The organism is Streptomyces flavusporus, assembly GCF_046267975.1.
GTDB classification, from domain to species: domain Bacteria; phylum Actinomycetota; class Actinomycetes; order Streptomycetales; family Streptomycetaceae; genus Streptomyces; species Streptomyces flavusporus.
In genome coordinates this window covers 9,769,372-9,881,167 of sequence record NZ_CP176503.1, presented here as the reverse complement: position 1 = coordinate 9,881,167, position 111,796 = coordinate 9,769,372, and the positions used below count along the sequence as shown (strand labels likewise).

Sequence of the window (111,796 nt, the reverse complement as noted above, 5' to 3'; positions counted from 1 at the left end):
CAGGTGATCCCGAAACACCAGGATCACCCAGGAAACCCAAGCCAATCTGAGACGCTCCGGATCGTCACGTGAGCGGGCGCCCGAAGCGCCTTGCGGTCCCGCGCAGCCAACTCCATTCGACCACGGGACAGTTGGGCGAGACGGCTGCCTGGAGCAGCAACGGCCAGGCGAAGGCCCTGAGAGGCTCGCCCTCGTAGAAGTCACCGCCGCCCAGGACCTCACTGACCGTACGGATCGTGGCCGCGGAGGGGGGCCGGGTCTTGTCACTGCACCGCAACCTGCCCGCCGCGGCCAGCTGCAGCACGGCCGCGAGCTCTGCCCGCGCCCCCTGCTCCGTCGCGCGCTCGTTCCACACCGCCGCCACAGCCCGCTCCTCCCCGACACCGCTCGCTTCGGCTCACCCTACGGCGCTTCGGTATGGCGTCCGGACACCTCCCGCCACCTTGTACAGTCCCCGCACCGCCCGCCAGCAGCGGCGATAGGGTCCGCCGTGTGAGCGAGTACCAGTACTACGAGTTCCAGGCCCTCGACCGGCCGCTCAGCCGCGAGGAACAGGACCATCTGCGGGCCATCTCCACCCGGGCCCGGATCACCACCACCAGCTTCACCCACACCTACAATTGGGGCGATCTGCGCGGGAATCCACGCCGCATGGTCGAGCGCTACTTCGGCGCCCACCTGTACGTCACCAACTGGGGCACCCGCCGCCTGATGCTCCGCCTGCCCAAGCAGACCCTGGCCCTGCCCACGACGCAGGTCTACTGCCTGGACCACCACGTCAACGCCTGGACCACCCGCACCCATCTCCTGCTCGAGATGACCGGCGAGGATGAGGGCGGCGACTGGATCGAGGGCGCCGACGACTCACTGGCCGCCCTCATCGGCGTACGCGACGAACTCGCCACCGGCGACCTGCGCCCCCTCTACCTCGCCTGGCTCTCCGCCCTCACCGCCTGGGACTCGAAGACGACGACGAAGAGGAATACCAGACCTGTCCCGAACCGCCCGTCCCGGCCGGGCTCGACGAACCGACCGCCCCACAGCGCGCGCTCGCGCACTTCCTGCGTGTCGATGCCGACCTGCTCGCGGCCGCGGCCCAGGCCAGTCCCGCCGCGCCCAAGGAGTCTGCCCGGCCCACCAAGCAGGAACTCGCGCCGCTGATCACCACAATGCCCCAGAAGGAGAAGGACGCCCTGCTGCTACGACTCGCCCTCGGCCCCTAGCCCCAGCTGCACACCGAGCTCCTGCACCGCCTGCGCGGTACCACCACCCCCGCCACCGCCCCTGGGCGCCGATCCGCCGCCCACCTCCTGGACGCCGCCCACACCCTGCGCACCGAACGCCGGCAGCACGCCGAACACGAACGAGCCGAAGCCCGCGCCCAGCGCCTGACCGCCCTCGCGAGCGAGGCCGAATCCGCCTGGCAGCAGATCGAGACGCATATCGCCACCAAGAAGACCAGCGCCTACGACCAAGCCGTCACCCTCCTCGCAGAACTGCGCGACGCCTGCGCCCACACCGGACAGGACACGGCCTTCCACCAGCGCCTGACCCGCCTGCGCGCGGACAATCAGCGCCGCCCCGGCCTCATCCACCGCCTCGACCGCCACGGGCTCCGACAGGTTCCCCTCGTCTCGGGCATCTGAACCCATGGAAGGCATCCGTCGGTGGATGGGGCTCTACGAGTGTGCCCGAACTTGCCAGGCATTCACCTAGTAGGGCTTTGTTAGGTACCCCGATTGATCATCGTCAGGTAGATTGTGATGTTCTGTCAGGTGTGACACCTGAGGAGATGGAGACGGTCCGCCCGCGCCTGGAGGCGTTCGCGGCGGAGATGCTCGGTTCGCTGGCGCGTCGGGACCAGCGGGCCAAGGGCGAGCTGTATCTGCGCGGGCTGATGCTGGACGGCAAGCGCAAGTCCATGCAGCCGATGGCCGAGCGCCTGGGCGTGGACCACCAGCAGCTGCAGCAGTTCGTCTCATCGTCCACCTGGGACTACTCCAAGGTCCGTGAGCGGCTGGCCCGTTGGGCTGCCGCGCACATTTCTCCCGAGGCGTACGCGATCGATGATGTCGGCTTCCCCAAGGACGGCTACGACTCACCGGGGGTGGCGCGGATGTACTGCGGCGCCCTGGGTAAGCGCGGCAACTGCCAGGTCGGCGTCAGTGTGAACCTGGTCAGTGACCGTGCGTCATCGGCTGTCGACTGGCGCCTGTTCCTGCCCGAGAGCTGGGACGACACCAAGTACGGCGAGGACGCGCTGATGGCCGAGGCGATCCGGCGCCGCCGCGCCAAGGCGGGAATCCCGGACACCGAGCGGCACCGGGAGAAGTGGCGCCTGGCGCTGGACATGCTCGACGAGGTGCGCGACAACTGGGAGTTGCCCGACCTTCCGGTCGCCGCCGACGCCGGATACGGCGACGCCACCGGCTTTCGCGAGGGCCTGACCGAGCGCGGCCTGACCTACGCGGTCGCGGTCAAAGCCACCACGACCGCGCACCCCGGCAATGCCACACCCCAACGCCCGCCGTACTCCGGGCAGGGCCGCCCTCCCGTGTCCGCCTACCCCCAACCGCACACCACCCTGCGCGCCCTGGCCCTGGCCGTCGGCCGAGCGGCCACCCGCACCGTCACCTGGCGCCAGGGCAGCAAGGCCACCAGACGCAACCCGAACGCCGAGATGCGCTCGCAGTTCCTGGCCCTGCGGGTCCGACCGGCCAACCGCACCATCCGCCGCGCCGCCGACGGCTCCCTGCCCGACTGCTGGCTGCTCGTCGAGTGGCCACCCGACTCCGCCGAGCCAACCGACTACTGGCTCTCGACGCTTCCCGCCGACACCCCACTGCGCGAACTGGTACGAATCGCCAAGATCCGATGGCGAGTTGAGCACGACTACCGCGAGCTCAAGGACGGTCTGGGCCTGGACCACTTCGAGGGCCGCAACTACCTCGGCTGGCACCGCCACGTCACCCTCGCGTCCCTCGCCCAGGCCTTCTGCACCATGCTCAGGCTCGACCCAAAAGCCCCTGCGCCGGCCTGACCCTCTACGCGGTCCTCCGCGAACTCCAGGCCCTCCTGGCCACCTGGACCGGCGCCTGCTCGATATGCGGCCAACCCGCACCAGCACCCGAACCCCACCACAGGACCTAACAAAGCCCTACTAGAGATTCGATGGCAGCAGTGATGAGTTCACGTGCGGCGGGGCCGTAGACGGCAAGTTCGGCCAGCTCGCTGAACGTTTTGGCATACATGGCAAGTTCCTGCTTCTGGACGGCCGCGGGCACGGCGGCCGGACGACGGTGAGATGAGCCGAGACCAATTCGACGTTCACCAACTCGTCGTCGTACAGGAAGAATCCCTCGACGAGCCAGAGTCCCGAACGGTCGGCGTCCCGTACGATGCGCTCGCTGATCTCCTCGTAGCGATCGACACCCCGTGAGGCGCCCGCTGCCCCCCGCACCACGGCCAGGGACCCGGGGTTCCTCTCCTGCGGCTCCCTGGAGATGCTGCCGCCGCTCATCGGTCCACGTGGCGAGGTCAGCCCACTTGCACCGGTCGGCACGACACGAACGCGTCAGCAGACGTTCGCCCTCCCGTCACCAACTCCCTTCCCGCACAGGTGAGCATCTATGTCCTGACGGACGGGGCGCAGCGGCTGCCAGGACGTGGCACCGCGCTCCGGTCCGGCCGTCCCGGATCGCTTTCAAGGGGGAGACCAAGGGTGCGGCACCGACGCAAGGATCGACGCGGTGTTCTCCTGCCTGTCGGCGCCACGGCGGCAGCCGCAGCGGTGGCGCTGGCAGGCGCACTGCTGATCTCGATGAAAAGCGAGGACGGCACCGACGCCGACCGGAACACGTCCTCGGCGGGACCGGTGGCCCGCATCGACTGCGCGAAGCAGGGCAAGGTGCCCGGTTCCGGGTCCACCGCCCAGCAGAACGCGATGAAGCGGTGGATCAAAGAGTACGAGCAGGCGTGCCCGGGCGTGCGGATCGCCTACAACCCGCTGGGCTCGGGCGCGGGGGTGAACCAGTTCCTGCGGGGCGGCTTCAAGGCGTTCGGTGGCACCGACGGGGCACTGACGCCCGTTGACGTCGAGCGGTCCCGGGAGGTGTGTCCGGGAGGCCGTGCCATCGACCTGCCCATGGTGGGCGGCCCGATCGCCATCGGGTACAACCTCCCGGACGTGGACGATCTCGTGCTGGACGCACCGACCCTCGCGAAGATCTTCGACTCGCGCATCACGCGATGGAACGATCCGGCCATCCAGAAGCTGAACCCCGGCGTGGTACTGCCCGAACTGCCCATTCAGGCCGTGCACCGCTCGGACAACTCGGGCACTACCCAGAACCTCAACGCCTACCTGGCCGGAGCGGCACCGGCCCAATGGCCGTACCCCGCGGAGAAGTCCTGGCAGGGCAAGGGCGGTTCCTCTGCCGACGGGTCGGACGGTGTCGTCTCGGAGGTCGCCTCGACCAGTGGGGCGATCGGCTACTTTGAGCTGTCCTTCGCCACCGCCCGCAAGATGGACACGGTGCGGATCGACACGGGGGCCGCCGAGCCCGTCGAGGCGTCCACCACGACCGCGTCCGCGGGTATCGCGGCGGCCGAAGTCATCGGCAAGGGCAAGGACTTGACCCTGAAATTCGACTACGGCACCTCGGCGGAGGGCGCGTACCCCATCGTGCTGGTGACGTACGAGATCGTCTGCGACCGGGGCAACGACAAAGAGGTGCTGCCTGCCCTCAAGTCGTTCCTGGCCTACACCGCGAGCGAGGAGGGGCAGAAGATCCTCCCCGAGATCCACTACGCGCCGCTACCGGAGAACGTCGCCGAGCAAGTGCGCGAGGTCGTCGCCACGCTGTCCTGACGGCGTCGCTCAGCCGTGCCGTGTGTCCAGGAGCGCGGCGACCTCGCGGGTGGCTTCGCGCGCGGGGCGGCCGACGCCGATGAGGGTGGCGGAGGCCGGGCCGGTCCAGTCGCCGTAGCCGAGCAAGTGCAGGCGCGGCTCGTCCACCACTCGTGTGCCGGCGGTGGAGATGTGGCCCCGTCGGCCACGCAGTTGGAGCGGGGCCAGGTGGGACAAGGCAGGGCGGAATCCGGTGCACCAGATGATCGCGTCGGCCTCGGCGCGGGTGCCGTCGGCCCATTCCACGCCACCGGGGACGAGGCGGGTGAACATCGGGCTGGCCTTCAGCAGGCCGCGGTCACGGGCATCGCGGACGGGCGGTATACGGCGACGATGTCGCCGAGTGAGGCGACGCCTTTGGTGTCGGTGCGGCCTTCGTCGAGGGCGCGGCGACGGGCGGTGGCCGCGTCGAACAGGGCGCGGCCGTCGATGTCGTCGGCGAGGAAGCGGGGCGGGCGCTGGGTCACCCAGGTCAGCTCGGTGTCGTCGGCGAGGTCGGCGGCGATCTGTGCGCCGAAGTTGCCGCCGCCGACGACCACGACGCGCTGTCCGGCGAAGTCGCGCGGGCTGCGGTACGCCACCGTGTGCCGCTGCCGTCCGCGAAAATCCGCCCGCCCGGGGACGGCAGGCAGGAAGGGGCGCCACCAGGTGCCGGTGGCGCTGATGACGGCCCGGGCACGCCAGGCGCCGGAGTCGGTCTCGACGCGCAGGAAGGCGCCGTCCCGATAGACCCCGGTGACCCGTACAGGCCGGTGCATCGGAAGGTCGTACCGGCGCTCGTACTCGGAGAGGTAACCGACCACGTGGGCGGCATCCGGGTACGTCTCCCCCATCTGCACGGGCATCGGGCGCCCCGGCAGCGAGGAGAACACGGCCGGGGAGAACAGGTGCAGCGAGTCCCAGGCGTGCTGCCAGGCGCCGCCCGGTGTGGCCTGGGCGTCGAGGATGACGAAGTCCAGGCCGAGGCGGCGCAGGTGGTAACCGGCGGCGAGCCCGGCCTGGCCGCCGCCGATCACCACCACCTGTGCGGTGTGCCTCACGACTCCTCGGCCGCCCGGCCCGGCATGAAGATCAGTGCCACCAGGGCCAGCCCGACCACGGCGCCGACGAGCTGCATGCCGATGAAGCCCGCCACCGAGCCGGGCGCGATGCCTGCGAACGTGTCGGTGAAGGCGCGGCCGATCGTCACTGCCGGGTTGGCGAAGGATGTAGAGGAGGTGAACCAATAGGCGGAACCGATGTAGGAGGCGACGGCCACCGGGGCGAAGCGCAGGCGGTCGGTGCGGGCCAGACCGAAGATCAGCAGGATCAGCCCGGCCGTCGCGACGACCTCGCCGAGGAGCAGGTGGCCGGCGGAGCGGTCGTGGGTGGACCACTTCACCAGGGGCTCGCCGAACATCGCGTCCGCCAGGATGGCACCGGCAATCGCGCCGACGACCTGCGCCGGGACGTACACGGCCGCCTCACGCATCGTCACCCCCGCGCCGCCGCGCCTGCCCGTCCACCACTCGGCCAGCGTGACGACCGGGTTGAAGTGCGCGCCGGAGACCGGGCCGAGCAGCAGGATCAGGATGCCGAGGCCGAAGACGGTGGCCGTGGAGTTGGCCAGCAGCTGCAGCCCGACATCCTTCGTCAGCTCGGTGGCCTGGATACCGGAACCGACTACGACCGCCACCAGCAGAGCGGTGCCGACCAGTTCGGCTGCGGCTCGCGAGGTGAGGGGCCGGGGCGGCGGAGTGGCGCCGGGCGCGGGCTCGACGGATGCGGGCTTGGCGGCAGGTACGGCGGACTCCGCGGCGCTCTCTTGCGTGGTGGTCAACGGGGGTTCCTTGGTGGTCGCGGGGACTACGGTGCCGGTCAGGGACAGGCCCGTTTGTTGTCGGCGGCGGTTCGGGCGGACTCGGCCAGGTCGGCGAACTGACCGGCGAACGATGCGATGACGTCCGGGCGCAGCTTGTAGTACGTGTACCGGCCGCACGGCTCCGTCTCGACGACCCCGGCCTCGCGCAGCACTCTCAGGTGGTTGGAGAGGTTGGTCTGCCGGGCACCGGTCTCCTCCACGAGGTGGGTGGTGCACAGCATCTCTTTGGCGAGCAGGGTCACGATCTGGAGCCTGAGCGGGTCGGCCAGAACCCGGATCAGATCAGTGTCGACTGACGTCATCATGGACTGATACTGTCACATCAGTGGTGACTGACACCACCGGGTGCTGATGTCATGCGCGCCTGATGCCGTCGTGAGACAAGAGAGACCTCTGATGTCCGACAAGCCCTCCGTGCTGTTCGTCTGTGTCCACAACGCAGGCCGCTCCCAGATGGCCGCGGCGTGGCTGACCCACCTGGCCGGGGACCGCGTCGAGGTCCGCTCCGCCGGCTCCAACCCGGGTGAGCACGTCAACCCTGCTGCCGTCGAGGCCATGCGGGAGGTCGGCATCGACATCTCCGCCGAGGTGCCGAAGATGCTCACCGTCGACGCGGTCAAGGAGTCGGACGTCTGTATCACCATGGGCTGCGGCGACACCTGCCCGGTCTTCCCCGGCAAGCGGTACCTCGACTGGAAGCTGGACGACCCGGCCGGCCAGGGCGTCGAGGCGGTCCGCCCGATCCGCGACGAGATCAAGAAGCTGGTCGAGGGCCTGATCGAGGAGATCGCGCCCGAGAAGACAGCATGAGCGCGGGCGAGATCCGCAACGTCATCGTCATCGGCTCCGGTCCTGCCGGATACACCTCCGCCCTCTACACCGCCCGCGCCGACCTCAAGCCACTCGTCTTCGGCGGCGCGATCTTCGTCGGCGGCTCGCTCACCACGACGACTGAGGTCGAGAACTTCCCCGGCTTCCCTGAGGGCATCGACGGCCCCGTTCTCATGGAGAACATGCGGGCGCAGGCGGAGAAGTTCGGTGCCGAGATCGTCGAGGACGACGTCGTCGAGGTCGACCTGACCGGCGACATCAAGACCGTCACCGACACCGCCGGGACCGTCCACCGGGACCGCGCCGTGATCGTCGCGACCGGCTCCGGCTACCGCAAGCTCGGCCTGCCGAACGAGGAGAAGCTGTCCGGGCGGGGCGTGTCCTGGTGTGCGACATGCGACGGGTTCTTCTTCCGCGATCGCGACATCGCCGTGGTCGGCGGCGGGGACACCGCGATGGAGGAGGCCGCCTTCCTCACCCGGTTCGCCCGCTCCGTCACCGTCGTCCACCGGCGCTCGACGCCGCGTGCCTCCCAGGTCATGCAGAACCGTGCCTTCGCCGACGAGAAGATCTCCTTCGCCTTCAACAGCGAGATCGCGGAGATCAAGGAGAGGGACGGCATGCTCGGCGGCGTCGTCCTGCGTGACGGCGTCACCGGTGCCACCCGTGACCTGGACGTCTCGGGGCTGTTCATCGCGATCGGCCACGACCCGCGCACCGAGCTGTTCAAAGGCCGGCTGGAGCTGGACGACAACGGCTACCTCAAGGTCGACTCCCCCTCGACTCGTACGAACGTCGCCGGTGTCTTCGCGGCCGGCGACGTCGTCGACCACTCCTACCGTCAGGCCATCACCGCCGCCGGGTCCGGCTGCCAGGCGGCCCTCGATGCCGAGCGGTACCTCGCTGCCCTGGGTGACACCGGCGCGGGTGCAACCGACGAGTTGGTCACGGCTGCCGTCTGACCCTCACCACCCGCAGAAGACAAGCAACATGGCTCTCAAGAACGTCACCGAGGACTCCTTCGAACAGGACGTCCTGGGGAGCGACAAGCCCGTCCTGGTCGACTTCTGGGCCGCCTGGTGCGGCCCGTGCCGCCAGCTCGCCCCTTCCCTGGAGGCGATCGCCGCCGAGCACGGCGACAAGATCGAGATCGTCAAGCTGAACATCGACGAGAACCCGGCCATCGCCGCCCAGTACGGCGTGCTGTCCATCCCGACGATGAACCTCTACAAGGGCGGCGAGGTCGTCCAGACCATCGTGGGCGCCAAGCCCAAGGCCGCTCTCGAGCGCGAGCTCGCCGACCATCTCGGCTGACGCGACACCGGTGGGGTGCCCTACGTACCCCGCCGGCCCCTCTCTTCCCTCTCCTACGGAGGTGTCCCGGTGCCCAGCAAGCGCATCGTCGCCGTCGGCGGCAGCGACGCCGGCATCAGCGCCGCACTGCGCGCCCACGAGCTGGATCCCGGCAGCGAGGTCACCGTGGTCGTGGCCGACGCGTACCCGAACTTCTCCATCTGCGGCATCCCGTACTACATCTCCGGCGAAGTCGGGCATTGGAGCAACCTCGCCCACCGCACCCTCGCCGACCTGAAGGCCACGGGCATGGAGGTCCGAACCGACACCCTCGCCACCGGGATCGACGTGACCGGCAAGCGGCTGGCCGTACGCAACGCAGACGGCCGGGTCGAAGAGTTGCCGTACGACGCGCTGATAGTCGGCACCGGCGCAGTCAGCGCCCGCCCGCCCATCGAGGGCCTGACCGGCCCCGACGCTCTCGGCCCGCAGGACGGCGTGCACCTGCTGCACAGCATGGGCGACACGTTCGAGGTCATGCAGACCCTCGGCGAGCGCCGCCCTGGATCGGCCGTCGTGATCGGCGCGGGACATATCGGCCTGGAGATGGCCGAGGCACTGATCACCCGCGGCATCCAGGTCACCCAGATCGAGGCCCTGCCGGAGGTCCTGCCGACCGTCGACCCCGAGCTCGGCGCCTTGGTGCACGCGGAACTCGACGCCCACGGCGTCGAAGTGATCATCGGCACCCAGGTTTCCGCGATCACCCGCGACCCGTCCGGCCAGGTGCTGCACGTCCGGGCCACCGGACCGACCGGCAAGACCTTCACCCGCGGCGCCGACCTGGTCCTGGTGGTGGTCGGCGTCCGCCCTGACACCACGCTCGCCGCGACCGCCGGGGCCAAGCTCGGCGTGAAGGGTGCGATCGAGGTCGACGAGTACATGCGCACCTCGCTGCCGGATGTGTATGCGGCGGGAGACTGCGTCGTCACCCACCACCGGCTGCTGGGCAGGACGTGGCTACCGCTCGGCACCACCGCGCACAAGCAGGGCCGGATCGCCGGGGAAAACGCCCTCGGCGGCCGCCGATGGTTCGCCGGCAGCCTGGGCACCCAGGTCGTCAAGGTCTTCGACCTCGTCGCCGCACGCACCGGCCTGCGCGACCACGAGGCGCGGGCCGCTGACCGAGACTGGGCTCCGGCCACCACCGCCAGCCGCCCGGACGACCACAAGGCGTACTACCCGGGCACCACCCCGATCTCGATCCGCGTCACGGGCGACACCAGCAGCGGTCTCCTGTTGGGCGCCCAGCTCGTGGGGCGGCGCGGCGCGGAGATCTCCAAGCGCGTCGACACCTACGCCACCGCGATCTTCCACAGCATGGCAGTCGACGACATCAGCGAGCTCGACCTCTCCTACATCCCGCCGCTCGGCTCCCCGTGGGATGCCGTCCAGGTCGCGGCGCAGGCATGGATGACCGAGCACCATCTCCACGTACAGCGCAGGATGCTGGGCGCTTCGTAACGCACCAGGCAGCAGTCAGGCAGCCACGCGCTCCGGCTCGTCGGCCGACGCCGGGTCCAGGATCTCCCGTACGCGGCGTAGTCCGTCGTGGTTGAGGGAGTACCAGACCCAGGTGCCGCGGCGCTCCCGGTTGAGCAGTCCGGCCTCGGTCATCACCTTCAGGTGGTGGCTGACGGTCGGCTGACGCAGCCCCAGGCACTCGGTGAGGTCGCAGACGCATGCCTCGCCCTTCGGCGCACGCTCGATGAGGCGTAGCAATTGCAGACGGGTTGGGTCGGCTATGGCCTTCAGCATGGCGGCGAGCCGCCCCGCCTCGTCACGGTCGATCAGCAGGCAGGACAGGCCCGGCGTGTACGTCCCCGACTCGTCAGACACCGCCTTCGCCTCCGCGCCATACGTAGAGATAGCCATCTATTCACCATAAGCGCCGGTCAGGCGTTCCCCCGGCGTTCGAAGGTTCTCCCACCCGCTTGTTCACCCAGGGTTCACTTTCGCTCCGGCCTGTCCAATACATAGACATCCACCTATGATGCGAGGCGGGGATGGGTTTCGGCCGCGAACGGAAGAGGTGCGCCCATGGACGAGCAAAGCCGCTTCGGCCCGGCCACCCCTCCCCTGCGCGACAGCGGGGCCGTGCTGGAGCGCATCGCTCGACGCCTCGCGGTCCGCCACAGCCGGTCCTTCTCCCGGGAGACCGTCGCGGCGTACGTCGTCGAGTGCGCGAAGTCGCTCGGCCGGAGCGCCCGTACCTCCCGCTACCTGCCGGTCCTGGTCGAGCGGTTCGCGGACCAGCGGCTGCGGCCCTGGCCAAGGCGACGGGACTGTGCCCGGGGCCGGTGCCGTACGTTCTGTTCGTCTGCACGGAGAACGCCGGGCGTTCGCAACTGGCGGCCGCCCTTATGCGCCGTCTGGCCGCCGGCGCCGTGGAGGTCCGTACGGCGGGCTCCGCGCCCGGGGCCGACATCGCTCCCTCGCTCCCGTCGTGCGGCGGTTGCTCGCCGAACAGGGCTTGGACGTGGGCGAGGAGTTCCCCAAGCCGCTGACCGCCGAGGTCGTGGACGCGGCCGACGTGGTGGTCACGCTCGGCTGCGGGGACGCCTGCCCGGTGCGGCCCGGCCGCCGCTACCTCGACTGGGATCTGCCCGACCTGTCCGGCCTGGACATCGAGAGCGCGCGCTCGGTACGCGACGTGCTGCGGACCCGTATCGGGAAGCTGATCGACGAACTGGTCGACGTAGGGCCCTCCGCACTCGCCACGCCGCGCTGATACGGCAGGTCAACTGCGCGCGTCCGTAAGGCAGAAGGAGATCAGCGTCCGTGCCTCGGCGAGCGTCGGGGCGGTGATGATCGTGCCGATGGTGGGGATGTGATGGCGGCCGTGGACGAGACCCCACCGCGGGTGGCGCGTGGCCCAGATCGGCAGGTCTGTGCAGGAGTCCTCGTCCTGCCCCTCCAGCACAGGACTCCCTCCCCCTTACCGCGCCCGCGCCGGGCGAGATGTCGGTGTGGCCTGCGTCTCGGCACACGCGGCGGGGCCGCACTCGAAGCGGTAGCCCATGCCGCGGATGGCGTCGATGGTGCAGCAGCTGCCCGCTTCCTGGATCTTGTTGCGCACGCGCCGCACATGCACGGTGAGTGTGTTGCTGTCCGGCTTCGCGGTGCCCCACAGGGCAGCGGTCAGCTCCTGGCGGCTGATGAGCTTGTTGGGGCGTTCCATGAAGTAGCGCAGCAGCAGGAATTCGCGGACCGGCAGCTGGAGGGAGCGGCCGCGTACGTAGACGTGGAAGCCCGCGACGTCGAGTTCGACATCGCCGACCACGATGCGGGGGTCCGCGTCGGTGTCGAGGCGGGGCATGAGCAGCGGCAGGATCTCCTCGGCCCGGTAGGGGCGGGCGACGAAGGCCACCGCGCCCGCAGCTACGGCTTCGGTGGCCTCCTCCGCGCCGTCCGGGTCGGCGCCCACAATGACCGGGACCGGATGGAGCCGTGCGATGAGCGCCGTGACCTGGGCGGCGCTGACCACCGGCAGCGGTGCGCTGAGCAGCACCGCGCCCGGGTGCTGGACGCCGACCTGAAGCAGGGCCTCGGCTCCATCACGGCAGACCACCGTGGACACGCCCGCGGCGGCGAAGCGGGCGACGACCTTGGCAGCCAGGTCCGCGTCCGGCTCGGCCAGCAGTAGGTCCAGCGGCGGCGTGCCGTCGTCGGGTCCGCCGGGGCCGCTGTGCGAGCCCGTCGTCGGCCGGTGTGGGTCGGGTGTCACCCGGTGAACTCCTTTACGTGAAGCGCGCAAAGGGGGCGGTCGCAGGACTCGGTGTCCGTCAGCCGAAGCGGCCGGAGATGTAGTCCTCGGTGCGCTGGTCGGAGGGGTTGGAGAAGATCCGCTCGGTCTCGTCGTACTCGACGAGCCGGCCGTGGCGTACGCCCTTGTCGTCGACGTCCGCGGTGAAGAAGGCGGTGCGGTCGGAGACACGTGCGGCCTGCTGCATGTTGTGCGTGACGACGACGATCGTGAACTCCTGGGCCAGGTGCTCCATCAGGTCCTCGATCTTCGCGGTGGCGATCGGGTCAAGGGCCGAGCAAGGCTCGTCCATCAGGATCACCTCGGGCTTGACCGCGATGGTGCGCGCGATGCACAGCCGCTGCTGCTGACCGCCGGACAGCGCCAGGGCCGACGTCTTGAGCTTGTCCTTGACCTCGTCCCACAGCGCCGCGTGGGTGAGGGTCTCCTCGACCAGGTCGTCGAGGTTGCCCTTGAAGCCGCCCACCCGGGGCCCGTAGGCGATGTTGTCGTAGATCGACTTGGGGAACGGGTTGGGCTTCTGGAAGACCATGCCGATCCGGCGGCGCACCTCGATGGGGTCGACGTCGCGGCCGTACAAATCCTCGTTGTGGTAGCGGATCTTGCCGACGACACGGGCACCGGGAATGAGGTCGTTCATCCGGTTGAAGCAGCGGATCATCGTGGACTTGCCGCACCCCGACGGGCCGATCATGGCGGTGATCTGACGCCGCCCGATCGTCATGTTGACGTCGCGGACGGCCTCGTGGGCGCCGTAGAAGACCGACAGGCCGCCGACTTCGAAGACCGGTTCGGCCAGGGACGGTGCGTCGCGGAAGGTGACCTGCGGGGTCTTGGTGCCGCCGGCGGCGTCGGAGGGTGGGGTCATGACGGGCTCCTGCAAAGCGGAAACGGGCATCTCGGGGCGGCTGGTCGGGTCGGTCACGGGGCTCACCACCGGCGGGAGAAGTGGTTGCGCAGCCAGATCGCCAGGGAGTTCATGGCCAGCAGGATCACCAGCAGGACGACGATCGCGGCGGAGGCGAGCGAGACGAACTCGGCGCGGGACTGGCTGATCCAGTTGAAGATCTGGATCGGCAGGACGGTGAACGGGCTCTGCACGCCGGTCGGGTTGAAGGTGATGAACGTCAGCCCGCCGAGCAGCAGCAGCGGCGCGGCCTCACCGATCGCCCGGGACAGGGCGAGGATCGAGCCGGTCGCCATGCCGGGCACCGCGGCCGGCAGGACCTGGCGCCAGATGGTCTGCCACCGGGTGGCGCCCAGCGCGAGGGACGCCTGCCGAATCGACTGCGGTACGGCACGGATCGCCTCCCTGGAGGAGATGATCACGACGGGCAGCACCAGCAGCGACAGGGTGAGCGATGCGGTCATGACGGTCTGTCCGAAGCCGAGGCCGCGGGAGATGACACCGAGGCCGAGGATGCCGTAGACGATCGACGGTACGGCCGCCAGGTTCTGGATGTTGATCTCGATCGCGCGGTTGTACCAGCGGTTGGGGTCGGCGTACTCCTCCAGGTAGATCGCGGTGAGGATGCCGGTCGGCAGGCAGTACAGCGCGGTGAAGGCGATCACCCAGATCGTGCCCATGATCGCCGACTGGGCGCCGGCGTTGGCAGGGTCGATGATGTCCGGGAAGTTCGTCCAGATCCGGGAGTCGAGGCGGGGCCAGGCTTCGACGACCACGTAGATCAGGAGCGAGGCCAGGAAGACCACGCCCACGGCGAGCGAGGCCCACAGGCTGAGCTGGAAGAACCGCTCCCGCCACGGCGTGCCCTGGCCCTTGAGACGGCGCACCTCGGGAACGTCCACGGCGAGGTCGCGGTCGGCGGTGGGAGAACTCATCACTCGTACACCTCCCGGTACTTGCGCACCAGGCGAATGCTGACCAGGTTCATCACCAGGGTCATGACGAACAGCAGCAGGCCCACCGCGAAGATCGTCTTGTAGCCGAGGGACCCGGTGGGCTGGTCACCGATGCCCGCCGCGGCGATGAACGCGGTCATGGTCTGCATGCCTTCGAGCGGGTTGAAGGACAGGTTGGGGCGCCCGCCCGCGGCCACGGCGACGATCATCGTCTCGCCGATCGCCCGGGAGATGCCCAGCACGATCGCCGCGACGATGCCGGACAGGGCGGCCGGGAACACGACCCGGGTGGAGACCTGCATCCGGGACGAGCCGAGCGCGAAGGCGCCGTCGCGCAGGGCGCGCGGTACGGCGTTCATGGAGTCCTCGAAGAGCTGCGTGGAGGCAACCGTGCCCGAACAGACCGGCGACCGCACCGGCCGTCCGCCGCGTCGTCTGGACTTCACGCCGGTCCCGCCGAACACGACGGACGCTGTCACCGTCCCGAAGGGCTACAGCCAGCAGGTCGTCATCCGCTGGGGCGACCCAGTCCTGCCCGGCGCTCCGCGCTTCAACGCCCGCAACCAGAGCGCCAAAGCCCAGGCCGGACAGTTCGGATACAACAACGACTACATGGCGCTGCTGGACCTGCCCCCCGCCACGGCCGGAAACTACTCGTGGTGAACCACGAGTACACCAGCGAGCAGGTCATGTTCTACGGCCACGACCCCGACAATCCCACCCGCGAACAGGCCGAGATCGCCTGGGCCGCGCACGGGCTGACCGTCCTGGTCGTACGCGAAGACCGCCGCGCGGGACGCCTGTGGCCGGTGGTCGGCGACGTACTCAACCGGCGTATCACCGCCACCACACCGTTCCTGCTGACAAGCCCGGCCGCCGAGATCGACGGCAGCGGAAAGCTGCCCGCCGACGGAGAGTTCGACGGCATGGGCGAGTGGATTCCGCTCGCCACGGGTTCGACGTCGCACGTGCCCGGCATGACCGCGGAGGAGGTGTAAGTCTTCACGCGCCTCGCGCGGACAAGATGGGCGCCACCAAGATGGACGCCCCGAGGACGTCGAGCCCCACCCGCAGACCGGCCGCGTCTACGTCGCCCTGACCAACAACAAGGACCGCGGTGCCACCAGCAAGTTCGGCCCGGACGAGGCCAACCCTCGTATCGGCAACAAGCACGGCCACATCCTGGAGCTGGTCGTGCAGACTGTACGCCGTGCCCAGCGTCTCGCCGTCAACCTGAACAGGCCGGCCGCCGGTCTCCGTGGGCGGGGACACGATCACGCGACGTTCGGCCATGGCACCAGCTTCACCCAGCTCGCGTTCAGCGCATGCCGACGGACTGGATGGGCTGAGAGTGGCTATATCGCCCGCCGTTGAGGGAACCCAAGGTCGGCCGGGCACTCCCGATACCCGCGGGCGCTGAGACCGCGATATCCCGAGATCCTTATCAGTCCGGCGGGTCACGCTGCCCGAGTACCACACACGCCCTGGCAGGGCTCCCACTGCCGCAGGTCGAGATCCTCGGCGGACTGCGCCGGTAGCCACGCCATCACCCACAACCGCGATTCCGGCAGCTGCTGACGTGGCTTGCCGGTGTGTAGGGTCCGCGACTTCGTGAGCACTGGCTCCTGGGGGAACATCGGAATCCGGGCACAGTGAGCAGTGGCAGTGCCGGTGGGTGGTGAGCAATCGGTGATTCTCCGCGATCGGTCTCGGTGACAGAAGGTGAGGCATCGAGAGTCGCGGTGAACGCCTGCATGCCACGGACGGTGGCGCACGGCGGGCCGCCGCCCTCCGGGGGCGGCAGCCCGTCCGCGCTAGCGGGCGAGGGCGTGTGCGTGCGCCTCGTCGAGCAGTTCCCGCAGCGTCGAGGTGGTTGGTGCGACGGCGGTGGCAAGCAGGGCCGGGCCGCCTGCCAGCGGTGCGAGGATGGCGCATCCTTCCTTGGTGCCTTTGCCGAGGAGTACGGGGTCTCGTCGGACGTCGAGGCGTGGGTCGACGAGCAGGAGTTGGCCGGTGACGCGGTGCTCGTTCAGGACGGCCGGGCCGTCCCAGCCTGGTTCTGGGACTCCGTACGCCGTTTGCTGGTCGAGCAGCGGGCGCCCGGCTCGGTGGACCAGGATGCGACTGACGAGGTGGCCCGGCTCCTCGTCGGCGCGGCCCAGGAGCTGCTCTTCTCGCAGTACCAGCCGTGAGCTGGCGGCGAGTTCGACGGTGTACGTCTGGCGCAGGTTGCTGCCGGCGGCGCTGATGAGGGGTTGCGGCAGCCAGCGCAGGTGGGCGTGTTCGCCGGCGGTGAGCCGTACGTCGTAGGTGGCCGGGTCGGTGGTGGGGCCGCGCAGGGCGAGGGTGGCGGCGGCCGTGGTGACCTCCAGTTCGGCGCGGTCCTCGGCGGTGATGTCGAGGGTGAGCCGGTCGCCGCCGAGCGGGGCGCTCATCGCGCCGATGATGCCCACCGTGGCGGCGGGGCCATCGGTGCGTACGCGCCGCAGGTGGAAGGGGCCGTCGCTGTGCAGCTGCGGGAGGGTGGTGACGCGCCCGTTGTGCGCGGCTCGGATCCTAGCCGTGGCCCGTACGCCGTGCGGGTGCCCGGCGGGCACTGGGCCGCCGCCGGCCGCGGGGACGCGGCCTGCGGCGAGTTGGGAGGCGGGGCTCATACGGCGGCTGCCTCGGCGTGCCACTGGGCGAGGTGGCCGGTGACCCAGTCGGCGACGTCGCGGATGCCGTCGTCGGAGGTGAGGTCGGTGAAAACGACGGGAAGGTCGCCGCGCTGCCGCTTGGCGTCGGCGGCCATGGTTTCCAGGTCGGCGCCGACGTGCGGGGCGAGGTCGGTCTTGTTGATGATGAGGAGGTCGGCGGTGGTGATGCCGGGGCCGCCTTTGCGGGGGATGTCGTCGCCGCTGGCCACGTCGATGACGAAGATCTGTACGTCGACAAGGCCCTTGGAGAAGGTGGCGGTCAGGTTGTCGCCGCCGGACTCGACGAGGACGAGGTCCAGGGGCTGGAGGGTCTCTTCGAGGTGTTCGACGGCTTCGAGGTTGGCGGAGATGTCGTCGCGGATCGCGGTGTGCGGGCAGGCGCCGGTCTCGACGGCGGTGATGCGCTCGGGCGGCAGGACGGCTTCGCGCAGCAGGTATTCGGCGTCCTCGCGGGTGTAGATGTCGTTGGTGACGGCGGCGATCTGCCAGTGGTCGCGCAGGGTGCGGCAGAGTGCGGCGACGGTCGCGGTCTTGCCGGAGCCTACGGGACCGCCCAGACCGACGCGCAGCGCGCGGCGGCTGCCGTCGGGGCGGAGCGGCTCGGCGCTGCGCGTGTGCCGCTGGGGAAAGGTCTCAGCGTGCTCGAGGTGCATGGCAACTCCGTTGTGCAGTGGTGGGTTCGGGTTCAGGAGGCGAAGAGGCGAATGGTCCAGGCGGCGTGCTGCTGGGCGGTGATGTCCAGCAGGGGTGAGGAGGCCGATGGCAGGGCGTCGATGCCCTCCGCCAGGGCGCGCATCGCGGCGTCGGCCGCGGCTGCTGCGACGGCGTCGGTCTCGGGCCCAAGACGGGCCAGGAGCCCGGAGGCGTCGAGTGGGTCGAGGCTCAGCAGGCGCACCGCGGCGGTGGCCGGGCCGCCGATGGTCTCGTACGCGGCGGCATGGGCGGCGTCCACCGGGGCGAGCCCGGCGGCGCGGGCGGCGAGGCCCAGAACGATGGGCTGGTGGGCGCCCTGGGGGCGTGTGGCGGCCAGGTGTTCGAGTTCGGTCGACGGGAAGGTGGCACGGGCTGCGCGCATCATCTGTCGGCCGAGCCTGCGGGCGACGGCACGCAGCGCGGGCACGGGAGTGCGCGCGTCGGCGGCGTCGTCGAGCAGCAGCGGGTCACATCCGGCGGCGGCTGCGGCGGCCAGCCCGGCCGCGGTGAGACCGGTGGTGTGCAGTCGGCCGCGGCAGAACGCCTCCAGGCTGTCGGTGTCGTGGACGGCTTTGTGGGCGATGGCGGCTTCGGCGCCGCCGGAGTGGGCGTGCCCGCCGGCGGGGAAGCGGCCGTCGGCCAGCAGGAGCAGGGCTGCGCGGCTCATGGGCGAGCGGCTGCCTTTCACAGGATCGAAGGTGGTGAGGCGGCTTCCCGAGCGGTCACATGGTGCCCGCCCGGGGTCCGGCCGTGGCATCGGCGCCCACGGCGGGCTGGGGTCGGATCAGAGGTCTCAGAAGAGGAAGTACCGCTGCGCCATGGGCACTTCGTTGACGTAGGCGCGCGGCACCGTCTGACCTTTGATCTTGGTGTGGGCGTCGTTCGTCGTCGCGCCGCCGATGGTGACCTCGAAGGTGTCGTGGTCGACCTCGAGGTCCGTGGCCTCCTCGGGCACCCAGTCGTTCAGCAGCATGTCCGTCTTCCCGATCTCCCGGATGCGCTCGCTGATGTCGACGAAGTCCTTCCGGAGTCCGCGCCCCTCCGTCTTCACCTTCGTCGTGACCGCGGTGTCGTCGTCCTTGACGGTGTCGACGTGGAGGATGTTCAGTTCTTCGGCCACGCCCGGGGCAGTGAAGTTCACCGAATTGCTCCTGGGAGCACGGCCGGTGGCGCCCCAGACCGGCCGCGGCAGGTAGGGCTGCGGCGTCGTGATCGAGGCATTGGCATCGCCGGTCTGCGCCCAGGCGATCTGGCCGCCCTTGATGATCCGGTGCGGCTTGACGCCGAAGAACTTCGGCTCCCACAGCACCAGGTCTGCCATCTTCTCTGGCTCGACGGAACCGACGGTCCCGTCGATGCCGTGCGTGAGCGCCGGGTTGATCGTGTACTTGGCGACGTACCGTCGCGCGCGGAAGTTGTCGTTCGGCAGTACCGCGCTCGCCTCGACAGGGCGGTCTGCCCCGCCCTGGTCGGCTGCGGCCTGGGCGGCATTCTTCGCTGCCTCTGCTCGAAGCTCTGCGTACTTCAGGTCTTGGGCCAGTGCGCCGTAGCGGCCCTTCATGACGTGCGCGGTCTGCCAGGTACGCATGATCATCTCGCCGATGCGGCCCATCGCCTGGGCGTCCGAGGACATCATCGAGATGGCGCCCATATCGTGGAGGAGATCCTCCGCGGCCATGGTGGACGGCCGGATGCGGGAGTCCGCGTAGGCCATGTCCGCCGGAATGCTCGGGTTGAGGTGATGGCACACGACCATCATGTCGACGTGCTCCTTGACGGTGTTCACCGTCAACGGGCGGGTGGGGTTGGTCGAGGCCGGCAGGACGTTCGGCTCCTTGACCAACTCGATCATGTCCGGAGCATGGCCGCCTCCGGCACCCTCGACGTGGAAGATGTGGACAGAGCGAGCCTCTTCGCCCTCACGCTTGAAGGCAGCCTTGGTGCTCTCCAGGAATCCGGACTCGTTGCACGAGTCGGCGTGCAGAGCGAGCTGGATCTTCCTTTCCTCGCAGACTTCCAGCGCCATGTCGATCACAGCGGGTGTGGCACCCCAGTCCTCGTGCACCTTGAGACCGATGACACCGGCATCCACCTGCTCCAACAGCGCCTTCTTCTCCATCGAGCTGCCCTTGCCGAGCAGACCGATGTTGACCGGGAACTCGTCCAGGGCCTCGAACAACCGGGTGATGTGCCACGACCCCGGTGTCACGGTGGTGGCCGTGCTGCCCTCGGCGGGGCCGGTGCCGCCACCGATGAGAGTGGTCACGCCCGAGGCCAGCGCCTCGTGGATCTCTTCCGGGCAGATGAAGTGAACGTGGGTGTCCACACCGCCCGCGGTGAGGATCCGGCCGTTGCCGGAGATCACCTCGGTGCTCGGGCCGACCACAAAGTTGCCCGGCTCCCACCGCCGCTCGGCGTCGTTGCCCTGATCCCACGGCGGCGTCGCCTCACCCGTCACCGAGCTTCGAGTGGGCAGCTTGAAGTCCGGGATCTCGTCCATCGTCTCGGGGTTGTACGCCTTGCCGATGGCAGCGATGTTGCCGTCCCTGATGCCGACGTCGGCCTTGACCACCCCCCACCAGTCGAGGATCAACGCACCTGTGATGACCGTGTCCACGGGTTTGGGATCCGCGCCGTCGAGCCCGTCCCTCGGGATGTGGGACATGCCCATCGACTCCCGGATCACCTTCCCGCCACCGAAGATCATCTCGTTGCCGCTGTGCTCCGGCCCGCCGGCCCAGTCGGCTTCGATCTCGACGACGAGATCGGTGTCCGCAAGGCGGACACGGTCCTGGGCGGTGGGCCCGTACAGGGCCGTGTACTCCGACCGCTTCAGCTCGTTGCTGGCACGCTGATTACGGCTCATCGACGGTCTCCTTGCGTAGTCCCTTGATCTCGCTGACCTTGCGGCCCTTGGCTTTGCCCTGGAACTCCACAAGCTCGACCCAGCACTCGTCTCCTGGCTCGAACCGCACGGACTTGCCCGCGGCGATGTTCAGCCGTCGCCCCTTCGCCTCATCGCACGTCAAGAGCTCCTGGTCTCCGGTATTGCTGGAGGAGCCCGCGATCACCTTCAGGCCGGGGTTGACCTCGGCGAAGTGGTAATGGGAGCCGACCTGGATGGGACGGTCGGACTTGTTCTTGACCTTGATCTTCTTCTTCTGCGGCTTCTGCGCGGTCTCCTTGTCGTCCTGCAGGTCCTTGTTGAAAAAGATCGACGCGTGCCAGGTCGCGGCGTCATCGCATTCGTCGCAGCACGTGGACGAGTCGGAGTCGTCGCAGTCGACCGGGCAGCCCGGCTTGCGCGCCGGCTGGGGGTGCTCGATCTTGCCCGGGTGGACCACGGGCTCCTCCGTGGCCTCCGGGATGGGGTCATGGATCGTCACCAGCTTGGTGCCGTCCGGGAAGGTGGCCTCCACCTGGACGATGTTGATCATCTCCGGGACGCCGGCCATCAAGTCGGCGCGGGTGAGCAACTGCCGGCCCGAATCCATGACGTCGCTGACGTTCTTCCCGCCACGTGCCGCCTCAAAGACGTGAGCGGTCAACAGGGCCATGGCCTCCGGGTAGTTGAGGAGCAGCCCCCGGTCGCGGCGCTTCTGTGCCACGTCGGCCGCGACGTGGATCAGCAAGCGTTCCTGCTCATGCGGAGTCAAATGCACGATGACTCGTCTCTGTTGGTCGGATGGTGCGTGCGGCCGGGCATGCCAAGGTCACGGACAACGTTCCCCCGGAAGGCGACGGCCGCTTCCCCGAGCATCACCGGGGAGGAACGGCGAAACGCCTAAACGGCTGCTTACCTACACCATCCGGTGAATCCGTGGATTACACCGTTTTCACCCCGCCCCGTCGGGCACAAGGAGCCCGCCTTTGGCGACGTCGCCCCGGCCTTCGTGGCCGACTGCCGCTATCTACGCGACCGTCTCCCCGAGCTGTACACCTCTCTGACCGACAAGGTGAGCGTGGGTATTTGAGTGACTCTGGTGTCGCCTGATCGTGCGGGTGCGTGCGGATGGCTGGTCCACAGCCGGTGGTCTGCTGGTGGTGTTGCGGGCTGAGTGAACGCAAGCCGTACCCGCGCGACTTATTGGACGAGCAGTGGGCGCTGATCGTGCCGGTGCCCACCGGAAAGGGCGGCACCGTTGACACAGGGTCGGCGGTCATCAGGGCGCCCGGGATGCGGGAGATCGTGAACGCGATCCTCTCCGGCCTGTCGAATCGCCGGGTCTGGGCCGGCCTCGACGCCTCCGCCTCTGACGGCATCTGCCTCGACGACGAAGGCGCGGTCTGGTGCGCGCACGTCCCCAACAAGCGCTGCGTCCGCATACGAGAAGGCGGGAAGGTACTGCAGACAGTCGATCTCGACCGCGGGTGCGTCTCCTGTGCGTTGGGGGACGCCGACGGCCGGACACTGTTCATGACGGTGGCAGGGGCTGCAAAGCGCGACCGACGGGACACGAACCGGCCAGGTGCTGGCCGTGGACACGCCGAGCCCAGGCGCCCATCATCCGTAGTGCCCAGACCCACGCTCACCAGCAACATCACGAACTCCGACGCCCTGACGCCGGTTTTCGTGATCGTCTAGTGCCCCCGGTGCGGAAGGGCAGCCCATGAGATCTTCGGCTCGCCGCAGGAACGGGTCTGTACGGTCTTCGATGTAACTCCTGATCAAGGAAGAGCACCTGATGAGCGACGTGACTGCCTCTGTCGAGGCGGTTGAAGAGGTCCGGCCGGTCGAGCTGTCGGCGGATCTACTGGACGACCAGTTGATCGGGCAGTTGGTCGACCGGGCCCGCGCGAGCGGACTGCAGTTGACCGGCGAGGGCGGACTGCTTCAGCAGTTGACCAAACGCGTGCTGGAGTCGGCTCTGGAAGGCGAGATCACCGACCACCTCGGCTACGAGAAGCATGACCCGGCCGGCGCTGGCAGCGGGAACTCCCGCAACGGTGTCCGCTCCAAGACCGTGCTGACCGACGTCGGTCCCGTCGAGATCACGGTGCCGCGGGACCGGGACGGCAGCTTCGAGCCGCAGATCGTCAAGAAGCGCCGGCGTCGGCTGACCGGCGTCGACGAAATGGTCCTGTCGCTGTCCGCGCGGGGTCTGACGCACGGAGACATCTCCGCCCACCTGGCCGAGGTCTGTGGCGCGAGCGTGTCCAGGCAGACCATCTCGACCATCACCGACAAGGTCATGGACGGGATGTCCGAGTGGCAGAACCGGCCCACCTCATTCGGTCACAACGGTAGGGGTGTGACCGGCTCCGTCTTCCGTGCGGCTGGGGCCGTTACGGGGCAGACAATCGGCCAAGCGGGCAGGACTCTAAAGCTTCCAGGCACGCAGCTGGTCGGCGACGTCCTGCACCCCGATGCGGGTGTCGCGGATCTTGCGGACGAGGTCGGAGAGGGCGCCATAGGGGGGGTCGATGCCTTCGCCGGACTGGTCCATGTACTGGGCGGCGATGAACGCGGCGTACAGGCTGTTGCGGTGCGGGAGGGGCTCCAGGCGCACGATGGTGTGCATCAGAGCCGCCGCACGCCAGGCCGCGTCCGGGTCGGCCGCAGCGAGAGTGGGAAGCCGGGTCTTGTGGCGGGCGACGGCGGCCACCAGCGCGGAGTAGTCCATGACGGTGAGGTCGTCATGACCGAGCGCGGTCTCCTGGACATCGAGCAGCCAGGAGACGTCGATATAGAGGTGCATCAGGCGGCAGCGGCTCCGTTGCCGCGTGGGGCGGGCGGTACCTCGTCGGGGAAGGCCTGGTCGAACTCGTCGCGCAGCCGGTCGGCCCATCCGGTGGCGCCGGCGATGAACTGCTTGCGCTGCATCTCGCGGACGCCGAGGTCATGGAGGTATTGCTTGAGGCTCTTGCCCTCGGCAGCGGCCGCGGCCCGTACGCCCTCGAGTTCCTCGTCGGTGAAAGACACGTTCAGGGATGGCATGCATCCGATGGTACCTAGTAGGTGCCTGTCGCGCGAGCGTCAGCGTCTCCCGAGTCCGTCTGATCCGGCAGCGGGCTGTCGCTGGTGTCGCCGATGGTCGTGTTGCCCTTGGCGTCGGGCTTGGCGGAGGCGGGCTGCCCGTGGGCGTCGCACCGTCCTCCTCCGACAACGAGGTGCCTCTCACAGTCAAACAGGCGGTGCCACCCAGGGCGTTGCCCTGGAGGCTTCGCTGCGCACCGCCGCGCCGCTGGCCGGTGGGTGCCTGGCCTCCGGGGGGCAGCGAGCGGGACGAGACGTCGCAGGAGTGGCGACGGGGCGCCGTCCCCAGGGGATGGCGCCCCGCCTCTGTGTCTTGGCCGCCGGTCAGTCGGCCGGTGTCAGCGCGACCTCGGCGCTGCCCGAGAGGGACGGCAGGCCGTCCGGGGGCGTGTCCTTGTAGGTGGCGTTGAAGACCGCCTTGAGGTTGTCCGCACCGGCGTGACCGCCGTCCACGAACGTCTTGAACGATCCCGAGCAGCCGTTGCTCGAAGACAGCGGATGGCCGTGCGAGTCGTGGCCGAGGATGAACGAGACGGTGACCTTCGAGCAGTCCACCGGCTGGTCATCGGTGACGGTGACCTTCCAGGTGACCGTGTCACCCCAGTGGAACGCCGTGCCGCCGTGCGGAGCCGGGTCGGTCGTGAGCGAGACGACCGGCGCCTTGTTGCCGACCACGACGGGAACCGACGCGGAGGCCGAGCGGCCGGTGCTGTCGGTGACCTTCAGCGTGGCGTCGAAGACGGCGTTCTTGGTGAACGTGTGCTTCGGGTTCGCCTCCGTGGAGTCCACGGTGCCGTCGGCGTCGAAGTCCCAGGCGTAGCTGAGGGCGTCACCGTCGGCGTCCTTCGTGCCGGCGCTGGAGAACTGGACCGTCAGCGGGCTGGTGCCGTTGACCACGTCCGCGGCGACCTTGGGCTCCGGGGTGCGGTTGCCTCGCGTGAAGTCGATGCGGGAGAGCTGGGCCTCGGGCAGCTCCGCGAAGTACCCGGTGCCGTACTCGAGGACGTACAGCGCGCCGTCCGGGCCGAACTCGGCGTCGATCGGGCCGTCCGTCGTGATCGAGGGGATCGCGTCCTCGATCTTCTTGACCTCGTTCTTCTTGCCGAGGGTGATGGCCTTCATCTGGTCGCGGGTCCACTCGTAGAAGAGCGGCTTGCCGTCGAAGTACTCGGGCCAGCGGTTCTCGGCCGTGTTCCGCTTGTCGTAGCGGTACGCCGGGCCGCCCATGGGGCCGATGCCGCCCGTGCCGAGCTCCGGGAACGCCTCGGAGGCCCCGTAGCCGTAGACGATCTCCGCGTCCGTGACCGGCGGCAGCTCGCTCAGGCCGGTGTTGTAGCGGGAGTCGTTGACCGGCTTGGCGCAGTTGAACGCGCCGCTCGACTTCTGGGTGGCGAAGTCGTAGTCGTGGTACGGCAGGTCCTGGGTCACGCAGAACGGCCAGCCGTAGTTGGCGGGGCGGTCGATGACCATCCAGCGGCCCTGGCCGCCGGGGCCGCGGTCGGGGTTCGCGTTGCGGGCGTCGGGCGAGTAGTCGCCGACGTAGACCTCGCCGGTCTTGTCGTCCACGCCGAAGCGGAACGGGTTGCGCAGACCCATGGCGTAGATCTCGGGGCGGGTCTTCGGGGTGCCCGGCGCGAAGAGGTTGCCGTCCGGTATGACGTAGCCGCCGTCGCGCTTGACCTTGATACGCAGGACCTTGCCGCGCAGGTCGTTGGTGTTGCCCGAGGTGCGCCGCGCGTCGTAGGCCGGGTTGCGGTCGGGGCGGTCGTCGACCGGGGCGTAGCCGTCCGAGGCGAACGGGTTGGAGTCGTCACCGGTCGACAGGAAGAGGTTGCCCTTGTGGTCGAAGTCGATCTTGCCGCCGACGTGGCAGCAGATGCCGCGGTCGGCCGGGACGTCGAGGATCTTCTGCTCGGTGTCGAAGTCGAGCTTGTTGCCCTCGAGCTTGAACCGCGACAGTCGCGTGACGCCCTCGTACTTGGCGAATTCCTCGGCCGTGCCGAACTGCGGTGCGTCCCCTTCGTTGACGCCCGCGGTGGCCGGGTCGTCCATGGGGGTGTCGAGGCGGGGCGAGTAGTAGAGGTAGACCCAGTGGTTCTTGGCGAAGCCGGGGTCGACGGCGATGCCCTGCACGCCTTCTTCGTCGTGCTGGTAGAGCCCGGCGGGGCTCTTCTTCAGGTCGGCGGCAAGGAAGTTCACGCCGCTCTCGGGGTCGTGGATGCGGACCTCTCCCGTGCGCGCCGTGTGCAGCACCCGCCGGTCCGGCAGGACGGCGAGGGCCATGGGCTCGCCCGGGCGGTCGTTGAGGGTGACCTTCTGGAAGTCCGACGGGGTCGGCGGTGCGGCGTCCGTTTTGGCGGCTTGGGCTGCGGAGAGGGGCAGGAGCCCGACGGCTCCCGCCAGCGCAGCCGCCCCCACGAGGGTGACGATCCGTCTGTTGCGCACTCAGAACTCCTTTGGTCCGGTCGACGGCTGCAAAGGCTTGGGGGCTTGGCCCCCGGCCGGCCGCTACAGGGTGAAGGCGGGTGAAAAGCCGTGCGAAGTACGTGAGTTGGACGCTAGAGCGCCCACTTTCGACTCGTCAAGGACAAAGTTTCAACCTTTTCAGGGAAAGTTTGTCCTGGCATTTCAGATTTTTTCGGGCACACCCGGAGGCCCGCCCCGCGCCAAGGCCCTGGGCGGGCGATGCGGGTGACGCTCAGTCAGTTGCGCGCGTGCAGGGCCGCGAGGTTGTCGTAGCCGATCCGGGCGAACTCCAGGGACTGGCCGGGAGCGCTCGCGCTCGGCGCGTTGTCCTGCTCGACCATCGGGTTGTGGTAGTTCTTCGCACCCACCCGGGTGAAGAACTTCCGGTAGTCGATGTCCCCCGTGCCGAACGGCACCATGTCGTAGCCCAGGCCGCTCTGGGGGTTGACCACGCCGTCCTTCGCGTGGAAGAGCGGGAAGCGGTTGGTGTTGCGGACCACGAGACCGGCCGGGTCGAAGACCTGCTCACGCTGCGAGCCGTCGTGGGCGGTGTACGTGTGGAACTTGTACCGGGCCACGTGCGCCCAGAAGATGTCCAGCTCCAGATAGACGCTCTTCGGGTCCGTCACCTCCAGGAAGTACTCCAGCTTCCGGATGCCGGAGCTGCGGGTCGGCCGGCCCTGGGCGTCGAGCGGGCCGCCGTCGAGCAGGAAGTCGTAGGCGCTGTCGTGGTTGTGGGTGTAGAGCTTGATGCCCTCGCGGCGGGCGATGGCACCCAGGGTGTTCCACTTCTCCGCGGCGACGTCCCAGTCGGCCCGGTAGGAGCTGCCGGTGGGGTCGCCACCGGTACCCATGTGCTCCATGCCGAGGATGTTGGCGATCTCCAGGTAGCGCTTGAACGTGTCCAGGTCGGACGGGGTCAGCGGCCAGGAGCCCGGGATGAAGCCGTGGCTGCCCTGCGCCCGCAGGCCGTACTCGTCGAGCCAGGAGCGCAAGCGCTTCGCGCCCTCGACAGTGTCCAGGTTCGCGCCGCCGGGCGCGTTGGCGTGCTGGCGGTAGCCGGCGAACTCCACCTGGCGGTAGCCGAAGCGCGACAGCTGCCGGAACACCTCGCGGAAACCGGAGGGCAGGTCCGTGGCCAGCGGGTCGCGGCCCGTCGCGTCACGGACGGTGTAGAGGATGATGCCGCGCTTGTGCGGCGGGACCAGAGCGGAACGGCCCCGGTCCTCGCCGGCGGCTTCGGCCCCGTCCTGCGCCAGCGCAGGCGCGGCGCCGAAGACGGGGGCAGCGATCGCCGCGGCCGCGGCGGCCGTGCAGGTGCTGAGGAAACGGCGGCGGCTGACGCCTAGCGTGCGGCGCAGGGCGTCGGCGGTGACGGCTTCGTCGTTGAACGCGGTCACAGTGGTTCTCTCTTTCGTTGTCACGGTGCTGCGGGTGCCTGACGGCTGCCGCCTCAGGAGAGGCCGGCGAGCCGCAGGAGCAGGGACTTCACTTCGGTGGCCGCTACGCGGCCGGATACTGCGCGGGGGGTGGAGACCAGGACGAGCGGACCTTCTTCGTCGCTCGTGGGGAGGCGGCCGTGGCTACCGCGAATGGGTGAAGGGTCAAGGGGTACTACGGCGAGCCGGTAGCGCATGCCGAGCTTCTTGCGGGCCACCGCCTTGGCCGCCTTGAGCCGCACGTAAGGGTCTTCGGGATCCATGAACAGCTCGACGGGGTCGTAGCCGGGTTTGCGGTGGATCTCGACCAGTTGGGCGAAGTCGGGGGCGCGGGCGTCGTCGAGCCAGTAGTAGTACGTGAACCAGGCGTCCGGTTCGGCGACCGCGACCAGTTCCCCGGAGCGCGGGTGATCGAGCCCGTTGGCCTTCTTGCCGTCGTCGTCGAGGATTTCGGCGATGCCCGGCAGGTCCTTCAGTGCCTCGCGGGTGGCCGCGAGGTCCTCGGGCCGGCGGACGTAGACGTGCGCGATCTGGTGGTCGGCGACGGCGAAGGCACGGGACGCCATCGCGTCGAGGTACTCCATGCCGTCCTGCGAGTGCACCTCGAGCAGACCGGCCCGCCGCAGGACGCGATTGATGTCGACGGGGCGGCTGACGCGGGTGATGCCGTACTCGGACAGGGCGACGACCGTGCGGCCCTCGGCGCGGGCCTCGTCGAGCAACGGGCCGATCACGGCGTCGAGTTCGGCGGCGGCGCGGTGGGAGCGGGGGTCGTCGGGGCCGTAGCGCTGCAGGTCGTAGTCGAGGTGTGGCAGGTAGCACAGGGCCAGATCGGGCCGGCGGGTGCGCAGGATGTGGCGGGTCGCGTCGGCGATCCACTGGCTGGAGACGATGTCCGCGCCCGGTCCCCAGAAATGGAAGAGGGGGAACGTGCCGAACTTCTCGGTGAGTTCGTCGTGCAGGGCCGGCGGGCGGGTGTAGCAGTCGGGTTCCTTGCGGCCGTCGGCGTAGTAGACGGGACGGGGGGTGACGGTGATGTCGGTGTCGGCGCCCATGGCGTACCACCAGCAGATGTTGGCCACCGTGTAGCCGGGGTGGGCACGGCGGGCGGCGTCCCACAGTTTGTCGCCGGCGACGAGACCGTTGTGCTGGCGCCACAGCAGTACGTCGCCGAGCTCGCGGAAGTACCAGCCGTTGCCGACGATGCCGTGCTCGCCGGGGAGCACGCCGGTGAGGAAGGTGGACTGCGCGGCGCAGGTGACGGCCGGCAGCACGGTGGACAGGTTCGCCTGCGAGCCGGAGGCCGCCAACGCCTTGAGGCGGGGCATGCGGTCGAGGAGCCGGGGGGTGAGGCCGACGACGTCCAGGACCAGAAGGGGGGTGGGGCGCTTGTCGCTCATGGCAGTTCCTTCACGTCCGTCACGGCAGTTCCTTCAGGCCGAGGTCGGTGAGCAGGTCGCGGGCGAGGGCCAGTTCGGCGGCGATGCCGTCGACGAGCTGGGTCCTGGTGCGCGGGCGCAGCTCGGGCGGGAGGGCCTGCCAGGTGTAGGTCTCGACCTCGAGATGACGGGTGCGCGGCTCCATGCCTCCCACCAGCAGGGTCAGCACGTCCTGGAGCACGTGCAGAGTGGAGGTGAGCGGTGCTGCGGGCGGGGCGTGCAGGGGGACGTGGAAGTGGGCACGCCAGGGCGCGTCGTCGGGCAGGGCCTCGCCGGCCAGTGCCTCGCCGAGGTCGTCGGTGCCGCGCAGTCCGGCGGCCGTGAGGGTGCGGGTCTGGTGCAGGAAGCGCGGTTCGGCAAAGGCCGCGAGGGCGTCGCGGACCTCCGGCAGACGGGGTTCCTCGGCGTGCAGGGCGGCCGAGAGCTGCGCCTTGTGGACGCCGACACCGGCCGCGTCGAGCGCGGCCAGCGCCGTTTCCGGGTCCTCGAAGGAGGTGGCGAGATGGCAGGTGTCGACGCACACGCCGATACGGTGGCCGGGCAGCGCGGTGAGCGGTCCGATCGCGTCGGCGGTTGTCTCCACCGTGCAGCCGGGCTCCGGTTCGAGGGCGATACGGATCGACTTGCCGGTCAGCTCCTGAAGCGCGTCGAGCCGCTGCGCCAGGGTGGTCAGTGCCGCACCGGCGGTGGCGGCGGCGCGCTCGTCGAAGTCGGTCCGCCAGGCGAGCGGAAGGGTGGAGATGGTCCCCTCGGTGACGTCGTCCGGCAGGAGCGCCGCCAGGAGCCGGGCCAGGTCGGTGGTGTGCGCGAGGCGTTCGGTGTCGGCCCAGTCGGGCTTGTAGACGCGGTACTTGACCTCCTCCGCGCCGAACCCCTCGTAGGGAAATCCGTTCAGCGTGACGACTTCGAGGCCGCGCCGGTCCAGCTCGACCCGAAGTTCCCGCAGCGCCACCGGGTCGGTGATCAGCGCGCGTGCGGCGTCCTTGGCGAGCCACAGGCCGATGCCGAGGCGGTCGCGTCCCAGGCATTTGCGGACCGGCTCGCAGTGGTCGCGCAGTTGGGCGAGGACCCCGTCGAGGGCTTCCGCGGGGTGGACGTTGGTGCAGTAGGCGAGGTGGACGGTGGAGCCGTCAGGGTGCCGGAAGCGCATGGCTCACTCCCCGCCGCGCAGGATGGAGTTGCCCTCGTGCAGGCTCTCCGGCTTCGGGACGTCGAGCCGGAGACGGCCGCTGAGTCCGTAGAAGGCGACCGGGTTGCGCCACAGCACCTGGTCGACGTCGTCCTCGCCGAAGCCGGCCGCGAGCATGGCGTCGGCGACCTTGCGGGTCTTCAGCGGGTCGCTCTTTCCCCAGTCGGCGGCCGAGTTGACGAGGACCTTCTCCGTTCCGTACGTCCTCAGGATCGTGACCATGCGATCCTCGTCCATCTTGGTGTCCGGGTAGACGGAGAAGCCGAGCCAGCAGCCGCTGTCCTTGGCGTGCTCGACGGTCGTCTCGTTGAGGTGGTCGAGCAGCACACGCTCCAGGGGCAGTTTCGACTCGCGGACGACGTCGACGGTGCGGTGCAGCCCGGCGAGCTTGTCGCGGTGGGGCGTGTGGACGAGGGCGGGCAGACCGTGGTCGGCGGCGAGCTGGAGCTGGGCGGCCAGCGCGGTGTCCTCGGCCGGTGTCATGGCGTCGTAGCCGATCTCGCCGACGGCGACGACGCCGTCCTTGACGAGGTAGCGGGGCAGGGCGTCCAGGACCGGCGTACAGCGGGGGTCGTTGGCCTCTTTGGGGTTGAGGGCGATGGTGCAGTGGTGGGCGATGCCGTACTGGGCGGCGCGGAAGGGTTCCCAGCCGAGCAGGGCGTCGAAGTAGTCGAAAAAACTGGCCGGGGAGGTGCGGGGCTGGCCGAGCCAGAAGGACGGCTCGACGACGGCGCGCACACCGGCGGCGTACATCGCCTCGTAGTCGTCGGTGGTGCGGGACGTCATGTGGATGTGGGGGTCGAAGATACGCATCAAAGCTCCTTGGGCTTGTCGCCCGTCAGGGTCAGCGCGCGACCGAGATCGTGGGGGACGTCGCGGCCGGCGGAGGTCCGCTCGGCGGCGTAGTCGGTGAGCATTCGGGCCAGTTCGCCGTCGCCGGCCGCCCGCTGCGCCAAGCTCGCGACCGCGTCGAGCGGGACGCCGGTGAACAGGCACTTCAGGACGGCGTGGCGCCAGGCGTGCGGGTCGAGGTGGGCGGCGGCGTAGGGGCCGACGGCCGCGGCGACAAGGCTGGTGTCGTTGGAGCGCAGGGCATCCTCGACGAGGTGCACGGCGTGCGGCCCTTCGACCAGAGTCGGCAACGCCCGGAGCACGGCGCGGCGTTCGGCAGCACTGCCGTGCTGGTAGAGCCGGGTCAGGGTCTCGAGTCCCGCCCGGGCCTCGACCAGCAGGAGCGTACGGACGGCGTCCGCGTTGTTGTGGCCGCAGTGCCGCCCGGCGGCGGCGAACCGCAGCTCCCAGGTGTGGGCGAGGTACGGGGAGGGAGCCGCCTGGGGTGCTTCGGCCGCGCACGCGGCGTCGGCCAGCGCCTCGTCGAACCAGGCGCGCGCGGTGTCGTCGGGCAGCGCCGCGTCGATGTCCCCGCGGGTCCAGGGAGGTGGTTGCGTCATGGTGCCGGCGCTCCCTTCGTGGCGGTGGCTGCCGCGGTCCGGAGGAACTCGATGGAGGATCGGGCCAGTTCAGGCCCGGCGTGGGAGTGGCGGGGCAGCTCAACGACGGTGAGGCCCTGGTAGCCGGTGGCGGCGAGCGCGTCCAGCACGGGCGGGAAGTCGATCTCGCCGTCGCCGAACGGCAGATGCTCGTGCACCCCGCGGCGCATGTCCTCGATCTGCACATGCCGCAGCCAGGGCGCGGCCGCACGGACGCACTCGGCGGGCGGGGCCGGCTCCAGGCACTGGCAGTGGCCGATGTCGAGGGTCAGGCCGAGAGGAGAAGGGCTGCCGAGCAAGGTGCGCAGGTGATGGAAGTCGGCGAGGGTGGCGAGGAGGTGTCCCGGCTCGGGTTCGATCGCGATCGGCACGCCGGCGGCGGCTGCGGCGTCGAGCACGGGCACGAGTGCCTCCTCCAGGCGCTGCCACGCGGTGTCGTCGTCGGTGCCGGGCGGGGTGATGCCGCTGAAGCAGTGCACGGCGTGCGCCCCGAGGTCCGCCGCGACCCTGACCGCTGTGATCAGCAGCCGGGTGCGGGCGGCACGGCCCTCAGGGTCCGCCTCCAGCAGCGACGGACCGTGCTTGCGGTGCGGGTCGAGCACGTAACGGGCGCCCGTCTCGACGGTCGCGGTGAGACCGAGTTCGCCGAGCCGGCGGGCGACGTGGGCGGTACGGGCGGCGAGATCGGGGGCGAGCGGGTCGAGGTGCATATGGTCGAGCGTGAGCCCGACGCCGTCGTAGCCCAGGTCCGCGAGCAGGCCGAGGGCGTCGTCGAGACGGAGGTCGGTGAGGCCGTTGGTGCCGTAACCGAGGCGGAGTCGCTGCTGACGGCTCATGTGAGGCTCACCTTCCGTGCGAGCGTGCGGGCCAGGGGTACGAGTCCCAGCAGGGCGAGCCCGGTAACTCCTGCCCCGGACCGGGCGGCGAGGGCGGCCTGGAGCGGGATCATGGCGCGGATCCCGCCGCCGACGGCGCGCTGCGTGAGGGGCGGGGACGGGTTGAGGGCGGCGTGCAGGCAGGGGATGGCGGCGGTACGGACGTACGCGGCGGCCGGCAACGCCGGGACGAGCCCTGCCGTCCCGCGTATCCGTGCCAACAGCAGACCGAGCGCTGTTGTCGCGCCGAGCGCGGCGAGGGGGGTGAGCGTCGAACCGCCGTGCGCCTCGTGCCGCGAGACGGCGGTGACGGCGTAGGTGTGGGCGGCCAGCGCGGCGGCGGGGGCCGCGACGCGCAGGGCGGCACCGGGCGTGGCGGGAGGTGGCCCACCCCATGCCTTCCCGTAGCCGCGCCCCTGACGGGACATTGGGGCCCCGGCGCCGGCCTCGCCCCGCAGCGTGCGGGCGTCCGGGGCGGAGAGCGCCGGGCCGGCAGCGGGAGGCGCTGTGGCCCCGCCCCAGTGGGGCAGCGGGCCACGAGCGCGCGCGGACGGTGCCGTGCCGGCGGCTCCTCGGCCGGACCGCGTCTTGGTGGGCGCCGACATGGTTGCCGTGGCGCCGAGCAGGAGGTCCAGGGCGCGGGCCGCGGCCATCGCCGCCGGGGCCGCGGGGGTGTGCTTCAACCGGAGGTCGTACGCCCAGACTGTGGCGGTCAGGGCCGTCGCCACCGCGAGTGCGGGGCGGCCGGCGCGGGCGGCGCATGTCAGGCCCGCCGCGGTCAGGAGTCCGGCCGCTCCCAGCGCCGCCGTCGGGGAGATACGGCCGGAGGGGACGGGACGCTGTGGGCGGTCGACGGCGTCCTCGTCGCGGTCGGCCCAGTCGTTGAGCGCCATGCCCGCCTCGTAGAGGCAGAGCGAGGCGCCCACGGCGTATGCCGTGCCCCGGTTGGGCCGCAGCCCGGCGGCCGCGGCGCCGGCGAGGGCGTCACCGGGCACGGTGAACAGCGCGGAGACACGCAGCAGTTCGGCCCAGTCCCGCAGCCGCGCGCGTCGCCCGCGCCTCGGTGCGGCGCCCGCGGGGCCCTGACCGTTCACGGGTCGGGTGGGCTTCGGGGCGGGCACCGGTGCGGGTGGGGCGAGACGGGACAGGAGGGAGCGGATCACTTCCCCTCCCGCAGGCGGTCGGCGAACGTCAGCAGCGCGGTGAACTGCTCCGAGAGGCCCGACGGACCTGCGTCGGGGTCCTTGAAGTAGAAGCCCAGTTCCGGGAGCGGGCCGGACAGGCCCGCCTCGTGGGCGCGGGCGACCAGGCGGGCCAGGTCCAGCACGAGCGGTGCGGCCAGGGCCGAGTCGCAGCCCTGCCAGATGGTCTGGAGGATCATCCGCGAGCCGAGGAAGCCCTCGAAGGCGATGTGGTCCCAGGCGGTCTTCCAGTCGCCGAGCGCCGGCACGTCGTCGATGTGCACCTCGCCCTCCGGCGTGTGCCCGAGGGTTTCGGCCAGGACGCGCTCCTTGCCGGCGTTCTTCGCCGCGGCCGCCCCCGGGTCGGCCAGCGCCGCCCCGTCGCCGCCGCCCAGCAGGTTGGTGCCGGACCAGGCCCGCACGTACAGGGCGCGCTGGACGAACATCGGGGCGAGCACGGCCCGCAGCAGCGTTTGGCCGGTCTTGCCGTCACGGCCCGCGTGGGGAAGTCCACTGGCCGCGGCGGCGTCCCTGAGGACCGGGGTGCGCAGCCCGGTGGACGGCGTGAAGTTGACGTAGGGGCAGCCGGCTCGCAGGGCGGCGGCCGCGTAGAGGGAGCTGGGCGGCAGCCGTACGGCGTCGGGCGCGGGCAGCGGCTCCGTGGAGGAGACGTTGACGACGACCACCCGCGCCAGTGCGTTGCGCACGCGGAACGAGGTGAGGTCGGCGGCGAAGTGGGTGATGAGTTCCTCGTCGCTGCACGTGTCACCAGGGAGCGGGCCGCCGGGCCGTATCTCCTCGTCCGCGGCCTGAAGTTCGGCGCGTACGGCGGATGCGAGGCCGTGCGGCAGGACGCCCGCGCCGGTGAGGTGTTCGGCCCGCTTTGGCAGCGGGCAGTCGGCGGTGTCGTGGCCGCCGAAGACGAGTGAGTCCAGGGGCGGCAGGCCGGTGCCGTGAAACGGTGGTGTCTCGGTGACCATGCCGGTCGGCGGATGCAGTCCGGCGGTGACCGCCGCGCATCCGGCGACGGCGGTGGTGGCCACCGATCCGCGGGCTCCGACGAACCAGACACCGGTGCGTGCGGTCCGCCCGCCGGTCCGGGGCTGCGATGCGTTCCCGTCGTTGTTCACGGACTGCCTCCCTGCCATGGCGATGTTCCGATGTGGGTGGAGGGCGGTGGGCGGGGGCTCGGAGGGCCTCCCCGCCCATCGCCGGCATGTGGGCGGGCTTTGGCCGCGGCCTAGGAGGGCAGCCTCGTGGTCGGCGCGGTTACGGCGAGCGAGTCGGCGGCGAGAAGGCCGCCGGTGAGAAGTGCGGGGTCCTTGGGTGCCCTTGACTCTGTGCTGTGCACGGATGTCCTCCGTAGGCCGGTCGAACGAGGGAAGGTGAGCTGTGATGTGCTGTCACTTGCGAACCCACCTGTAGCTCCTGTGCACGAGAGGGGACCGTAGCCCGGTTCGTCCTCGACGGAAAGACCTTGCGCAACAAGGAAGTCGAACTTTTTCCATGTCGAGGACAAAGGCGTGTCCGGGCAGCCCGGACCGGCCCGGCGGCTCTCCCGCCACCGGGCCTTGGCCTGGCCGGTGCCCTAGGTGTCGCCGCCAGCGAAGGCGGCGTCGAAGGACGCCGAGGGCGGGTCGAAGTCGAACCGCTTCAGATCGGCGAGTGCTTGCGGCGCACCCATGAGGCGGTCCATGCCGGCGTCCTCCCACTCCACGGAGATCGGACCGTCGTAACCGATCGAACGCAGCATCCGGAACACGTCCTCCCAGGGGACGTCGCCGTGCCCGGCGGAGACGAAGTCCCAGCCGCGCCGCGGGTCGCCCCATGGCAGATGGGAGCCGAGCCGCCCGTTGCGCCCGTCCAGACGCTTGCGGGCCTCCTTGCAGTCGACGTGGTAGATCCGGTCCCGGAAGTCGTAGAGGAAGCCGACCGGGTCCAGGTCCTGCCAGACGAAGTGGCTGGGGTCGAAGTTGAGCCCGAAAGCCGGCCGGTTGTCCACCGCCTCCAGGGCGCGTCGGGTGGTCCAGTAGTCGTAGGCGATCTCACTGGGATGGACCTCGTGGGCGAAACGGACGCCCTCGGCGTCGAACACGTCCAGGATCGGGTTCCAGCGCTCCGCGAAGTCCTCGTAGCCGCGCTCGATCATCCGTTCCGGTACCGGCGGGAACATCGCCACCAGATGCCAGATCGACGATCCGGTGAAACCGACGACCGTGTCGACGCCGAAGGCGGCCGCGGCACGCGCCGTGTCCTTGATCTCGGCAGCGGCCCGTCGGCGTACGCCCTCCGGCTCCCCGTCGCCCCAGATGCGGGCGGGCAGGATGCCCTGGTGCCGTTCGTCGATGGGGTTGTCGCAGACGGCCTGGCCGACGAGATGGTTGGAGATCGCCCAGCAGCGGAGGCCGTACTTCTCCAGCAGGGCGTGCCGCCCGGCCAGGTAGGACGGGTCGGCCAGGGCCTTGTCGACCTCGAAATGGTCGCCCCAGCAGGCGAGTTCGAGGCCGTCGTAGCCGAAGTCGCGGGCCAGCCGGCAGACCTCCTCCAACGGCAGATCGGCCCACTGACCGGTGAACAGGGTGAACGGGCGTGACATGGCGCCTCCGATCGGGATTCCTGCCGGATCTCTACCGGACTTCGGCCTCGGCGACCTGGACAGGGGTGTAGACGGCGTTCTTCTGCGCGCTCTCCTCCACCGCGGCGAGCACCCGCTGCACCTGCAGACCGTCGGCGAACGACGGCATCGGGTCGGTACCGGACGCGATGGCCTCGACCAGGTCGCGGGCCTGGTGGACGAAGCTGTGCTCGTAGCCGAGCGCGTGGCCCGGCGGCCACCAGCCCTCCAGATACGGGTGCTCGGCCTCGGTGACGACGATCCTGCGGAACCCGGCCGTGGCGGCGGGCTCCCGGTGGTCGTGGAAGGACAGCTCGTTGAGCCGCTCGAGGTCGAAGGCGAGCGAACCGAACTCGCCGTTGACCTCCAGCCGCAGGGCGTTCTTCCGCCCGGACGCCATCCGGGTCGCCTCGAACGTGGCGAGCGCCCCCGAGGAGAGCCGGCCGGTGAACACGGCCGCGTCGTCGACCGTGACCGGCCCGCGCCGGGTGCCGCCGGAAGCGGTCAGACCGGCGGAGGCACCGTCGACGCGGGGGCGTTCCTTCACGAACGTCTCCATCTGGGCGGAGACCCCGACCAGCACGTCACCCGCCAGGTACTGGGCGAGGTCGACGATGTGCGCGCCGAGGTCGCCGAGCGCCCCCGACCCCGCGTGCTCCCGCTGCAGCCGCCACGTCAGCGGGAAGTCGGGGTCGACCAGCCAGTCCTGGAGGTAGCTGACCCGTATGTGGCGCAGCGTACCGAGCCTGCCGTCCGCGATGAGCCGGCGTGCGTAGGCGAGGGCGGGCACGCGCCGGTAGTTGAAGCCCACCATGGCCAGCTGCCCGCGCGCACGGGCCGCTTCGGCGGCCGTGACCATGGCCTCCGCCTCGGCGACCGAGTTGGCCAGGGGCTTCTCGCACAGCACGTGCTTGCCCGCCTCCAGGGCCGCGATCGCGATCTCCGCATGGCTGTCGCCCGGTGTGCAGATGTCGACGAGTTGCACGTCGTCGCGGGCCACGAGGGCGCGCCAGTCGGTCTCCGCCGCGGCCCAGCCGTGCTTGTCGGCCGCCGCCCGCACGGCGTGCGCGTCGCGGCCGGCGATCGCGGCCAGGACCGGTCGCAGCGGCAGGTCGAACACGTGCCCCACGGTGCGCCATCCTTGTGAGTGCGCGGCGCCCATGAACGCGTAGCCGACCATGCCCACGCCGAGTGCCGGCGGTGTGGTCCGACCGTCCCTCTGTTCCATACGGATTCCTCCTCGTCGGAGTGTCACTGACTCATCGCTGTGTTCATGGGGCACGAGGCCCGGACCGGTCAGATGAAGCCGGTCGGCAGGTACTGGTCGACGTTGTCCTTGGTGACCACGGCCGAGTAGAGAGTCAGCGAGGACGGGATCTCGAACTCGGCGAGGCCGCCGACGCCCTTGCCCTGGCCGAGCGCCCGGGCGAGATCGATGGCGGAGGCGGCCATCGTCGGCGGGTACAGGACGGTCGCCTTGAGCACGCTGTTGCCGGCCTTGATGGCGTCCATCGCGGACTTGGCACCCGCTCCGCCGACCATCAGGAAGTCGTCGCGGCCGGCCTGCTCGATGGCGCGCAGCGCGCCCACGCCCTGGTCGTCGTCGTGGTTCCACAGAGCGTCGAACTTCGACTGGGCCTGGAGCAGTTGCGCCATCTTGGCCTGGCCGGACTCGACGGTGAAGTCGGCCGCCTGGCGGGCCACCTTCTTGATGTTGGGGTAGTTCTTCAGGGCGTCGTCGAAGCCCTGGGTGCGCTGCTGGGTCAGCTCCAGGTTGTCGAGCCCTGCGAGTTCGACGACGCGGGCGTTCGGCTTGTCCTTGAGTTGCTCGCCGATGTAGTGGCCGGCGTTGAGGCCCATGCCGTAGTTGTCGCCGCCGATCCAGCAGCGGTACGCCTGCGGCGAGTTGAAGATCCGGTCGAGGTTGACGACCGGGATGCCCGCGCGCATCGCCTTGAGCCCGACCTGGGTGAGCGCCTTGCCGTCGGCGGGCAGCACCACCAGCACGTCGACCTTCTTGTTGATGAGGGTCTCGATCTGGCCGATCTGCTGGGCGGTGTCGTTGGAGCCCTCGGTGATCTCCAGCGTGACGTCGGAGTATCTCTCCGCACGCGACTTGGCGTTGTCGTTGATGGCGTTGAGCCAGCCGTGGTCGGCCTGCGGGCCGGCGAAGCCGATGGTGACGGGCTTTCCGGGCTTGTCGTCCGCGACCGGGGCGGCGTTGTCCGTGGCCGCTTCCCGGTTCGTGGGCTCGTTGCTGGTGCAGGCCGTAAGCAGCGCGCCGGAGGAAACGGCTGCGGCGCCGAACAGCAGTGCTCTGCGGCTGGTGGCGGGGATTCTTGCCATGGCGGATCGACCCTTCGACTGGGCGGTGTGCGTCAGATGGAGCGGGTGGGGGTGCCGGACGGCGGGGTCAGGGCCCGCCGTCCGGCGGTGTGCTGCACGGCGTCAGGCGTCGCCGCCGCGCAGTGAGCGGCGCTGGACCAGGACGGCGGCGACGATGATGGCGCCCTTCGCGATCTGCTGGACAGCGGTCTCGAGGTTGTTCAGCGCGAAGATGTTGGTGATCGTGGTGAAGATCAGGACGCCGAGGACGGAGCCGACGATGGTGCCGCGACCGCCGCTGAGCAGGGTGCCTCCGATGATCGCCGCGGCGATGGCGTCCAGCTCGTAGAGGTTGCCGTTGGTGTTCTGACCCGAGCCGGCGAGCACGATCAGCATGAACGCGGCGATACCGCAGCACAGGCCGGACAACAGGTACAGGTACAGGCGCTGGCGGCGGACGTCGATGCCGGCGAGGCGCGCGGCTTCCGCATTGCCGCCGACGGCGACGGTGCGGCGCCCGAAGGTGGTGCGGTTGAGCACCAGCCAGCCGATGACGGTGACCGCGGCGAAGACCAGGACCAGTGGCGGGATGCCGAGGATGTAGGCGTCCCTGACGCCGAGATCGAGCACCGATTCGACGGTCACGACCTGGGTGCTGCCGTCCGTGATCTGCAACGCCAGCCCCCGGGCGGAGGCAAGCATGGCCAGCGTCGCGATGAACGGCACCATCCTGCCGTAGGCGACCAGCATGCCGTTCACGAGACCGCAGCCCACACCGACGGTCACGGCGGTGAAGAGGATGCCCGCGAAGCCGAACTCCTGCGTGGCCACGGTCGTCGCCCACACCGAGGCGAGCGCCACGATCGCGCCGACCGACAGGTCGATCCCGCCGCTGGTGATGACGAACGTCATGCCGACGGTAACGACACCGATCACGGACGCCTGGGTGAGGACGAGTTGCAGATTGCTCGTCGCCAGGAACTCGTCCGGCGCGGTGATCCCACCGACCACGACGAGTACGGCGAGGACGCCGAGCAGCGACAGACTGCGCACGTCCCACCGCAGACCGAGCAGTCGGCGCGAACTCTCCTTGTCCCCCGCGGACTTGGCGGCGGACGTCGGCGCTTCCTTCTGCGCCGCAGTGGCCGGCTGCGTCATGGCGTCGGGCTCCCTTCCATCACAAGATCAAGTACACGGTGCTCGTCGAGCTCCCGGGCGCCCGCCGTGTGCACGACGCTGCCTTCCCGCAGCACCAGCACCCGGTCGGCGAGGCCCAGGACTTCGGGCACCTCACTGGACACGAGAAGTACGGCCAGGCCCTCGTCGGCCAGCCGGCGAATCACTGCGTAAAGCTCCGCCCGGGCGCCGATGTCGACACCCCGGGTCGGCTCGTCCAGCAGCAGCACTTTGCAGCCGCGCAACAGCCAGCGTGCGAGCACCGCCTTCTGCTGGTTGCCGCCGGACAGCGTCCGGATCGCGGCATCGGGATTGTCGGGCCGCAAGGACAGCTCCCGAACCGCCTGGTGCGCCGCGGCGCGCTCGGCACGCCGGTCGAGCCAGCCCGCGCGGGAGAACCGGGACAGGGTGGCGACCGAGACGTTGCTGCTGACGGACTCCAGCATCAGCAGGCCCTGCGCCTTGCGTTCCTCGGGCGCGAGGCCGATGCCGGCGCGGACGGCGGCGCGGACGCTGCCGGGGCGCAACGGGGTGCCGTCGACGAGGACACGGCCGCCGTCGGCCCTGCGAGCCCCGTAGATCGTCTCCAGGATCTCGCTGCGTCCGGAACCGACGAGCCCGGCCAGACCGACGATCTCACCGGGCCGCAGCTCCAGATCGACGGGCGCGAACTCGCCGCGCCGGGTCAGCCCTTCGACCGTCAGCACCGGTTCCCGCCCCGCGGCGAACCCCGCCCGGGGGCGCTCGGGGAAGACGTACTCGACGTTCCGGCCCGTCATCAAAGCCACGACCTCATGGGTCGGAGTCGTCTTGGCAGGCAGACCGCCGGCGACGGCCCGTCCGTCCTTCAGGACGGTGACCCGGTCGCCGATGCGGCGGATCTCCTCAAGACGGTGGGAGATGTAGACGACGGCGACCCCGTCGGCCGTCAGATCGCCCACGATCCTGAAGAGGTTGCCGACCTCGTCGGGGTCGAGCGCCGCAGACGGCTCGTCCATCACGATCAGCCGAACCTCATGGGACAGCGCGCGGGCCATCGAGACGATCTGCTGCTGCGCCGCGGACAGGTCGCCGACGAGCCGCGAGGGATCGATCTCCGAGTGCCCGAGACGTTTCAGCAACTCCGCGGTCGCCGTACGGGCGGCGGAGCCGCGTACGACGAACCCGGCGGACGTGGGTTCGTGCCCGAGGAAGACGTTCTCCGCGACGGACAGCCCCTCGATCAGATCGAGTTCCTGATAGATGGTGGCGACACCCAGGCGCATGGCGGCGATCGGCGACCCCAAGGTCACAGGCTCGCCCCGCCAGGTGATCTCACCGCCGTCGGGCTGGTGAGCTCCGGCGAGCACTTTGATCAAAGTTGACTTGCCGGCGCCGTTCTGGCCGAGGAGGCAGTGGACTTCGCCGGCCTGGACTTCAAGGTCCACACCGTCCAGGGCGCGGACGCCCGGGAACGACTTGGTGATACCGGACATGGTGAGCAGGGGTGGTTGTGGTGCCATGGGAATCCCCTCGGGCGGGTGCTGGCCGTGAGCGGGCAGGGCTGGACAGGGCGGTTCGGGTACATGGGCGGCTCTGGGGCGCCCCTGGCATCGTGTGCGCCGGGGCGTAGGGGTTGGGCAAGGCAGGGCGGCGTACGGGCTGAGCAGGGCAGGCCTGACGGCCCGGCGAGCAGTGTGGTGGCGGGAGCCGGTCACCGAGGCGTGGTGCCGTGGTACGGCGGTGGTTTGGGTGGTGTGGCGGCTCTATGGGTGTTGCGATGGCGCCATGGGGTTGCCGTGGCACGATGGTGTTGCGGTGATGCCGTGGTCGGTGGTGGTCCGTGTCCGGCGGGCCCGGCAGCGGTCAGGCCGGTGAGAAGACGTGGTCGCTGATGAGCCGGGCCGCGCCGATGGCTCCGGCGGCCGGTCCCAACTCCCCCAGCACGATTGGCAGGTTGCCCGTGGCCAGCGGCAACGACTGCCGGTACACCTGGGTCCGAACACTGGCCAGTAGCGTGTGCCCGAGCCCGGTCACACCACCGCCGATCACGACCAGCCCCGGGTTGAAGAAACTGACAAGACCGGCGATGACCTTTCCCAGACGCGTCCCGCCCTCCCGGATCAGCTCCAAAGCCACCGCGTCCCCCGCCGCCGCAGCGGCCGACACATCCGCGGCCGTCAGATGCCCGGCCGCCTCCAGCCGGGCAGCAAACTCCATCGACCGGCCCGCGCGCGCGGCCTCCTCCGCGTCACGGGCCAACGCGGCACCGCTGAAATGCGCCTCCAGACAACCCCGGTTGCCACACGCACACGCACGGCCTCCCGGTTCCACCTGGATATGACCGATGTCGCCGGCGCTGCCCGTCGTCCCCCGGTAGACCTCGCCGCCGACCACGATCCCGCAGCCGATGCCGGTCCCGATCTTGATGCACAAGAAGTCACCCGCGGAACGCGCCACGCCCGCGTGCTGCTCCCCCACCGCCATCAGGTTCACGTCGTTGTCGACCATGACCGGACAGCCCAGTTCCTGACCGAGCGCCTCCCGCACCGGGAAGCCGTCCCAGCCCGGCATGATCGGAGGCGCGACCGGCACTCCCTCCGGAAAGCGGACCGGTCCCGGCACCCCGATCCCGGTGCCGTCGAAGCCTTCCGCGACACCGGAAGCCCTCAGCTTGGCAGCCATCGACAGCACCTGCTCGAAGACCGCCACCGGCCCCTCCCGGACATCCATCGGATGATTCAGATGCCCCAGGACCTCCAACTCCGCATTCGTTACGGCGACATCAATCGACGTGGCACCGATGTCGACACCGAGGAAACGCAGCGTCGGTGCGAGCCGGATGTTGTGCGAACGCCGGCCGCCCCGCGAAGGGGCGAGGCCGTCCGCGACAACCAGCCCCGTCTCCAGCAGCCGGTCCACCTCGACAGCCAGCTTCGAACGGGACAGGTCCATCAGATCACCCAGCTGGGCACGGGAGTTGGACCCGTTGTCACGCAGTAGACGAAGCAGCCGCGCCTGATGCGCGTTCTCAGGTCGAGCAGTCATCCGTCTCACGAACCCTCCCCTCTCCTCGCCTGCGGCTGGGGACCCAAACGCCTGTCTTTGTCGGCTGAGTCGTCAGGCTTTCGAGGAGGAACGTAGCAGCGATTTTCCAGACCGGGAAGAACTTACGCACGAATCTGATGCGTCTTTTTCCACACACAGGACAAAGTTTGGTGGGTGACCACCCGGAGCACCCGCCGTGCCGTTGAGCACCCTGCTGCCGACCCCGGCCTCGGCCTGCGGCAGCTCGCGGGGCCCTGCGCCCGCATCCGACACCTGGCCATGTGGGGCAAGAAGGCGGGTTCGGTCGATCGACCACCAGGAGCTGGATGCCTTCTTGAGGATCACTCTGATGTAACGGGCCTGCGTGATTGGGAAGATCGCACGGGACCGGCCCGAGGTGCCGCTTGACGTCCATAGGGGCATCAACGCCGTCAGCGAGGCGAGTCCGGGCTGCCGGCCTTGCTCAGGCCTCCGGTTCCTCCGGTGTCGCCGGCGGCTCGACAGGGCTCGGCGCGGGCGGGCGGAAGAGGACGGCCCGGGCCACGGGCGGGGCGAACAGGGCGGTGACGGGCGCGGAGAGAGTCAGCACAGAGCGGAAGGCGCGCCCCACGACAGGGTCGCCTGGGGAGCAGTCCTGGACCCGCTGCAGGTACCAGTCGGCAACGCGGTCCGCGGCCCCGCCGGCGACTGCGTTGCCGACCGCGCCCGGCATCTTGCGGTCCGCCCCGGCGGAGATGTCCCACGCCTGCCGGGACGCTGTGAGGAGCGCCCGCTGCACACGCTGCGTCGTGGGCGTCCGGCGCAGGTCGGCCAATGCATCGCGCAGAGCGACCGCACTCATCGCGGCAACGGCCATGCCCTGCCCGTAGATCGGGTTGAAGGTGCACAGGGCGTCGCCGGTGGCGAGGAATCCGGCCGGGCGGCGCCCGGGCAGGTCGTAGCGGCGGCGGACGTTCGCGGTCCGCCGGTAGCCGAACGCCGACGAAAACGGTTCGGCCTCGTCCAGCCACCGGTGCAGGAGCGGATGCGGCAGCCTCTTGGTGTACGTCACGAACTCGTCGTCGTCCGTGGGCGGTTCGTCGCCGCGCAGTCCCGAGACGATGACCAGATGGGTGCCGTCCTCCAGCGGCAGCGCACCGCCGGCGTGGACCTGGTCGGGGCTGGGGTAGACGTAGTAGCCGGTGGTGTCGCCGTCGAGGACGCCGCTCCTGCCGCGGTAGACGCGTGAGGCGTATGCGAGCCCGGTGTCGATGGTCTCCTCGTGCGGGGCCTCGGCCCCCATGGCCGTGAGCCACTGCGGGGCCTTGGTGCCGCTGCCGGACGCGTCGACGACCAAGTCGGCCTCGAGTGCCCGCTGCTCCCCGCGGGCGTCGCCGGAGCGGTCCCGCAGCAGCACGCCCCGCACGCGCGAGGCGTCACCGAGGAGTCCCACGACATCGGTCCCCTCCACCGCGCTGATCACCGGGTTGGCGAGGACCCACCGCCGCACCAGCTCCTCGAGCTGCGCGCGGGAACCGGTGTAGATGTGCGTCGTCGCCGGCACGCGGCGGAACCAGCGGCCGTTCTGCCACAGCACCATGTCCGACGGCATGCCCACGCGCGGCGCCCCCGCCGCCCGCAGCTCCGCCAGGAAGCCCGGCAGCAGCGACTCCAGGGCCGACTGCCCGCCCTCCAGCAGGACATGCGGATGCCGGCCCTGTGGTACTCCGGGCCGCGGCTTCGTTCCCTCCGGGAAGCGGTCGCGTTCAACGACGGTCACCCGATCGGCGTGCCCGGCGAGGACGTGCGCCGCGAGGAACCCCGCGAGGCTCCCGCCCACGACGACCGCATGCCGCTCACCACGGCCGCCGCCCACGCCCCAACCACCCGTTTCTCCGGCAGAGTTCACCAATCCGCTCCCCTGGTCGCCACGTCGTCGGAAGGCACCAGTATCCTGCGCCGCGGGGTGGGTTGATCGCGTTCCAGCCCTTTTGCGCCTCCCGAATACACCCGCCCCGGATCACTCCCCCCGGCCCCGCCGTCAGGGTGTGTTGCAGCTGATGCCCATCAAGTTGTCTGGCCGCTCAGCGATCACCGTTACGCAGCGTCCACCGCCACCCCGCCTGCGGCCGCACGCGCCACGGCCGCCTGGCGTGCAGCGTCCAGTGCGCCCAGGCGCCGGCGGAGCAGGAGCTGGGCAGGCCGCCTCGCGCCGCTCGTCCCGGATCCGCTGCGCCGCCTGCGGGGCTGTGAACGCGATGCAAGCCGGACCGGCGTCCGGGCCGCAGGGTCCTGCCTGATGGCCGGCCTGGCGACTCATCGAGCTTCGACATCAAGCACCCCCTCTCCCTCTCCCGGGACGTCCTCGGAAGAGCACAGAAGGTGCTGCTCGTCAGCTCACGCATCACTCTGTGGCCGTCTCCAGCAGCCTTTCAGGAGTCTGCGCCACATAACAGAAGTTGTATGCACGGCCGGCCGAAGTAGCTGATAATGCATCGCCGTTGAGTCATGTCGTTGCGGGGCCTCAGGACTTTCCTGACGGTTTGCCGTCAGGAAAGTCCGGCTCTGTCGGAGATCTTGTGACGGCATGGCTTCCTCCTGGACCAGGTTCTAGGATCGCCACTCTGGCTTTGTCGAGCAGTAGTGGCTCTGGCACAGATCTTGGGGAGCGGTCGCGGAGGGTCACTGGAGCAGGATCATCTTGCGAAGCAATTCGAAAATGTCGATCTCGCTCATGGCGACTGCCTGTCAGATCGCGTCGTATCCCACCTCCTCGTAGACCCGGTCCCACCAGGTGTCCATCTCGAACGCGGGCGGGTCGAGCTCCCGCAGGCGGTCCCGGATCTTCATCCCGAAGGCGACCCGGGCCTCCCCGGCGGGGTCGTCGTCGCCTTCGTAGTTGTCCGGCGGCTCCAAGTCGTCGAAGTCGTCGACGTGTTCGCAGCGGTACTCCCAGGCGGCGAGCGCGTCGAGGAAGGCGATCATGGAGGAGTTGACGAACCGCTTGGCGGGGTCGACGCCTTCCGCGAGCACCCACACACGGCCCGTCTCGTCGAGTACGTACTCGGGAGCGGGCCATGTATCGGTCAGTCCGAGACTCCAGAAGTGGCCTGCCACGCGCGAGAAGGGCGCCGATCCGGGCACCGGCAGACACATCGTGTCCCCGTGCGGCAGCCCGTACCCGCGGGCCACCTCCAACGCCTCCCGTACCGGCGCGGGCCAGTCGGCCACCTCGGGCGCGTCCGCCGCGGGCAGGTCGAGCGTGTCGTCCTCAGCCCAATGGCCGGGGCGCACCCAGTGAGGGGTGTACCGCCCCGAGCCGTTCTCCTCGGCCACCTGGTGGACTCCCCTCCGGCGACGCCTCGTTACGAACTGTGGAACCATCCCACACACATCGTCCATGCCGTCCGTGGGGGTCCAGTTCCGTGCCTGTCTCCGCCCGTCTCCTCGCCACCATCCCCACACTGCTGAACCCCGCGTCGGCGGACGCCCCGCACGTGCTGTGGGGGCCCGGCCACCGGCTGCTGGTGCAGCGCGGCGACACCGAGGTGTCCGTCCGCGACCTGGACCGGAACGGGCCGGAGGTCCGCTTCCCCGCGCCGTGGCCACGTCGATTCGGCTCGGCGACGGTCTCCCCGGCGGGGGACGTGGCCGTGTTCGCCGGCGTGCACGCGTTGCGGGCAGTGGACCGTGCGGGTGCCGTGCTGTGGGAGCTCCGGCATGGCTGCTGGTCCTCCGCCGTGTGCGAAGAGGCCCACACCTCCTTCGTCGAATACGCCGACGACCACTACCACCGCTACGCCGACACTGGTTCGGCTGCTTTCTCCCCCGACGGCAAGCTCCTCTGGGCGCACGTCCGCAGCGACTCGGGGGACGATCTGGAGGAGTGGCTGGTCCTGGACCCCGCCGACGGCACGGTCCTGGGCCGGGCCGGGACGGGGACGGCGGGGTCTTCGTTCCCCACCCCCCACCCAGACCCCGCGTACATGGGCCTGACCGTCGGCGAGGGTGACGAGGACTCACCCGCCCTGTGGGGGCACTGGGACGGCCGGACGCTCTCCGTCCGGCGACTCGACGAGCAGGTACTCCTCGCCGTGAGCCCGTCCGGCCGGCACTTCCTGGCCACGGATCCGGGGCAGTGGTGCCTCTACCTCTGCCAGGCGGAGGACGGCGAGGAGCTGCGGCGACTCGCCGCCGCGGACGCGGTGCCGCCGCCCCCGGGCGACGACCACGCGCGCTGGGACTACGAGGCGGCCTTCCCCCACGACGACGCCGCCGTCGTGGGCACCGAGTACGACACCGGCGACCCCCGCCACTGGCTCGTCGACCCAGCCACCATGACGCTGCGCGGCCGGATCGCCTACCCCTTCCCCGTCCACGGGAGCGCTCGCGGGGCGGGCCACGGCACCTGGTACACGGTCTCCCAGGACCAGACGCTCGTCTACCTGTGGCGGCTCGACGGGTGTTGAACCCGCACACCCGGACATGTCGTGCCGTGCGCACGGTATGACGACACGCCGACATGGTCACTCCAACGCCCAGGAACCCGACCTTGCGATTGAGTGGGAGACCACCAGATGAGCAGTTCAGCCATACTTGGCGTGTTCTGCCTGGCGGTGATGGGCCGCAAATTCGCGCGCAACGGCTACACCGTCGCCCTGCGCAGTCCAGGGTCAGCGGGTTCGACGGCGACGCCGCCGGGCGGCTCCTTCTGGAGATCCCTCCTTTGCGCGCCCCGCGGCGTGCTGGTGGGCGCGGACGCTGCAATGAGTTCTGGTGGCACCGCGCCGTGAACCGCAGCAAGAAGATCAAGAGGCAGCTCTACGGGCGAGCCGGATTCGAACTACTCCGCAAGATGATCCTGCTCCAGTGACCCTCCGCGACCGCGTCCGCGACCTGCCGGGCCTACTTCCGGCCCTTCAAGAAGCCGCACAGCCCCAGGCCGAAGAACCCGCCGGCGCCTGCTCCCGAGCTGCGGCCCGCCCCGAAACCTCGGCGCGTCGTCCGCTGGATCATGACCAACCCCGGACACCTCGCCGAGACCGACGCTGCCGAGCTCAAGGAAATCCGGGCCGCCTGCCCGCACCTCGACGCCACCGCACGCCACGTCCGCGACTTCGCCGACATGATGCGCGATCTGCGCGGCGAGGAACTGCCCGCGTGGATGGACCGTGTCCTCGCCGACGACCTGCCCGCCCTGCACTCCCTGGTCAACGGCATGAAGAGGGACCTGGACGCCGTTACCGCCGGCCTGTCCACGCCATGGAGCTCAGGCCAGGTCGAGGGCCACGTGACCAGAGCCAAGCTCCTCAAACGCATGGGCTTCGGTCGCGCCAACCTCGACCTCCTCCGCAGACGCATCCTCCTCCGGACTTGAGGCGGGCAAGAACCTCCGCCAACACCGCTGGAGATCGCCGAGAATCCTCTCGTGGACGAATTTCTGAGGTTTCTTCACGCCCGTTATGAGGCGGACAACCATGCCTATGCCGAGGTGGCCTACCGCTTCGGGGGTGACGCAATCCTTGACAGTCATCTGCCGATGCTCGACCTGGTCGACATGCTGGCTCGGGAGTATGAGGCGATGGACCCGTCCGACACCCGCTTGCTTGGTCTTTGCTATGCCCTCCGCGTGCTCGCGCAGTCATACGCCGAGCACCCCGATTACCGCGCAGAGTGGCGACCCTAGAACCTGGTCCAGGAGGAAGCCATGCCGTCACAAGATCTCCGACAGAGCCGAAAGTCCTGACCGTCGGTTGGTTGGCCGCCCATGCCTCTGACCAGCAGACGCGTGATCGGATCGGTGTTCTTGCGCGGCCTGACCGCGAGTTCGTCCCCGCCGTACAGGATTCCGGTGGTGGGTGTCCTCGATCACGACGGTGACGATCTTTCCCGCGTGGCGGGGACCGAGCTTGACGAACTGCCCGTTGATCACGAAGCGGCCGCCGACGTGCACCTTGCCGACACCGGACTGGGCCAGGTTCCCACCAGCACGTTGTCCGCAATCGCATGCATGAGATGGTCGTCGAGCCGCAGCACCACAGTGCGTCCCGCGAAGGGGAATCCGATCTGGAACTTACCAGTTGTTGACGGACACGTGGCCATCCCGCCGAACCCGGCTGCCACACGGTGGCCCGACGTGCCCTTCCCCTGAGTCTCGGACGACGCCGAACATGCAGAACAGGCTGGCCGGGGCCGCTCCCCGGCAGGCCTGCTCGCCCTGCTGTCGGCCGTACCGGATCTCCTCAGACGGAGATGGGTTCCAGCAGCCTTTTCGGCTTGAGCAGTGCCCGGCTGACCGAATCTGCCGGGTCGGGGTCCAGCCCAGGCCCCGGCTCCATGAGGACGTCTTCGACGGGCACGACGATGGCGCAGGTGGGGCACTCTCCGTACGGGCCCAGCTCGGTGCCGCAGTCGGCGTGCCGGAAGTAGCGCAGCGGGGTCTCTGTGACGTGCTCGCGGCCCCACAGGCCGAGCGCGCGCAGGGTGGGCCACAGCGCGATGCCGCGCTCCGTGATCACGTACTCGTCGCGCGGGGGCGACTGCTGGTACTGCCGCTTTTCGAGGAGACCTTGCTCCGTGAGTTTTTGCAGACGGGTGGAGAGCACGGCGCGCGGGATGCCGAGGTGAACGAGGAAGTCGTTGTAGCGACGGACGCCGAACAGCGCGTCACGGACGACGAGCAGCGTCCATCGCTCGCCGACGATCTCCAGCGCATGCGCGATGGAGCACTCTTGCGTCGCGTAGTCCTTACCCAGGGCCATGTCATCCACCGTACCAAGTGAGTTCGGTGATTGAATTCACAAGGGGCAGCGGGATCGATGACGGAACCTCTGACGCTACGGTGACGAGCCAGCTAGGTTCAATGACCGAATCTTCACCGCGAGCTTCCGGAGGCCAGACCCCATGTCCCGCCCGGGCACACCAGCCAAACCAGCGACAACCGACGTGAAGACGCACGCCGAAGCAGCCCCAAGGCCTCGCGCCACCCTGACCCTGACCAGCGCCGCAACAGCCGTGACGCTGATGACGTACACGGCCCCGCTCGTCACGCTCCGCGACACCGCCGCGGCCCTGCACACCCCGCTCTCCGCACAGGCCTGGCTGATCAATGGCACACCGCTGGGTCTGGCCGCCCTCCTCTTGGTCGCAGGCAGCCTCGCCGACGACTACGGGCGCCGCCGGATCTTCCTCGTCGGCACGCTCACCCTCGGCGTCACCACAGCACTGGGCGCGCTGGCCTCCGCGACCTGGCTGTTCACGTTGGCCCGCATCGCGCAAGGTGCGGCCAGCGCGGCGATTCTGGCGAGCAGCCTGGGCCTTCTGGTGCACGCCTTCCCGAGTCCACGCGGCCGACTGCACGCGACGGGCGTCTGGGGCGCCTTCGTCAGCGGCGGCATCGCGGTCGGCCCTCTGGTGGTGGGCGCGATACCGAGCTGGCGGGTGGCGTACGGCGTCCTGGGCGCGGCGGTGCTGATCGTGGCGGCCCTGTCGGCGCGTACGTTGTCGGAGTCCCGCTCCCCGAGGGACGGACGTCCTGACGTCCTGGGCGCGCTGGCCTTCGGTCTGGCTCTGGTCGCCCTGGTCGCCGCGCTGACCCTGGGCCGTGACGGCTGGCTCCGCGCCCCGGTGGGCCTGCTGTTCCTGGCGGCCGTCCTGCTGGTGGGCCTGTTCGTGCTCGTGGAACGCCGCACGAAGAACCCGATGATCGAGCTGGGTCTGCTGCGCCGCCCCGGCTTCCTGGCCTCGTCGGTCGGCGGCCTGTTCACGGGCCTCGCGGTGATCGGCCTCTTCAGCTTCCTGCCCTTCATCCTCCAGCAGACACTCGCCCTGTCCCCGATCGAGACGGCGTGGCTGTTCCTGCTCTGGTCGGGCCTGTCCTTCGGCGTGGCTCTCCAGGCCAAGCGGCTGGCGGGCCGCGTGCCGACGCGTCACCAGCTTGCCCTGGGGTTCCTCCTGCACGCGGCCGGTGTCCTGACGATGCTCGGCGCCATCAATGCCGACTCCTGGCAGCGCCTGCTTCCCGGCCTGATCATCAGCGGCGTCGGCAGCGGCTTGCTCAACGCCGCGCTGCCCCTGCTGGCGGTGGAGTCGGTTCCGGCCGCCAGGGCGGCCATGGGCTCAGGTGCCCAGCAAACTCTTCGGTACATCGGCTCCTCCGCCGGGGTGGCGCTCACGATCGCGGTGGTCACCTCGTCGAGCGGCGGCCTGGGGGACGGAACGAACGTCGCGATCCTCGCCGGGGCGGGGCTGTCGGTACTGGCGGCCGGGGCGGTGCTGGTGCTGCGGGAGCGCGCGTGAGCAGCGACTGGTTCGGGCACGGCATGCCGACGTTCTGCGTCGGCGTCCGGCCGGAGGAGTGAGGGAACGGGGGCGCATCACCGTCGCGCCACCTCCCTCCGGTCCCTCCGACCCGACACCGCCTGCCGGGTCAGTCCTTGAGTCCTGCGCGAACCACCAGAGCGTCGTGATCCGCGCAGGTGGCCGCTTCGATCTCCAGGCGCGGTCCCCGCAAGGTGCCGTACACGTGCTGGATGCCGGGCGCCTGGGCGGCGGCCGCGTCGGTCAGCGTCCAGTGCCCCTCCGGCGCGCACAAGGGACGCCGGTTGACGTCTCCCGCGAAGATCGTCGGGCCGCCGCGCGGGGCAAGGACCTGGCGCAGCTCGTCACACTGCACGGAGTCGCTGGTTCCGGGCGCCTCGCCGTCCGTCGAGAGGCGGCCGGTGCAGCCGTCCACGCCACGCGCGGTGGTGACGCACAGCCACCGTCGCTCCTCGACCCCGCTGAACACGGAGTACGGCACGTCCTGATGGGCGTGCATGGCCTCCTTGGTCAGCACGGCGCTGCCGACGACGCCCCGCCCTTCGGAGACTTGCACGGGAGCGGAGCACCCCGGTAGATCACCGTGCCGAAGCGGTAGTGGTAGCCGGTGCGGGCGGCGATCTCCCCGACGTCGCCGGGGATGGCCGCCAGTCCCACCAGCACCCACGCACCGCTGCCGATCCAGCCGGGCGAGGTCTGCTCGATGGACGCGACCAGGAAGGTGCCGGCGATGAAGTAACCGATGCCTTCCAGCGTGTGGGCCACGAACAGGGCGCTGAACCAGCGATGGGTTTTCGGTACGACAGTCGGTTTCCGCGTTCCGGGCGCGTGTGCGTGCCCGGGCACGGGCGCGTGTGCGTGCCCGGGCACGGGCGCGTGTGCGTGCCCGGGCACGGGCGGCTGTGGGGCCGGCGCGGGCCGCAGCCGCCAGGCGGCGCACGTCAGCGCCGACGGCGATCACGAAGATCAGCGCGCTGAAGACTCCGGCGCCGCACCTCGAGCATGGGCCGTGGCCACCGTGGCACTCAGTCCTTCGTGAGCACGACCAGAACGCCCATCACACAGCGAAACCAAGCCGTCACCGCCGTCTTCACCTGGCAGGTAAGGCCTGGCCGGGAGGCGCAGTTCGAGGAATGGACGCATGGCGTCACACGGGTCGCCTCGAGGTTCCCGGGCAGCGAGGGTGTCGTCTGGGTACGGCCCGAGAGAGGGCACCTGTTCCACGCCATCGCGCGTTTCAGTGACTCGGAGCGGCTGTCGGCGTGGCTGGCCTCCCGCGAGCGAGCAGCATGGCACCGGCGGATCGCCGGCATCGCGACCGAGATCAGCAGCGAGCGGCAGTCCACGACCGGCATGGAGACCTGGTTCAGCCTGCCGGGCACGACGGTGCAATCCCCGCCCCGCTGGAAAATGGCCCTCACCACCCTCCTGGCCGCCTACCCCCTCGTACTCCTGCTGCAATGGCTGGTCGTGCCGGCAACCGCAAGCTGGCCACTGCCGCTGCGCGCCGCGCTCTTCCCGGCGGTACTCCTGCCGTCCCTGACATATCTGATCATGCCGTGGCTCAGCCGGCTGCTCAGACTGTGGCTGTATCGCCCTCCGACCTGAGTTCAGTGCCTGTTTCACATTTCCGTGATCGGTGACCTTGGTGGCGATGCGTCGTTCCGACCGGGCGCCAATGCCCGTCATGATCAATTGACGTGGAAAGGATTCAACCCCTGTCTGGCGTGCGATGACCCGCGTCGAGGTCGCGGCATCACCACGCTCCGCAAAACGATGTGCTGCGCACCCAGGACTCTGTCTGCCAGGGCTTCCCGGCTGTCGCAGGGCCGCGGGCGTTCCTTCGTCGTTCACCCCGACCGCCGCCTGGGCTGATCCCGTCGCAGGCATGGTCAAACGCTGCGGCCGAGACAACGACCGTGTCAGTGTGAAACAAGTCCGCCTGCCCTGGCCCCCCTCCGCCGCGCAGCGCGCAGCGCCTCGGTCGGCGTGGGCCGTTGCCCGTTTGGCACCGGCGCGGTTGCGACGGTTCACTGGAAGAGGCGGCACCGGGGCGCCTTTAGTGCCATGGGGCCGCCTCGGAGGTTCTCATGACTACGCACGCAGCGCGATCCTTCGACCCGACCCGGGTCGCCCACATCTCCGGACGCTTCACTCCGGTGACAGAGGAAGTCGACGAAGTCGATCTGGAAATCCAGGGCGAACTACCGGCCGAACTGGACGGGGTCTATCTGCGCAACGGTCCCAATCCCCGTTTCACGCCCATCGGCTCGTACCTGTTTCCGATAGACGGTGACGGCATGCTGCACGGCGTGTGGATGTCCGGCGGCACCGCACGGTACCGAAACCGGTTTGTGCGTACGCCTGCTCTGCGAGCCGAGGAGAAGGCGCAGCGTGCCCTGTGGGGTGGTCTCGAATCCATGATCACGCCCGGCCCGGAGGAGGTCGGCCCCGAACTCGCCCACACCTTCAAAGACCTGCCCGACATCAACGTCGTCCGGCACGCCGGACGCCTCCTGGCGCTGGCCGAGTCCGCCTGTCCGTTCAGGATGACGCCCGAACTCGACACTGTCGGCAGAGAGACGTTCGACGGAATGCTGCCGTCCGGGATTACCGCCCACCCGAAGATCGACCCGCTGACCGGGGAGATGGCCGTCTTCTGCTACGCCATTGAGCCGCCGTATCTGACCTGGTCACTCATCGCCCCAACTGGCGCCGTGAGCAGGGGCCCCACTCCGGTGGACGGGGTGGACGAGCCGGTGATGATCCACGACATGGCTCTCACCGGCCGCTTCCTCGTTCTCGTCCTGGCTCCGGTCTTCTTTGACATCGCCGCCGCGATGAGCGGGGGATCGCTGATCGAATGGCGGCCGGAGCGCGGCACGCGAGTGGCACTGATTCCGCGCGACGGCGGACCGGTTCGGTGGGCGTCCGACGAAGCATTCTGGCTGTGGCACACAGTCAATGCCTACGACACCGGGCCCGATGGCGATGTCGTCCTCGAATACGTGCAGTGGTCCCGCCTGTCGCTGGGCCCGGCCAGCGAGCAGGAGCCCAATCGGGGCGGTCTGACCAGGGCGGTCATCGACCCCGCGGCCGGCAGCATGCGCCGTACGGAGCTGGACTCCTCGCGTATCGAGTTTCCTCGCGTCGACGACAGGTTGATCGGCCGTCGGCACCGACGGATCGCGGTGGCCGCGGACAGCGGCCGAACCGCGGATCTGCTGTCCGGGGAGTACGACGCCATCCGCTGGTACGACACCCAGGACCAGGCCGCGGTGTCCCAGATGTGGTGGGCCGGCGACCTCTCGGTCGGCGAGCCGGCGTTCGCTCCCTCTCCGGGGGCCACGGGCGACGATCAGGGCTACTGGATGACCTTCGCGACCGACAGGACCGACGACAGCAGCTGGCTTCTGGTGCTCCCGGCCGAGGACCCGGCGGCCGGGCCGGTGGCACGCGTGCGTATCCCGGTACGTGTCCCTCTCGGGCTGCATGGCACATGGCTGCCCACACAGGAGTGAGGCGAACGGATCACCATTGAACGCGTGAGAAACCGCCTTTTGAACCGGCATAGAGCTGGGGCCGTCGGCTGTGAGTGACTGCCGGTGGACCGTCGCGTGCCCCGGGAGGCAGGGGCATGCATGAACGCGGTCTGCCCGATACGTCGGCTGACGTGTGACATGGCGCCATGTCCCGGTTGGCTACGGGCTGGTCCGGTCAGCAGTGCCGTCACAGTGCCGGTGCTCATGCGGGTGTTTCAGAGGTCGTTCTCTTTCCGCACCTGTTGTGTGGTTTCTGCTGGTCAGGTGTGGTGTCGTGGCCGCTGCGGGAGTCTGGGGCTGTTGCTGGTCCGAGATCACGTCGGGGGTGGCGGATGCCGTCGATGCGGGCGGTTTTGGAGGCGTGGCAGAAGGCCGCCGCGGTGCGGGGGGAGGAACTCGGAGCCGAGCTGGAGCGTCTGCGGACGGCCCTGGCCGAGGCGGGAGAGGTTCTCAGGCTCCGGGTGATCGGTCTGGAGCAGTACTTGGAGGCGCTGGCCGAAACGGATGCCTCGGCTGTGGTGGTGCCTGAAGGGCCGTCGCGGGAGAAGCCGGTGCGGCCGGTCGGGCCGCGCAGGTCGGTGCCTCACCGGGAGGACGCGGTCGGGGTGGAGGTCCTGGCGGCGGACTGTCAGGTGGTCATGGCCGCCGCCCTGGAGGCGGGGCCGAGGGTGTCGGTGTCCGGCAGGCGGCGGTGGTGTGGGCTGGGACAGTGCGTCCGCGTCCCGCGTCGAAGGCGCCAGGGCCCGTCTGAAGCGGCTGGTGGAGCGGGGCCGGCTGGTGGAGGAGAAGCCGGGCAGGTTCACGCTGCCCGCATCGGAGCAGGTCCCTGGTGCTGGGCAGCGGGCGGGCGGCGGGCGAGGCGTCGGCTCATGAGCGCGGTCATCGACCACAGGACAACCACTTCGCTGGTGTCGGTGTGTCGTTCGCCGCTCCACGTCGTCCGCGTCCCGCCACCGATCGGGCCGGCGACGGGACGCGGCGACGGAAGTGAGTGTCAAAGACCAGACACGTTCTTCCGGAGAGAAGCGCCAGATCTCATCGTGCAGTCCGCTGCCATGGCGCATCAGGACAGGTGGGGTGCGCGTCGGCGGCGAGCCGCAGCCCATACATCGACTGGCCCGTACCAGTGACGGGCCCGAGGTATTGGTGTCCGGTCAGGTGGCACCAGGCGGGCAGGTCGAGCGGTGCGGCGGGGTCGGTGGCGATGACGTGGACGACGGTGCCCGGTGCCGCCCCGTCGATGGCCCGGCGCAGGCGCAGCAGGAGGGTGACGCAGAGCAGGCCGGTGCCGTCGACGGTGAGGTCGGCTTCGGCGGGCGGGGTGGGCCGGCTCACCGGCTGCTCGCGGTGGCGGCAATGGCGGGCAGGACGGCGAGGGCGAGGACGCCGCCGGTGAGGGCGAGGACGGCGTAGCCGGCGGCGGAGACGACGAGGCCGGAAGCGAGGCCGCCGGTGGCGCCGGCGATGGCGATGGAGACGTCGACCATGCCCTGTGTCTTGGCGCGGGTGGCCAGCGGCACGGCGTCGGTGATCATCGCGGTGCCGGAGACGAGGCCGAGGTTCCAGCCCAGCCCCAGCAGGGCGAGCGCCAGGGCGAGCAGGGCGACGGAGTCCGCGGGCGCCGCGGCGGCGGTGATTCCGGCGGCGAGGAGGGTGAGGCCGGAGGCGGCGGCGATCGCGGTACGGCCGTACCTGTCGACGAGCCAGCCGGTCAGCGGTGAGGGCAGGTACATGGCGCCGACGTGGATGGCGATGACGAGGCCGGACGCGGCGGTGCCATGGCCGTGGTCGTGCATGTGCACGGGGGTCATCGTCATGATCGCGACCATGACGAGCTGGGTGAGGATCATCGTCAGCGCGCCCGTCATCAGCCCGGGACCCCGCCTGTGTGCGGGGGCCGGCTCGGCGACGTCACCCGTCGTCCGCCGCTGGAGGTCGAGGCTGCGGGCGAGCAGCAGGGGGTCGGGGCGCAGCCATACGGCGAGGACGAGGGCGGCCAGCGCGTAGGCGGTGCCGGAGAGCAGGAACGGCCCGGCCAGGATGGGGATGCCGAGGGTGTCGGCGAGGGTGCCGGTAGGTGCGGCGAGGTTGGGGCCGACGACGCCGCCGAGGGTGGTGGCGACCAGGACGGTGGAGACGGCGCGGGCGCGGTGGGCGGGGGCGGCGAGGTCCGCTCCGGCGTAGCGGGCCTGGAGGTTGGTGGCGGTGCCGGCGCCGTAGACGAACAGGGCGACGAAGAGCAGCACGGGGTTGTCGGCGACGGCGGCGGCGATGACGCCCGCGCTGCCGACGGCGCCGGTCAGGTATCCCGCGGCCAGGCCCGGTCGGCGGCCCCGGGCCTGGGAGATGCGGCCCACCGCGACGGCGGCGAGGGCCGAGCCGGCGGTGAACAGGGCGCTGGGCAGGCCCGCGAGGTCGGTGGAGCCGAGCATGTCCTGCGCGAGCAGGGCTCCGACGGTGATGCCGGCCGCGAGCCCCGCCCCGCTCAGAATCTGGCTGCTGACCAGGACGGCGAGGACGCGGCGCTGGGCCTCGGGCCGGGGGGATATACCGGCAGGGGTGGCTGAGGCGGTGCTCGTCACGGGCGGTTCGCTTTCCCTACTCATGGCCCGGCTAGTGCCGCGGCAGGCAACGTTTGCCCGTCAAGGAGCGGCGTCCGGTGCGTGCTCTCGGCGTGCCGGCCGGAAGTCCTCGTACTGGACGTACTTGGGCTTTCGGCCGGTGCGGCGAGAGGGCGTGCCGGGCGTCGCGACGGGGCGAACGTTGCCTGCCGCGGCACTAGTAGGGCTTTGTTAGGTCCTGTGGTGGGGTTCGGGTGCTGGTGCGGGTTGGCCGCATATCGAGCAGGCGCCGGTCCAGGTGGCCAGGAGGGCCTGGAGTTCGCGGAGGACCGCGTAGAGGGTCAGGCCGGCGCAGGGGCTTTTGGGTCGAGCCTGAGCATGGTGCAGAAGGCCTGGGCGAGGGACGCGAGGGTGACGTGGCGGTGCCAGCCGAGGTAGTTGCGGCCCTCGAAGTGGTCCAGGCCCAGACCGTCCTTGAGCTCGCGGTAGTCGTGCTCAACTCGCCATCGGATCTTGGCGATTCGTACCAGTTCGCGCAGTGGGGTGTCGGCGGGAAGCGTCGAGAGCCAGTAGTCGGTTGGCTCGGCGGAGTCGGGTGGCCACTCGACGAGCAGCCAGCAGTCGGGCAGGGAGCCGTCGGCGGCGCGGCGGATGGTGCGGTTGGCCGGTCGGACCCGCAGGGCCAGGAACTGCGAGCGCATCTCGGCGTTCGGGTTGCGTCTGGTGGCCTTGCTGCCCTGGCGCCAGGTGACGGTGCGGGTGGCCGCTCGGCCGACGGCCAGGGCCAGGGCGCGCAGGGTGGTGTGCGGTTGGGGGTAGGCGGACACGGGAGGGCGGCCCTGCCCGGAGTACGGCGGGCGTTGGGGTGTGGCATTGCCGGGGTGCGCGGTCGTGGTGGCTTTGACCGCGACCGCGTAGGTCAGGCCGCGCTCGGTCAGGCCCTCGCGAAAGCCGGTGGCGTCGCCGTATCCGGCGTCGGCGGCGACCGGAAGGTCGGGCAACTCCCAGTTGTCGCGCACCTCGTCGAGCATGTCCAGCGCCAGGCGCCACTTCTCCCGGTGCCGCTCGGTGTCCGGGATTCCCGCCTTGGCGCGGCGGCGCCGGATCGCCTCGGCCATCAGCGCGTCCTCGCCGTACTTGGTGTCGTCCCAGCTCTCGGGCAGGAACAGGCGCCAGTCGACAGCCGATGACGCACGGTCACTGACCAGGTTCACACTGACGCCGACCTGGCAGTTGCCGCGCTTACCCAGGGCGCCGCAGTACATCCGCGCCACCCCCGGTGAGTCGTAGCCGTCCTTGGGGAAGCCGACATCATCGATCGCGTACGCCTCGGGAGAAATGTGCGCGGCAGCCCAACGGGCCAGCCGCTCACGGACCTTGGAGTAGTCCCAGGTGGACGATGAGACGAACTGCTGCAGCTGCTGGTGGTCCACGCCCAGGCGCTCGGCCATCGGCTGCATGGACTTGCGCTTGCCGTCCAGCATCAGCCCGCGCAGATACAGCTCGCCCTTGGCCCGCTGGTCCCGACGCGCCAGCGAACCGAGCATCTCCGCCGCGAACGCCTCCAGGCGCGGGCGGACCGTCTCCATCTCCTCAGGTGTCACACCTGACAGAACATCACAATCTACCTGACGATGATCAATCGGGGTACCTAACAAAGCCCTACTAAAAGTAGGGGGAGGATGTCAACTACGTACACTGACGGGCATGGCATGCCGCATCAGTGAGCTGGTCATCGACTGCGCCGACCCCGACCGGCTCGCCGCATTCTGGAGCGAGGTCCTCGGCTACGTCGAACTCGGCCGGGAGGACGACGGAAGCATCGAGATCGGGCCGCCCGACGCCGGCTTCGGCGGCCCGCAGCCCACCCTCGTCCTCAGCCCCAGCAGCGCCCCGCGGACCGGGAAGCTCCGACTGCACATCGACGTCAACGCCACCGACCGCGACCAGGACGCCGAGCTGGAGCGGCTGCTCGCTCTCGGCGCCAGGCCCGCCGACGTCGGCCAGACCGGCACCGAGAACTGGCACGTCCTGGCCGACCCGGAAGGCAACGAATTCTGCCTCCTGCACACCCGGCTCCAGCCCCTCTGACCACGTGCGTCCTGGCGCCGAGCCGCTCGGCCGCTCGAGTGAGGCCGCGGGTTTGCTCGTCGGCGTCAGCGCCCGAGCTTGCGCTTGACTTCCGCCTTGTTCATCGACGAGCGGCCGCGGATGTTGCGGCGGCGGCCTCCGCGTAGAACTGGCCGTAGGCGGGGCCGCCGGCACCGGAGCGGGAGCGCCGGCCGCCCCGTTTGCTGGAGGACATGTCGCGAGTGGAGGTGCGGCTCGCGGTGCGGGCCTGGGCCGGGGCCTCGAAGACCGGTCGCCTGAGCGCCGTCTGACGAGCGTGGGTCGTTGACGGGATGGTGCGGGCGAGCTGTATAGGGTCTTGGCAACCGTCCTTTCGGCGGGGGCACGCCCGCCCGGAGCAGACGGACTTTCCCCAGCAGGCCCCAGCGCAGACTTGACCGATCATCAGGAGTGCTGCCGTGCCACCCAGACAGACGTCATCTGCGCCCGGCAGCCTCGGTTGGAACCGTGAGACAGCGACGCTGACGCTCCTGTCCTTCGCCATGCTGATCGTTTCGCTCGACCAGTACATCGTGGTAGTGGCACTGCCCGATATCGCACGCGACCTTGGCTATTCCGTGCAGACGCTGCAGTCGGTCATCAGCGCCTATGCAGTAGCCTCGGCCGGCTTTCTACTGTTCGGCGGGCGTGCCGCTGACCTGCTCGGACGACGCCGAATCCTGGCCACCGGCCTTGCACTCTACGCCGGGGCATCGCTCGTAGGAGGACTCGCAACCAGCACCGGAATGCTCCTCGCCGCCCGAGCATTCCAAGGTCTCGGCGGGGCGCTCGTTTTCCCCACCACCCTCGCGATCATCAACACCACCTTCGTCGAAGGCCACGCCCGCAACCGCGCATTGGGAATCTGGGGAGGGTCAGGCGCGGCAGGACTCGTCATCGGCGTGCTGCTCGGCGGTCTTCTCACGCAGGCGTTCGGCTGGGAAGCGGTCTTCCTCGTGAACGTCGCCCTGGCCGGCCCTGCGCTGCTGCTTGCCTTCGTTCTGATCCCCCGGGATGGTGAACGCGAAAGGGGCCGCACGTTCGACCTCTCCGGTGCGCTCAGCGTCACTCTCGGTGTCACGCTCATCGTGTTCGCCCTCGTGCAAGGCCCCGGACTCGGCTGGCTTTCGCCGGGCATCCTGGTCAGCGCAGCGGCGGGCCTACTGCTGACCGGAGCCTTCGTCATCATCGAGCGGCGTAGTCACGATCCGCTCATGCCACCCCGGCTGCTCTCCAACCCCAACCTGATCACCGGCGTCGTCATCGCGTTCATGTTCATGGCGACCTTCGGCTCCGTGCTCTACTTCCTGTCCATCTACTTCCAGGAAGTTCTGGGCTACGACGCTTTGCAGACCGGCGCCGCCTTCCTCATCCCCACGGCAGTGGTGGTGGCCGGTTCGACAACCGCAGGCCACTTCGTGACACGGTTCGGACTCAGGCGCACGCTGGCCGCAGCCCTCGCCGTCGGTGCGCTCGGGGCGGTCGCACTCGCTCTCGCGATCTCGCCGAACGGCACATATATCGAACTCATCCCCGGCCTTGTGGTGCTCAGCATCGGCGACGGGATTGTCTTCACCACCATGTTCATCGCCGCCGCCACCGCAATCCCCGACCGACAACAAGGCACCGCCTCCGGCATCGCCTCCACCGGCTCAGGCGCGGGCGCAGCCGTCGGCCTCGCCATCCTCGTCCTGGTAGCGACTGCCGGCCTCGATGGCCTTACCGGTGAACAGCTTCGAATCGCCACCGCCGACGGGATCAGCACCACGCTGTTCGTCGTGGCAGGCGGAATCGTGCTGACCCTCCTCGTCGCCCTGCGCCGATGCCCGACATCTCCCGAACCGAAACCCACCCCCGTCCCCTACCAGACCCGACGCTGCTGACAACCTCCCGGAGGTGTCTCCAGGGGGTGTCGACCGTCGCTGCCTCAGCCCACCGTGACTGCGGCCGATCGGGACGGCGAGGCATACCTGTTCCTGGGTGAGGTTGCGGTGGACGCGGGCGTAAAAGGAATTCACAAAGGCTGGCGACGAATGGGCTTCCATCTGTCGTCACTGACCAGGCGTTCCCGGGCAGCCCACACCCACCGGCTCCTCAACAGACCAGAGTTCAGCTGCCGCCCGACTTGATCCATCGCCATTTAACGACGCAGACCACGACGGGCGCGACGAGCATGGCCAGCATCCACGAGCCCACACTCGCCGGCGAGTAGATGTAGTAGCGCCACTGCTCCGGCAGGGGCGACGGCGCGAGCAAGAGCACGATCAACGCAGCCCACGTGACCAGCACTGCTGCCGCCATGCGCACTGCCGCCATTCCCATCGGCCCCCTCGACGACTGCTCGTCTCCTGCAGACGCAGGATAGAGCCAGCGAGATGACCACGCTGCGGCCGGTGTGACCACGGCGCCGAAGCCGTCCTGCACAGCTCCCTTCACCGGACCGAGTTCCACGCTGCCCCTTTGGTACGGCATCGGCTTCGCCGTTCCATGCTGCTGGCCCCGTGTCGTCTGGGTCACGTCCGTGGACGTGACCGATGCTGCTGCCCTTGGGGCGCCTATCGGATCTCTGAGCACGCTCGTGGTCACCAGGAGGACGGAGGTGAGGTGCGGGTGACCACGGCAGGAAGCTGCCCGCGCTCGATCACCTGCCGCGGCAGTGACAGCCCGAAATGCTCACCGGCGACTTTCAACACCCGGCGCTTCTCTTCGACAGGCGACAGCTCCTCGTCCTCGCCAAGCGGGTCATCGATGCAGTCTTCCGGCGGGATGACTCCGGCCGCTTCCAGCGCCGGGCGCAGCAGGTCAGGCTGGGCTCCGGCGGGGTCATAGCCGAAGCCCAACTCGAAGTGCAGCTGCACCTCACCGTCGGCGAGGTACCGGAAGAAGGAGGGCGGATCGTCCGGCCGTGGGTCGAATATCAGCACCTCGGCGCCGCCGCGGGACACTGCCGGGTCGAGCGACCAGCCTTCGCTGCCCCCGCACTCCACGATGAACGACCAGCCGCCGCTTTGGCCGATGCGGCCGACGCAGTAGATCTGCGCGAGGTCGACCATGCGGGACGCTTCCTGGATGGTGAGGGCAGGCCCGACCTCGACAGGCTCATGGTCGGCCATGCGTTCGGCCAGCTGCTGAGGGCTGAGGCCGCGGGCGCAGGTGATGTACAGGTCGGTGGCGTTCAGGTTCGCGCTGTGCCAGGCATCGGCGATCCATGCAAGGTGGTCGGGCATTGCCGATTTCTCCTTCCGTACACAACGTGGGGCTGGTGGGCACAGCGAGAACCCGGTGCTGTGCCCCACCAGCGGTCAGCAACCTGTCACGGCTTGGGAACCGTGCAGGCCACGGTCACCTTGGACGCATCGCAGTGCGCGAACTGGGGAAGTCCACCCAGCACGGGTCCTTGTCCAGCATGCGGTACTTGGTCGAGAAGCCCGAGCTGAACGCTCCCCCCATCGAGGTGGAGTTGATCCATCCCGACATGGCCGAGCGGCCACACACCTCCGTCCATGTCGGAGCAGCCTCACGGACGTCGTCGTACAGGTGCCATTCGCCCTGCTTGACCCGGGTGGCATAGGTCTGCACGCAGTCGTTGCCGGTGTCGACCTCGTCATGCCGCCTATGCTGGCGGGCATGCCGCCGGAGTTGTAGGTAGAGGCGTAGGCGAACTCGTCGCACGACGCCTTGTCGCCCGAGCTGATCTCGGGAACGGTGGTGGCGTCTGGGGCGGCGGCATACTGCGCGACCGCTTCCCCGCCGGCCGGCGTCCGGCCTGGCTCAGCGAACACGACCTCGACGTCTATGCCGGAGAGTTCGAACGCACCGGCATGGCCGGCGCCCTGAACCGCTACCGGAACATGGACCGCGACTGGGAGAACCTGGCCGACTTCCACGGAGCCGCCATCACCCAGCCGTCGCTGTTCATCGGCGGCAGTCTGGATGCCTCCACCACCTGGCTGGCCGATGCCATCACGGCGTACCCCATGACCCTGCCCAGCCCTGCCGCCTCGCACGTCCTCGACGGCTGCGGCCACTTCATCCAGCAGGAACGCCCCCCTGGAGACCAACCAGATCCTGACCGACTGGCTCGCCTCTCTCGCCATCTGACGCACGGCCCGGAGTCCAAGCTCGCCCTCTGCTGGTCACCCGAGCAGATAGCGGGCTGGCTGCGACGCCAGTTCCCCGGCGACGCAGCCATGCAGATCTCTCATGAAGCGATCCATCTCTCGCTCTACGACCGCGCCGCCGCCAGGCGATCGACCGCAGCCTCACCCAGAAGCTGCGGTCTGCGCGACCCGTGCGCTGCCCGAAGGTGGCCCCGCCGATCCACCGGAAGGGGTGTCATCCGCGCCATGGTGCCCATCAGCGCCCGCCCTGCCGAGGTCGAGGACCGCAAGGTCCCCGGCCACTGGGAGGGCGACCTCGTGATGGCACACGCCCCTCGGCCGTCGCCACGCTCGTCGAGCGCACCAACCGCTACACGGCCATCGTCGCGCTGCCGGACGGCATCAAGGCCGTGCTCCGTCTCGCCCTCGCGCCACGCCGTGGACCCGGACACCGCGAGACGGCTCACCCAGGCTCTTCCACGGGAGCCAGAAAAAAATCGGCTGGCGATGTCGAGAACCCGTGATCGGCTCCGTCCCCGAGGTGAACGCGACCACAATGGGTCGCATCAGCACCGAGGAGAGACACGATGGCCAAGTACCTGCTGCTCAAGCACTACCGCGGCGCCCCGGCAGCGGTCAACGACGTGCCCATGGACCAGTGGACGCCGGAGGAGATCTCGGCGCACATGCAGTACATGCACGACTTTGCGGCCCGGCTGGAGCAGACCGGCGAGTTCGTCGACGGTCAGGCGCTCGCCCCCGAGGGGACGTGGGTCCGGTACGACGGTGAGGGGCGCCCGCCGGTCACCGACGGCCCGTTCGCCGAGACCAAGGACCTCATCGCCGGCTGGATGGTGATCGACGTCGACAGCTACGAGCGCGCCGTCGAGCTGGCCGGGGAGCTGTCGGCGGCCCCCGGGGCGGGCGGGAAGCCGATCCACGAGTGGCTCGAGCTGCGCCCGTTCCTGGCCGCGCCGCCCACCATCACGGAGTGACCTCATCGATGGACGAGGCCCTGATCCGGAGCCTCACGCCGAGCGTGCTCGCCGTCCTCGTCCGCCGCGGAGCCGACTTCGCGGCGGCCGAGGACGCCGTGCAGGACGCGCTGGTCGAGGCGGTCCGCGTCTGGCCGGCCGACCCGCCGCGGGATGCGAAGGGCTGGCTGGTCACCGTGGCCTGGCGCAAGTTCCTCGACCAGGCCCGGACGGACGCCGCCCGCCGCCGGCGTGAGGACCGCCTCGACGAGGAACCGGCACCGGGGCCCGCGCCCGCGGCGGACGACACGCTCCAGCTCTACTTCCTGTGCGCCCACCCCTCGCTGACGCCGTCGTCGGCCATCGCGCTCACGCTGCGCGCCGTCGGCGGGCTCACCACCCGCCAGATCGCCCGGGCCTATCTGGTGCCCGAGGCGACCATGGCCCAGCGGATCAGCCGCGCCAAGCGCACCGTGGCCGGCGTGCGGTTCGACCAGCCCGGCGACGTCGCCACCGTGCTGCGCGTCCTCTACCTGGTCTTCAACGAGGGCTACTCCGGCGACGTCGACCTCGCCGCCGAGGCCATCCGGCTCACCCGGCAGCTCGCCGCCGCGGTCGACCACCCCGAGGTGGCGGGGCTGCTCGCCCTCATGCTGCTCCACCACGCCCGGCGCGCCGCCCGGACCGCGCCCGACGGCAGCCTGGTGCCGCTCGCCGAGCAGGACCGCGGCCGGTGGGACACCCACTCGATCGCCGAGGGCGTCGAGATCCTGCAGGCGGCCCTCGCCCGCGACCGGCTCGGCGAGTTCCAGGCCCAGGCCGCCATCGCCGCCCTCCACGCCGACGCCCCCACCGCCGAGGAGACCGACTGGGTGCAGATCGTCGAGTGGTACGACGAGCTCACGCGCCTGACCGACAGCCCGGTCGTCCGGCTCAACCGCGCGGTGGCCGTCGGCGAGGCCGACGGACCGCGCGCCGGCCTGGCGGCGCTCGCGGCGCTGGACGACTCCCTGCCCCGCCACACCGCGGTGGCGGCGTACCTCCACGAGCGCGACGGCGACCTGGCGACGGCGGCACGGCTGTACGCCGAGGCGGCCCACAAGGCACCCAACCTCGCCGAGCGCGACCACCTGACACGCCAGGCCGCCCGGCTCAACACCCACCGGCGCCGCTGACGGGTCGCGCTCGGATTTTCCCGCGGCCCCGTGGCCAGAACGGTCGCCTCACAGTGAGACCGGCAAGAAATGCCGCCGGGTTGCCGACTGGGCCGAGGCCACCAACGTCGAGATCGCCTACACCCTGACCAACTCCTCCTGGCTGATCCGCATCGAGGCCCAGTTCACCGCCCTGCGCTACTTCACCCTCGACGGCACCGACCACCCCACCCACAAGGCCCAGACCCGTATGATCCGCCGCTACATCATCCGGCGGAACACGCACACCGCCGATATTCGCTTGCGCACCATCGTCGCTCGCGCCAACGTCGCCCGACACCGCACGAAGGCAGAGAAGATGACCACACATCCCCACCCCGTCGACCACGAACTCATCCAGGCCGCAGCCCACGTCGCGCGCACTCGATGCCGTGGCGACAACCACACGATGGCGGCCGCGGCCCGCACCCGGGACGGCCGGATCGTCACCGCGGTGAACGCCTATCACTTCACCGGCGGCCCCTGCGCCGAGTTGGTCCTCATCGGCACGGCGGCGGCCCAGGGCACATACGAGCTGGACACGATCGTGGCCGTGGGCGACCGCGACCGGGGAGTCGTTCCCCCATGCGGCCGGTGCCGCCAAGTCCTTCTCGACTACTTCCCAGCCCTGAAGGTCATCGTCGGCGCAGGCGACCGTCTCCGAACCGTCTCCATCACCGACCTGCTCCCCGAAAGCTACGTCTGGGCCGACCACCAACTCGACGCTGAGCAAACCACGCCACTCAGAAGCCGTCTCTCAACCGATCTTGGAACGTGCAGATCGAACGGAGTTCCTGGTCGGGTGATCTTCCGGCCGTACGCGCATGAAGGCAGGGCCTCCTGGTAGCTCGGGGGTGCGACCCCAATCCGAGCGGTTCCCGGAGGCCCTGTTGTCGTTGTTGTACGCGCCCGAGCCCGCCCACTTCAACTCGCCCGCCGTGTCGTGCGATTGCCTCGCGCACGTGTACGGCAACGCGGCCGATCATCCCGATCGGGTGCGCCGGTATCCGTCGGACATGACGGACGCGGAGTGGGCGGCCATCCGGCCGTTGCTGCCGGTGCCGGCCTGGCTCCAAGGCAGAGGCGGGCAGCCCGAGGGGTATTGCCACCGCCAGATGCTGGACGCGATCCGCTATTTGGTCGCGGGCGGGATCTCCTGGCGGGCGATGCCCGCGGACTTCCCCGCATGGGGCCGGGTCTACGCCTTCTTCCGCCGTTGGCGCGAGCACGGGCTGATCGCCGAGTTCCATGACCGGCTGCGCGGGAGGGTCCGTGAACGCGAGGGCCGCCAGGCCGAGCCCACGGCGGGGATCATCGACGCGCAGTCGGTGCGGGCCGCCGCGACGGTGCCGGCCTCCTCACGCGGCTACGACGGCGGGAAGAAGGTGCCGGGCCGCAAACGGCACATCGTGACCGACTGCCTCGGCCTGCTCCTGGTCGTCGCGGTCACCGCCGCGAACATCGGCGACCGCGACGCCGCGGCCGGCCTGCTGAGACGGCTGCGCCGCCTGCACCGCGACATCACCCTGGTCTGGGCCGACGGAGGCTACACCGGCGGCCTCGTCGACTGGTGCCGGGACAAACTCGCCCTGACCTTGGAGATCGTCAAGCGCACCGACGACATGACAGGGTTCGTGGTGCTCCCCAGACGCTGGGTGGCGGAGCGCACGTTCGCCTGGCTGATGAACTCCCGCCGTCTGGCGAGAGATTACGAGACGCTGCCCGCTTCCAGCGAGGCGATGATCCGGTGGTCGATGGTCACGCGGATGAGCCGGCGCCTGGCGCGGCCACGGGCCGCCGGCCGGCGCTGAACGCTCCCGACGTCTCCTGCAGCAGCCACCCGCGCTCCGCCAGGCGCCTGGCCTTCGAGCGCACCCCCTCGACCTTCGCCGGTGTCGTCCCCAGGCCCAGCTGAACCGCGACCTCCTTGGCCTTCGCCGGTCCCTCGCCCGCTGAGCGCCGCTCCTCCAGCACGCCCAGAATCCGCTGATAGTCCGGCGCCAGCACCGTCACCGGCAGCCCGTCCCGCCACGGCGGCACCGTCGAGCCCGGCACCGGCACGGTCGATGGCGCCCTTTCCTGCTCCGCCCCGCTCTCCGTCACCGCAGTGGACTCGGCCGCAGACACAGCCAGGGCCTCGAGCAGCTCCTCCCGCGCGATCACCCGCCGGTCCAGCTCGATCTCCGCGGCCTCCAACACCTCAGCCAGCCGAGCGGCTTCCTCCCGCAGACCCTCCACCCGCACACGGGCAGCCGCCTCCCGCTCCTCCAGCATTCCCAGCACCGACGCCACCGCGCACCCCTCGGTCATGAAGCGGACACAAGACGCCGCATCCCTCCCTCACCCCGAGCGAAACCATTCCTGACCAGCAAGGATCAACCGATCACGTTCGGTTGAGAGACGGCTTCTCAGCACAAGCTGACGCCAGGCAGCAACAGGGCGAACGCTGTCTGATGCGGCATCAGCACGACGCCCATGCCGGGCAGGCTGCGGATCACAGTTGCGTGCGGGTGCTCGTAAGAACCGGGCCTCGATCCGGTCGCCGAGCTCGGAGATCTCTTCTTCGAGGGCCATCACCCCCTTCGCGAGGCGGGCCACCATCGAGGCGGCCGACAACTCGCCGGGTAGTGCGGTGCGCTGGGACCTGAGCCGCCTCGACGGCGGCCTGGGCGAGTGCGGCAGCACCATTGACCATGCGGATCTATTCGGACCAGGGAGCTTGACCGGTTTTGGGTCGGCTCGTCGAACCACTCCCAAGTCGGCGCTCTGCAGAGGGGGTGGAGGGACAAGAGGCATCAGGTTTGTCCAGGCGGCAGCAGGTGCACACACACGGTGAGGCCGCAATCTGGGGGCGCCAACGATCCGTTCCGGCCACCTCCTCCGCCCGCTCCCCACCTCCACCCCCGCCCGGGGCCACCACTGTCCTACCCGTAGAGGGGTTCTACTGTGTCCGCGGTGTCCTGAGGAGGAACGTCTTCAACTGGGCCGCATGGCCCGCCATCGCGACCTTCCACGGCTGAGGGTCCTGGTCAGCGATCTCCCGCCAACTACGCATCGCAGCGGTGGAGAAGGCATCAAGGGCGGCCGCAGTGGCCTCGCGCCACGACGGGACGCTGCGCCCAGTCGACCACCTCCTCGGCGGTGTGGCCGGCCTCCATCAGCCGAACCGCCAGGACGTGCAACGCGCTCGCCGAGTCCTTCAACGCGACCTGCAAGCGGGAGACGCTCCAGGGCCGCAGTGCCTGGGCCGACGAGCGCGAAGCACGCCTCGACCTGTTCCGCTGGCTGCACCGCTACAACACCCGACGCCGCCACTCCAGCCTCGGACAACGCAGTCCCATCGCCTACGAGACAGCAGTCGACCCAACATCAACTATCCTGGCCCCAGCCGCATAGCCCGTGTCCAAGATTCCGGGTCAAGCCCCGGACGGCTGCGTGCAGAGCGACCATGGCCCTGGACCGCCATCCGCTCCCAGGTGGTCATGCGCGCTGCCTGCGACGCGCAACGCCAGCACCCCCGCCACCAGTTCATCGGCCTGTGCCTCGCGCTTCCGGCACAATCAGAGGTTGTGGCCGACCACCCTGATCCAGTCGTGCTGTATCCCGACATCGCGGCCCGAGGCAGCCTCGGCGCCGCGCTCCGAGCAGTGGCGGAAGAGGGCGGTTTCTCCATCCCCGTCACGGCCTCGGCTTCCAGCCCATTGATCCATGCCACCGTCGCGAGCACGCTGCCGCATCGCGAGGCTCTGCTCGTCCGCTCGTGGGCGATCAAACGGCGTTGGTCGATCCGCGGTGAGGAGTCGTTCCAAGGCATGGCACTCATCGACGGCGACACCGAGGATCTGGCGCAGGTCGTCAGGGCCGCGCAGGCGTGGCACGACGGGGTCGCTCTGAGCGAGATCCGGAAGGCTGCTGCGTTCGTGCACCTGACCGGCCGCTTCGAGGTGCCCGACCACGATCCGGTGCACCTGACCGAATCCGAGTGGCAGCATCTGCGCACCGAGGCAAGGGAATTGGAGCGACCCGGAAATGCCTATCATGCGCTGGTCGAGGCGGCATATGCCGAGTCGGCACTACGGGGTCTCTACCCGTTTACCAGCCACTGGACGCTGCGCTTCTCGACCACCACCCGCCCGCACTTGACCATCTACGGGCCGTGTCTGCTCGCGCATGACGTCGACCGGTACACGGTCAGCGCGAAGCTCACGGGCACGGACGCCCTCGCCCAAACCACCACGACGCAGGAGGCAGTGGCGGCAGCCGTGCGCTATCTTCCTCACCGCCCTGGCCCTGTCACGTCCGGAGCGGTCCGCGCCGACAGTCGGTGATCGGTCTGCTCCGACGTGATCAATGTGGGGCCGGCCTGCGGCGAGGTGTCAGGGAAGCTGCTTCGCAGCCCGACAAAGCGCTGTCAGTGGCCGGGGTGACACTGGCGCCAGGAAGACTTCCTCGTTCGCCGCAGTCAATTCAGCCGAGCACATCGCCTGGGGTCAGAAGACTTTCGGCATCACCATCAAGGTCGTCCCCCGTCCCAAGGACACCGACGGCTTCGTCGTGCTGCCGATGAGGCGGATGGTCGAACGGTCGAACTCGTGGACGATGCGAGCGCCATGCAACGCAGGGGACTACGAACGCCAGATGTCCCACGCGGAAGCCTGCATCCCATGGGCGTTCATCACGCTGACGTCCCGCCGTGCCGGCCCGGCCACACCATCGACCCGAGGCGGCTCCGGCCACCCTCGCAGCCGCCGCCTGAGCCCTCCGCCTCCGTTCGGACGCCATCCAGCGACGCGCAACCGAACGGCAAACCGCATCACCACCCAACTTCACAGCTCGGTGACCTGCGGAAAGGGGATGTGACACAGCTCTCACGTCCGGGACCAGGTGACGCGACCGTCCCGGACACGGCCCTGGGCGGTCCACGCAACCCAGAAAGACCCCTCCCCCTGATATGGACGCTGCGTTCATTTCATGCTTATATGTACGTGGCGTTCATTTGAAGGCTCGAAGGGAGAACTCATGAGCACCCCCCTTACCGATCGCGTCGCGCTGATCACCGGCGGCTCGGGCGGCATCGGCCGTGTCGTGGCCGAGCGGCTTGCCAAGGACGGGCTCGCGGTCGCCGTACAGTACGCGGGAAACCAGGCCAGGGCCGAGGACACCGTGGCCGCGATCACCGCGGCCGGTGGCAGGGCCCTCGCAGTGGGAGGCGATGTCGCTGACGAGACCGCGATGAGCGCGGCGTTCGACGTGGTCGAGTCGGCCTTCGGCGGTATCGACGTGGTCGTGAACACCGCCGGCATCATGATCCTGGCGCCGATCGCGACGTTCGACCTCGCCGACCTGGACCGGATGCACCGCACGAACATCCGCGGCACCTTCGTGGTCTCCCAGCAGGCGGCGCGGACGGTCCGCCCGGGTGGCGCGATCGTCAACTTCTCGACCTCGGTGGTCCGCACCCAGCTGCCGACCTACGGCGCCTACGTCGCCAGCAAGGCCGCAGTCGAGGGCCTGACCCTCACCCTGGCCCGTGAGCTGCGCGGCCGGGACATCACCGTCAACGCCGTCGCGCCCGGCCCCACCGCCACCCCGCTGTTCCTGGACGGCAAGGACGACGCCACCATCGCGAACTTCGCCCGGGCGACCCCGCTCGAGCGGCTGGGCCGGCCAGAGGACATCGCCGAGGTCGTCTCGTTCCTTGCCGGCCCCGCGCGCTGGGTCAACGGACAGATCATCTACGCCAACGGCGGCCTCGCCTGACCCCTGCCGCACACGCAAAATCCCGCTCCCCGCTGTCACTGATGAAAGGAACCACGTCCATGTCCGCCACCGGCAACGTCGTCGTCATCACCGGCGCCTCCAGCGGTTTCGGGGCTCTGACCGCCCGCGCGCTGGCCGACGCCGGCCACACGGTCTACGCCGGCATGCGCCAGACCACCGGCCGCAACGCGCCCCAGGTCCAGGCCGCCGCCGACTACGCCAACGAGCACAACGTCGACCTGCGCTCCATCGAGCTCGACGTGAATTCCCAAGACTCGGTCGACACCGCCATCGCAGGGATCGAGGCCGAGCACGGCCACATCGACGTGCTGATCCACAATGCCGGGCACATGGTGACCGGGCCGGCCGAGGCGTTCACCCCCGCCCAGCTCGCCGAGCTCTACAACGTGAACGTGCTGTCCACCCAGCGCGTCAACCGCGCCGCGCTGCCGGGCATGCGCCGGCACGGACAAGGACTGGTGATCTGGGTGTCCAGCACCAGCGTCAAAGGTGGCACCCCGCCCTACCTCGCCCCCTACTTCGCCGCCAAGGCCGGCATGGACTCCCTCGCGGTGTCCTACGCCGGCGAACTCGCCCGCTGGGGCGTGGAAACCTCGATCATCGTCCCCGGCTCGTTCACCAGCGGCACCAACCACTTCGCCCACTCCGGCCACCCCGACGACACCACCGTCGAGGCCGAGTACGAGACCAAGTACGCCGGCCTGCTGGACCAGGTGGCGACCAAGCTCGCCGGCCTGGCCCCCGAGGGCGCGAGGGCGTCGCTGGTCTCCGACGAGATCGCCCGCATCGTCGCCCTGCCCGCCGGACAGCGCCCCTACCGCGTTCACGTCGACCCCGCCAATGACGGATCCGAGGAGGTCTCCGAGATCGCCGACCACATCCGCCGCGAGTTCCTCACCCGCATCGACCTCGCCGACCTGCTCACCGTCCAGCGCTGAAACCCGGGCCCGGGACGTCAGCCCTCCATCCCGGCTCCACACACCACCGAGGCAATCACCATGACCACCATCGAAACCCCGGCCGCCATCCAGACGTTCATCGAGGCGACCAACCGCGGCGACGCCGAGGCATTCGCCGCCGCGTTCACCCACGACGCCAACCTCAACGACTGGGGACGCGAGTACCACGGTCGCGACGGCGTGCGCGACTGGGACCGCACCGACAACATCGGCGTACAGGCACACTTCGAGCTGGACGCGATCGAGCCCGGCTCGTCCTCCGACACCTATGTCGCGACCCTGACCGTGACCGGCAACGGCCACAACGGCACCGGCCCCATGACATTCCACCTGCGCGACGGGCTGATCGCGAGCCTGCGGATCACCCCGTGACACCGGGCGCGACGCGACCCACCGACTCGACCGCGGGCAGTACACACCGAGAAACTGACACGACCCCCAGCAACCGAGCAGGAGCACACGTGGCGAACAAGGCGAACGGCCCCGCTGCCAAGGAAGGCAACGGTCGCGGACGGGGGCGCCGGCCCGCGGACGAGGTCCGAGCAGACGTCCTGCACACCGTAGGGGACCTGCTGCTCACCGAAGGCATCGCCGACCTCACCTTCGAACGCGTCGCCAGGGCCTCGGGCGTCAGCAAGACCACCCTGTACAAATGGTGGCCCTCCAAAGGAGCGCTCGCCCTGGACGGCTACTTCCACGCCGTCCGGGAAACGCTCGCCTTCCCCGACACCGGAGACATCCGCGCCGACCTGCTCACCCAGCTTCGCGCCTTCGCCCACGTCATGACCCAGACCCCAGGAGGGCGAGTACTGGCCGAGCTGATCGGCGAGTCACAGACAGACCAGGACCTGGCCACCGCCTACCGGAAGCTGTACTCATCGCACCGACGCCGACTGGCAGCAGAACGCCTCCACCGAGCTCAGGAACTCGGCCAGATCCGCACCGACATCGACGTGCAGGTCCTCGTCGACCAGCTCTGGGGCGCCGTCTACCACCGACTACTCATCCCCGACGAACCTGTCACCGACGACTTCATCGTCGCGCTCGTGAACAACCTTCTGGACGGAATCCGCCAGAAGTAGTGCGGTGGTGCCCGCAGTGATGACGGCGGCGCGGTGGTCGGTCAGCCGCCTGCCCGGATGGGTCTGTACGGTCTTCGGTGTAAGAAGCCGTATCTCAACCGATCATGGAACGTGCGGGTCGAACAGGTTTCCCGCCGGGGTGATCTTCCCGTTGTACGCGCATGAAGACAGGGCCTCTCGGTAGCTCGGGGATGCGAATCTAACCGAGCAATGCCGGGAGGCCCTGGTGTCGTTGTTGTACGCGTCCGAGCCCGTCCAGTTCAACTCGGCTGCACCATCGTGTGATTGCCTCGCGCACGTGTACGGCAACGCGGCCGATCATCCCGATCGGGTGCGCCGGTATCCGTCGGACATGACGGACGCGGAGTGGGCGGAGGTCCGGCCTTTGCTGCCGGTGCCGGCCTGGCTGCAGGGCAGAGGCGGGCAGCCCGAGGGCTATTGCCACCGCCAGATGCTGGACGCGATCCGCTATTTGGTCGCGGGCGGGATCTCGTGGCGGGCGATGCCCGCGGACTTCCCCGCATGGGGCCGGGTTTACGCCTTCTTCCGCCGCTGGCGCGAGCACGGGCTGATCGCCGAGTTCCATGACCGGCTGCGTGGGACGGTCCGTGAGCGCGAGGGCCGTGAGGCCGAGCCCACGGCGGGGATCATCGACGCGCAGTCGGTGCGGGCCGCCGCGACGGTGCCGGCCTCCTCACGCGGCTACGACGGCGGGAAGAAGGTGCCCGGGCGAAAGCGGCACATCGTGACCGACTGCCTCGGCCTGCTCCTGGTCGTCGCGGTCACCGCCGCGAACATCGGCGACCGGGACGCCGCGGCGGGCCTGCTGCAGCGGCTGCGCCGTCTGCACCGCGACATCACCCTCGTCTGGGCCGACGGCGGCTACACCGGCGGCCTCGTTGGCTGGTGCCGGGACAAACTCGCCCTGACCTTGGAGATCGTCAAGCGCACCGACGACATGACAGGGTTCGTGGTGCTCCCCAGACGCTGGGTGGCAGAGCGCACGTTCGCGTGGTTGATGAACTCCCGCCGTCTGGCCCGTGATTACGAGACTCTGCCCGCTTCCAGCGAGGCGATGATCCGGTGGTCGATGGTTACGCGGATGGGCCGGCGTCTGGCACGTCCACGGGCCGCCGGCCGGCGCTGAACATCCCCGACGTCTCCTGCAGGAGCCACCCCCGCTCTGCCAAGCGCCTGGCCTTCGAGCGCACCCCCTCGACCTTCGCCGGCGTCGTCCCCAGGCCCAGCCCCACCGCGATCTCCTTGGCCTTCGCCGGCCCCCTGCCCGCTGACCGCCGCTCCTCCAGCACGCCCAGAATCCGCTGGTAGTCCGGTGCCAGCACCGACACCGTCAGCCCGTCCCGCCAGGGCGGCACCGTCGAGCCCGGCACCGGCACCGGTGAGCACGCCGTTTCCTGCTCCGCCTCGGTCACGGCAGTCGCCTCGGCCGCGGACGCGGCCAGGGCCTCGACCAACTCCTCCCGCGCGATCACTCGCCGGTCCAGCTCGATCTCCGCGGCCTCCAACACCTCAGCCAACCGCGCGGCTTCCTCCCGCAGACCCTCCACCCGCACGCGGGCAGCCGCCTCCCGCTCCTCCAGCATTCCCAGCACCGACGCCACCGCGCACCCCTCGGTCATGAAGCGGACACAAGACGCCGCATGCCTCCCTCACCCCGAGCGAAACCATGCCTGACCAGCAGAAATCAAGGGATCGCGTTCGGTTGAGATACGGCTTCTAACTCCTGATCAAGGAAGAGCACCTGATGAGCGACGTGACTGCCTCTGTCGAGGCGGTTGAAGAGGTCCGGCCGGTCGAGCTGTCGGCGGATCTACTGGACGACCAGTTGATCGGGCAGTTGGTCGACCGGGCCCGCGCGAGCGGACTGCAGTTGACCGGCGAGGGCGGACTGCTTCAGCAGTTGACCAAACGCGTGCTGGAGTCGGCTCTGGAAGGCGAGATCACCGACCACCTCGGCTACGAGAAGCCTGACCCGGCCGGCGCTGGCAGCGGGAACTCCCGCAACGGTGTCCGCTCCAAGACCGTGCTGACCGACGTCGGTCCCGTCGAGATCACGGTGCCGCGGGACCGGGACGGCAGCTTCGAGCCGCAGATCGTCAAGAAGCGCCGGCGCCGGCTGACCGGCGTCGACGAAATGGTCCTGTCGCTGTCCGCGCGGGGTCTGACGCACGGAGACATCTCCGCCCACCTGGCCGAGGTCTGTGGCGCGAGCGTGTCCAGGCAGACCATCTCGACCATCACCGACAAGGTCATGGACGGGATGTCCGAGTGGCAGAACCGGCCCCTGGACCCGGCTTGAGTTCTATCGGTGGTTGCGAACGCCTCGGAAGGAGAGCGTTCGGATGCCGGAGTACGCCCCCAACAAGATGCCGACCGCGGTGAAGAAGCGGTACTTCGAGCTGCTGCGGGAGGGCTACAAGGGTGCGGCTGCCGCCCGAGTGGTTGGGGTATCCGCCAGCTGTGGTTCGAACTGGTTCATCGAAGCTGGAAGCATGATCGTCCCCGACCCCGGCCGGTATCGCCGCGCTTCCTCACCCAGAACGACCGCATCGCCATCGCCGACGGCCTGCACGCCAAGCAGACCGTCAAGGAGATCGCCGCAGCCATCGGCAAGAGCTTTCAGACCGTCTACCGGGAGATCAAGCGCAACGCCAAGCCGGACGGCAGCTACCACCCGTGGTGGGCGCACAACCAGGCCCTGCTGCGGCGCCACCGCCCGAAGGAGGAGAAGATCCGCGGCAGCGAGCCGCTGCGGACGCTGGTACGCGAGAAGCTCACCGAGAAGTGGTCACCGCAGCAGATCGCGCGCTACCTGGCCCGCGAGTACACGAACGACGCGGCGATGCGGGCCTGCCCGGAGACCATCTACCGGGCCCTGTTCGCCGGCCTCCTCGGCCGCCGCGACGCCAAGCTCCGCACCGGCCGCACCCGTCGCAGGAAGCAGCGCCGAGGCGTCCCCACCCTGAACAAGATCAAGAACATGACGCTGATCCATCAGCGCCCTCGGGAGGTCAACGACCGTAAAACTCCCGGGCATTGGGAGGGCGCCCTCGTCATCGGCCGCGGACAGAACTCGGCGATCGGCACCCTGGTCGAGCGCACCACCCGCTACGTCCACCTGATCCACCTGCCGCACGGATGGAAGGCCCCGCAGGTCCGCAACGCGCTGATCACGCAGACCGCCCACATCCCGCCCCAGCTCAGGAAGACGCTCACCTGGGACCAGGGGCGCGAGCTGACGCTGCACGAGGAGATCGAGGCGCTGACGGGCTTTCGGATCTACTTCTGCGACCCGCGCTCGCCCTGGCAGCGCGGCACGAACGAGAACACGAACGGCCTGCTGCGGCAGTACTTCCCCAAGGGCACCGACCTGTCCGGACACACCGCCCGGGACCTCCGTGAGATCGCCCGACAGCTCAACCGTCGACCCCGCATCGTGCTCGGAGACAAGACCCCCGCCGAGGCCATGCGAGAATCCCTGACAGGCCCATTGACCAGGTGATTCGCAACCACTGCTGGAAACCGCCTGTGCGGGCACACGTCGAACGCGGCGAACAAGGTGGTCAGGCCGTTGCGGACGTAGTCGTGGGTGCGCCGCTCGGGCATGCCCGGCATTATCGGCAGCACCGGCTGAGACCGGTCCAGGGCCTGGGTGAGTCGGCGGCGGGAGTTTCACCCGCCGCCGCTCTCAGAACCGTGCGTAAGCCTCTCGGCTTACACGGCTCCCATCGTCCAGTCGTTCGCGGTCACGGCTTGACGAACTTCCAGTGGGCGAAGAGTCCGGGGAACCGCCTGGCGTGACGGCTCAGGGCTTCACGCGCTCTGGCTCGTTTCCGTTTGAACCGCTTGTACTTGCGGACGAGCCACCGCACCAGGTAGTCGTTGATGCGGTTGAGGCTGGGGTACAACGCGGACGGATGGAAGCGCCCGAAGTAGTTGATCCAGCCCCGCACGACCGGGTTGATCTCCCGGGCGAGCTGCTCCAGGGTCGTCTCACTTCGCAAGTGCAGCCGCCAGCGGCGGATCTGCACCCGGATCTGCTTGGCGGCCTCGTCGCTGACGGCCGGGTTGAAGCCGAAGAAGAAGTCTCCGCGCTTCGTCCGGAGTTTCCGTACGCGAAACCCGTACCCCAGGAACACGAACGAGGTGTGCTCGGCCAAGCCACGCCTGTTCCTGTCCCTGCAATACACGATGCGGGTCTTCTGGGGATGCAGTTGCAGCCCCCCGCAGTCGGCCAGCCGCCCGGCGATGGCCTCACGCATCTGATGCGCCTGGACCTCGTTGCGACAGTGGACCACCACGTCATCGCAATAGCGCTCGAACTGGACGCCAGGGTGCTCCCGGGCCATCCAGGCGTCGAACGCGTAGTGCATGAACAGGTTGGACAACACGGGTGAGACCGCCGAGCCCTGCGGGCTGCCGCGGTCCCGGGCTTGCAGGCTGCCGTCCGGCCGCTGGAGCGGGGCCTTGAGCCACCGCTCCACATACAGCAGGACCCACCGCTGGTCGGTGTGGTGCGCGACCGCCTTGAGGACGAGATCATGATCGAGGTTGTCGAAGAAGCCCCGGATGTCCAGATCGATCACCCAGTCCGTCTTCCAGCACCGCTCCCGGCACACCGCGACCGCATCCAGCGCACTGCGGCGGGGCCGGTAGCCGTAGGAGTCCGGGTGGAACACAGGTTCCACCAGCGGCTCCAGCACCATGGCCACCACCGTCTGCGCGATTCTGTCCGCAACCGTGGGCACACCGAGGATCCTGACCCCGCGTCCTCCCGGCTTGTCGATCTCCACCATCCGCACCGGCGGCGGGAAGTAGCAGCCCGACGACATGCGATTCCACAGCTTGTAGAGGTTGCCCCGCAGGTCAGCCTCGAACTGCTCGATCGACTCGCCGTCGACGCCCGCCGCTCCCTTGTTGGCCTTGACCCTCAAGTACGCCTCGAACACCAGGTGTTTCGAGATCCCGAACGACTTTGGTCCGCTCGTCCGGCTCATCCCGGGCACTCCGGTTGACCGCCAAACAGACCCGGACGACCCGTCCCCTTCGCTCCACCCGCATTACCGGGCTTCACCACTACTACGAGACGGTCCGCCCCCGTGCCCCGCTTCGGTACTCGGCCCCTCGCGGTCTTGTCCGCTTGGAGCACTCCCTCTCGCCGCCGGCCCACCGGGCCGACCGCAGTATCGGGGCGACAGGTTCCCACGTTCCGTGCAAGAGCCCGGGCCAGGCTCGCGCCGCCTCCATGCCGGACGCCATCCGGGCAGTCGGCAGGCTCCCCCCGGACTTGTCCCGGAGCCCAAATCATGCCCCGGTTTCGACGCCATTGAAGAAAGTTACGACACGTCGTCAGCGGTTCGCTCACGCTCGCCTTCCTGACCCACACCTGACGCGATCACTGCCGCGCCTTTTGCCGCAGCGCTCACCACGATCGGCACTTAACCGACGCAGCCTGCGGTGGTTTGGAGCCTCCCCCTGCAGGGCGACCCCGGAGGACCTATCTCCATCTCCTGCACAGCACCGCTTCCAGAAGCTGCTACATCAATGCCTCCTTCAGCGTTCGTGGCACACGATTTGGGACTTCTCGTCCACCGAGAGGACCACCGCGCCCTCGGGCGGGTTGAAGTACAGCCCGACGACGTCGTAGACCTTCTCCACGAACAACGGGTCCGTGGACAGCTTAAAGGTGTCTGTCAGGTGCGGCTTGAGCTGGAACTTCCGCCAGATCCGGCCGACGGTGGACTTGGACAGGCCGCTGTGTTCGGCCATCGACTTCCGCGACCAGTGCGTGGCGTTCTTCGGGATTTCCTCCACAGTGGCGACCACGACCGCCTCCACCTGATCGACCCCGATGGTGGGCGGCCGGCCTGGCCTGGGCTCGTCGGCCAGGCCGTCCAGCCGCTCAGCGAGAAACCGCCGCCGCCACTTGCGGACCGTGTCCGCGGAAATCCGCAGCTCCCGGGCCACCTCGACGATAGGCGGGGTGTCAGGGTCCGCACAGGCCAACACGATCCGCGCCCGTAACGCCAGCGCCTGGGCGGAGTTCGCCCGTCGGCTCCACCGCTCCAACACCGCACGCTCGTCATCAGACAGCAGCAACGGTTCCAGCTTCGGGTCCCGACGAGGAACTGACGCACCAGCAGCAGAAGTCACGCAACAACTAACAATCAACTACTGGCGCAGGACACTAGTAGGGCTTTGTTAGGTCCTGTGGTGGGGTTCGGGTGCTGGTGCGGGTTGGCCGCATATCGAGCAGGCGCCGGTCCAGGTGGCCAGGAGGGCCTGGAGTTCGCGGAGGACCGCGTAGAGGGTCAGGCCGGCGCAGGGGCTTTTGGGTCGAGCCTGAGCATGGTGCAGAAGGCCTGGGCGAGGGACGCGAGGGTGACGTGGCGGTGCCAGCCGAGGTAGTTGCGGCCCTCGAAGTGGTCCAGGCCCAGACCGTCCTTGAGCTCGCGGTAGTCGTGCTCAACTCGCCATCGGATCTTGGCGATTCGTACCAGTTCGCGCAGTGGGGTGTCGGCGGGAAGCGTCGAGAGCCAGTAGTCGGTTGGCTCGGCGGAGTCGGGTGGCCACTCGACGAGCAGCCAGCAGTCGGGCAGGGAGCCGTCGGCGGCGCGGCGGATGGTGCGGTTGGCCGGTCGGACCCGCAGGGCCAGGAACTGCGAGCGCATCTCGGCGTTCGGGTTGCGTCTGGTGGCCTTGCTGCCCTGGCGCCAGGTGACGGTGCGGGTGGCCGCTCGGCCGACGGCCAGGGCCAGGGCGCGCAGGGTGGTGTGCGGTTGGGGGTAGGCGGACACGGGAGGGCGGCCCTGCCCGGAGTACGGCGGGCGTTGGGGTGTGGCATTGCCGGGGTGCGCGGTCGTGGTGGCTTTGACCGCGACCGCGTAGGTCAGGCCGCGCTCGGTCAGGCCCTCGCGAAAGCCGGTGGCGTCGCCGTATCCGGCGTCGGCGGCGACCGGAAGGTCGGGCAACTCCCAGTTGTCGCGCACCTCGTCGAGCATGTCCAGCGCCAGGCGCCACTTCTCCCGGTGCCGCTCGGTGTCCGGGATTCCCGCCTTGGCGCGGCGGCGCCGGATCGCCTCGGCCATCAGCGCGTCCTCGCCGTACTTGGTGTCGTCCCAGCTCTCGGGCAGGAACAGGCGCCAGTCGACAGCCGATGACGCACGGTCACTGACCAGGTTCACACTGACGCCGACCTGGCAGTTGCCGCGCTTACCCAGGGCGCCGCAGTACATCCGCGCCACCCCCGGTGAGTCGTAGCCGTCCTTGGGGAAGCCGACATCATCGATCGCGTACGCCTCGGGAGAAATGTGCGCGGCAGCCCAACGGGCCAGCCGCTCACGGACCTTGGAGTAGTCCCAGGTGGACGATGAGACGAACTGCTGCAGCTGCTGGTGGTCCACGCCCAGGCGCTCGGCCATCGGCTGCATGGACTTGCGCTTGCCGTCCAGCATCAGCCCGCGCAGATACAGCTCGCCCTTGGCCCGCTGGTCCCGACGCGCCAGCGAACCGAGCATCTCCGCCGCGAACGCCTCCAGGCGCGGGCGGACCGTCTCCATCTCCTCAGGTGTCACACCTGACAGAACATCACAATCTACCTGACGATGATCAATCGGGGTACCTAACAAAGCCCTACTAGCCCACAGGCAGTTGAACGGCGGCCAGCACGCACGACACCCTCCCACCCCAGCTGATGCCTGGGGTGGGAGGGTGTCGTGTCTGGAGCGCCGGGCAGGCCTTGCACCTGCATCTCCCCGCAGGAAGCGGGGCGTCTTTCCTTGGACCACCAACGCACATTGAGACGCCCGAGAGTTGCGGCGGCTCGCTTAAGATCAAGCATAGCGCATCCGACACGCCCATTGGCGCGCCGCCGGCCCCGTCACGCGCCCGGCAGGAGGGTCACCTGGAGCACATGGCACCACTCCAGGGGGAACAATAGGCTCCAATCATCCGTACTATCGCTGTCCAAGACGCCGGGCAGCAGGTGCGGCTTACCGCACACCGACGGACCTGCGCGCGTAGGGCGTGGGGCGCCCTCTTGCCATGCGTCAGCGGGCCCCGTGCCAACTCGTCGGCCGGTCAACCGGCAGAAAGGTCAGCATCATGTCCGAGAACACCACCGCCAGTGACCTGGCAGCGCAGTACACCGCCCAGGTGAACAGCGACCTGGAACGCAACCTCAACGAGCAGGAACGTATCGGTACGGAAATCGCCGTCCTGCAGGATCAGTTGACCACATTGCAGCGCGACCACACCGTGCTGGTCAGCATGCAGCAGGCACTCGGCACCACCCCCTCCCCCGCCCAGACCCCCCAGCCCGCCCGGCCTGCTCCCACGCCCGCGGCTGCGGTGCCCGCCCCCCGGAAAAAGGCCGCCTCCGGCGCCGGCAGCACGACGCGGGGAAAGAAGGCCACCACCACCTCCGGCCGTGCGAAGACCGGCAAGCCTGCCGCGGGCACGACAGGCAAGGCCCCGGCCGCAGCCGCGAAGCAGGCACAGCCGACGCTGATCGACCTGGTGCGCGACCACCTCGGCGAGCAGAGCGAACCGCGCTCCGCCGCGGAGATCGCCACCGCACTCGGCCAGACCCACCCCGAACGGCCCATCAAAGCCACCGTCGTGCGCACCACCTTGGAAAACCTGGTCGCCAAGGGCCACGCCCAGCGCAACAAGCAGGGCACCTCCGTCTTCTACACCGCCCCCGACACACCCGACCAGACGTCCAAGGCCCCCTCCAGCAAGCAGTCCCCGGACCAGACCGAGGCGCAGCCCGATCACGGTGCATGAGAGGTGCGGGCTGTGCGGCACACCCCAGCGTTGGTGCGCCACAGCCGTACACGGTGTGCGGAGTACCGCTGGAGGCCGTCGGACATCCACGAGGCAGCCCCCTGCGACGGACGCTGGGCCGGGATTCCGCACGGCCGCATAGTCCACGGACGATGGCCTGCAGCCGGCGACCAGCGTCGTTTGGTTGGGTGACCGCCGTGGAGACGCAGGTATGGCATCGCTGCTCGGTGTCGCGCTCGGAGGCGGGCTTCCGGCGGCCTTGTGGGGCGGGAACGAGCGGCTGTGTGGGATCCGGGGGTTCCGCTCCATCTCGGAAGATGAGGCACGGGGCAGTCGATCGGTGTCCGGCTCGCGAGCGCCGCGACTGCCCCGCGACTTTCATGGCCGCCCGCAGCCCCTGCTGCCGGTCCGGGCCCAGGAGTCAGGTGACTGGCGGCATCTCGCTGGGGCGTGAGTCGAGGCCCGTGCGGCGGTTGACCCAGGAGCCGCGGGTGAAGTCGGGAACGGCGACCGGACGGCCCTCCGCCGCAAGGGACTTGACGCTGAGCGGGATCGGCGAGCACCAGACGGCGGCGTCGTAGACGTCCATGTCGGGGACGAGCCCGGCGCGCATCTGCTGGACGGTGCGCCACTGCAGGACGTAGTCCATTCCGCCGTGTCCGCCGTTGTTGGCCGCGTCGTCACCGATCTTCTGCCAGAGCCAGTGGTCGAACTCCTTGAGGTAGGTGTCGAACGGCTGCCAGGTGTGGCCGCTGTGATCGGGCTCGAGGTACACGCGGCCTCCGCTCGCGGAGGTCACACCCGCGTAGTCCTCGAAGATGCCGCGGCTGCCGGCGAGTGAGTTGATACGGCTGTAGGGGCGGGGGAAGCTGACCTCGTGCTCGGCGCGGATCACGCGGCCCTGGGCGGTGTCGATCAGGCAGGTGATCAGATCACCGTTGATGTAGGTCTCCTTCCAGCTGGGGTGGGATCGCGGGATGAACCGCTCGCGGTAGTCGGCCAGACCTCTGGGCTCGGTGGCGGTGGCCCGCAGCGTCGTCATGCGGTCGCCGCGGTTGATGTCCATGGCTGCTGCGATCGGGGCGAGCCCGTGCATCGGGTACAACGACGCGGTACTGCGGGTGTGCCACAACCGCCGCCAGGCGTCGGTGTAATACGTGTCGGAGAACAGCAGCTCGCGCAGGTCGTGCAGGTAGCCGCCGTGGCCGTTGGTGACGTCGCCGAAGAGGCCGTCGTGGGCCATCTTGAGCATCGCCAGCTCGTTGCGTCCGTAACTGCAGTTCTCGGACAGGAACAGGTGTCTGCGCATCCGCTCGCTGGTGTCGACGAGGTCCCACAGCTCGTGCAGTTCGGTGGCGACGGGCAGTTCGACGATGGCGTGCCTGCCGGACAGCAGGCAGGCGCGGCCCTGCTCGTAGTGGAACTCCCAGGGGGTGGCCACGTAGACGAGGTCGATGTCCTCGCGGCGCAGCATGCGTTCGTAGGCGTCGGCGGAGCCGCCGTACTCGGCCGGGCGGGGCCGGCCCTCGGCGACCAGTTTGTCGGCGGTTCGTCGGGCGCGGTCGGCGCGGACGTCGCACACGGCCGTCACGATGCAGCCCGGAACCGCGCCCCATCCCGAGGCCATGCCATGGCCTCGGTTGCCGAGGCCGATCAGGGCGACACGGACCGTCCGGTACTCGTCGAAGGGCACGTTGATCATTGATTTCTGGCCGCGGCGGCGGGCCGGAGCGGTATCGGCGATCGGGGCGGCGGCCGGCGCGGCAAAGGCCGTGGTGCCAAGACCTGCGACGACGGCACCGGAGGCCAGAGCCCCGCCCATGACAGTACGGCGTGAGACAGCAGGGATTTCATGCATGGCGCTGAACGCTCCCTTGTGTGTGGCTGGCTGCTCTTGTTGCCGCACGACTGTGTCGGCCGGAGGACGATGCGTCAATAGCTGCTCAAAGACACGGCGTTCCGAGCAGAAATGAGCATCCAGCCCCACCCAGCGGGCCACGCCATGCAGGGATACTGCGGGCGCCAACTACCCTGTCAACTCCCCTAGCGGCGCAGGGCTCGCTGCCCGGACCGCTTCAAAACCCGCCCAACTTTCGTCGTACTGCCCCCGCCGCACTCTCATCCTTCGGCTGGGCACTCGTAGCCCGGCGTCTGATGACCCGCAGTCAGCCGCCTCCTGGCTTGATGGTCATGAAGGCCGACATCACCAAGCCGACAACGCTGCGCCGCGGGGCGGTGCGTCCCGCTGAACGGGCGTTGGCGCCCGACTTCGCGCGCGGGTTGATGCTGCTGCTCATCGTCCTGTCCAACACCACCTTTCATCTGTGGACGGCCGATCGCGGCGCATCCGGATGGCAGCCGGTGGACGGCTCGTGGATCGACCACGTCGTGCAGTTCTCCATGATCATCGGCTTGGATCTGCGGGTCTATCCGCTGTTCGCCTTCCTGTTCGGCTACGGCATGATGCAGCTCTACCAGCGCCAGACCGCCGCCGGCACCGCCCCGCGCAGCGCCGTCGCCCTGCTGCGCCGCCGCAGCCTGTGGCTGATCGTCATCGGCCTGGCACACACCACGCTGCTGATGGCCGGCGACATCATCTGCTATTACGGGGTGCTCAGCCTCGCCCTCGGCGCGCTCTTCCTGGGCCGCACCGACCGCACGCTGAACTGGTGGATCCTCATCGGCGCCGCCCTGCTGGTGTACACGGCCGCCGAGCCCGTCGTCTCCGCACTGCTGCGCGGCGATGTGACCAGCCTCGGCGACCCGGGCGCCGAACCCGGCAACCTCGCCTACGCGGCGGGCGAGGACAACTGGCTCACCGCCGCCGGCACCCGCCTGTCCACCGGCCTCTTCGTCACGTTCGCAGCGGCCCCGTTGTCCCTTGTCGGCGGCGGCTTCCTACTCTTCCTGCTGAGGTTCCGAGCCGCACGGCAACGCATCCTCGAAGAACCCGCCGATCACCTTCCGCTGCTGCGCGGCACCGCACTCGTCGGCATCGCCGTCGGCTGGCTCGGCGCCCTCCCCGCCGCCCTGGCGCATGTCGGCATGCTCGACGTGCCCGACGCGATGCAGAGCGAATCGGGTGCGCTGACGGTGCTCCGCGACGTCACCGGCAACGCGGCCGGCCTGGGCTACGTCGCCGCCCTCGCCCTGTTCACCCACTGGTGGGCCGGACGCAGTACGCGACACGGCGAGCGCGCCGTACGGGCCGTGTCCGCAGTCGGCAAGCGCTCCCTGTCGTGCTATCTGGCCCACTCCCTGCTCTTCGCCCCACTGCTCGCCGCCTGGGGCCTCGGCCTCGGCACCCATCTCACCAGCGCCACCATGGCCCTGACCGGCACCGCCGTATGGCTGGTCACCGTCTTCTGGGCGGACGCGCTGGAACGCCACGGCCGCCGCGGCCCCATGGAGTCCCTGCTACGCCGTCTGATCTACCGGATCCGGCCCCGCACTTGAGCAACCCTCGGCTTCACGCCCTGGACGGACACGGCGTGCCCGGCCAGGTCAGGGGGCGCTCCTGGTCGCGATCCGCAAGTTCCGGGCGATGTCCTCACGGAGAGGGTGGACCGGCGGGGGCGGTGCGCCCGGCCGGCCTGCGAGAGGCCCTGTTCGCCTCGGTCTGCCCGGCACAGTGCGGCCCGGAGCGGTCCGGGAGTTCACCCAGCATCAGATCTCCGCAGACCGGGCCCGTGGCGGGGCCTTCACCGTGGTAGAGATCGGCGCCCCAGGCGGGATGTGTCTCGGCATCGACCTGGACTGCGACACCACCCGCCCCGCCACGAAAACAACCTCGACTGGTCCCTGCCCTTCGCCGGCTTCTTCGGCTGAGAGCACCGGCGGCGGCACACCTTGATCACGAACCGGCCGGGCGATGTCCGTGCGCCGAGTGGCGCCCGTGATGGTGCGGCGGGTGCGCTGAGTCGCCAGTGCCTGGGAACCGTTCCGAGACGCCGGCGGCGGGGCGCACTCCTGCCAGGGTGACCGCGACGAGCCGGCGGACCGCGGCCTTGGACGGCAGGTCGCCGGCCGCGGTCAGGGCGTGCAGGCAGTAGCTGGCAAGTTCGCCCGGGGCGATGTCGTCCCGGACCTCACCGATTCGCGCACCCTCCGCCAACAGGTCCTTGACCATGCCGTGGAGTCGCTGCTGAGCCTCGGTGACCTGCTGGTCCCGGTGCAGGAAGGCCGAGAGGTCGCTGTCGTGGTGCCTCCGGGACTCGTGGGAGACAAAGGCGAACGCGCGCAGCACGGCCTCGAGTCGCTCACCGGCGCCCTCAGTCCGGTCCCGGACCTCGGCGAGATGGTCCAGGTGCCGGGAGATCTGGCGCTCGTGCCAGGCGAGCAGGATCGACCTTGACGCGACCGGGGTCGACCTCGCCGAAAACGCCCTGCACACGGCAGCGGAGAAGGCGCGCGTCAAAGGCTGCACGGTGCGCTTCCTCCGCCACGACGCCCGGCGGCTGGCCGACCTCGGCGAGTCCTTCGACACCGTGCTCGACTGCGGACTCTTCCACCTTCTCGACGGCGCCGACCGCGCCGTCTACGTCGACGCCCTGCGCTCCGCTGTACCGCCCGGCGGCCGTTACTTCATGCTCGGATTCAGCGACCGGCAGCCGGGCGAGTGGGGACCGCACAGGCTGACACGGGCCGAGATCGAAGTCGCGTTCGCCGACGGATGGCGGATCGACTCCATCAAGCCGTCCACGATCGACATCACCACGGACCCGGACGGCATCCGGGCGTGGCTGGTGGCCCTCACCCGCTGACCCCACCGGACCCTGAAGAAACGTCATGCCCATCGCCGAAGCCCGCGTCGAGACCGAGCGCCCCAGCCGCTATCTGGTCCAGCTCTGCAAGCACTTCTCCAACAAGGGCCGCCACCTCGGCCGGCGGATACACGCAAACCAGGGCGGTGACGCTCAGCTGCTCCGCGAGATGCGGGCTGTGGCGGAGCATGCCGACGTGACCTGGTCCGACGCGGAGGGGGAAGTCAGCCTTCCCTGGGGCGGGATCAACCTGCGGGCCGCAGCGGGTGCGCTGATCCTGCGCGTGGAAGCCGCCGAGGAGAAGGAACTGAGGCTGCTTCAGGACCTCGTCGCCGGGCACGTCGAGAGGTTCGGCCGACGTGACGGGCTGCAGGTGCACTGGCAGCGACCGGAGTCTCCCGCCGCGTCGGACGAAGCCGTCGCACCGGCCGAGGCACCAGGGGAGGGAGCGGCGCCGCGCAAAAGGCACCTCAAGGCGACAGGGCTCGGGGTGGCCGCCGTACTCATCCTCGCCGTGCACTTGGGGCTTGGCGGTGCTGTTCTGTCGAACTGGCGGTGGACGGGCTGGGCCGTCGGCGGCGTGCTGGTGGTCGTCGTCGTCAAGGTCGTTGTCCTGGGTGGGTTTGCCGTCCATCGCGGCCGAGCCTGGAAGAGCCGCTGAATCGACGTACTGGCCGGGATTCCATCGCCGTCCTGCCGCTGGCTCCCGGCTTGGGGGATCGAGCAGCGTACCGCCGGCAACCGAACCGCTCGGCATACCCCCGGCCGGTTATTTCGAAGTGTGGCTTGGCGGCTGCCGGGCCGCACCGGTGCGCCCCGCTCCGGCGGGGTATGCAGCCTTGGCCGGTGTCGCGCCAGACCCGTCGACAGCGTCGGCGACGGGTCAGCGCTTGTGGTTGCCGTGCTTCTCGCCGTCTGCCGGTTGCGGTGCGCTGCCGTCGGCGTTGCCGGTCTGGACGGTGAAGGCCGCGGTGCGGACCGTGCCGTTGTGCTTGAAGTCGAGGAAGAGGCGGTAGGTGCCAGCACTGGGTGCGGTGGCGGTGAACGAGACGTCGGGGCCGGGCTTGGTGGCGCTGTCGCCGGGTTCGCCGTTGGGGTGGACGTGCAGGTAGGCGAGGTCGCCGGAGCGCAGGGCGACGAGGTGGCCGTAGGCGCCCAGGTAGGGCTCCAGATCGGTGACCGCGCGGCCGTCCCGGCTGATGGTGAGGTTCACTTCGGTGGCCTTGCCGGGGCGCAGGTTGCCGCTCAGGGCGACGGTGTAGCCGTCGACGGTGGTGGTGGCGGTGGGTTCGGGCAGGTCGGCTGCCATGTAGGTGCCGGAGGCCGCAAGGTCCGCGCCCAGGGTGAGGTTGGTGGCGCCTTGGGTGGCCGGGGTGAAGTCGGCGAAGACCCGGTAGGAGCCGGCGGCGGGCAGGCTGACGGGGGTGCTCCAGGTGCCGTCGGCGGCCCGGGTGGGGTGCAGGTGCCGGTAGGTGACGAGGTCACGTGAGGCGAGGATGAGATGCAGCTCCTTGCCGTGTTCGCGTCGGTAGGAGGTGACCTGCCGTCCGTCCTGGTCGCGGATGGCGAAGCGAAGCTGGTTTTCCTCTCCCGCGGTGACGCGGGGGGTTTTCAGGTCGAGGGTGTAGCCCGCTTGGGAGATCTGCAGGCCTGCGGGCGCTGTGTCCGCGTGGCTGTCATGGCCGCCGGCGCTGCGGTGGGGGGCTGCCGGCCTGTTGTGCTCGGCGTGGGCTGCCGGCTCCGGATCAGAGGTGACGGGGCCGATCGCGGTGCCGACACCGTAGGCAGCAGTGAAGGTCGCCGCGACCGCGGCGGTGAAAGCAGTGATCTTTGCGCCGGTGTTCATGACGGGGCCTCTCTCGTCCGGTGTCGCCGCTGTCTTCTGGCTGAACACCTGCCGACTATATACCCCCTAGGGGTATATGCAAGAGGTCGGCGGATGTTTGCCAAACATACCCGGTAGGGGTATACCTGTGGCACACCAGCGGTACCCCCCTGGGGTACACCCGTGCTCGCTTCGTCTGGGAGGAACTCATGTCCTGCTGCACCCCCGACGGCAGCTGCTCCACCAGCGCCGCCACAGCTCCGGCCACCGAGGGCATCACCATCAGCTACAACGTCTCCGGGATGACCTGCGGGCACTGCAAGGCCACGCTCACCAAGGAGATCGGCGCCCTGGACGGCGTGCTGGCGGTGAGCGTGGACCTCGATGCCGGCCAAATCGCCGTCACCACCGCGGACGAGCCCGACGACGCGCTGCTGGCGAGGGTCGTCGACGACGCCGGCTACGAGCTCACCGGCCGCACGGCCTGAGGCCCGGCGCACCCGCCGGGCCCGCAGGCGGGCCCGGCCCCTGTTCTCTCTTCCTCATTTACGCAACCAGCCCGAGGAGCAGTGATGGCTACCACGGTCCCCGACACAGCCGAAGTCGAACTCGCCATTGGCGGCATGACCTGCGCCTCGTGCGCCGCCCGGATCGAGAAGAAACTGAACCGGATGGAGGGAGTCAGCGCCACCGTCAACTACGCCACCGAGAAGGCGAAGGTCACCTTCCGTCAGGACATCGACGTCGCGGACCTGATCGCCACGGTAGAGGCCACCGGCTACACCGCCCGCGAGCCCGAGCCGGACCCCGCGCGCGGCTGGATTGATCCCGGCCTGGCGGGCGGGCCGAGCCAGGAGACGGAGGCTGGTGAACTGCGGCCGCTGCGGCAGCGGTTGGTTACGGCCGTAGTGCTCGCCGTGCCGGTGATCGCGATGGCGATGGTACCGGCCTGGCAGTTCGAGTACTGGCAGTGGCTGTCCCTCACTCTGGCTGCCCCGGTCGTCACCTACGCCGCCTGGCCCTTCCACCGGGCTGCGTTCACCAACGCCCGGCACGGTGCGGCCACCATGGACACCCTGATCTCGCTCGGCACGTCGGCGGCGTTCCTGTGGTCGCTGTGGGCGCTGTTCTTCGGCACCGCCGGAACGCCCGGCATGACACACCCCTTCGAGCTGACTATCGCCCGCTCGGACGGCGCGGGCAACATCTACCTCGAGGCCGCCGCCGGTGTCACGGCCTTCATCCTGGCCGGCCGTTATTTCGAGGCCAGGTCCAAGCGCAAGGCCGGCGCCGCCCTGCGGGCGCTGCTGGAGCTGGGCGCGAAGGACGTCACCGTCCTGCGGGGCGGGCGTGAGGAGCAGATACCGGTGGGCGAGCTGAAGGTCGGTGACCGTTTCCTGGTTCGGCCGGGCGAAAAGATCGCCACCGACGGCACGGTCGTCGAGGGCAGCTCAGCCGTCGATGCGTCGATGCTCACCGGCGAGTCCGTTCCCGTCGAGGTCGCTGCCGGCGACGCCGTCACCGGGGCGACCGTGAACGCCGGCGGCCGCTTGGTCGTGGAGGCCACCCGGGTGGGCGCCGACACCCAGCTCGCCCGCATGGCGAAGCTGGTCGAGGATGCGCAGAACGGCAAGGCAGCGGCCCAGCGGCTCGCGGACCGTATCTCCGGGGTCTTCGTGCCGGTCGTCATAGCCCTGGCTCTGGGAACCCTGGGCTTCTGGCTGGGCAACGGCGCAGGGCTGACGGCCGCGTTCACCGCCGCCGTCGCCGTCCTGATCATCGCCTGCCCGTGCGCCCTGGGCCTGGCCACCCCTACCGCCCTGATGGTCGGCACGGGGCGCGGCGCCCAGCTCGGCATCCTCATCAAGGGCCCCGAGGTGCTGGAGAGCACCCGCAAGGTCGACACCATCGTCCTGGACAAGACCGGCACCGTCACCACCGGGCGGATGACCCTACTGAAGGTGCACACCACGGCGGGCGCCGACGAGAGCGAGGTGCTGCGTCTGGCGGGCGCCCTGGAGCACGCCTCCGAGCACCCCATCGCCCACGCGGTGGCCACGGGAGCCGCCGACCGCGTCGGCGTCCTGCCCGCCCCGGAGGACTTCGCCAACATCCCCGGCCTCGGGGTGCAGGGCATCGTCGAAGGACACGCCGTCCTCGTGGGCCGCGAAAAGCTCCTTGAGGAATGGGCCATGGCCCTTCCGGCCGATCTGGCACGTGCCAAGGCTGACGCCGAGGCCGCGGGCCGCACCGCAATCGCGGTCGCCTGGGACGGCGAGGCCAGGGCGGTCCTCGAAATCGCCGACGCGGTCAAGGACACCAGCGCCGAAGCCATCACGCGGCTACGCGCCCTGGGACTGACGCCGATCCTCCTCACCGGGGACAACAAGGCCGTGGCCCAGGCCGTGGCCGCGGAGGTCGGCATTGACGAGGTCATCGCCGAGGTCATGCCGCAGGGCAAGGTCGACGTCGTCAAGCGACTGCAGGACGACGGCCGTTCGGTGGCCATGGTCGGCGACGGTGTCAACGACGCCGCAGCGCTCGCCCAAGCCGATCTCGGGCTGGCCATGGGCACCGGCACCGACGCGGCCATCGAGGCCGGCGACCTCACCCTGGTCCGCGGCGACCTGCGCGCCGCCGCCGACGCCATCCGCCTGGCCCGCAGAACGCTGGGCACCATCAAGTCCAACCTGTTCTGGGCCTTCGCCTACAACGTCGCCGCACTGCCGCTGGCCGCAGCCGGACTGCTCAACCCGATGATCGCCGGAGCAGCGATGGCGTTCTCCTCGGTCTTCGTCGTCGGCAACAGCCTGCGGCTGCGCAGCTTCAAAGCCACGAGTTGAAACCCTGCCTTCGCGGGGAGAGACGAGGGGCGAGTCCTGGTGGCCCGCCCCTCGTTCCCGTTCCGGATTGCGGGCCCAGCAGGCGGTCGCCCATGACACAACTGGGAGGCCGCATGCGCGACTTCGTCTCCCGCGACAGTGATGGTTGCCGGCTGCACACCATGGCACTGGTGCCCAGACCACGGCTGGTCCTGCTGCACGGCGGCGGCCCGGACCGCGACAGCCTGCGGCCTCTGGCCCGCCGGCGGATTCACCCCGGTCCTGCCGGACGCCCGCTCGGTGTGCGCCCCCCCGGCCGTACCTGGAGCTAAGTACGCCGACGATTGTCGACACCCTCCTGGACCATCGCGCCCTGCGCCGGCGGCGCTGGGCGACACGGGTCTGGCAGGCACCATCGCCTTGCGGGCGGCAGCCGCCAGGCCGGACCGCATCCCCGCCGCAGTCATCACCGCGCGGGCTTGTAGGCCAGGCTCTGAGCGATGCACTGTGCACCCGCAGCGGCGCGATGTCACGGCCGACGGTCCCCAGGTCCAGCTTCGGTCCGGCGGACCGCCGGCGACTGCCCGCATCCGCAGCAGGAGCAGTGACGCACAGGAGGATTCAGGCGGTGGAGTGCGTCGCCCGGGGCGGCGTCGGCTGTCGCTGATCACCGCCGAAGCGTGTGGTCCATGGTCTCCTGCCCGCTAGGGCTACTCCCCTTTCGGCGGGATCAGCCACGTCGCGGCGGCGGCGGCGGCGGAGACCACGGCCACCCCCGTGGCCACGAGGAACGCGTCGTCGAACCCGGACGCGGTTGTGGTGCTGGTGAGGCTGGCGGCGGCGGCGCTGGAGACGGCCGCGGCCCCGGCCGAGGCGCCGAACTCGTGGAAGGTACTGACGATTCCGGAGGTGACGCCGGCCTCGTGCGGGGCGACGCTGCCGAGTGCGGTGGCCGAGGCGACCACGAACAGGGCGCCCAGCCCCGCCGAGGCGACGCTCACCCCGGCGACCATGGCGGCGGTGCCGGACCAGAGCACCGGTGCGAGGAATCCAGCGGCCGCGATCAACAAGGCCACCGCCGCCAGGGGCCGGGCCCCCAGGCGGCCGATCACGCGGCCGGCGGCGGTGGCGGCGGCCATGGTCAACAGCGCGACGGGGAGGAACAGCGCGCCGGTCGCCAGGGCACCGTGGTTTTGGTGGTTCTGGAGGTAGAAGGATCCGAGGAAGAAGACAGCCACCATCAAAGCAGTGGTCACGGCGATGACAAAGGTTCCCGCCACGACCGGGCGTCGGCCAAGGAGTCCGAGGTCCATCAGGGGCGCCGAGGCCCGGCGCTGCCAGGCGGCGAAGGCGACGTAGGCCACGGCGGCGAAGGCCGACAGGGCGAGGAAAGCAGTGTTGCGCCAGCCGTGGTCCCCGGCGCGGATCAGGGCGTAGATGAGGGCGCCGGTGGCCGCGGCGACCAGGGCAGCACCCGGTACGTCGAGAGAGCCGGAGGCCGCCCGGGGCAGATCCGGCAGTATGCGGACGAGAGCTACGAGGACGACCAGGCCGACGGGAACGTTGACGAAGAAGACCCAGGCCCAGCCCGGCCCGGCCGTGATGATGCCGCCCAGCAGCACGCCGAGGGCGGCGCCCCCGCCGCCGAGCGCCGACCAGATGCCCAGCGCCCGGTTCCGCTCGTCGCCGTCGAACAGCCGCACCACCACCGACAGTGCCGCGGGCGACATCATGGCAGCACCCGCCCCCTGGGCGATCCGGGCGGTGAGCAGCAGGGCTGCGCCGGTGGCGAGTCCGGCGGCGAGGGAGGCAACGGTGAAGACCGCGAGCCCGGCCAGGACCACGCGCTTGGCGCCGAACAGGTCGGCCGCCCGGCCACCGAGCAGCATCAGGCTGCCGAAGGTGAGCGCGTAGCCGCTGACCACCCAGGTCAGGGCAGTACGGTCCAGGTCCAGTTCGCTTCCCATGTGAGGAAGTGCGATGGCGACCACGGTGATGTCAAGGATCAGCATGAGCTGGGCCAGCCCCAGCAGGCCCAGGGCCGGCCAGCGCAGCGGATGAGGTGCCGCCCCCGGTGCGTGTGTGTCCGTGGCCTTCGTTCCGCTCATGACGCTCACCCCTCCGAATAATGCGTACAGTACTGTTCAGGTTAGCCTGCCAAGGAGGTCAATCCAAACAGGTATGTTCGGGTTATTGGGTAGGGTGGAGACATGAGCACCAGAAGCAACGCCAAGCGCGCGGACGCCCTGCGGAGCATCGACGCGATCGTGCAGGCGGCCGTCGACTGCCTGGGGCGCAACCCGGAGGCGAGCCTCAGCGAGATCGCACGCGCCGCGGGCGTGGGCCGAGTGACGTTGTATGCGCACTTCGCCTCCCGCGCCGAGGTCGTCGACGCGGCGATGACTCTGGCCATCGGCAAGGGCAACCAGGCGCTGGAGGCCGTCGATCTGGCCGGTGATCCCCGGCTGGCTCTCGCGCGGCTCGTGGAAGCCAGTTGGCACCTGGTGGACCAGGCCCGGGCGCTGCTGGTCGCCGCCCAGAAGGAGCTCCCTCCGGGCCGCATCCGCGAGTTGCACAGCGGCCCGGCCGCCCGGGTGGAGACTCTGATCGCCCGCGGCCGCGCCGAGGGCGTCTTCCGCACCGACTTGCCGATCCCGTGGCTGGTCAATGTCCTGCACTCGGTCATGCACAGCGCCGCCGACGAGATCCGCTCCGGCAACCTCGCCCCGGACCGCGCGGCCGCCTACATCACGGCCACCGTGCTCGCCGCCTTCACCCCGCCGGGCAGGCCGGTCCCCGAGCCCAGCACGCAGACGTGACACCCACGCACTGCTCCAAGGGCAGGGCGCCAAGCGCCGGTGGGGCACATGAGGCGAATGCCGCGGACAGTCGCACGCGCCTGGCACCAGCACTCCCAACGGGCGTGCTGGACATCTTCGAACGCCGGATGGCCTCTACGATGAGGGCATGCCCAGCAGCATGAAGACTTCAAGTACGCGCCCGGCCGGGCGCGTACTTGCGCTGCTGGTGCTGGCGGTGCTCAGCGGTGTGCTGGGTATGCACGCTCTGCCACCCGGCGGGGCGCTACCGGCTGCGCACGCAGAGGCCGGCCATGCCGCGATGACGAGTCCGTCGGCACCCGCACACGAGGCGGGTGCGGCCTGCTCGCACCTGTCGGACGGGGCCGGGCACCTCGACCACGCTGACGCAGCCTGTGCTGCCGCAGGCGTCGGTTCCACGTATGCGCCGCCTACCCTGGGTGCTGCGATGACGGACGCCGCTGCCGTCCCGGCCGCCCTCGATGGCGCTGCGGCCTCCGCCCAGCATGACAGGGCGCCGCCGGACCTGTCCGAGTTGCAACTCCTGCGGATATAGAGCGGCCCGCCCGGCACCACCGCACCCCTCCGTGGGTGGTGCCGCGCTTCCGCGTCCTCATTGCCGCATCGACGCATGCCCGAAAACAGGCTGCGCATCAAGGAGTTGCAACCGCATGAACCGCAAGCGTTCCCTCGCCCGCCGTACCGCCGTCCTGGCTGCCGCCGGTGCGGCCGCGCTCGTTCTGGCCGCCTGCGGCGGGGACGGCGACAGTTCCACCGGCCACGGCAGCCACGGCAACAGCTCTGCCTCCGCCGCCGCTTCCGCTTCACAGGGACAGCACAACGCAGCCGACGTCACGTTCGCCCAGGGGATGATCCCCCACCACCGCCAGGCCGTGGAGATGGCCGACCTCGCCCCCGCCCGGGCGCAGTCGGGCGAGGTGAAGGAGCTGGCCGAGCAGGTGAAGAAGGCGCAGGATCCCGAGATCAGGACACTGTCCGGGTGGCTGGTCTCGTGGGGTGAGGACGTTCCCGCCGAGGGGGCCATGGACCACTCCATGCACGGCGGAATGGAAGGCATGATGAGCGCCGAGGACATGGACGAACTCAAGACCGCCAAGGGCACCGAGTTCGACAAGATGTTCGCCGAGATGATGATCGAGCACCACAACGGCGCGATCGTCATGGCCAAGGACGAGCAGCAAAACGGCGAGAACGCCGAGGCCAAGAAGATGGCCGGCGACATCGTCACGGGCCAGTCCGCCGAGGTCACACAGCTCCAGAACATCCTCGACCGGCTCTGACCGTGCCAGGGCGGGCACAACGCCCGCCCCGCAAACCGGCCGTGCGGGCCCGCAGCGTGCGCACTGCGGGCCCGCGCGGCCGCCCTCGGGCCTCATCCCGCCCGGTCCCGGGAGGTGCACCGCCTCCACCCCGTCCGCAAGAGACTGTCGCAACCCCCAGCAGCTCCGGACACCCCCGCGGTACGCCGGAATCCGCTGGGCGGGCTCAAGCCCCATGGAGCATGAACGACCCCTTGGATATATACCCCATAGGGGTATATGGTTTCGATGTGGGATCCGGCAACGGATGACACTTCAGCGGGAATGGGGATGAAGGGCATGGACCACAGCGCTCACCACACCGGCACCGCGCACGGTCACGCCGTCCACCAGGACCACCCCGGTCGCACCACCCACGGTGGACACGGCCAAGGCGGCGCAACCTGGTCCACAGCGGCGAAGGCGACGCTTCACTGCCTGACCGGATGCGCCATCGGCGAGATCCTCGGCATGGTCATCGGCACTGCCCTGCTGTGGGGCAACGTGCCCACCATGATCCTCGCGATCGGGCTCGCCTTCCTCTTCGGCTACTCGTTCACCCTCTTCGCCGTCCTCAGGGCCGGCTTGGCCCTCAAGGCGGCGATCAAGGTCGCGCTGGCCGCCGACACCGTCTCCATCGCCGTCATGGAGTTCGTCGACAACGCGATCATCGCCCTCACGCCGGGCGCCATGGATGCCCACCTCTCGGACGGGCTGTTCTGGTCCGCTCTGCTGGGCGGGTTCGCGGTCGCCTTCCTGATCACCACCCCGGTCAACAAGTGGATGATCGGCCGCGGCAAGGGCCACGCGGTCGCCCACGCCTACCACTGACCCGACCCAGCCGGCCCACACCCGGGGTGCCCCCTGCTCAGAGGGGCACCGACGAAATGCGGTTCAGGGGGTGACGGAATCCGCGGGAGCGCAGCCAGGGGCCGGGCGGGGGCCGCGGGTTCGTCGACGCTCGCGCCGCGGTGGGTTCCCGGTCCGGGAACGCGGGACCTGCCCGGGAACCTAGGTGCGCACCGCGCTCAGCTGCGCCGCCGTCGACGCCATGCGGGTCGGCGGCTCCCAGGTCCAGGTGCGCACGGAGGTGAAGCCGGCCGCGTGGACCGTGGTTGCAAGGGTGGGGAGGTCGGTGGGGAGCCACTTCTCGTGGGTGGAGAGGAGAAGGCGGCCGCCGGGGCGCAGGACGCGGTGGAGTTCGGCGAGGGCGGCGGGGACGTCGGGCCAGAGCTGGAGATTGTTGACGGAGATCACGACGTCGACGGAAGCGTCCGGTTCGCCGGTCTTGGCGGCGGTGCCGGGGGCGAGGCGGAGGCGGCCGCCTGTGATCAGGGGTGCGCAGCGGCGGCGGGCCATGGCGAGCATGACGTCGGAGGGGTCGATGCCGATGGCATGGGCCGAGCGCCCGGCGGCGGCTGCGAGGCCGATGCCGGGGCCAGGGCCGATGACGAGGACGACGTCCTGTTCGGCGGGGGCGGCAAGGGCGACGGCATGGCGTTCGGTGGCTGCATTGCCGCGGGCCATGAGGTGGCCGCCGAGACAGCCGAACAGTCCGCTCGGCTGGCCAAAGGCCTTGGTCAGGAGCCGGCGCGTGATGCTCTCCACGTCCATATCGAAGCACGCGGCTCCCCTGCCGACACAGCTGGTGCGCACCCAAGGGCGGCCGTGTTGAGACGCACGGCGGACGCGATGGCCGCGCGCGCTTCGGGCTCGGTGAGGTCGGTGTGGATCGCGGTGAGCGGGCTGGCGGGCGTTTGCCGCCAACGTCCTCTGAGGTCTCGCAGTCGTGGCCATGACCGTGACGTGGCGCAGCGCGTGTTGGCCAGGAACCTACCCCGCCGCAATGACACCGAAGAACCTGACTCCGACGACACCGAAAACTTCCTGGTAGCGCAGGGCGCTACCCGCACAGCCTGACATTGCGTCAGGCCGACTGCTCATCAGCGGCGGTCGAACAGCGCCTTGAACCGACCCGAAGACCGCAGCGCGAGGTCGATCCGGTAGTCCGGGCGGTGCCGGCCGTCCTCCTGTGGGGTGTCGGCGCGAACGGCGCCGGTCTGGCCGGTGCGGGGCTGGCCCGCACCGCTCGCACGGGTCCTGGGACAGTACGGGGCAGCGGTCCACGTGCTGCTCCAGACGCCGTCGCGCCGCGTCAGGCAGACTGTGTAGTGGGGTGGTACCTCAAGTTTCCAGAAGGCTCGTGCTGGTGCGGACAGGGCATGGACGAGCAGGGCCTGGACAACAGCCGGCTCGACGATGGCCAAGGCTCGGCCCGTCTCAGGGGGCAGGCTGCTGAGCCAGTTCGCGGTCCGTTGGCAGAGTTGACGTACGGTTTCGCCCCCGTGTGGTGCGGCATCCGGGTCGGTGAGCCAGGCGCTGTATCCGTGCGGGTCTGCAGCGACGATTTCGGCCGGGGTGCGGCCGCGCCATGTGCCGTAGTCGATGTCGCGCAGTGCCGGCTCGGCTGTGGCCTTCAGCCCGAGGAATGCAGCGGTGAGCGCGCAGCGGGTGGAAGGCGACCGCGTGGTCGACGACTGGGGCGGAAGCGCTGCCAGGGCGGCGCCTGTCTCGTGGAGGTCGTACTCACTGAGTGGGGCGTGGCCGAAGATCGCATCTGCGGATGTAGCTGGGGGGTGCACGCCCAGAACTGTCAGGCGGATCGTCATGCGGCTGCCCTCCTGATCGGTTTGCTCCTGCATGACGCCGGAGGGTGTGACACCGCCAGGTCGCCTCGGATCAGCGGCGGTGGTGACGTCCCTCTGGCGGCAGCAAGCGGTCAACCACGGCCACCGGCGCCGTCTCCCAGAGCGCGGCGGTCGACACGTTACGCGTCACGTTCTCAGGCTTCGCGAAACCTCCTGCCATATCCATCCGGCAGGAGTCCGGAACGTCCCCGCCGACTGGCTGGCTCCGACCCCCCCACCTGGACGGTCTCGGTGTGGGCAAGCGGGGCGCTTGTCGACGTGGTACGACGGACAGTGACCCGATGGTGAGTGGGAGCACGCATGATCCGGGTACTGGTGGTCGACGACGAGGCGCTGATCCGTACGGGGTTCAGGTGCATCCTGGACGCTGCCGACGAGATCGAGGTCGTGGGGGCGGTTCCGGGGGGAGAAGCTGTCCAGGTGGCGCAGGAGACCCACCCTGATGTCGTGCTGCTGGACATCCGCATGCCGGACGTGGACGGACTCACCGTCCTCGCCGATCTGTCTCGACTGCGGCAGCCCCCGGTGGTGGCCATGCTCACGACGTTCGACATGGACGAGTACGTGGCCACGGCCCTGCGCTGCGGCGCGGCAGGTTTCCTGCTCAAGGACACCGACCCGGAGGAGCTGCCGTTCCTCGTGCGCGCCCTGGCCGACGGGGGCACCGTCCTGGCGCCCAAGGTCACGCGGACGGTCGTGGACGGATACCTCGAGGCCGGCGGCCAGACATCTGCCACGCACGGTGTGGACCGGCTGACCGACCGCGAACGCGCCGTACTCGTCCTGATCGCCCAGGGACTGTCCAACGCGCACATCGCCGCCCGGATGCACCTGAGCACCGGCACGGTGAAGGACCATGTGAGCGCCATCCTCACCAAGCTGGAGGTCAGCAGCCGCGTCCAGGCGGTCGTGGTCGCCGAACGGGCCGGACTGCTCAAACCGCCCCGCGACCCGGAGCCGGGATGATTCCCCGCCCCCCGGCCCGCATGCTGCGGAACACTGCGTTCGTCGTCGCAGCACTGCTTGACGTCTGGGTCCATGTCGCCCCGGACGAGCCGCTGAGCCTGGCCTTGGCTCTGGCCGCTGCCTGCCTGCTTGTGCTGCGTCGGCGTTTTCCGCTGCTCATCTTCCTGCTCACGTTGCCCGCCGTCCTGGTCTCGGATGCGATCTTCGCCTGTCTGGCCGCGCTGTACACCCTCGCCACATTCACCCGGCGCCGGACTCTCCTGGCCCTCTGCGCCCTGGCGTACACGCTCAGCGACATGACTTCGTGGTCGCCGTCACCGCAACTCGTTCTTTGGAGCCCTTCGGGCCTGATCACCCTGGGCTATACCGCGGCAACGGCTGCGGCTCCCGTCTTCCTCGGCCAGCTCGTTCAGGCCCGGCGGGACCTGTCCCTGCGGCTCGCCGAGATCTCACAGGCGCGCGACCACGAGCGCAGGCTGAGCGCGCAGGCTGTCCTGGCCGAGGAACGCGCCCAGCTCGCCCGCGAGATGCATGATGTGGTCTCCCACCAGGTCAGCCTGATCGCGGTGCAGGCCGGGGCACTGCAGGTCGGCACGCAGGACACCGTAGCCAAGCAAGCCGCAGCCACGATACGGCGGCTGAGCGTGCAGACGCTGGACGAACTGCGGCACATGGTCAACGTGCTGCGCGACTCGCACAGCCGCCCTACGGAACTGACTCCGCAGCCGTCCCTGACCGACCTGCGGCGGCTGATCGACAGCAGCGGCATTGACACTCACCTGACGACGGACCTGCCCGGCGGCCTTCCACCGACCCTGCAGCGCGCCGTCTATCGCACCATCCAGGAAGCGCTGACCAACGTACGCAAACACGCCCCCGGGGCCACCGCCACCGTGCGCGCCTCCTACGAGGACAACGCCGTCCGCGTCACGGTCAGCAACAGCGCGCCCACGCGGCCCGCCGTCTCCCTGCCCAGCGCGCATTACGGCCTGGTCGCCCTGCGACAGCGCGCCGCCCTCCTCGGCGGCACCGTCACCTCCGGCCCCACCGCCGACGGCGGCTACCAGCTTCGCCTGGAACTGCCGGTCAAAAAGGCACGGTGACCGAGAAGAGACCCCCATGAGCAGCGCCCCGGGGATCGGTCGTGGCACGGAGCCCCGGCCACGTCCGCCGGGGCTTGTCCCCGCCGTCACCGCCATGCAGTCCACCGCAAGGCAGAAGAGCACACCTCCGTTGGAGAGACGGCGGCGGTCACAGGTGCACGGCCTGTTTGTGCGGCTTCTACATCAGCATCGCAACAGTCCACTCCCCCACTCCGGCGTGCCTTGGCTACGATCAGCGCGATGAGCGACCGGCACCTGGGCTTCCGGGGCGCGGCGGGACGCGCGGCCCCGTTTGCCGTCCTGCACTGTGCCGCTCTGCTCGCCGTAGTGCTGTGGGTGCTCCCGGTGTGCACGCACAGCGCGGACGAGGCGTTCCGCGTGCCCGTCGCCTCCGATACGGGCAACGCCCTGGGCGCCGGCGCCGTCCGGACGGCCGCCACCCACGAGTGTCCCGACATGGAACACGGGCCGGGCGACACGCACTGCCGACCCGCCGCCCAGGCCGTCGCGAACACCGCCTTCTCCGTGCCGGTGCCGCCCCTTCGGGCGGCGGACGTCACCGTCGCGGCCTGGACGCCGCACGCTCCGCCCGCGCGCGGGGCACCGGAAGCCCTCGTCCATACCCCCGGCATTCACCAACTGCAGATTCAGCGGACCTAGAACGGCCCCCGCACGGCCGCTTGCCAAAGCCGTGCCCGTCGTCCATTCCTGCCCCCGGCGTTCCGGGTGCGCAGGCCATCAACCGCTCGAATCAGATCACCGCGCCCTCTTCCCGCGCGGTGAGGACAAGGACATGCCATGGGATCTTCCCGAGCCAAGGAACAGCGCGCTGCCCGCCGAGCGAAGCTGGAGCAGATACGCCACGCCGAGGCGGCACGGGAACGCCGCAACCGCATCATCACGTGGACCTGCAGCGCAGCCATCGTCGTCGGCATCGCCGGCGCTGGCTGGTACTTCGTCGACCGGGCCGAACAGCAGAACAAGGCGGAGGAAGCGGCGGCCGCCAAGCCGGTGGCGGGCGAGGAGTCCTTCAAGGACCTGGGCCGCAACCACGTCACCACCCCGGTCAACTACGAGATGTCCCCGGCCGTCGGCGGCGACCACAACCAAGCCTGGATGAACTGCAACGGCGACGTCTACGACAAGGAGATCGGCGAGACGAACGCCGTCCACTCCCTGGAGCACGGCGCGGTCTGGATCACGTACAACGACAAGGCCACGGACGAGGACGTCACGACGCTCAAGGACCGGGTCACCAAGACCCCGTACACGCTGATGAGCCCGTACGCCGACCAGTCCTCCCCGATCGTCCTGTCCGCCTGGGGCAAGCAGCTGAGCGTGGACTCCGCCGACGACCCCCGGGTGGGGACGTTCCTCGACAAGTACGTGCAGGGCGCGCAGACCCCTGAGCCGGGCGCCGCCTGCACGGGAGGGATCTCCGCATAACCGGCGCGGCCACCCGCCGCGCCCCGCCCGTCGTCCTCATCTGTGCCGTGCTCGCCGTCGCCGCCGCGCTCATCGTGTGGTGGCGCACGGCGCAGGGCACGGCGAACGCATCCTCGCCCGGTGACCGTTCCGTAGAGGCCGGATTCGCGCGGGACATGGCGGTGCACCACCGGCAGGCCATGGAGATCTCGTTCATCGTCCGCGACCGCAGCGCCGACGAGGAAGTACGCACCCTCGCCTACGACGTCATCGACACCCAGGCCAACCAGCGCGGCATGCTGCTCGGCTGCTGAGGAGCAGAAGGCGGACATGATCCGCTTCACGCCCCTGGGGCGCCTCGTGGTACCGCAGGACTGCGCGAATCTGGTCACGTTCCCTGCTCCGCAGAGGGCGGATGGATCAACGCCCAGCTTCTCCAAAGCAACGGCGGTCTCGGGTAGCCGAGCGCATGGACATGATTCACGGGCGCGTCCGGCCGGCGAAGTCGGCGGCGTAGGCAGTTCTCCTGGCGTCGGGGGAGGCTTTCACCGGCGGGTGCGGCCCAGCAGGGCCATCACTTCGGTCAGCCGCTCGCGCGCCCAGTCGTACTGCGTGATGTCGGTGTGGCCGCGGTAGACGATCTCGATCACCATGATGAGCGCCAGGTGCAGGCAGTACAGGCGGCGGCGCACGCTCTCGGTCTCGGTCTCGGTCAGTGGAGGGTGTCCGTAGCCGCGCATGAAGTGCGTGGAGTCGCCGTAGGCAGCAGCCATCTGCGTGCTGGCGAACCCGGCCTCGATGAGCGGGTCACCGAAGAAGGCCCGCTCGTGGTCGATGACGCACGCGATCTTCCCGTCGCGGACCATGACGTTGCTGTCCCACAGATCCCACTCCACCAGCCGTGGCTCGCTCACCTCGTCCAGGCTCGCGGCGTGCTCGGCCAGCACCTCGCGCACGGTGTCGCAGTCCCAGCCCAGATCGACCCGGCGGCGTTCGCCGTCGGCCAGGACGTCCTCGACGATGTCCGTGAACACCCGTCGCCAGCAGGTGTTTCCCGGGCCGGCCAGCGGTCCGAACGCCGTACCGCGGATGGAGTTGATCTGACGGTTGGCCGCGCCCACCTGCTCCTTGTACCCGTCCAACACGCCAGCTGGGGGGCCTCGTTGGTTGTCTGTCCTGCCGCGCTCGACCTGCCCGATGCCCTGGTCGAGTCAAGCGACTGCGGAATCCGGTCTCGTCTGCGATCTCGTGCCTGACCACCTTGACCGCAACCCTGCGGCCCGAGGGAGACCCGCCGTGGTGGACACGGCACATCGGGAACAGATCGTCCACCGTGCAACCGGCCCGCCCGACGCAACCCCCAACTCCCAGCCGCCACACCGAACTCATTCTGAAACGATCAGTCAGTCGCACATTGCCCGCTCGATCAACGTCCGCCGCGCGGCAGCCCGCGCGTCCTCCGTGGTGGGGTCGAACGAGCGGCTGAACTCCGCGACGGTCAGCCGCGTGGCGCCGTCGTCGGTGGCCATCACCTCGACGTTGTAGCCGAGCCCGTTGCCGCCGTGGGTCCAGGAGCCACCGCCGCACGGCAGCGGGTGGTAGTACAGCCCGAGCCCGTATCCGGTGTGCCCGCGGGGATCGGGCGGGGTATCCACCAGGGTCTGCATGTCTGCGAGCTGGGCCGCGGGCAACAGCCGGCCGCCCACCAGCGCGGTGATGAATGTGTTGAGGTCCTCGGCCGTGCTGATGATCGACCCGTCTGCGCCGCTGTCGAGTGCCCGGACCGCGATCGTGGTGTCGATCAGCGGGCCGCCCGGCGTCCACTGCTGGTAGTTGTGGGCGTGAGGGGAGGGGAGGAACGGCCAGGTACCGGGCGTGGTCGTGCGGCGCAGCCGCAGTGGGGCGATGATCCGCTCACGGACCTCGGTGGTCCAGTCGCGGCCGGTGACGGATTTGATCACCATGCCGGCGAGGACGTAGTTGGTGTTGGAGTAGGCCCAGACCTGATCCGCCGGAGCGTGCCGCAGGGCCAGCGCGATGAGCTCGTCCGGGCGGGCGACCCGCCACCGCTCCCGCCGGTAGTCCTCCGGCGTGCTGAGGGTCGGGTAGATGTCGTAGGCGTAGTCGTAGAGCCCGCTGGTCTGCTGCAACAGTTGCCGCACAGTGATCCGTCGGCCGTCGTTGCCGTTGCCCGGCACCGGGCGGGCGGTGTCGAGCTCGGCCACCCCGCTGCGCGCGCCGCCGGTCGCCGAACCGTCCTCGACGGGGGCAGTTGGAAGGCCGGCACGGAGAACCTGCTGCCGTCGATCGACATGGCCGTCTGCTCGGCCGACTTTCACCCGCCCGGCACCAACATGCCGACGGACACCCTGCGGTTCCTGCGGGAGCACGAGGTCGTCTGGTCGGCGGTCAGCCGGGGAGGGCAGCCCATCGTGTGGGCGGGGCCCGACGGCAGCGGCACGGTGGACGTACCTGCCGTCCGGGTGGCGGACACACTGGGCGCGGGTGACGTCCCGCACGGGGCCCTCACCCATCACCTCGCGGTTCAGGGCCGTTTGACATCGCAAGGCTTCGTCGAGGCCCTGCGTGCCGCGGCCGCGGTGGCCTCGCGGGCGTGTTCCTCGTTCGGCACCCGCGCTTGGATGCGGCGAGGGTGACGCCGCAACCCAGCGACGGAACCCCGCTGTTCGTCGATCCGATCGCCGCGAGTCTCGGCGTGCAGAAGTCAACACATCGGATCTATCCTGTTGTGTTGACGCACTGTTGCCCCGTCTCTATGTTGCATCGCGGGATAGCTCCGATGATTCACTGAACCTGTCTGGAGGAAACGTGCCCTCTCCCTCCGCGCCCGATCCGTCCAGACGTACCGTCCTCGCCACCGGATCCGCTCTGGGTGGCGTACTGCTGACCTCGGGCCTGACCACCCAGGCGACCGCGGCTGACCGTGCCGAGGCCACCGCGCTTCCCGCCGACCCCTGGCGCACCGTTCTCGACGACGCCGACCTGGTCTGGCAGCGGATGCCGACGACCTGGTACGAGGGCCCGTTCCTCGGCAACGGCTTCCTCGGCTCGGGGATCTACGCCGAGCCGGGCGCCGCATCGACCGCCGTGCGCTTCAACGTCCAGCACTCCGAAGTGCAGGACCACCGCCCCGAGTTCGGTTCCCTCTTCGGCCTGGCTCGGCTGCCGATCGGGTACTTCACACTTGAGCCGGTGGGCGCGATCACCGGCCTCGACTGGCGATTGTCGCTGCATGACGCCGAGTTGACCGGCACGCTCACCACCGACAAGAGCACCCTGACCCTGCGCGCCCTGGTCCACAACGACCGCTCGGTCCTCGCCGTGGAAGTGACCGCGAGCGAGGGCGAGAGCGGCTTCCGCTGGGTGTTCCACCCGGCGGACGCGATCAGTCCGCGGGCCGCGTCCAGGCCGCTGCCGGACGGCTACCGGGGCAACCCGCCCGCCGAGGTCGCCGACCACGACGGGACGACCGCCGCCGTGCAGCCGCTGCTGGCCGGCGGGCAGCACGTCACCGCATGGCGGGAGCGGACCAGGGGCCGGACGCGGACGCTGTATGTGCACGTCGCGCACTCGTACCCGAAGAACACAGCCCTGGAGCAGGCCCTCAAGGCGGTCCGCGCCGCGGACCGGCTCCCCTATTCAGCCCTGGCGGTGACCCACCGCGCATGGTGGCACGCCTACTACCGCAAGAGCTTCCTCTCCCTCCCCGACGCCCGCATCCAGCGTTTCTACTGGATCCAGCTCTACAAGGCAGCATCCGCCGCCCGCCGCGACGCCCCTGTCATGGCGACGAGCGGGCCCTGGCTCGAGCCCACGCCGTGGCCCAACACCTGGTGGAACCTCAACGCCCAGCTGGAGTACTGGCTCATCCATGGCTCCAACCACCTCGAACTCGACGCGATCACCAGGGCGTTGAGCGAGTTCCGGGACAACCTCGCCAACGAGGTGACGCAGCCGTACCGCGCCGATTCGCTCGGTATCCCCCGCACCACCGATCCCCACCTGGTCAATGGCGCGGCCAGCACACTGATGGGCTACGGCGTCGGCATCCCCGGCCAGAACCCGCCTACCCCCGAAGTCGGCAATCTGACCTGGGCGTTGCACAACGTCTGGCTCAGCTACCGACACACGATGGACAAGTCGGTCCTCCGGGACGTCCTGTTCCCTCTCCTGCGCAAGGCGATCAACTACTACCTGCACTTCCTCGAGCTCGGCCCGGACGGCAAACTGCACCTGCCCGCCACCTTCTCCCCGGAGTACGGCGGCGACTCGCGCGACTGCAACTACGATCTGATGCTGCTCACCTGGGGCTGCCGCACTCTCCTCGAAGCCGCCGAACTCCTCGGTACCGACGACGTGTTGGCGCCGCGCTGGCGCGAGGTGCTGGCCAAGCTGGTGCCGTATCCGACCGACGCGAACGGCTTCATGATCGGCGCGGACATCCCCTTCGCGAAGTCCCACCGCCACTACTCTCACCTACTCGCGGTCTACCCGTTGTACGAGGTGACCGGCCGGACCCCCGACGAACGCGCCCTGATCGAGACGTCGCTGGCGCACTGGGTGGGCTTCGAGGGCGCCCTGCAGGGTTACACCTTCACCGGGGCCGCCTCGATGTCGGCGCTGCTCGGCAAGGGCGAGGACGCCCTGCGGTATCTCGGTGAGCTGATGACCCGCTTCATCCAACCCAACACCATGTACAAGGAGTCGGGTCCGGTCATCGAGACGCCCCTGTCGGCGGCCCAGTCACTGCACGACATGATCTGCCAGTCCTGGGGCGGGGTCATCAGGGTCTTCCCCGCGCTGCCCGCCGCGTGGGCGGACCTGGCCGTGCACAACTTCCGTACGCAGGGCGCCTTCCTGCTCAGCGCGCGCCGTCAGGGCGGCACGACTCGTTGGGTGCGACTGCTCAGCGAGGCGGACGCTCTCTGCGTCGTACGGCACGGGATCGCGGGATCGATCGACGTTCGGGACGGGCGGGGCCGCCTCCTCCCGTACTCCGACGCCGGTGACGGCGCCATCCGACTCGCCTTGCGCAAGGGCGAGTCGGCGCTGATCACCACGCGGGGCGACCGGCCCGACCTGAGTGTCGCGCCCGTACGCCCGAACGAGGACGCGCCCCGCTGGGGGCTGCCCCTCACCTGAGCGTGGCCGGATCGAGGGCAACTGTCACTGCTCGTGGTGGATCACGTGACCGCCCGTCACAGTCAGCCGGACGGGGGCCTCGGCCAGTTCGTCGGCCGGAGCCGCCGCCGGGTCGATCCCCAGGGCTGTGAGGTCGGCGCGGTGGCCCGGGGTGATCCGGCCGGCCGTGGCCGATTCGCCCGCGGCGCGGGCGGCGTGCGTGGTGCAGCCCTCCAGTGCCTCCAGCCCGGTCAGCCCGGCCCGGGCGGAGGCCGCGCCACGAGGTCGGCGAGCAGTCGCCAGGACCTGGCGGACGTCGTAGTGGGCGATGGGCCAGTCCGAGCCCAGGGCGACCGTGGCGCCCGCGTCGCGCAGGTCCCGCAGCCGCCAGGCGTGGCGGGCGCGGTCGGCGCCCAGCCGGCGGGACCACTCGTCGGTGCCGTCGGCGCGGGTGTAGGCGGTGTGCGGCGGCTGCATCGACGCCGCCACGCCGAGCTGCTCGAACCTGGGCAGCTGGAGCGGTAGCCGCCGTAGCCGATGAGCAGCAGGCCGGCCAGTGAGATCGGCAGCCAGGGGACGTCGGTGCCGAAGAGGGCACGGACGGTGTCCTGGGTGGCGGTGCCGAGGAGACCGTAGACGCCGATCTCCATGCCGTTGTAGCCGACGAGAGCGAGCAGGGCGGCGCCGATGCCGACCGGGCGGCCGAGGCCGCGGGTGATGAAAGCGTAGAAGGCGATGTCAGCAGTGCCGAGGGAGCCGGAGCGCAGGTCCGCCGTGGCGGACGGCGCTCTCTCCTGCGGGAGCTCGTTGGTGGTCACGGACATGGGGAAGCCCTTCGAGCGGCGGACGGGAGGGGATTCCGGGCGTGCGGGATGGCGGCGCCGACGGTCCCGGTGCAGCACGGATGACGTGGGCCGGGATCCGTAAACCTAAAGCCTTTCGGTTTCGGCAATGTGACCTTCCGTTGGGCATCCGGGAAGACCTCAGGGAGAAGACTGACGATGGGCCGGCCACGCAGACCGCTCCTCGACCGCGAGCGCATCACCACCACGGCGCTGCAACTGATCGACGAGCAGGGCGACTTCAGCGTGCCGCGGATCGCCCGGCGGCTCGGGGCGCAGACAGGCTCGGTGTATCACCGTGTGGACGGCCGGGACGGCATCGTGGAACTGCTGCGCGAGCGGGTCGCGTCCGCGATCGACGTCACGACCCTGGATCTGCGGCCGTGGGACACGGCGCTGGAGGCCTGGGCCCGGTCGTGCCGGGCCGCGTTCGCCGCGCGCCCGAGGACGATCCCGCTGCTGATGACGTCGCCGGTGCGGGCGCCTCGGGTGCTGGAACAGTACGAGCGGGCGGTGGCCCTGCTGCGGGACGCGGGGTTCGGCGCCGACGAGGTCATGCCGCTGCTTGTCGCCCTGGAGAACCCGGTGCTGGGCTCGGCACTCGACCTTGCGGCGCCGGAGTCCATGGGGGAGTTGGCGCAGGACACGCCCACGCCGCTGCTCGCCGAGGCGTTGGCCGCGGTCGGCGAGGGGCGGGCGGACCGGGCGTTCGAGGTGGGGCTGACCGGTTTCCTGGATCACGCGCGAGCCATGCGGGCCGCTCGGGCATGAGGCAATGGAAGGTCCGGCTGGTCGGCGAGACCGAGTCGGCTGGCGGGTGATCCCGACCCTGTCGTCGGGCATCTTGGGGGCGTCCGACGAGCCCCAGCCACTGCTGTCGACCGGCCACCCCGGCGGCGGGTCGCACAAGGTCACGGCCGAGAAGGGGTACGCAGTGCCCCCAAGAGCGGGTCGGTATTCCGGCCGACCACACGGCTGTTCACGGATCTGACCCGGAAGCTCTGGTCCTGACCCCGTAGGTCCACGCCAATAAACGCCGCGCAAACTCTTTCCCACTCAAGAGGGCCGTGGCATGCTCACCGCTCGACGCAGATCTGAACATCGTTCATATCCATGAAAGAAAGCATGGAAAGGGCGGACGGGTATGAGAAACGCTCACACGGGCGACACGCAGAACCCGGATGTCAGGGGCATGACCAGACGAGCCCTGCTGGGGAGCGCCGTGGCCGTGGCCGCAGGCGCTGGTACCGCAGCGGCAACTGATGGGAGCACCGCGTCGGCCGACGTCCCGGTCCTGTGGCGGGAGTTGAGCCGGACTCCCTTCACCCACCCGCAGATCCCGTACATCGGCCGGGCCGGTTGCCACGGCGGGGCGGTGCGCTTCCCCCGCCGTCCTGTCGTCGCCGACGTACGCGACTTCGGCGCCGTGGCGGACGGCACGACCGACTCCGCTCCTGCGATCAACCGTGCCATCGCGGCTGCCGGCAGGCGCGGTGGCACGGTCATCATTCCGCCGGGTACGTTCCGTATCGACGACGTGATCCGGATGGGCCGCTCGAACGTGATCCTCAGGGGAGCGGGCAGCGGCCGTACGACGCTGTACGCGACGAAGAACCTCACCGAACTGATCGGCGTGTACGGCTCCCGTTACGGTGGTGACAAGTCGGCCTGGTCGTGGGCGGGCGGCCTGATCTGGCTGGCCCCCGAGGCCCGGTGGGACTCTCTCGTCGCCGCGATCAGGGCGAAGGCGTGGCCCTTCGAGGGCTGGACGGGCAACGGGCGCGACGAGTGGCGGACGCTCACGGCGGTCGCCCCGGCGCGACAGGGTTCCTGGACGGTGACGGTCACTGACGCGTCGTCGCTGCGCCCCGGCGCCCTGGTCCTGCTTCGGCTCGCCGACGACGCGGAACACACCCTCCTTGAGCACATGTGCGGTGGCGGACCGGGACCGGAGGCCTATTTCTGGGACGACAAGACGAAACTGACGTCGTACGTCCCGTACGAATGGCCCGTCCGCATCGCCCGGGTCCGTGGCCGGCGCGTCACCCTCGAACGCCCGCTCCCGCTCGACGTGCGCCCGGAGTGGAACCCGCAACTGACCACTCACGTACCGGCGTTGACAGACTCAGGGGTCGAGGGCCTGACCCTCGAGGCGGCGGAGGTGCCCCAGCAGCCGCACCTGCTCGACAAGGGCTACAACGGCGTCGTCCTGCAGTGCGCCTACGACTGCTGGGTGGACGACGTGACGGTCCGCCATGTCGACAACGGCTTCGGGCTCGTAGCCGCCTCCGCGTGCACCTTGCGCCGGACGCGGGTCGCCGGCCGCGGCTCCCATCATCCCTACTTCTGCCGCGAGGGCTCGCACGACAACCTCATCGAGGACTTCACGATCGAGGAGCGCACCAGCCCAGCACCGTCGAACACCCAACTGCACGGCATCAATGTCGAGGGACTGTCGTCGTACAACGTCTGGTCGCACGGTGACATGCGGATGGGCACCTTCGACAGCCACCGCGGCCTGCCCTTCGCCAATGTCCGCACCGACATCACGGTGAACAACAACGGCCGCCACGGTGGTGACGCGAGCGCCGGTCCGTTGTTCGGCGCCCGCTTCACGCATTGGAACATCCGCGTCACCAACGGCCGAGCGGGCCTGGTGAAGATCGACGCGCTGGCGCCGTACTCCGCCACCGTCGGCGTCAACGAGGTCACGGAGTTCGACCAGATCGACGTCCCTGATTTCACGGGTGACCTGCATACGCGTCTGGAGCTGTACGGCAGCCCGCATGCGGTCCGTCCGCCGAACCTGTACGAGGTCCAGCGGCGGCTCGTCCGCGGGACCACTCACATGAACGGAGTGGATGTATGAGTGCACGATCCCGCCTCTGCATCCTCTTGGCAGCCCTCGTCGCCTTCACCACAGGAGCATCGGCGCCGGTGGTGGCACAGTCACCGCCCCGCGTCCCGCACACCGCCGTCATGGACGGCGCCCGTCTGCAGCAGACCAAGGTCCGTCTGGATCGCGGCGACCCGCAACTCCGGCGAGCGGTCAGGGCGTTGACGGTCCGCGCCGACAGGTGGCTGGACCAGGGCCCCTGGACGGTCGTCGACAAGCCCAAGCCCGCTCCTGGCGGCGACATCCACGACTACCTCAGCCAGGCGCCGTACTGGTGGCCCTCCCGGACCCCGACCTCCGACAACCCGTGGGGCTGCCCGTACGTGCAGCGCGACGGCGAGCGCAACCCCGAGGTCGACACCGGCACCGACCGCCAGGACGTCGAGAAGACCTTCGACTCCGCCTACGACCTCTCCCTCGCCTGGTACTACACCGGCGACAAGCGGTACGCCGAGAAGGCCGGGCAGGTGCTGCGGACCTGGTTCCTCGATCCGGCCACGAGGATGAACCCGAACCTGAACCACGCGCAGTTCATCCCTTGCAAGTACGACGGCCGCGCCATCGGCATCATCGACTTCTCGCAGTCGTA

The 111,796-nt window shown here is 69.7% G+C and carries 105 protein-coding genes, 1 tRNA gene and 18 pseudogenes (1 of these 124 cut by a window edge); 61 read left to right on the top strand and 63 right to left on the bottom strand.

Going from position 1 to position 111,796, the window contains the following annotated elements; all coding sequences use genetic code 11:
* Positions 1–64: 64 nt before the first annotated feature.
* Positions 65–364: a hypothetical protein gene (locus tag ACKTSN_RS46740; protein WP_409474612.1), complete on the bottom strand. Its 300-nt coding sequence runs from the start codon at positions 362–364 to the stop codon at positions 65–67.
* Positions 365–492: 128 nt separating this feature from the next.
* On the opposite strand from ACKTSN_RS46740, the gene ACKTSN_RS46735 reads away from it, so the two are divergent.
* The gene (locus tag ACKTSN_RS46735) at positions 493–1,161 is read left to right on the top strand and encodes a hypothetical protein (protein ID WP_409474611.1); all 669 of its coding nucleotides are present in this window, start codon (positions 493–495) and stop codon (positions 1,159–1,161) included.
* 38 nt (positions 1,162–1,199) lie between these two features.
* Here ACKTSN_RS46735 and ACKTSN_RS46730 read toward each other — a convergent pair whose 3' ends face one another.
* Positions 1,200–1,610, bottom strand: coding sequence for a hypothetical protein (locus ACKTSN_RS46730; RefSeq protein WP_409474610.1), 411 nt, complete (start codon positions 1,608–1,610; stop codon positions 1,200–1,202).
* Between the two features lie 167 nt (positions 1,611–1,777).
* Between ACKTSN_RS46730 and ACKTSN_RS46725 the strand changes: the two genes are divergently transcribed.
* The 3 genes from ACKTSN_RS46725 to pstS all read left to right on the top strand — a co-directional run bounded on the left by ACKTSN_RS46725 (position 1,778) and on the right by pstS (position 4,870).
* Positions 1,778–3,040, top strand: coding sequence for an IS701 family transposase (locus ACKTSN_RS46725; protein WP_409467247.1), 1,263 nt, complete (start codon positions 1,778–1,780; stop codon positions 3,038–3,040).
* Positions 3,041–3,304: 264 nt separating this feature from the next.
* Complete coding sequence (locus ACKTSN_RS46720) at positions 3,305–3,439, top strand: hypothetical protein (RefSeq protein WP_409474609.1); 135 nt, start codon at positions 3,305–3,307, stop codon at positions 3,437–3,439.
* A gap of 282 nt (positions 3,440–3,721) precedes the next feature.
* Positions 3,722–4,870: a phosphate ABC transporter substrate-binding protein PstS gene (gene pstS / locus ACKTSN_RS46715; protein ID WP_409474608.1), complete on the top strand. Its 1,149-nt coding sequence runs from the start codon at positions 3,722–3,724 to the stop codon at positions 4,868–4,870.
* Between the two features lie 9 nt (positions 4,871–4,879).
* Here pstS and ACKTSN_RS46710 read toward each other — a convergent pair.
* The 3 genes and pseudogenes from ACKTSN_RS46710 to ACKTSN_RS46700 form a co-directional block, all read right to left on the bottom strand.
* Positions 4,880–5,949, bottom strand: a pseudogene (locus ACKTSN_RS46710) (ArsO family NAD(P)H-dependent flavin-containing monooxygenase).
* A complete protein-coding gene (locus ACKTSN_RS46705) occupies positions 5,946–6,728 on the bottom strand; it encodes an aquaporin (protein ID WP_409474607.1) in 783 nt (260 codons plus the stop codon). The pseudogene ACKTSN_RS46710 and the gene ACKTSN_RS46705 overlap by 4 nt, the downstream one beginning before the upstream one ends.
* Positions 6,729–6,766: 38 nt before the next feature.
* Positions 6,767–7,075, bottom strand: a complete 309-nt coding sequence (locus ACKTSN_RS46700) for an ArsR/SmtB family transcription factor (RefSeq protein ID WP_409474606.1) — start codon at positions 7,073–7,075, stop codon at positions 6,767–6,769.
* A gap of 91 nt (positions 7,076–7,166) precedes the next feature.
* Here ACKTSN_RS46700 and ACKTSN_RS46695 point away from each other — a divergent pair, with 91 nt between their 5' ends.
* The 4 genes from ACKTSN_RS46695 (at position 7,167) to ACKTSN_RS46680 (ending at position 10,418) form a co-directional block, all read left to right on the top strand.
* Positions 7,167–7,580, top strand: coding sequence for an arsenate reductase ArsC (locus ACKTSN_RS46695; RefSeq protein ID WP_409474605.1), 414 nt, complete (start codon positions 7,167–7,169; stop codon positions 7,578–7,580).
* Positions 7,577–8,563 (top strand): thioredoxin-disulfide reductase, encoded by a 987-nt coding sequence (gene trxB / locus ACKTSN_RS46690; RefSeq protein ID WP_409474604.1) that lies wholly within the window; start codon positions 7,577–7,579, stop codon positions 8,561–8,563. Before ACKTSN_RS46695 ends, trxB begins: the two co-directional genes overlap by 4 nt.
* Before the next feature lie 28 nt (positions 8,564–8,591).
* A complete protein-coding gene (gene trxA / locus ACKTSN_RS46685) occupies positions 8,592–8,915 on the top strand; it encodes a thioredoxin (protein WP_409474603.1) in 324 nt (107 codons plus the stop codon).
* A gap of 69 nt (positions 8,916–8,984) precedes the next feature.
* Positions 8,985–10,418 carry an FAD-dependent oxidoreductase gene (locus ACKTSN_RS46680; protein ID WP_409474602.1) on the top strand — a complete coding sequence of 478 codons (1,434 nt, stop codon included), beginning with the start codon at positions 8,985–8,987 and terminating at the stop codon, positions 10,416–10,418.
* 15 nt (positions 10,419–10,433) lie between these two features.
* Here the strand turns inward: ACKTSN_RS46680 and ACKTSN_RS46675 are convergent, their stop codons facing one another.
* Positions 10,434–10,829, bottom strand: a complete 396-nt coding sequence (locus ACKTSN_RS46675; RefSeq protein ID WP_409474601.1) for an ArsR/SmtB family transcription factor — start codon at positions 10,827–10,829, stop codon at positions 10,434–10,436.
* A gap of 165 nt (positions 10,830–10,994) precedes the next feature.
* Between ACKTSN_RS46675 and ACKTSN_RS46670 the strand changes: the two are divergent.
* The 3 genes and pseudogenes from ACKTSN_RS46670 to ACKTSN_RS46660 all read left to right on the top strand — a co-directional run.
* Positions 10,995–11,159: pseudogene (locus ACKTSN_RS46670) on the top strand (arsenate reductase ArsC); the annotation flags it as partial.
* Between the two features lie 158 nt (positions 11,160–11,317).
* The gene (locus tag ACKTSN_RS46665; protein WP_409475105.1) at positions 11,318–11,461 is read left to right on the top strand and encodes a hypothetical protein; all 144 of its coding nucleotides are present in this window, start codon (positions 11,318–11,320) and stop codon (positions 11,459–11,461) included.
* The gene (locus ACKTSN_RS46660; RefSeq protein ID WP_409475143.1) at positions 11,401–11,685 is read left to right on the top strand and encodes a hypothetical protein; all 285 of its coding nucleotides are present in this window, start codon (positions 11,401–11,403) and stop codon (positions 11,683–11,685) included. The genes ACKTSN_RS46665 and ACKTSN_RS46660 overlap by 61 nt, the downstream gene beginning before the upstream one ends.
* Before the next feature lie 9 nt (positions 11,686–11,694).
* On the opposite strand, the gene ACKTSN_RS46655 is transcribed toward ACKTSN_RS46660, so the two are convergent.
* The 5 genes from ACKTSN_RS46655 to ACKTSN_RS46635 form a co-directional block, all read right to left on the bottom strand.
* On the bottom strand, positions 11,695–11,877 hold the full coding sequence (locus ACKTSN_RS46655) for a hypothetical protein (protein ID WP_409474600.1): 183 nt from the start codon (positions 11,875–11,877) through the stop codon (positions 11,695–11,697).
* A 15-nt stretch (positions 11,878–11,892) separates the two neighbouring features.
* Entirely contained in the window at positions 11,893–12,681 is a 789-nt protein-coding gene (locus tag ACKTSN_RS46650; protein ID WP_409474599.1) for a winged helix-turn-helix transcriptional regulator, read from the bottom strand.
* Between the two features lie 58 nt (positions 12,682–12,739).
* Positions 12,740–13,588, bottom strand: coding sequence for a phosphate ABC transporter ATP-binding protein PstB (pstB, locus tag ACKTSN_RS46645; protein ID WP_409474598.1), 849 nt, complete (start codon positions 13,586–13,588; stop codon positions 12,740–12,742).
* A gap of 62 nt (positions 13,589–13,650) precedes the next feature.
* On the bottom strand, positions 13,651–14,562 hold the full coding sequence (pstA, locus tag ACKTSN_RS46640; RefSeq protein ID WP_409474597.1) for a phosphate ABC transporter permease PstA: 912 nt from the start codon (positions 14,560–14,562) through the stop codon (positions 13,651–13,653).
* A complete protein-coding gene (locus ACKTSN_RS46635) occupies positions 14,562–14,942 on the bottom strand; it encodes a PstC family ABC transporter permease (RefSeq protein WP_409474596.1) in 381 nt (126 codons plus the stop codon). The genes pstA and ACKTSN_RS46635 overlap by 1 nt, the downstream gene beginning before the upstream one ends.
* A gap of 58 nt (positions 14,943–15,000) precedes the next feature.
* Between ACKTSN_RS46635 and ACKTSN_RS46630 the strand changes: the two are divergent.
* Positions 15,001–15,774 (top strand): annotated as a pseudogene (locus tag ACKTSN_RS46630) (PhoX family protein); the annotation flags it as partial.
* 623 nt (positions 15,775–16,397) lie between these two features.
* On the opposite strand, the gene ACKTSN_RS46625 reads toward ACKTSN_RS46630, so the two are convergent.
* The 6 genes and pseudogenes from ACKTSN_RS46625 to ACKTSN_RS46600 all read right to left on the bottom strand — a co-directional run.
* Positions 16,398–17,237: an urease accessory protein UreD gene (locus ACKTSN_RS46625; protein ID WP_409474595.1), complete on the bottom strand. Its 840-nt coding sequence runs from the start codon at positions 17,235–17,237 to the stop codon at positions 16,398–16,400.
* Positions 17,234–17,932 (bottom strand): urease accessory protein UreG, encoded by a 699-nt coding sequence (gene ureG / locus ACKTSN_RS46620; protein WP_409474594.1) that lies wholly within the window; start codon positions 17,930–17,932, stop codon positions 17,234–17,236. The genes ACKTSN_RS46625 and ureG overlap by 4 nt, the downstream gene beginning before the upstream one ends.
* A 32-nt stretch (positions 17,933–17,964) precedes the next feature.
* Positions 17,965–18,639 (bottom strand): urease accessory protein UreF, encoded by a 675-nt coding sequence (locus ACKTSN_RS46615; RefSeq protein WP_409474593.1) that lies wholly within the window; start codon positions 18,637–18,639, stop codon positions 17,965–17,967.
* A 126-nt stretch (positions 18,640–18,765) separates the two neighbouring features.
* Positions 18,766–20,838, bottom strand: coding sequence for an urease subunit alpha (locus tag ACKTSN_RS46610; RefSeq protein WP_409474592.1), 2,073 nt, complete (start codon positions 20,836–20,838; stop codon positions 18,766–18,768).
* Entirely contained in the window at positions 20,828–21,316 is a 489-nt protein-coding gene (locus ACKTSN_RS46605) for an urease subunit beta (protein WP_409475104.1), read from the bottom strand. The genes ACKTSN_RS46610 and ACKTSN_RS46605 overlap by 11 nt, the downstream gene beginning before the upstream one ends.
* Positions 21,317–21,337: 21 nt before the next feature.
* Positions 21,338–21,634, bottom strand: a pseudogene (locus ACKTSN_RS46600) (urease subunit gamma); the annotation flags it as partial.
* 350 nt (positions 21,635–21,984) lie between these two features.
* On the opposite strand from ACKTSN_RS46600, the gene ACKTSN_RS46595 reads away from it, so the two are divergent.
* Both ACKTSN_RS46595 and ACKTSN_RS46590 read left to right on the top strand, forming a co-directional pair.
* Positions 21,985–22,557 (top strand): SMP-30/gluconolactonase/LRE family protein, encoded by a 573-nt coding sequence (locus ACKTSN_RS46595; RefSeq protein WP_409474591.1) that lies wholly within the window; start codon positions 21,985–21,987, stop codon positions 22,555–22,557.
* Positions 22,558–22,657: 100 nt separating this feature from the next.
* Positions 22,658–23,197 (top strand): annotated as a pseudogene (locus ACKTSN_RS46590) (transposase); the annotation flags it as partial.
* A 96-nt stretch (positions 23,198–23,293) separates the two neighbouring features.
* Here the strand turns inward: ACKTSN_RS46590 and ACKTSN_RS46585 are convergent.
* From ACKTSN_RS46585 to ACKTSN_RS46495, 19 genes are all read right to left on the bottom strand, one after another.
* Positions 23,294–23,671, bottom strand: coding sequence for a toxin Doc (locus ACKTSN_RS46585; protein ID WP_409474590.1), 378 nt, complete (start codon positions 23,669–23,671; stop codon positions 23,294–23,296).
* A complete protein-coding gene (locus ACKTSN_RS46580; RefSeq protein WP_409474589.1) occupies positions 23,671–23,910 on the bottom strand; it encodes a hypothetical protein in 240 nt (79 codons plus the stop codon). Before ACKTSN_RS46580 ends, ACKTSN_RS46585 begins: the two co-directional genes overlap by 1 nt.
* Before the next feature lie 363 nt (positions 23,911–24,273).
* A complete protein-coding gene (locus ACKTSN_RS46575; protein WP_409474588.1) occupies positions 24,274–26,394 on the bottom strand; it encodes a PQQ-dependent sugar dehydrogenase in 2,121 nt (706 codons plus the stop codon).
* 257 nt (positions 26,395–26,651) lie between these two features.
* A complete protein-coding gene (locus ACKTSN_RS46570; RefSeq protein WP_409474587.1) occupies positions 26,652–27,815 on the bottom strand; it encodes a sugar phosphate isomerase/epimerase family protein in 1,164 nt (387 codons plus the stop codon).
* Between the two features lie 53 nt (positions 27,816–27,868).
* Positions 27,869–29,254, bottom strand: a complete 1,386-nt coding sequence (locus ACKTSN_RS46565; RefSeq protein WP_409474586.1) for a nucleotide pyrophosphatase/phosphodiesterase family protein — start codon at positions 29,252–29,254, stop codon at positions 27,869–27,871.
* A 19-nt stretch (positions 29,255–29,273) separates the two neighbouring features.
* A complete protein-coding gene (gene eboE, locus ACKTSN_RS46560; RefSeq protein WP_409474585.1) occupies positions 29,274–30,443 on the bottom strand; it encodes a metabolite traffic protein EboE in 1,170 nt (389 codons plus the stop codon).
* A gap of 3 nt (positions 30,444–30,446) precedes the next feature.
* Positions 30,447–31,295, bottom strand: a complete 849-nt coding sequence (locus ACKTSN_RS46555) for a TatD family hydrolase (protein WP_409474584.1) — start codon at positions 31,293–31,295, stop codon at positions 30,447–30,449.
* The gene (locus ACKTSN_RS46550) at positions 31,295–31,933 is read right to left on the bottom strand and encodes an EboA domain-containing protein (protein ID WP_409474583.1); all 639 of its coding nucleotides are present in this window, start codon (positions 31,931–31,933) and stop codon (positions 31,295–31,297) included. The genes ACKTSN_RS46555 and ACKTSN_RS46550 overlap by 1 nt, the downstream gene beginning before the upstream one ends.
* The gene (locus ACKTSN_RS46545) at positions 31,930–32,808 is read right to left on the bottom strand and encodes a sugar phosphate isomerase/epimerase family protein (protein ID WP_409474582.1); all 879 of its coding nucleotides are present in this window, start codon (positions 32,806–32,808) and stop codon (positions 31,930–31,932) included. Before ACKTSN_RS46545 ends, ACKTSN_RS46550 begins: the two co-directional genes overlap by 4 nt.
* Positions 32,805–34,010: a UbiA family prenyltransferase gene (locus tag ACKTSN_RS46540; RefSeq protein WP_409474581.1), complete on the bottom strand. Its 1,206-nt coding sequence runs from the start codon at positions 34,008–34,010 to the stop codon at positions 32,805–32,807. The genes ACKTSN_RS46545 and ACKTSN_RS46540 overlap by 4 nt, the downstream gene beginning before the upstream one ends.
* The gene (locus ACKTSN_RS46535; RefSeq protein WP_409474580.1) at positions 34,007–35,158 is read right to left on the bottom strand and encodes an inositol-3-phosphate synthase; all 1,152 of its coding nucleotides are present in this window, start codon (positions 35,156–35,158) and stop codon (positions 34,007–34,009) included. The genes ACKTSN_RS46540 and ACKTSN_RS46535 overlap by 4 nt, the downstream gene beginning before the upstream one ends.
* 458 nt (positions 35,159–35,616) lie before the next feature.
* Complete coding sequence (locus ACKTSN_RS46530) at positions 35,617–36,624, bottom strand: sugar phosphate isomerase/epimerase family protein (RefSeq protein WP_409474579.1); 1,008 nt, start codon at positions 36,622–36,624, stop codon at positions 35,617–35,619.
* A 31-nt stretch (positions 36,625–36,655) separates the two neighbouring features.
* Complete coding sequence (locus tag ACKTSN_RS46525) at positions 36,656–37,870, bottom strand: Gfo/Idh/MocA family protein (RefSeq protein ID WP_409474578.1); 1,215 nt, start codon at positions 37,868–37,870, stop codon at positions 36,656–36,658.
* A 68-nt stretch (positions 37,871–37,938) separates the two neighbouring features.
* Positions 37,939–38,988, bottom strand: a complete 1,050-nt coding sequence (locus ACKTSN_RS46520; RefSeq protein WP_409474577.1) for a substrate-binding domain-containing protein — start codon at positions 38,986–38,988, stop codon at positions 37,939–37,941.
* A gap of 102 nt (positions 38,989–39,090) precedes the next feature.
* The gene (locus ACKTSN_RS46515; protein ID WP_409474576.1) at positions 39,091–40,125 is read right to left on the bottom strand and encodes an ABC transporter permease; all 1,035 of its coding nucleotides are present in this window, start codon (positions 40,123–40,125) and stop codon (positions 39,091–39,093) included.
* Positions 40,122–41,645 (bottom strand): sugar ABC transporter ATP-binding protein, encoded by a 1,524-nt coding sequence (locus ACKTSN_RS46510; protein ID WP_409474575.1) that lies wholly within the window; start codon positions 41,643–41,645, stop codon positions 40,122–40,124. The genes ACKTSN_RS46515 and ACKTSN_RS46510 overlap by 4 nt, the downstream gene beginning before the upstream one ends.
* A gap of 343 nt (positions 41,646–41,988) precedes the next feature.
* On the bottom strand, positions 41,989–43,170 hold the full coding sequence (locus tag ACKTSN_RS46505; protein ID WP_409474574.1) for an ROK family transcriptional regulator: 1,182 nt from the start codon (positions 43,168–43,170) through the stop codon (positions 41,989–41,991).
* A 463-nt stretch (positions 43,171–43,633) separates the two neighbouring features.
* Complete coding sequence (locus ACKTSN_RS46500) at positions 43,634–44,989, bottom strand: FAD-dependent oxidoreductase (protein ID WP_409475103.1); 1,356 nt, start codon at positions 44,987–44,989, stop codon at positions 43,634–43,636.
* A gap of 908 nt (positions 44,990–45,897) precedes the next feature.
* Positions 45,898–46,485, bottom strand: a complete 588-nt coding sequence (locus ACKTSN_RS46495; RefSeq protein ID WP_409474573.1) for an SUKH-4 family immunity protein — start codon at positions 46,483–46,485, stop codon at positions 45,898–45,900.
* An 89-nt stretch (positions 46,486–46,574) separates the two neighbouring features.
* Here ACKTSN_RS46495 and ACKTSN_RS46490 point away from each other — a divergent pair, with 89 nt between their 5' ends.
* The 4 genes from ACKTSN_RS46490 (at position 46,575) to ACKTSN_RS46475 (ending at position 49,300) form a co-directional block, all read left to right on the top strand.
* Positions 46,575–47,618 (top strand): hypothetical protein, encoded by a 1,044-nt coding sequence (locus tag ACKTSN_RS46490; protein ID WP_409474572.1) that lies wholly within the window; start codon positions 46,575–46,577, stop codon positions 47,616–47,618.
* Between the two features lie 545 nt (positions 47,619–48,163).
* Positions 48,164–48,526: a transposase gene (locus ACKTSN_RS46485; protein WP_409474571.1), complete on the top strand. Its 363-nt coding sequence runs from the start codon at positions 48,164–48,166 to the stop codon at positions 48,524–48,526.
* Between the two features lie 51 nt (positions 48,527–48,577).
* On the top strand, positions 48,578–48,835 hold the full coding sequence (locus ACKTSN_RS46480) for a DUF6221 family protein (protein WP_409474570.1): 258 nt from the start codon (positions 48,578–48,580) through the stop codon (positions 48,833–48,835).
* Positions 48,836–48,916: 81 nt separating this feature from the next.
* Complete coding sequence (locus ACKTSN_RS46475; RefSeq protein ID WP_409474569.1) at positions 48,917–49,300, top strand: hypothetical protein; 384 nt, start codon at positions 48,917–48,919, stop codon at positions 49,298–49,300.
* A gap of 91 nt (positions 49,301–49,391) precedes the next feature.
* Here the strand turns inward: ACKTSN_RS46475 and ACKTSN_RS46470 are convergent, their stop codons facing one another.
* The gene (locus ACKTSN_RS46470) at positions 49,392–49,910 is read right to left on the bottom strand and encodes a winged helix-turn-helix transcriptional regulator (protein WP_409474568.1); all 519 of its coding nucleotides are present in this window, start codon (positions 49,908–49,910) and stop codon (positions 49,392–49,394) included.
* A 142-nt stretch (positions 49,911–50,052) separates the two neighbouring features.
* Here ACKTSN_RS46470 and ACKTSN_RS46465 point away from each other — a divergent pair, with 142 nt between their 5' ends.
* Complete coding sequence (locus ACKTSN_RS46465; protein WP_409474567.1) at positions 50,053–51,447, top strand: MFS transporter; 1,395 nt, start codon at positions 50,053–50,055, stop codon at positions 51,445–51,447.
* 130 nt (positions 51,448–51,577) lie between these two features.
* On the opposite strand, the gene ACKTSN_RS46460 is transcribed toward ACKTSN_RS46465, so the two are convergent.
* A complete protein-coding gene (locus ACKTSN_RS46460; protein ID WP_409474566.1) occupies positions 51,578–52,024 on the bottom strand; it encodes a hypothetical protein in 447 nt (148 codons plus the stop codon).
* Positions 51,979–52,314, bottom strand: coding sequence for a YbfB/YjiJ family MFS transporter (locus ACKTSN_RS46455; protein WP_409474565.1), 336 nt, complete (start codon positions 52,312–52,314; stop codon positions 51,979–51,981). The genes ACKTSN_RS46460 and ACKTSN_RS46455 overlap by 46 nt, the downstream gene beginning before the upstream one ends.
* Positions 52,315–52,503: 189 nt before the next feature.
* Here ACKTSN_RS46455 and ACKTSN_RS46450 point away from each other — a divergent pair, with 189 nt between their 5' ends.
* From ACKTSN_RS46450 to ACKTSN_RS46440, 3 genes and pseudogenes are all read left to right on the top strand, one after another.
* Positions 52,504–53,076, top strand: coding sequence for an antibiotic biosynthesis monooxygenase (locus ACKTSN_RS46450; RefSeq protein WP_409474564.1), 573 nt, complete (start codon positions 52,504–52,506; stop codon positions 53,074–53,076).
* Between the two features lie 482 nt (positions 53,077–53,558).
* Positions 53,559–54,989, top strand: a complete 1,431-nt coding sequence (locus tag ACKTSN_RS46445) for a carotenoid oxygenase family protein (protein WP_409474563.1) — start codon at positions 53,559–53,561, stop codon at positions 54,987–54,989.
* Positions 54,990–55,351: 362 nt separating this feature from the next.
* Positions 55,352–55,883 (top strand): annotated as a pseudogene (locus tag ACKTSN_RS46440) (hypothetical protein).
* 162 nt (positions 55,884–56,045) lie between these two features.
* Here ACKTSN_RS46440 and ACKTSN_RS46435 read toward each other — a convergent pair.
* The 3 genes from ACKTSN_RS46435 to ACKTSN_RS46425 all read right to left on the bottom strand — a co-directional run bounded on the left by ACKTSN_RS46435 (position 56,046) and on the right by ACKTSN_RS46425 (position 59,175).
* Positions 56,046–56,345, bottom strand: coding sequence for a sulfurtransferase TusA family protein (locus tag ACKTSN_RS46435; protein ID WP_409474562.1), 300 nt, complete (start codon positions 56,343–56,345; stop codon positions 56,046–56,048).
* A complete protein-coding gene (locus tag ACKTSN_RS46430; RefSeq protein WP_409474561.1) occupies positions 56,342–57,592 on the bottom strand; it encodes an MFS transporter in 1,251 nt (416 codons plus the stop codon). The genes ACKTSN_RS46435 and ACKTSN_RS46430 overlap by 4 nt, the downstream gene beginning before the upstream one ends.
* A 320-nt stretch (positions 57,593–57,912) precedes the next feature.
* Entirely contained in the window at positions 57,913–59,175 is a 1,263-nt protein-coding gene (locus ACKTSN_RS46425) for an IS701 family transposase (RefSeq protein ID WP_409467247.1), read from the bottom strand.
* 103 nt (positions 59,176–59,278) lie between these two features.
* Between ACKTSN_RS46425 and ACKTSN_RS46420 the strand changes: the two genes are divergently transcribed.
* Positions 59,279–59,662: a VOC family protein gene (locus ACKTSN_RS46420; RefSeq protein ID WP_409474560.1), complete on the top strand. Its 384-nt coding sequence runs from the start codon at positions 59,279–59,281 to the stop codon at positions 59,660–59,662.
* Positions 59,663–60,099: 437 nt separating this feature from the next.
* Entirely contained in the window at positions 60,100–61,563 is a 1,464-nt protein-coding gene (locus ACKTSN_RS46415) for an MFS transporter (RefSeq protein WP_409474559.1), read from the top strand.
* A 226-nt stretch (positions 61,564–61,789) separates the two neighbouring features.
* Here ACKTSN_RS46415 and ACKTSN_RS46410 read toward each other — a convergent pair whose 3' ends face one another.
* From ACKTSN_RS46410 to ACKTSN_RS46400, 3 genes are all read right to left on the bottom strand, one after another.
* Positions 61,790–62,131, bottom strand: a complete 342-nt coding sequence (locus ACKTSN_RS46410; RefSeq protein WP_409474558.1) for a hypothetical protein — start codon at positions 62,129–62,131, stop codon at positions 61,790–61,792.
* Positions 62,132–62,262: 131 nt separating this feature from the next.
* A complete protein-coding gene (locus ACKTSN_RS46405) occupies positions 62,263–62,907 on the bottom strand; it encodes a DUF6461 domain-containing protein (protein WP_409474557.1) in 645 nt (214 codons plus the stop codon).
* Positions 62,908–63,022: 115 nt separating this feature from the next.
* Positions 63,023–63,352 carry a hypothetical protein gene (locus ACKTSN_RS46400; protein WP_409474556.1) on the bottom strand — a complete coding sequence of 110 codons (330 nt, stop codon included), beginning with the start codon at positions 63,350–63,352 and terminating at the stop codon, positions 63,023–63,025.
* Between the two features lie 50 nt (positions 63,353–63,402).
* Between ACKTSN_RS46400 and ACKTSN_RS46395 the strand changes: the two are divergent.
* The 7 genes and pseudogenes from ACKTSN_RS46395 to ACKTSN_RS46370 form a co-directional block, all read left to right on the top strand.
* A pseudogene (locus ACKTSN_RS46395) lies at positions 63,403–63,781 on the top strand (alpha/beta fold hydrolase); the annotation flags it as partial.
* Positions 63,782–63,792: 11 nt separating this feature from the next.
* A pseudogene (locus ACKTSN_RS47605) lies at positions 63,793–64,190 on the top strand (IS30 family transposase); the annotation flags it as partial.
* A gap of 177 nt (positions 64,191–64,367) precedes the next feature.
* On the top strand, positions 64,368–64,775 hold the full coding sequence (locus ACKTSN_RS46390; RefSeq protein WP_409474555.1) for a YciI family protein: 408 nt from the start codon (positions 64,368–64,370) through the stop codon (positions 64,773–64,775).
* An 8-nt stretch (positions 64,776–64,783) separates the two neighbouring features.
* A complete protein-coding gene (locus ACKTSN_RS46385) occupies positions 64,784–65,929 on the top strand; it encodes an RNA polymerase sigma factor (RefSeq protein ID WP_409475102.1) in 1,146 nt (381 codons plus the stop codon).
* 43 nt (positions 65,930–65,972) lie between these two features.
* Positions 65,973–66,242: pseudogene (locus ACKTSN_RS46380) on the top strand (transposase); the annotation flags it as partial.
* A 24-nt stretch (positions 66,243–66,266) separates the two neighbouring features.
* Positions 66,267–66,674: pseudogene (locus ACKTSN_RS46375) on the top strand (cytidine deaminase); the annotation flags it as partial.
* Positions 66,675–66,801: 127 nt separating this feature from the next.
* Positions 66,802–67,758 carry an IS5 family transposase gene (locus tag ACKTSN_RS46370; RefSeq protein ID WP_409467219.1) on the top strand — a complete coding sequence of 319 codons (957 nt, stop codon included), beginning with the start codon at positions 66,802–66,804 and terminating at the stop codon, positions 67,756–67,758.
* On the opposite strand, the gene ACKTSN_RS46365 is transcribed toward ACKTSN_RS46370, so the two are convergent.
* Both ACKTSN_RS46365 and ACKTSN_RS46360 read right to left on the bottom strand, forming a co-directional pair.
* On the bottom strand, positions 67,706–68,257 hold the full coding sequence (locus tag ACKTSN_RS46365; RefSeq protein WP_409467218.1) for a hypothetical protein: 552 nt from the start codon (positions 68,255–68,257) through the stop codon (positions 67,706–67,708). The genes ACKTSN_RS46370 and ACKTSN_RS46365 overlap by 53 nt on opposite strands.
* 764 nt (positions 68,258–69,021) lie before the next feature.
* Complete coding sequence (locus ACKTSN_RS46360; RefSeq protein ID WP_409475142.1) at positions 69,022–69,162, bottom strand: hypothetical protein; 141 nt, start codon at positions 69,160–69,162, stop codon at positions 69,022–69,024.
* Here ACKTSN_RS46360 and ACKTSN_RS46355 point away from each other — a divergent pair.
* From ACKTSN_RS46355 to ACKTSN_RS46325, 7 genes and pseudogenes are all read left to right on the top strand, one after another.
* Positions 69,128–69,343, top strand: a pseudogene (locus tag ACKTSN_RS46355) (integrase core domain-containing protein); the annotation flags it as partial. The gene ACKTSN_RS46360 and the pseudogene ACKTSN_RS46355 overlap by 35 nt on opposite strands.
* A gap of 86 nt (positions 69,344–69,429) precedes the next feature.
* Complete coding sequence (locus ACKTSN_RS46350) at positions 69,430–70,275, top strand: DUF6193 family natural product biosynthesis protein (protein WP_409474554.1); 846 nt, start codon at positions 69,430–69,432, stop codon at positions 70,273–70,275.
* Between the two features lie 691 nt (positions 70,276–70,966).
* A complete protein-coding gene (locus ACKTSN_RS46345) occupies positions 70,967–71,707 on the top strand; it encodes an SDR family oxidoreductase (RefSeq protein ID WP_409474553.1) in 741 nt (246 codons plus the stop codon).
* 59 nt (positions 71,708–71,766) lie between these two features.
* Complete coding sequence (locus ACKTSN_RS46340; protein WP_409474552.1) at positions 71,767–72,666, top strand: SDR family oxidoreductase; 900 nt, start codon at positions 71,767–71,769, stop codon at positions 72,664–72,666.
* A gap of 60 nt (positions 72,667–72,726) precedes the next feature.
* The gene (locus tag ACKTSN_RS46335; RefSeq protein ID WP_409474551.1) at positions 72,727–73,059 is read left to right on the top strand and encodes a nuclear transport factor 2 family protein; all 333 of its coding nucleotides are present in this window, start codon (positions 72,727–72,729) and stop codon (positions 73,057–73,059) included.
* Positions 73,060–73,148: 89 nt separating this feature from the next.
* Complete coding sequence (locus ACKTSN_RS46330; RefSeq protein WP_409474550.1) at positions 73,149–73,769, top strand: TetR/AcrR family transcriptional regulator; 621 nt, start codon at positions 73,149–73,151, stop codon at positions 73,767–73,769.
* 298 nt (positions 73,770–74,067) lie between these two features.
* Positions 74,068–74,916 (top strand): IS5 family transposase, encoded by an 849-nt coding sequence (locus ACKTSN_RS46325; protein WP_409467250.1) that lies wholly within the window; start codon positions 74,068–74,070, stop codon positions 74,914–74,916.
* On the opposite strand, the gene ACKTSN_RS46320 is transcribed toward ACKTSN_RS46325, so the two are convergent.
* Positions 74,864–75,409: a hypothetical protein gene (locus tag ACKTSN_RS46320; RefSeq protein ID WP_409467249.1), complete on the bottom strand. Its 546-nt coding sequence runs from the start codon at positions 75,407–75,409 to the stop codon at positions 74,864–74,866. The genes ACKTSN_RS46325 and ACKTSN_RS46320 overlap by 53 nt on opposite strands.
* A gap of 125 nt (positions 75,410–75,534) precedes the next feature.
* On the opposite strand from ACKTSN_RS46320, the pseudogene ACKTSN_RS46315 reads away from it, so the two are divergent.
* Together ACKTSN_RS46315 and ACKTSN_RS46310 are read left to right on the top strand one after the other, a co-directional pair.
* Positions 75,535–76,080 (top strand): annotated as a pseudogene (locus tag ACKTSN_RS46315) (transposase); the annotation flags it as partial.
* 52 nt (positions 76,081–76,132) lie between these two features.
* Positions 76,133–77,292, top strand: a pseudogene (locus tag ACKTSN_RS46310) (IS30 family transposase).
* A 35-nt stretch (positions 77,293–77,327) separates the two neighbouring features.
* Here the strand turns inward: ACKTSN_RS46310 and ACKTSN_RS46305 are convergent.
* The 5 genes and pseudogenes from ACKTSN_RS46305 to ACKTSN_RS46285 form a co-directional block, all read right to left on the bottom strand.
* Positions 77,328–77,441: pseudogene (locus tag ACKTSN_RS46305) on the bottom strand (IS630 family transposase); the annotation flags it as partial.
* A 95-nt stretch (positions 77,442–77,536) separates the two neighbouring features.
* Positions 77,537–78,787 (bottom strand): group II intron reverse transcriptase/maturase, encoded by a 1,251-nt coding sequence (ltrA, locus tag ACKTSN_RS46300; protein WP_409468519.1) that lies wholly within the window; start codon positions 78,785–78,787, stop codon positions 77,537–77,539.
* Positions 78,788–79,361: 574 nt separating this feature from the next.
* A pseudogene (locus tag ACKTSN_RS46295) lies at positions 79,362–79,898 on the bottom strand (IS630 family transposase); the annotation flags it as partial.
* Positions 79,899–80,101: 203 nt separating this feature from the next.
* Entirely contained in the window at positions 80,102–81,364 is a 1,263-nt protein-coding gene (locus ACKTSN_RS46290; RefSeq protein WP_409467247.1) for an IS701 family transposase, read from the bottom strand.
* A 146-nt stretch (positions 81,365–81,510) separates the two neighbouring features.
* A tRNA-Gly gene (locus tag ACKTSN_RS46285) sits at positions 81,511–81,583 on the bottom strand.
* A 310-nt stretch (positions 81,584–81,893) separates the two neighbouring features.
* Between ACKTSN_RS46285 and ACKTSN_RS46280 the strand changes: the two genes are divergently transcribed.
* Positions 81,894–82,577: a BlaI/MecI/CopY family transcriptional regulator gene (locus ACKTSN_RS46280; protein ID WP_409474548.1), complete on the top strand. Its 684-nt coding sequence runs from the start codon at positions 81,894–81,896 to the stop codon at positions 82,575–82,577.
* 421 nt (positions 82,578–82,998) lie between these two features.
* Here the strand turns inward: ACKTSN_RS46280 and ACKTSN_RS46275 are convergent, their stop codons facing one another.
* Positions 82,999–84,435 carry a Gfo/Idh/MocA family protein gene (locus ACKTSN_RS46275; protein WP_409474547.1) on the bottom strand — a complete coding sequence of 479 codons (1,437 nt, stop codon included), beginning with the start codon at positions 84,433–84,435 and terminating at the stop codon, positions 82,999–83,001.
* A 332-nt stretch (positions 84,436–84,767) separates the two neighbouring features.
* On the opposite strand from ACKTSN_RS46275, the gene ACKTSN_RS46270 reads away from it, so the two are divergent.
* Positions 84,768–86,033 carry a DUF418 domain-containing protein gene (locus ACKTSN_RS46270; protein ID WP_409474546.1) on the top strand — a complete coding sequence of 422 codons (1,266 nt, stop codon included), beginning with the start codon at positions 84,768–84,770 and terminating at the stop codon, positions 86,031–86,033.
* A 397-nt stretch (positions 86,034–86,430) separates the two neighbouring features.
* Here ACKTSN_RS46270 and ACKTSN_RS46265 read toward each other — a convergent pair whose 3' ends face one another.
* On the bottom strand, positions 86,431–87,003 hold the full coding sequence (locus ACKTSN_RS46265) for a TetR/AcrR family transcriptional regulator (RefSeq protein WP_409475101.1): 573 nt from the start codon (positions 87,001–87,003) through the stop codon (positions 86,431–86,433).
* Between ACKTSN_RS46265 and ACKTSN_RS46260 the strand changes: the two genes are divergently transcribed.
* Positions 86,894–87,340 carry a class I SAM-dependent methyltransferase gene (locus tag ACKTSN_RS46260; RefSeq protein ID WP_409475100.1) on the top strand — a complete coding sequence of 149 codons (447 nt, stop codon included), beginning with the start codon at positions 86,894–86,896 and terminating at the stop codon, positions 87,338–87,340. The two genes, ACKTSN_RS46265 and ACKTSN_RS46260, sit on opposite strands and share 110 nt — an antisense overlap.
* A 25-nt stretch (positions 87,341–87,365) precedes the next feature.
* Positions 87,366–88,001 (top strand): DUF2218 domain-containing protein, encoded by a 636-nt coding sequence (locus ACKTSN_RS46255; protein WP_409474545.1) that lies wholly within the window; start codon positions 87,366–87,368, stop codon positions 87,999–88,001.
* Between the two features lie 222 nt (positions 88,002–88,223).
* On the opposite strand, the gene ACKTSN_RS46250 is transcribed toward ACKTSN_RS46255, so the two are convergent.
* Positions 88,224–89,186, bottom strand: a complete 963-nt coding sequence (locus tag ACKTSN_RS46250) for a hypothetical protein (RefSeq protein WP_409474544.1) — start codon at positions 89,184–89,186, stop codon at positions 88,224–88,226.
* Positions 89,187–89,374: 188 nt separating this feature from the next.
* Here ACKTSN_RS46250 and ACKTSN_RS46245 point away from each other — a divergent pair, with 188 nt between their 5' ends.
* The 3 genes from ACKTSN_RS46245 to ACKTSN_RS46235 all read left to right on the top strand — a co-directional run bounded on the left by ACKTSN_RS46245 (position 89,375) and on the right by ACKTSN_RS46235 (position 92,319).
* The gene (locus ACKTSN_RS46245) at positions 89,375–89,653 is read left to right on the top strand and encodes a heavy-metal-associated domain-containing protein (protein ID WP_409474543.1); all 279 of its coding nucleotides are present in this window, start codon (positions 89,375–89,377) and stop codon (positions 89,651–89,653) included.
* Positions 89,654–89,737: 84 nt separating this feature from the next.
* Positions 89,738–92,008: a heavy metal translocating P-type ATPase gene (locus ACKTSN_RS46240; protein ID WP_409474542.1), complete on the top strand. Its 2,271-nt coding sequence runs from the start codon at positions 89,738–89,740 to the stop codon at positions 92,006–92,008.
* 92 nt (positions 92,009–92,100) lie between these two features.
* Entirely contained in the window at positions 92,101–92,319 is a 219-nt protein-coding gene (locus tag ACKTSN_RS46235) for a hypothetical protein (RefSeq protein WP_409474541.1), read from the top strand.
* A gap of 378 nt (positions 92,320–92,697) precedes the next feature.
* Here ACKTSN_RS46235 and ACKTSN_RS46230 read toward each other — a convergent pair whose 3' ends face one another.
* On the bottom strand, positions 92,698–94,095 hold the full coding sequence (locus ACKTSN_RS46230) for an MFS transporter (protein ID WP_409474540.1): 1,398 nt from the start codon (positions 94,093–94,095) through the stop codon (positions 92,698–92,700).
* Between the two features lie 102 nt (positions 94,096–94,197).
* On the opposite strand from ACKTSN_RS46230, the gene ACKTSN_RS46225 reads away from it, so the two are divergent.
* The 4 genes from ACKTSN_RS46225 to ACKTSN_RS46210 all read left to right on the top strand — a co-directional run bounded on the left by ACKTSN_RS46225 (position 94,198) and on the right by ACKTSN_RS46210 (position 96,956).
* On the top strand, positions 94,198–94,806 hold the full coding sequence (locus ACKTSN_RS46225; protein ID WP_409474539.1) for a TetR/AcrR family transcriptional regulator: 609 nt from the start codon (positions 94,198–94,200) through the stop codon (positions 94,804–94,806).
* Between the two features lie 148 nt (positions 94,807–94,954).
* Positions 94,955–95,362: a DUF6153 family protein gene (locus tag ACKTSN_RS46220; protein WP_409474538.1), complete on the top strand. Its 408-nt coding sequence runs from the start codon at positions 94,955–94,957 to the stop codon at positions 95,360–95,362.
* Positions 95,363–95,477: 115 nt separating this feature from the next.
* Positions 95,478–96,107, top strand: coding sequence for a DUF305 domain-containing protein (locus ACKTSN_RS46215; protein ID WP_409474537.1), 630 nt, complete (start codon positions 95,478–95,480; stop codon positions 96,105–96,107).
* A 318-nt stretch (positions 96,108–96,425) separates the two neighbouring features.
* Positions 96,426–96,956, top strand: a complete 531-nt coding sequence (locus ACKTSN_RS46210; RefSeq protein ID WP_409474536.1) for a DUF4396 domain-containing protein — start codon at positions 96,426–96,428, stop codon at positions 96,954–96,956.
* Between the two features lie 180 nt (positions 96,957–97,136).
* Here the strand turns inward: ACKTSN_RS46210 and ACKTSN_RS46205 are convergent, their stop codons facing one another.
* Positions 97,137–97,733, bottom strand: coding sequence for a class I SAM-dependent methyltransferase (locus ACKTSN_RS46205; RefSeq protein WP_409474535.1), 597 nt, complete (start codon positions 97,731–97,733; stop codon positions 97,137–97,139).
* A gap of 335 nt (positions 97,734–98,068) precedes the next feature.
* The gene (locus ACKTSN_RS46200; RefSeq protein WP_409474534.1) at positions 98,069–98,827 is read right to left on the bottom strand and encodes a histidine phosphatase family protein; all 759 of its coding nucleotides are present in this window, start codon (positions 98,825–98,827) and stop codon (positions 98,069–98,071) included.
* Positions 98,828–99,133: 306 nt separating this feature from the next.
* Between ACKTSN_RS46200 and ACKTSN_RS46195 the strand changes: the two genes are divergently transcribed.
* The 5 genes and pseudogenes from ACKTSN_RS46195 to ACKTSN_RS46175 all read left to right on the top strand — a co-directional run.
* On the top strand, positions 99,134–99,799 hold the full coding sequence (locus tag ACKTSN_RS46195) for a response regulator (protein WP_409474533.1): 666 nt from the start codon (positions 99,134–99,136) through the stop codon (positions 99,797–99,799).
* Positions 99,796–100,902: a sensor histidine kinase gene (locus tag ACKTSN_RS46190; RefSeq protein WP_409474532.1), complete on the top strand. Its 1,107-nt coding sequence runs from the start codon at positions 99,796–99,798 to the stop codon at positions 100,900–100,902. The genes ACKTSN_RS46195 and ACKTSN_RS46190 overlap by 4 nt, the downstream gene beginning before the upstream one ends.
* Positions 100,903–101,142: 240 nt before the next feature.
* Positions 101,143–101,562 carry a hypothetical protein gene (locus ACKTSN_RS46185; RefSeq protein ID WP_409474531.1) on the top strand — a complete coding sequence of 140 codons (420 nt, stop codon included), beginning with the start codon at positions 101,143–101,145 and terminating at the stop codon, positions 101,560–101,562.
* 138 nt (positions 101,563–101,700) lie between these two features.
* Positions 101,701–102,348, top strand: coding sequence for a DUF3105 domain-containing protein (locus ACKTSN_RS46180; RefSeq protein WP_409474530.1), 648 nt, complete (start codon positions 101,701–101,703; stop codon positions 102,346–102,348).
* Positions 102,345–102,635: pseudogene (locus tag ACKTSN_RS46175) on the top strand (DUF305 domain-containing protein); the annotation flags it as partial. The gene ACKTSN_RS46180 and the pseudogene ACKTSN_RS46175, both read left to right, overlap by 4 nt.
* A 237-nt stretch (positions 102,636–102,872) precedes the next feature.
* Here ACKTSN_RS46175 and ACKTSN_RS46170 read toward each other — a convergent pair.
* Positions 102,873–103,472: a phosphotransferase family protein gene (locus tag ACKTSN_RS46170; RefSeq protein WP_409474529.1), complete on the bottom strand. Its 600-nt coding sequence runs from the start codon at positions 103,470–103,472 to the stop codon at positions 102,873–102,875.
* 258 nt (positions 103,473–103,730) lie between these two features.
* A complete protein-coding gene (locus ACKTSN_RS46165; RefSeq protein WP_409474528.1) occupies positions 103,731–104,477 on the bottom strand; it encodes a serine hydrolase domain-containing protein in 747 nt (248 codons plus the stop codon).
* A gap of 3 nt (positions 104,478–104,480) precedes the next feature.
* Between ACKTSN_RS46165 and ACKTSN_RS46160 the strand changes: the two genes are divergently transcribed.
* Both ACKTSN_RS46160 and ACKTSN_RS46155 read left to right on the top strand, forming a co-directional pair.
* Positions 104,481–104,984, top strand: a complete 504-nt coding sequence (locus tag ACKTSN_RS46160) for a PfkB family carbohydrate kinase (protein ID WP_409474527.1) — start codon at positions 104,481–104,483, stop codon at positions 104,982–104,984.
* Between the two features lie 172 nt (positions 104,985–105,156).
* The gene (locus ACKTSN_RS46155; protein ID WP_409474526.1) at positions 105,157–107,490 is read left to right on the top strand and encodes a glycosyl hydrolase family 95 catalytic domain-containing protein; all 2,334 of its coding nucleotides are present in this window, start codon (positions 105,157–105,159) and stop codon (positions 107,488–107,490) included.
* 24 nt (positions 107,491–107,514) lie between these two features.
* Here the strand turns inward: ACKTSN_RS46155 and ACKTSN_RS46150 are convergent.
* A pseudogene (locus tag ACKTSN_RS46150) lies at positions 107,515–107,982 on the bottom strand (amidohydrolase family protein); the annotation flags it as partial.
* 2 nt (positions 107,983–107,984) lie between these two features.
* Positions 107,985–108,293 (bottom strand): annotated as a pseudogene (locus ACKTSN_RS46145) (hypothetical protein); the annotation flags it as partial.
* Positions 108,294–108,470: 177 nt separating this feature from the next.
* Between ACKTSN_RS46145 and ACKTSN_RS46140 the strand changes: the two are divergent.
* The 3 genes from ACKTSN_RS46140 to ACKTSN_RS46130 all read left to right on the top strand — a co-directional run.
* On the top strand, positions 108,471–109,082 hold the full coding sequence (locus ACKTSN_RS46140; protein WP_409474525.1) for a TetR/AcrR family transcriptional regulator C-terminal domain-containing protein: 612 nt from the start codon (positions 108,471–108,473) through the stop codon (positions 109,080–109,082).
* 421 nt (positions 109,083–109,503) lie between these two features.
* Positions 109,504–111,180, top strand: coding sequence for a glycosyl hydrolase family 28-related protein (locus tag ACKTSN_RS46135; protein WP_409474524.1), 1,677 nt, complete (start codon positions 109,504–109,506; stop codon positions 111,178–111,180).
* Positions 111,177–111,796 carry the 5' end (the start) of an alginate lyase family protein gene (locus ACKTSN_RS46130; RefSeq protein WP_409474523.1) on the top strand. The gene runs 646 nt beyond the window's last position, so 620 of the gene's 1,266 nt are visible here — the first part of the coding sequence; the start codon lies at positions 111,177–111,179; the stop codon falls past the right edge of the window. Before ACKTSN_RS46135 ends, ACKTSN_RS46130 begins: the two co-directional genes overlap by 4 nt.

Coding starts and splice junctions, on each gene's coding strand:
- ACKTSN_RS46720 (WP_409474609.1), top strand. CDS start 3,305: ATGAGCCGAGACCAATTCGACGTTCACCAACTCGTCGTCGTACAGGAA.
- ACKTSN_RS46700 (WP_409474606.1), bottom strand. CDS start 7,075: ATGATGACGTCAGTCGACACTGATCTGATCCGGGTTCTGGCCGACCCG.
- ACKTSN_RS46695 (WP_409474605.1), top strand. CDS start 7,167: ATGTCCGACAAGCCCTCCGTGCTGTTCGTCTGTGTCCACAACGCAGGC.
- trxB (WP_409474604.1), top strand. CDS start 7,577: ATGAGCGCGGGCGAGATCCGCAACGTCATCGTCATCGGCTCCGGTCCT.
- trxA (WP_409474603.1), top strand. CDS start 8,592: ATGGCTCTCAAGAACGTCACCGAGGACTCCTTCGAACAGGACGTCCTG.
- ACKTSN_RS46675 (WP_409474601.1), bottom strand. CDS start 10,829: ATGGCTATCTCTACGTATGGCGCGGAGGCGAAGGCGGTGTCTGACGAG.
- ACKTSN_RS46665 (WP_409475105.1), top strand. CDS start 11,318: ATGCGCCGTCTGGCCGCCGGCGCCGTGGAGGTCCGTACGGCGGGCTCC.
- pstB (WP_409474598.1), bottom strand. CDS start 13,588: ATGACCCCACCCTCCGACGCCGCCGGCGGCACCAAGACCCCGCAGGTC.
- pstA (WP_409474597.1), bottom strand. CDS start 14,562: ATGAGTTCTCCCACCGCCGACCGCGACCTCGCCGTGGACGTTCCCGAG.
- ACKTSN_RS46635 (WP_409474596.1), bottom strand. CDS start 14,942: ATGAACGCCGTACCGCGCGCCCTGCGCGACGGCGCCTTCGCGCTCGGC.
- ACKTSN_RS46625 (WP_409474595.1), bottom strand. CDS start 17,237: ATGAGCCCCGCCTCCCAACTCGCCGCAGGCCGCGTCCCCGCGGCCGGC.
- ureG (WP_409474594.1), bottom strand. CDS start 17,932: ATGCACCTCGAGCACGCTGAGACCTTTCCCCAGCGGCACACGCGCAGC.
- ACKTSN_RS46615 (WP_409474593.1), bottom strand. CDS start 18,639: ATGAGCCGCGCAGCCCTGCTCCTGCTGGCCGACGGCCGCTTCCCCGCC.
- ACKTSN_RS46610 (WP_409474592.1), bottom strand. CDS start 20,838: ATGAGCCGTAATCAGCGTGCCAGCAACGAGCTGAAGCGGTCGGAGTAC.
- ACKTSN_RS46595 (WP_409474591.1), top strand. CDS start 21,985: ATGGCTGGTCCACAGCCGGTGGTCTGCTGGTGGTGTTGCGGGCTGAGT.
- ACKTSN_RS46585 (WP_409474590.1), bottom strand. CDS start 23,671: ATGCACCTCTATATCGACGTCTCCTGGCTGCTCGATGTCCAGGAGACC.
- ACKTSN_RS46580 (WP_409474589.1), bottom strand. CDS start 23,910: ATGCCATCCCTGAACGTGTCTTTCACCGACGAGGAACTCGAGGGCGTA.
- ACKTSN_RS46565 (WP_409474586.1), bottom strand. CDS start 29,254: ATGAGCGACAAGCGCCCCACCCCCCTTCTGGTCCTGGACGTCGTCGGC.
- eboE (WP_409474585.1), bottom strand. CDS start 30,443: ATGCGCTTCCGGCACCCTGACGGCTCCACCGTCCACCTCGCCTACTGC.
- ACKTSN_RS46555 (WP_409474584.1), bottom strand. CDS start 31,295: ATGCGTATCTTCGACCCCCACATCCACATGACGTCCCGCACCACCGAC.
- ACKTSN_RS46550 (WP_409474583.1), bottom strand. CDS start 31,933: ATGACGCAACCACCTCCCTGGACCCGCGGGGACATCGACGCGGCGCTG.
- ACKTSN_RS46545 (WP_409474582.1), bottom strand. CDS start 32,808: ATGAGCCGTCAGCAGCGACTCCGCCTCGGTTACGGCACCAACGGCCTC.
- ACKTSN_RS46530 (WP_409474579.1), bottom strand. CDS start 36,624: ATGTCACGCCCGTTCACCCTGTTCACCGGTCAGTGGGCCGATCTGCCG.
- ACKTSN_RS46525 (WP_409474578.1), bottom strand. CDS start 37,870: ATGGAACAGAGGGACGGTCGGACCACACCGCCGGCACTCGGCGTGGGC.
- ACKTSN_RS46520 (WP_409474577.1), bottom strand. CDS start 38,988: ATGGCAAGAATCCCCGCCACCAGCCGCAGAGCACTGCTGTTCGGCGCC.
- ACKTSN_RS46515 (WP_409474576.1), bottom strand. CDS start 40,125: ATGACGCAGCCGGCCACTGCGGCGCAGAAGGAAGCGCCGACGTCCGCC.
- ACKTSN_RS46510 (WP_409474575.1), bottom strand. CDS start 41,645: ATGGCACCACAACCACCCCTGCTCACCATGTCCGGTATCACCAAGTCG.
- ACKTSN_RS46505 (WP_409474574.1), bottom strand. CDS start 43,170: ATGACTGCTCGACCTGAGAACGCGCATCAGGCGCGGCTGCTTCGTCTA.
- ACKTSN_RS46485 (WP_409474571.1), top strand. CDS start 48,164: ATGACCAACCCCGGACACCTCGCCGAGACCGACGCTGCCGAGCTCAAG.
- ACKTSN_RS46475 (WP_409474569.1), top strand. CDS start 48,917: ATGCCTCTGACCAGCAGACGCGTGATCGGATCGGTGTTCTTGCGCGGC.
- ACKTSN_RS46470 (WP_409474568.1), bottom strand. CDS start 49,910: ATGGCCCTGGGTAAGGACTACGCGACGCAAGAGTGCTCCATCGCGCAT.
- ACKTSN_RS46465 (WP_409474567.1), top strand. CDS start 50,053: ATGTCCCGCCCGGGCACACCAGCCAAACCAGCGACAACCGACGTGAAG.
- ACKTSN_RS46445 (WP_409474563.1), top strand. CDS start 53,559: ATGACTACGCACGCAGCGCGATCCTTCGACCCGACCCGGGTCGCCCAC.
- ACKTSN_RS46420 (WP_409474560.1), top strand. CDS start 59,279: ATGGCATGCCGCATCAGTGAGCTGGTCATCGACTGCGCCGACCCCGAC.
- ACKTSN_RS46405 (WP_409474557.1), bottom strand. CDS start 62,907: ATGCCCGACCACCTTGCATGGATCGCCGATGCCTGGCACAGCGCGAAC.
- ACKTSN_RS46390 (WP_409474555.1), top strand. CDS start 64,368: ATGGCCAAGTACCTGCTGCTCAAGCACTACCGCGGCGCCCCGGCAGCG.
- ACKTSN_RS46385 (WP_409475102.1), top strand. CDS start 64,784: ATGGACGAGGCCCTGATCCGGAGCCTCACGCCGAGCGTGCTCGCCGTC.
- ACKTSN_RS46365 (WP_409467218.1), bottom strand. CDS start 68,257: ATGACCGAGGGGTGCGCGGTGGCGTCGGTGCTGGGAATGCTGGAGGAG.
- ACKTSN_RS46350 (WP_409474554.1), top strand. CDS start 69,430: ATGCGCGCTGCCTGCGACGCGCAACGCCAGCACCCCCGCCACCAGTTC.
- ACKTSN_RS46345 (WP_409474553.1), top strand. CDS start 70,967: ATGAGCACCCCCCTTACCGATCGCGTCGCGCTGATCACCGGCGGCTCG.
- ACKTSN_RS46340 (WP_409474552.1), top strand. CDS start 71,767: ATGTCCGCCACCGGCAACGTCGTCGTCATCACCGGCGCCTCCAGCGGT.
- ACKTSN_RS46335 (WP_409474551.1), top strand. CDS start 72,727: ATGACCACCATCGAAACCCCGGCCGCCATCCAGACGTTCATCGAGGCG.
- ACKTSN_RS46320 (WP_409467249.1), bottom strand. CDS start 75,409: ATGACCGAGGGGTGCGCGGTGGCGTCGGTGCTGGGAATGCTGGAGGAG.
- ltrA (WP_409468519.1), bottom strand. CDS start 78,787: ATGAGCCGGACGAGCGGACCAAAGTCGTTCGGGATCTCGAAACACCTG.
- ACKTSN_RS46280 (WP_409474548.1), top strand. CDS start 81,894: ATGTCCGAGAACACCACCGCCAGTGACCTGGCAGCGCAGTACACCGCC.
- ACKTSN_RS46275 (WP_409474547.1), bottom strand. CDS start 84,435: ATGCATGAAATCCCTGCTGTCTCACGCCGTACTGTCATGGGCGGGGCT.
- ACKTSN_RS46270 (WP_409474546.1), top strand. CDS start 84,768: ATGAAGGCCGACATCACCAAGCCGACAACGCTGCGCCGCGGGGCGGTG.
- ACKTSN_RS46255 (WP_409474545.1), top strand. CDS start 87,366: ATGCCCATCGCCGAAGCCCGCGTCGAGACCGAGCGCCCCAGCCGCTAT.
- ACKTSN_RS46250 (WP_409474544.1), bottom strand. CDS start 89,186: ATGAACACCGGCGCAAAGATCACTGCTTTCACCGCCGCGGTCGCGGCG.
- ACKTSN_RS46245 (WP_409474543.1), top strand. CDS start 89,375: ATGTCCTGCTGCACCCCCGACGGCAGCTGCTCCACCAGCGCCGCCACA.
- ACKTSN_RS46240 (WP_409474542.1), top strand. CDS start 89,738: ATGGCTACCACGGTCCCCGACACAGCCGAAGTCGAACTCGCCATTGGC.
- ACKTSN_RS46235 (WP_409474541.1), top strand. CDS start 92,101: ATGACACAACTGGGAGGCCGCATGCGCGACTTCGTCTCCCGCGACAGT.
- ACKTSN_RS46230 (WP_409474540.1), bottom strand. CDS start 94,095: ATGAGCGGAACGAAGGCCACGGACACACACGCACCGGGGGCGGCACCT.
- ACKTSN_RS46225 (WP_409474539.1), top strand. CDS start 94,198: ATGAGCACCAGAAGCAACGCCAAGCGCGCGGACGCCCTGCGGAGCATC.
- ACKTSN_RS46220 (WP_409474538.1), top strand. CDS start 94,955: ATGCCCAGCAGCATGAAGACTTCAAGTACGCGCCCGGCCGGGCGCGTA.
- ACKTSN_RS46215 (WP_409474537.1), top strand. CDS start 95,478: ATGAACCGCAAGCGTTCCCTCGCCCGCCGTACCGCCGTCCTGGCTGCC.
- ACKTSN_RS46210 (WP_409474536.1), top strand. CDS start 96,426: ATGGACCACAGCGCTCACCACACCGGCACCGCGCACGGTCACGCCGTC.
- ACKTSN_RS46200 (WP_409474534.1), bottom strand. CDS start 98,827: ATGCAGGAGCAAACCGATCAGGAGGGCAGCCGCATGACGATCCGCCTG.
- ACKTSN_RS46195 (WP_409474533.1), top strand. CDS start 99,134: ATGATCCGGGTACTGGTGGTCGACGACGAGGCGCTGATCCGTACGGGG.
- ACKTSN_RS46190 (WP_409474532.1), top strand. CDS start 99,796: ATGATTCCCCGCCCCCCGGCCCGCATGCTGCGGAACACTGCGTTCGTC.
- ACKTSN_RS46185 (WP_409474531.1), top strand. CDS start 101,143: ATGAGCGACCGGCACCTGGGCTTCCGGGGCGCGGCGGGACGCGCGGCC.
- ACKTSN_RS46180 (WP_409474530.1), top strand. CDS start 101,701: ATGGGATCTTCCCGAGCCAAGGAACAGCGCGCTGCCCGCCGAGCGAAG.
- ACKTSN_RS46140 (WP_409474525.1), top strand. CDS start 108,471: ATGGGCCGGCCACGCAGACCGCTCCTCGACCGCGAGCGCATCACCACC.
- ACKTSN_RS46135 (WP_409474524.1), top strand. CDS start 109,504: ATGACCAGACGAGCCCTGCTGGGGAGCGCCGTGGCCGTGGCCGCAGGC.